At 70.1% G+C, this 112,694-nt stretch carries 98 protein-coding genes, 1 tRNA gene and 2 pseudogenes (1 of these 101 running past the window's edge); 56 read left to right on the top strand and 45 right to left on the bottom strand.

Annotated elements, in window-relative coordinates; all coding sequences use genetic code 11:
• A protein-coding gene (locus BUB97_RS11100; protein WP_175562617.1) for a phosphotransferase crosses the window boundary here: on the top strand, positions 1-586 show its 3' portion. It extends 437 nt beyond the left edge of the window; only the last 586 of its 1,023 coding nucleotides appear in the window; its start codon lies off the left edge, out of view; it ends in the stop codon at positions 584-586.
• Between the two features lie 5 nt (positions 587-591).
• Positions 592-1,941 (top strand): aspartate aminotransferase family protein, encoded by a 1,350-nt coding sequence (locus BUB97_RS11095; protein WP_408906131.1) that lies wholly within the window; start codon positions 592-594, stop codon positions 1,939-1,941.
• A gap of 7 nt (positions 1,942-1,948) precedes the next feature.
• Here BUB97_RS11095 and crcB read toward each other — a convergent pair whose 3' ends face one another.
• From crcB to BUB97_RS11070, 5 genes are all read right to left on the bottom strand, one after another.
• Positions 1,949-2,320 (bottom strand): fluoride efflux transporter CrcB, encoded by a 372-nt coding sequence (crcB, locus tag BUB97_RS11090; protein ID WP_073134704.1) that lies wholly within the window; start codon positions 2,318-2,320, stop codon positions 1,949-1,951.
• A gap of 74 nt (positions 2,321-2,394) precedes the next feature.
• The gene (locus BUB97_RS11085; RefSeq protein ID WP_073134703.1) at positions 2,395-2,871 is read right to left on the bottom strand and encodes a (2Fe-2S)-binding protein; all 477 of its coding nucleotides are present in this window, start codon (positions 2,869-2,871) and stop codon (positions 2,395-2,397) included.
• Positions 2,868-3,677: an FAD binding domain-containing protein gene (locus tag BUB97_RS27255; protein ID WP_073134702.1), complete on the bottom strand. Its 810-nt coding sequence runs from the start codon at positions 3,675-3,677 to the stop codon at positions 2,868-2,870. Before BUB97_RS27255 ends, BUB97_RS11085 begins: the two co-directional genes overlap by 4 nt.
• On the bottom strand, positions 3,674-6,013 hold the full coding sequence (locus tag BUB97_RS11075; RefSeq protein WP_073134701.1) for a xanthine dehydrogenase family protein molybdopterin-binding subunit: 2,340 nt from the start codon (positions 6,011-6,013) through the stop codon (positions 3,674-3,676). The genes BUB97_RS27255 and BUB97_RS11075 overlap by 4 nt, the downstream gene beginning before the upstream one ends.
• Positions 6,010-7,299, bottom strand: a complete 1,290-nt coding sequence (locus tag BUB97_RS11070) for an amidohydrolase/deacetylase family metallohydrolase (protein WP_073134700.1) — start codon at positions 7,297-7,299, stop codon at positions 6,010-6,012. The genes BUB97_RS11075 and BUB97_RS11070 overlap by 4 nt, the downstream gene beginning before the upstream one ends.
• A gap of 290 nt (positions 7,300-7,589) precedes the next feature.
• Here BUB97_RS11070 and BUB97_RS11065 point away from each other — a divergent pair, with 290 nt between their 5' ends.
• The 11 genes from BUB97_RS11065 to BUB97_RS11015 are packed head-to-tail and all read left to right on the top strand — an operon-like array spanning position 7,590 to position 17,820.
• Positions 7,590-8,615, top strand: a complete 1,026-nt coding sequence (locus BUB97_RS11065; protein ID WP_073134699.1) for an ABC transporter substrate-binding protein — start codon at positions 7,590-7,592, stop codon at positions 8,613-8,615.
• Positions 8,612-9,376 carry an SDR family NAD(P)-dependent oxidoreductase gene (locus BUB97_RS11060; protein ID WP_217659635.1) on the top strand — a complete coding sequence of 255 codons (765 nt, stop codon included), beginning with the start codon at positions 8,612-8,614 and terminating at the stop codon, positions 9,374-9,376. The genes BUB97_RS11065 and BUB97_RS11060 overlap by 4 nt, the downstream gene beginning before the upstream one ends.
• An 11-nt stretch (positions 9,377-9,387) precedes the next feature.
• Positions 9,388-10,365, top strand: a complete 978-nt coding sequence (locus BUB97_RS11055) for an isopenicillin N synthase family dioxygenase (protein ID WP_073134698.1) — start codon at positions 9,388-9,390, stop codon at positions 10,363-10,365.
• Between the two features lie 22 nt (positions 10,366-10,387).
• Positions 10,388-11,539, top strand: coding sequence for an ABC transporter substrate-binding protein (locus BUB97_RS11050; RefSeq protein WP_073134697.1), 1,152 nt, complete (start codon positions 10,388-10,390; stop codon positions 11,537-11,539).
• 4 nt (positions 11,540-11,543) lie between these two features.
• Positions 11,544-12,416 (top strand): branched-chain amino acid ABC transporter permease, encoded by an 873-nt coding sequence (locus tag BUB97_RS11045; RefSeq protein ID WP_073134696.1) that lies wholly within the window; start codon positions 11,544-11,546, stop codon positions 12,414-12,416.
• On the top strand, positions 12,413-13,444 hold the full coding sequence (locus BUB97_RS11040; RefSeq protein ID WP_073134695.1) for a branched-chain amino acid ABC transporter permease: 1,032 nt from the start codon (positions 12,413-12,415) through the stop codon (positions 13,442-13,444). The genes BUB97_RS11045 and BUB97_RS11040 overlap by 4 nt, the downstream gene beginning before the upstream one ends.
• Positions 13,441-14,232, top strand: a complete 792-nt coding sequence (locus tag BUB97_RS11035; protein WP_073134694.1) for an ABC transporter ATP-binding protein — start codon at positions 13,441-13,443, stop codon at positions 14,230-14,232. The genes BUB97_RS11040 and BUB97_RS11035 overlap by 4 nt, the downstream gene beginning before the upstream one ends.
• Positions 14,219-14,938 carry an ABC transporter ATP-binding protein gene (locus BUB97_RS11030; RefSeq protein ID WP_073134692.1) on the top strand — a complete coding sequence of 240 codons (720 nt, stop codon included), beginning with the start codon at positions 14,219-14,221 and terminating at the stop codon, positions 14,936-14,938. The genes BUB97_RS11035 and BUB97_RS11030 overlap by 14 nt, the downstream gene beginning before the upstream one ends.
• Positions 14,939-14,965: 27 nt before the next feature.
• Complete coding sequence (locus BUB97_RS11025; RefSeq protein WP_073134690.1) at positions 14,966-15,790, top strand: alpha/beta hydrolase; 825 nt, start codon at positions 14,966-14,968, stop codon at positions 15,788-15,790.
• Positions 15,791-17,482 carry an FAD-dependent oxidoreductase gene (locus BUB97_RS11020; RefSeq protein WP_073134686.1) on the top strand — a complete coding sequence of 564 codons (1,692 nt, stop codon included), beginning with the start codon at positions 15,791-15,793 and terminating at the stop codon, positions 17,480-17,482.
• Positions 17,479-17,820, top strand: a complete 342-nt coding sequence (locus BUB97_RS11015; protein WP_073134684.1) for a 2Fe-2S iron-sulfur cluster-binding protein — start codon at positions 17,479-17,481, stop codon at positions 17,818-17,820. The genes BUB97_RS11020 and BUB97_RS11015 overlap by 4 nt, the downstream gene beginning before the upstream one ends.
• Positions 17,821-17,823: 3 nt before the next feature.
• Here the strand turns inward: BUB97_RS11015 and BUB97_RS11010 are convergent, their stop codons facing one another.
• A complete protein-coding gene (locus tag BUB97_RS11010) occupies positions 17,824-18,351 on the bottom strand; it encodes a MarR family winged helix-turn-helix transcriptional regulator (protein WP_086062114.1) in 528 nt (175 codons plus the stop codon).
• A gap of 208 nt (positions 18,352-18,559) precedes the next feature.
• Between BUB97_RS11010 and glgX the strand changes: the two genes are divergently transcribed.
• The gene (gene glgX, locus BUB97_RS11005; protein ID WP_073134682.1) at positions 18,560-20,686 is read left to right on the top strand and encodes a glycogen debranching protein GlgX; all 2,127 of its coding nucleotides are present in this window, start codon (positions 18,560-18,562) and stop codon (positions 20,684-20,686) included.
• A 189-nt stretch (positions 20,687-20,875) separates the two neighbouring features.
• On the opposite strand, the gene BUB97_RS11000 is transcribed toward glgX, so the two are convergent.
• Both BUB97_RS11000 and BUB97_RS10995 read right to left on the bottom strand, forming a co-directional pair.
• Positions 20,876-22,456: an aldehyde dehydrogenase (NADP(+)) gene (locus tag BUB97_RS11000; RefSeq protein WP_073134680.1), complete on the bottom strand. Its 1,581-nt coding sequence runs from the start codon at positions 22,454-22,456 to the stop codon at positions 20,876-20,878.
• Between the two features lie 129 nt (positions 22,457-22,585).
• Entirely contained in the window at positions 22,586-23,224 is a 639-nt protein-coding gene (locus BUB97_RS10995) for an aspartate/glutamate racemase family protein (protein ID WP_073134678.1), read from the bottom strand.
• A gap of 73 nt (positions 23,225-23,297) precedes the next feature.
• Here BUB97_RS10995 and BUB97_RS10990 point away from each other — a divergent pair, with 73 nt between their 5' ends.
• The 4 genes from BUB97_RS10990 to BUB97_RS10975 are packed head-to-tail and all read left to right on the top strand — an operon-like array spanning position 23,298 to position 26,878.
• On the top strand, positions 23,298-24,134 hold the full coding sequence (locus tag BUB97_RS10990) for a MurR/RpiR family transcriptional regulator (protein WP_073134676.1): 837 nt from the start codon (positions 23,298-23,300) through the stop codon (positions 24,132-24,134).
• Complete coding sequence (locus tag BUB97_RS10985) at positions 24,131-25,459, top strand: aspartate aminotransferase family protein (RefSeq protein ID WP_073134673.1); 1,329 nt, start codon at positions 24,131-24,133, stop codon at positions 25,457-25,459. Before BUB97_RS10990 ends, BUB97_RS10985 begins: the two co-directional genes overlap by 4 nt.
• On the top strand, positions 25,456-25,845 hold the full coding sequence (locus BUB97_RS10980) for an MAPEG family protein (RefSeq protein ID WP_073134671.1): 390 nt from the start codon (positions 25,456-25,458) through the stop codon (positions 25,843-25,845). The genes BUB97_RS10985 and BUB97_RS10980 overlap by 4 nt, the downstream gene beginning before the upstream one ends.
• A 22-nt stretch (positions 25,846-25,867) precedes the next feature.
• Complete coding sequence (locus BUB97_RS10975) at positions 25,868-26,878, top strand: amino acid ABC transporter substrate-binding protein (RefSeq protein WP_073134669.1); 1,011 nt, start codon at positions 25,868-25,870, stop codon at positions 26,876-26,878.
• A 341-nt stretch (positions 26,879-27,219) separates the two neighbouring features.
• Here BUB97_RS10975 and BUB97_RS10970 read toward each other — a convergent pair whose 3' ends face one another.
• Positions 27,220-28,569, bottom strand: coding sequence for an ammonium transporter (locus BUB97_RS10970; protein WP_175562616.1), 1,350 nt, complete (start codon positions 28,567-28,569; stop codon positions 27,220-27,222).
• 26 nt (positions 28,570-28,595) lie between these two features.
• Positions 28,596-28,934 (bottom strand): P-II family nitrogen regulator, encoded by a 339-nt coding sequence (locus tag BUB97_RS10965; protein WP_073134667.1) that lies wholly within the window; start codon positions 28,932-28,934, stop codon positions 28,596-28,598.
• Positions 28,935-29,077: 143 nt separating this feature from the next.
• On the opposite strand from BUB97_RS10965, the gene BUB97_RS10960 reads away from it, so the two are divergent.
• The 3 genes from BUB97_RS10960 (at position 29,078) to BUB97_RS10950 (ending at position 33,163) form a co-directional block, all read left to right on the top strand.
• Entirely contained in the window at positions 29,078-30,388 is a 1,311-nt protein-coding gene (locus BUB97_RS10960; RefSeq protein ID WP_175562615.1) for a UbiH/UbiF/VisC/COQ6 family ubiquinone biosynthesis hydroxylase, read from the top strand.
• Positions 30,389-30,456: 68 nt separating this feature from the next.
• Positions 30,457-31,782, top strand: a complete 1,326-nt coding sequence (locus BUB97_RS10955; protein ID WP_073134663.1) for an APC family permease — start codon at positions 30,457-30,459, stop codon at positions 31,780-31,782.
• Between the two features lie 7 nt (positions 31,783-31,789).
• Positions 31,790-33,163, top strand: a complete 1,374-nt coding sequence (locus BUB97_RS10950) for an aminotransferase-like domain-containing protein (RefSeq protein WP_073134661.1) — start codon at positions 31,790-31,792, stop codon at positions 33,161-33,163.
• Positions 33,164-33,172: 9 nt separating this feature from the next.
• Here the strand turns inward: BUB97_RS10950 and BUB97_RS10945 are convergent, their stop codons facing one another.
• Positions 33,173-34,180 (bottom strand): zinc-dependent alcohol dehydrogenase family protein, encoded by a 1,008-nt coding sequence (locus tag BUB97_RS10945; protein WP_073134659.1) that lies wholly within the window; start codon positions 34,178-34,180, stop codon positions 33,173-33,175.
• A 98-nt stretch (positions 34,181-34,278) separates the two neighbouring features.
• Between BUB97_RS10945 and BUB97_RS10940 the strand changes: the two genes are divergently transcribed.
• The gene (locus BUB97_RS10940) at positions 34,279-35,535 is read left to right on the top strand and encodes a hypothetical protein (protein ID WP_073134657.1); all 1,257 of its coding nucleotides are present in this window, start codon (positions 34,279-34,281) and stop codon (positions 35,533-35,535) included.
• A 23-nt stretch (positions 35,536-35,558) separates the two neighbouring features.
• Here the strand turns inward: BUB97_RS10940 and BUB97_RS10935 are convergent, their stop codons facing one another.
• From BUB97_RS10935 to BUB97_RS10920, 4 genes are all read right to left on the bottom strand, one after another.
• Positions 35,559-36,842 carry a hydroxymethylglutaryl-CoA reductase, degradative gene (locus BUB97_RS10935; protein WP_073134656.1) on the bottom strand — a complete coding sequence of 428 codons (1,284 nt, stop codon included), beginning with the start codon at positions 36,840-36,842 and terminating at the stop codon, positions 35,559-35,561.
• Between the two features lie 41 nt (positions 36,843-36,883).
• Entirely contained in the window at positions 36,884-37,849 is a 966-nt protein-coding gene (locus BUB97_RS10930; protein WP_073134780.1) for a Bug family tripartite tricarboxylate transporter substrate binding protein, read from the bottom strand.
• Positions 37,850-38,176: 327 nt separating this feature from the next.
• On the bottom strand, positions 38,177-39,046 hold the full coding sequence (locus BUB97_RS10925; RefSeq protein ID WP_073134654.1) for a hypothetical protein: 870 nt from the start codon (positions 39,044-39,046) through the stop codon (positions 38,177-38,179).
• On the bottom strand, positions 39,043-40,494 hold the full coding sequence (locus tag BUB97_RS10920; RefSeq protein ID WP_073134652.1) for a hypothetical protein: 1,452 nt from the start codon (positions 40,492-40,494) through the stop codon (positions 39,043-39,045). Before BUB97_RS10920 ends, BUB97_RS10925 begins: the two co-directional genes overlap by 4 nt.
• A gap of 278 nt (positions 40,495-40,772) precedes the next feature.
• On the opposite strand from BUB97_RS10920, the gene BUB97_RS10915 reads away from it, so the two are divergent.
• Positions 40,773-41,750: a Bug family tripartite tricarboxylate transporter substrate binding protein gene (locus tag BUB97_RS10915; RefSeq protein ID WP_073134650.1), complete on the top strand. Its 978-nt coding sequence runs from the start codon at positions 40,773-40,775 to the stop codon at positions 41,748-41,750.
• A gap of 51 nt (positions 41,751-41,801) precedes the next feature.
• Here BUB97_RS10915 and BUB97_RS10910 read toward each other — a convergent pair whose 3' ends face one another.
• On the bottom strand, positions 41,802-43,106 hold the full coding sequence (locus BUB97_RS10910; protein WP_073134648.1) for a calcium-binding protein: 1,305 nt from the start codon (positions 43,104-43,106) through the stop codon (positions 41,802-41,804).
• A 158-nt stretch (positions 43,107-43,264) separates the two neighbouring features.
• Here BUB97_RS10910 and BUB97_RS10905 point away from each other — a divergent pair, with 158 nt between their 5' ends.
• From BUB97_RS10905 to BUB97_RS10895, 3 genes are all read left to right on the top strand, one after another.
• Positions 43,265-43,762, top strand: a complete 498-nt coding sequence (locus BUB97_RS10905) for a tripartite tricarboxylate transporter TctB family protein (RefSeq protein ID WP_073134647.1) — start codon at positions 43,265-43,267, stop codon at positions 43,760-43,762.
• Positions 43,762-45,261: a tripartite tricarboxylate transporter permease gene (locus BUB97_RS10900; RefSeq protein ID WP_073134645.1), complete on the top strand. Its 1,500-nt coding sequence runs from the start codon at positions 43,762-43,764 to the stop codon at positions 45,259-45,261. Before BUB97_RS10905 ends, BUB97_RS10900 begins: the two co-directional genes overlap by 1 nt.
• A gap of 73 nt (positions 45,262-45,334) precedes the next feature.
• Positions 45,335-48,469 (top strand): PAS domain S-box protein, encoded by a 3,135-nt coding sequence (locus BUB97_RS10895; protein WP_139281328.1) that lies wholly within the window; start codon positions 45,335-45,337, stop codon positions 48,467-48,469.
• Here BUB97_RS10895 and BUB97_RS10890 read toward each other — a convergent pair.
• Positions 48,466-49,635 (bottom strand): MFS transporter, encoded by a 1,170-nt coding sequence (locus BUB97_RS10890; RefSeq protein ID WP_073134641.1) that lies wholly within the window; start codon positions 49,633-49,635, stop codon positions 48,466-48,468. The genes BUB97_RS10895 and BUB97_RS10890 overlap by 4 nt on opposite strands.
• A 95-nt stretch (positions 49,636-49,730) precedes the next feature.
• Between BUB97_RS10890 and BUB97_RS10885 the strand changes: the two genes are divergently transcribed.
• Positions 49,731-50,099, top strand: coding sequence for an ArsR/SmtB family transcription factor (locus BUB97_RS10885; RefSeq protein WP_086062111.1), 369 nt, complete (start codon positions 49,731-49,733; stop codon positions 50,097-50,099).
• Positions 50,100-50,148: 49 nt separating this feature from the next.
• Complete coding sequence (gene hslU, locus BUB97_RS10880; protein WP_073134776.1) at positions 50,149-51,468, top strand: ATP-dependent protease ATPase subunit HslU; 1,320 nt, start codon at positions 50,149-50,151, stop codon at positions 51,466-51,468.
• A 255-nt stretch (positions 51,469-51,723) separates the two neighbouring features.
• On the opposite strand, the gene BUB97_RS10875 is transcribed toward hslU, so the two are convergent.
• Positions 51,724-52,131, bottom strand: a complete 408-nt coding sequence (locus BUB97_RS10875; RefSeq protein ID WP_073134639.1) for a hypothetical protein — start codon at positions 52,129-52,131, stop codon at positions 51,724-51,726.
• Between the two features lie 151 nt (positions 52,132-52,282).
• Here BUB97_RS10875 and BUB97_RS10870 point away from each other — a divergent pair, with 151 nt between their 5' ends.
• Together BUB97_RS10870 and BUB97_RS10865 are read left to right on the top strand one after the other, a co-directional pair.
• Positions 52,283-53,086 carry an EcsC family protein gene (locus BUB97_RS10870; RefSeq protein WP_073134637.1) on the top strand — a complete coding sequence of 268 codons (804 nt, stop codon included), beginning with the start codon at positions 52,283-52,285 and terminating at the stop codon, positions 53,084-53,086.
• An 86-nt stretch (positions 53,087-53,172) separates the two neighbouring features.
• Positions 53,173-53,436, top strand: a complete 264-nt coding sequence (locus BUB97_RS10865) for a hypothetical protein (RefSeq protein WP_073134635.1) — start codon at positions 53,173-53,175, stop codon at positions 53,434-53,436.
• 46 nt (positions 53,437-53,482) lie between these two features.
• On the opposite strand, the gene BUB97_RS10860 is transcribed toward BUB97_RS10865, so the two are convergent.
• The 4 genes from BUB97_RS10860 to BUB97_RS10845 form a co-directional block, all read right to left on the bottom strand.
• Positions 53,483-54,475 (bottom strand): asparaginase, encoded by a 993-nt coding sequence (locus BUB97_RS10860; RefSeq protein ID WP_073134634.1) that lies wholly within the window; start codon positions 54,473-54,475, stop codon positions 53,483-53,485.
• Positions 54,472-55,245 carry a glycosyltransferase family 2 protein gene (locus BUB97_RS10855; protein ID WP_217659633.1) on the bottom strand — a complete coding sequence of 258 codons (774 nt, stop codon included), beginning with the start codon at positions 55,243-55,245 and terminating at the stop codon, positions 54,472-54,474. The genes BUB97_RS10860 and BUB97_RS10855 overlap by 4 nt, the downstream gene beginning before the upstream one ends.
• Positions 55,242-56,033, bottom strand: coding sequence for a lysophospholipid acyltransferase family protein (locus BUB97_RS10850; protein ID WP_073134630.1), 792 nt, complete (start codon positions 56,031-56,033; stop codon positions 55,242-55,244). Before BUB97_RS10850 ends, BUB97_RS10855 begins: the two co-directional genes overlap by 4 nt.
• Positions 56,034-56,114: 81 nt before the next feature.
• Positions 56,115-57,104, bottom strand: a complete 990-nt coding sequence (locus BUB97_RS10845; RefSeq protein ID WP_073134628.1) for a DUF2891 domain-containing protein — start codon at positions 57,102-57,104, stop codon at positions 56,115-56,117.
• Between the two features lie 163 nt (positions 57,105-57,267).
• Between BUB97_RS10845 and BUB97_RS10840 the strand changes: the two genes are divergently transcribed.
• The 9 genes from BUB97_RS10840 (at position 57,268) to BUB97_RS10800 (ending at position 67,307) form a co-directional block, all read left to right on the top strand.
• Positions 57,268-57,780, top strand: coding sequence for a TIGR02444 family protein (locus BUB97_RS10840; RefSeq protein WP_073134627.1), 513 nt, complete (start codon positions 57,268-57,270; stop codon positions 57,778-57,780).
• Positions 57,781-58,114: 334 nt separating this feature from the next.
• Positions 58,115-60,568, top strand: a complete 2,454-nt coding sequence (locus BUB97_RS10835; RefSeq protein WP_245818273.1) for a recombinase — start codon at positions 58,115-58,117, stop codon at positions 60,566-60,568.
• Positions 60,569-60,880: 312 nt separating this feature from the next.
• On the top strand, positions 60,881-62,749 hold the full coding sequence (locus BUB97_RS10830; RefSeq protein ID WP_073134623.1) for an ABC transporter ATP-binding protein: 1,869 nt from the start codon (positions 60,881-60,883) through the stop codon (positions 62,747-62,749).
• 145 nt (positions 62,750-62,894) lie between these two features.
• Positions 62,895-63,191, top strand: coding sequence for an AtpZ/AtpI family protein (locus tag BUB97_RS10825; RefSeq protein ID WP_073134621.1), 297 nt, complete (start codon positions 62,895-62,897; stop codon positions 63,189-63,191).
• Between the two features lie 31 nt (positions 63,192-63,222).
• On the top strand, positions 63,223-63,978 hold the full coding sequence (locus BUB97_RS10820; RefSeq protein WP_073134619.1) for a F0F1 ATP synthase subunit A: 756 nt from the start codon (positions 63,223-63,225) through the stop codon (positions 63,976-63,978).
• 48 nt (positions 63,979-64,026) lie between these two features.
• The gene (locus BUB97_RS10815; protein ID WP_073134617.1) at positions 64,027-64,266 is read left to right on the top strand and encodes an ATP synthase subunit C family protein; all 240 of its coding nucleotides are present in this window, start codon (positions 64,027-64,029) and stop codon (positions 64,264-64,266) included.
• Positions 64,267-64,326: 60 nt separating this feature from the next.
• Positions 64,327-65,082, top strand: a complete 756-nt coding sequence (locus BUB97_RS10810) for a F0F1 ATP synthase subunit B family protein (RefSeq protein WP_073134616.1) — start codon at positions 64,327-64,329, stop codon at positions 65,080-65,082.
• Positions 65,083-65,093: 11 nt separating this feature from the next.
• Positions 65,094-65,600 (top strand): F0F1 ATP synthase subunit B family protein, encoded by a 507-nt coding sequence (locus tag BUB97_RS10805; protein ID WP_073134614.1) that lies wholly within the window; start codon positions 65,094-65,096, stop codon positions 65,598-65,600.
• A 108-nt stretch (positions 65,601-65,708) separates the two neighbouring features.
• Positions 65,709-67,307 (top strand): ABC transporter substrate-binding protein, encoded by a 1,599-nt coding sequence (locus BUB97_RS10800; RefSeq protein WP_073134613.1) that lies wholly within the window; start codon positions 65,709-65,711, stop codon positions 67,305-67,307.
• 95 nt (positions 67,308-67,402) lie between these two features.
• Here the strand turns inward: BUB97_RS10800 and BUB97_RS10795 are convergent, their stop codons facing one another.
• Positions 67,403-68,527, bottom strand: coding sequence for a PA0069 family radical SAM protein (locus tag BUB97_RS10795; RefSeq protein WP_073134611.1), 1,125 nt, complete (start codon positions 68,525-68,527; stop codon positions 67,403-67,405).
• 144 nt (positions 68,528-68,671) lie between these two features.
• The gene (locus BUB97_RS10790) at positions 68,672-69,322 is read right to left on the bottom strand and encodes a Tat pathway signal protein (protein ID WP_073134609.1); all 651 of its coding nucleotides are present in this window, start codon (positions 69,320-69,322) and stop codon (positions 68,672-68,674) included.
• A 264-nt stretch (positions 69,323-69,586) separates the two neighbouring features.
• On the opposite strand from BUB97_RS10790, the gene BUB97_RS10785 reads away from it, so the two are divergent.
• The 3 genes from BUB97_RS10785 to BUB97_RS10775 all read left to right on the top strand — a co-directional run bounded on the left by BUB97_RS10785 (position 69,587) and on the right by BUB97_RS10775 (position 72,427).
• Positions 69,587-71,350, top strand: a complete 1,764-nt coding sequence (locus tag BUB97_RS10785; RefSeq protein ID WP_073134608.1) for a tetratricopeptide repeat protein — start codon at positions 69,587-69,589, stop codon at positions 71,348-71,350.
• Between the two features lie 25 nt (positions 71,351-71,375).
• The gene (locus BUB97_RS10780; protein WP_408906130.1) at positions 71,376-72,284 is read left to right on the top strand and encodes a 4-(cytidine 5'-diphospho)-2-C-methyl-D-erythritol kinase; all 909 of its coding nucleotides are present in this window, start codon (positions 71,376-71,378) and stop codon (positions 72,282-72,284) included.
• 68 nt (positions 72,285-72,352) lie between these two features.
• Positions 72,353-72,427, top strand: a tRNA-Gln gene (locus BUB97_RS10775).
• Between the two features lie 179 nt (positions 72,428-72,606).
• Here the strand turns inward: BUB97_RS10775 and BUB97_RS26545 are convergent.
• The 3 genes and pseudogenes from BUB97_RS26545 to BUB97_RS10760 form a co-directional block, all read right to left on the bottom strand.
• Complete coding sequence (locus tag BUB97_RS26545) at positions 72,607-73,515, bottom strand: recombinase family protein (protein ID WP_245818272.1); 909 nt, start codon at positions 73,513-73,515, stop codon at positions 72,607-72,609.
• A 173-nt stretch (positions 73,516-73,688) separates the two neighbouring features.
• A pseudogene (locus tag BUB97_RS27460) lies at positions 73,689-74,279 on the bottom strand (recombinase family protein); the annotation flags it as partial.
• A complete protein-coding gene (locus tag BUB97_RS10760) occupies positions 74,167-74,520 on the bottom strand; it encodes a DUF2924 domain-containing protein (protein WP_277614030.1) in 354 nt (117 codons plus the stop codon). The gene BUB97_RS10760 and the pseudogene BUB97_RS27460, both read right to left, overlap by 113 nt.
• Positions 74,521-74,523: 3 nt before the next feature.
• On the opposite strand from BUB97_RS10760, the gene BUB97_RS10755 reads away from it, so the two are divergent.
• The gene (locus BUB97_RS10755) at positions 74,524-75,579 is read left to right on the top strand and encodes an aldo/keto reductase (RefSeq protein WP_073134603.1); all 1,056 of its coding nucleotides are present in this window, start codon (positions 74,524-74,526) and stop codon (positions 75,577-75,579) included.
• A gap of 22 nt (positions 75,580-75,601) precedes the next feature.
• Here the strand turns inward: BUB97_RS10755 and prpB are convergent, their stop codons facing one another.
• Positions 75,602-76,522, bottom strand: coding sequence for a methylisocitrate lyase (prpB, locus tag BUB97_RS10750; protein WP_073134601.1), 921 nt, complete (start codon positions 76,520-76,522; stop codon positions 75,602-75,604).
• Positions 76,523-76,779: 257 nt separating this feature from the next.
• Between prpB and BUB97_RS10745 the strand changes: the two genes are divergently transcribed.
• Both BUB97_RS10745 and BUB97_RS10740 read left to right on the top strand, forming a co-directional pair.
• A complete protein-coding gene (locus BUB97_RS10745; protein ID WP_086062109.1) occupies positions 76,780-77,799 on the top strand; it encodes a Bug family tripartite tricarboxylate transporter substrate binding protein in 1,020 nt (339 codons plus the stop codon).
• Between the two features lie 86 nt (positions 77,800-77,885).
• The gene (locus BUB97_RS10740; protein WP_245818270.1) at positions 77,886-78,788 is read left to right on the top strand and encodes an NAD(P)-dependent oxidoreductase; all 903 of its coding nucleotides are present in this window, start codon (positions 77,886-77,888) and stop codon (positions 78,786-78,788) included.
• Between the two features lie 30 nt (positions 78,789-78,818).
• Here BUB97_RS10740 and BUB97_RS10735 read toward each other — a convergent pair whose 3' ends face one another.
• From BUB97_RS10735 to BUB97_RS10705, 7 genes are all read right to left on the bottom strand, one after another.
• Positions 78,819-79,601 carry an SDR family NAD(P)-dependent oxidoreductase gene (locus tag BUB97_RS10735; protein WP_175562614.1) on the bottom strand — a complete coding sequence of 261 codons (783 nt, stop codon included), beginning with the start codon at positions 79,599-79,601 and terminating at the stop codon, positions 78,819-78,821.
• A gap of 118 nt (positions 79,602-79,719) precedes the next feature.
• Positions 79,720-80,349 carry a TetR/AcrR family transcriptional regulator gene (locus BUB97_RS10730; RefSeq protein ID WP_073134770.1) on the bottom strand — a complete coding sequence of 210 codons (630 nt, stop codon included), beginning with the start codon at positions 80,347-80,349 and terminating at the stop codon, positions 79,720-79,722.
• 79 nt (positions 80,350-80,428) lie between these two features.
• The gene (locus BUB97_RS10725) at positions 80,429-81,436 is read right to left on the bottom strand and encodes a Bug family tripartite tricarboxylate transporter substrate binding protein (protein ID WP_073134595.1); all 1,008 of its coding nucleotides are present in this window, start codon (positions 81,434-81,436) and stop codon (positions 80,429-80,431) included.
• Between the two features lie 79 nt (positions 81,437-81,515).
• The gene (locus BUB97_RS10720) at positions 81,516-82,916 is read right to left on the bottom strand and encodes an MmgE/PrpD family protein (RefSeq protein WP_073134593.1); all 1,401 of its coding nucleotides are present in this window, start codon (positions 82,914-82,916) and stop codon (positions 81,516-81,518) included.
• A 23-nt stretch (positions 82,917-82,939) separates the two neighbouring features.
• Positions 82,940-83,734: an N-acyl homoserine lactonase family protein gene (locus tag BUB97_RS10715; RefSeq protein ID WP_073134589.1), complete on the bottom strand. Its 795-nt coding sequence runs from the start codon at positions 83,732-83,734 to the stop codon at positions 82,940-82,942.
• 11 nt (positions 83,735-83,745) lie between these two features.
• On the bottom strand, positions 83,746-85,770 hold the full coding sequence (locus BUB97_RS10710; RefSeq protein WP_073134585.1) for an oxidoreductase: 2,025 nt from the start codon (positions 85,768-85,770) through the stop codon (positions 83,746-83,748).
• Entirely contained in the window at positions 85,767-86,957 is a 1,191-nt protein-coding gene (locus BUB97_RS10705; RefSeq protein ID WP_073134582.1) for a 2-methylaconitate cis-trans isomerase PrpF family protein, read from the bottom strand. Before BUB97_RS10705 ends, BUB97_RS10710 begins: the two co-directional genes overlap by 4 nt.
• Before the next feature lie 352 nt (positions 86,958-87,309).
• On the opposite strand from BUB97_RS10705, the gene BUB97_RS10700 reads away from it, so the two are divergent.
• From BUB97_RS10700 to BUB97_RS27245, 3 genes are all read left to right on the top strand, one after another.
• Positions 87,310-87,993, top strand: a complete 684-nt coding sequence (locus BUB97_RS10700) for a tripartite tricarboxylate transporter substrate-binding protein (RefSeq protein ID WP_175562613.1) — start codon at positions 87,310-87,312, stop codon at positions 87,991-87,993.
• 182 nt (positions 87,994-88,175) lie between these two features.
• Complete coding sequence (locus BUB97_RS27250; RefSeq protein WP_277614028.1) at positions 88,176-88,943, top strand: FAD-dependent oxidoreductase; 768 nt, start codon at positions 88,176-88,178, stop codon at positions 88,941-88,943.
• On the top strand, positions 88,921-89,796 hold the full coding sequence (locus BUB97_RS27245; RefSeq protein WP_175562612.1) for an FAD-binding protein: 876 nt from the start codon (positions 88,921-88,923) through the stop codon (positions 89,794-89,796). Before BUB97_RS27250 ends, BUB97_RS27245 begins: the two co-directional genes overlap by 23 nt.
• 352 nt (positions 89,797-90,148) lie before the next feature.
• On the opposite strand, the gene BUB97_RS26860 is transcribed toward BUB97_RS27245, so the two are convergent.
• Both BUB97_RS26860 and BUB97_RS27455 read right to left on the bottom strand, forming a co-directional pair.
• Positions 90,149-90,592: a GntR family transcriptional regulator gene (locus BUB97_RS26860; protein WP_245818269.1), complete on the bottom strand. Its 444-nt coding sequence runs from the start codon at positions 90,590-90,592 to the stop codon at positions 90,149-90,151.
• Between the two features lie 24 nt (positions 90,593-90,616).
• A pseudogene (locus BUB97_RS27455) lies at positions 90,617-90,862 on the bottom strand (GntR family transcriptional regulator); the annotation flags it as partial.
• A 305-nt stretch (positions 90,863-91,167) separates the two neighbouring features.
• On the opposite strand from BUB97_RS27455, the gene BUB97_RS10680 reads away from it, so the two are divergent.
• Together BUB97_RS10680 and BUB97_RS10675 are read left to right on the top strand one after the other, a co-directional pair.
• Positions 91,168-92,040 (top strand): Bug family tripartite tricarboxylate transporter substrate binding protein, encoded by an 873-nt coding sequence (locus BUB97_RS10680; protein ID WP_175562610.1) that lies wholly within the window; start codon positions 91,168-91,170, stop codon positions 92,038-92,040.
• Positions 92,041-92,272: 232 nt separating this feature from the next.
• Positions 92,273-93,613: an LLM class flavin-dependent oxidoreductase gene (locus BUB97_RS10675; RefSeq protein WP_073134575.1), complete on the top strand. Its 1,341-nt coding sequence runs from the start codon at positions 92,273-92,275 to the stop codon at positions 93,611-93,613.
• A gap of 107 nt (positions 93,614-93,720) precedes the next feature.
• Here the strand turns inward: BUB97_RS10675 and BUB97_RS10670 are convergent, their stop codons facing one another.
• A complete protein-coding gene (locus tag BUB97_RS10670) occupies positions 93,721-94,644 on the bottom strand; it encodes a LysR family transcriptional regulator (protein ID WP_073134573.1) in 924 nt (307 codons plus the stop codon).
• Between the two features lie 95 nt (positions 94,645-94,739).
• On the opposite strand from BUB97_RS10670, the gene BUB97_RS10665 reads away from it, so the two are divergent.
• The 3 genes from BUB97_RS10665 (at position 94,740) to BUB97_RS10655 (ending at position 98,487) form a co-directional block, all read left to right on the top strand.
• The gene (locus tag BUB97_RS10665) at positions 94,740-96,224 is read left to right on the top strand and encodes a M81 family metallopeptidase (protein ID WP_073134570.1); all 1,485 of its coding nucleotides are present in this window, start codon (positions 94,740-94,742) and stop codon (positions 96,222-96,224) included.
• On the top strand, positions 96,221-97,804 hold the full coding sequence (locus BUB97_RS10660; protein WP_073134568.1) for an ABC transporter substrate-binding protein: 1,584 nt from the start codon (positions 96,221-96,223) through the stop codon (positions 97,802-97,804). Before BUB97_RS10665 ends, BUB97_RS10660 begins: the two co-directional genes overlap by 4 nt.
• Before the next feature lie 212 nt (positions 97,805-98,016).
• Positions 98,017-98,487 (top strand): polysaccharide deacetylase family protein, encoded by a 471-nt coding sequence (locus BUB97_RS10655; protein WP_139281327.1) that lies wholly within the window; start codon positions 98,017-98,019, stop codon positions 98,485-98,487.
• A gap of 165 nt (positions 98,488-98,652) precedes the next feature.
• On the opposite strand, the gene BUB97_RS10650 is transcribed toward BUB97_RS10655, so the two are convergent.
• From BUB97_RS10650 to BUB97_RS10620, 7 genes are read right to left on the bottom strand one after another with little or no spacing between them, the layout of a single operon-like run.
• On the bottom strand, positions 98,653-99,441 hold the full coding sequence (locus BUB97_RS10650; RefSeq protein WP_073134565.1) for an enoyl-CoA hydratase-related protein: 789 nt from the start codon (positions 99,439-99,441) through the stop codon (positions 98,653-98,655).
• Positions 99,438-100,613, bottom strand: coding sequence for a CaiB/BaiF CoA transferase family protein (locus BUB97_RS10645; RefSeq protein ID WP_073134562.1), 1,176 nt, complete (start codon positions 100,611-100,613; stop codon positions 99,438-99,440). Before BUB97_RS10645 ends, BUB97_RS10650 begins: the two co-directional genes overlap by 4 nt.
• On the bottom strand, positions 100,610-102,730 hold the full coding sequence (locus BUB97_RS10640) for a hydantoinase/oxoprolinase family protein (RefSeq protein ID WP_073134560.1): 2,121 nt from the start codon (positions 102,728-102,730) through the stop codon (positions 100,610-100,612). The genes BUB97_RS10645 and BUB97_RS10640 overlap by 4 nt, the downstream gene beginning before the upstream one ends.
• Positions 102,727-104,343 (bottom strand): hydantoinase B/oxoprolinase family protein, encoded by a 1,617-nt coding sequence (locus BUB97_RS10635; RefSeq protein WP_073134558.1) that lies wholly within the window; start codon positions 104,341-104,343, stop codon positions 102,727-102,729. The genes BUB97_RS10640 and BUB97_RS10635 overlap by 4 nt, the downstream gene beginning before the upstream one ends.
• Positions 104,344-104,350: 7 nt before the next feature.
• Positions 104,351-105,334 carry a Bug family tripartite tricarboxylate transporter substrate binding protein gene (locus BUB97_RS10630; RefSeq protein WP_073134555.1) on the bottom strand — a complete coding sequence of 328 codons (984 nt, stop codon included), beginning with the start codon at positions 105,332-105,334 and terminating at the stop codon, positions 104,351-104,353.
• Positions 105,335-105,385: 51 nt separating this feature from the next.
• Entirely contained in the window at positions 105,386-106,087 is a 702-nt protein-coding gene (locus BUB97_RS10625; protein WP_073134553.1) for a GntR family transcriptional regulator, read from the bottom strand.
• Between the two features lie 45 nt (positions 106,088-106,132).
• Positions 106,133-107,053, bottom strand: a complete 921-nt coding sequence (locus tag BUB97_RS10620) for a LysR substrate-binding domain-containing protein (RefSeq protein WP_073134551.1) — start codon at positions 107,051-107,053, stop codon at positions 106,133-106,135.
• Positions 107,054-107,279: 226 nt separating this feature from the next.
• Between BUB97_RS10620 and BUB97_RS10615 the strand changes: the two genes are divergently transcribed.
• From BUB97_RS10615 to BUB97_RS10605, 3 genes are read left to right on the top strand one after another with little or no spacing between them, the layout of a single operon-like run.
• Positions 107,280-108,287 carry a Bug family tripartite tricarboxylate transporter substrate binding protein gene (locus BUB97_RS10615; protein ID WP_073134549.1) on the top strand — a complete coding sequence of 336 codons (1,008 nt, stop codon included), beginning with the start codon at positions 107,280-107,282 and terminating at the stop codon, positions 108,285-108,287.
• A 38-nt stretch (positions 108,288-108,325) separates the two neighbouring features.
• Entirely contained in the window at positions 108,326-110,413 is a 2,088-nt protein-coding gene (locus BUB97_RS10610; RefSeq protein WP_073134547.1) for a hydantoinase/oxoprolinase family protein, read from the top strand.
• Positions 110,414-110,427: 14 nt separating this feature from the next.
• A complete protein-coding gene (locus BUB97_RS10605; protein WP_217659629.1) occupies positions 110,428-112,029 on the top strand; it encodes a hydantoinase B/oxoprolinase family protein in 1,602 nt (533 codons plus the stop codon).
• Positions 112,030-112,694 lie beyond the last annotated feature (665 nt).

The following is a 112,694-nucleotide window of genomic DNA, read 5'->3' as shown; positions in this document are numbered from 1 at the left end:
GGACGGGGCGCTGGAGGGCTTCGCACACCCGGCGGACAGGCGGCGCCTGCTCTGGGACATCCGGGAGGCGCCGGCGCTGCGGGCCTTCCTGGGGGATGTGGAGGATGCCGGGCTGCGCGCCCTGGCTGCGGCGGCGCTGGACCGGTTCGAGCGGGAGGCGGCGGGGCCGCTGGCCGCGCTTCCGATGCAGGTAATCCACAACGACCTGAACCCGCACAACGTGCTGGTGGATGCGGAGAGGCCCGCGCGGCTGGCGGGGATCATCGATTTCGGGGACATGGTCCGCGCCTCCCGGCTGCAGGAGGTGGCGACGGCCTGCGCCTATCTGCTGGGGCCGGGGGAGAACCCGCTCTCCGGCCCGGCGGCCTTCCTGGCGGGCTACCGCTCGGTGCTGCCCCTGCCGGAGCCGCAGGCGGCGCTGCTGCCGGCGCTGATCGCGACGCGCATGGCGATGACGGTGCTGATCACCCATTGGCGGGCGCGGCGGCAGCCGGAGAACGCGGTCTATATCCTGCGCAACATGCCCCGGGCCCGCGACGGGCTGGAGCGCCTCGCGCGGCTCGCCCCCGCCACGATCGAAGGATGACGGCCATGCCCGACGCGAACCCGCCCCAGGAAGCACCGCGGGGCATGGCGATGATCAACGCCTTCGATCCCAGCCGCGCCACGGGGCTGAGCGCGCGGGAAAGGGCGATGGTGGAGCGGCGGCAGCGGCTGCTCGGCCCGGCCTACCGGCTGTTCTACGAGCACCCCGTGCATGCCGTGCGCGGGGAGGGCGCCTGGCTCTTCGATGCCGAGGGCAACCGCTACCTCGACTGCTACAACAACGTCGCCTCCATGGGCCATGCGCATCCGCGGGTGGTGGAGGCGATCGCGCGGCAGGCTTCGCTGCTGAACACCCATACGCGCTACCTGCACGAGACGGTGCTGGACTATGCCGAGGCGCTGCTGGCGACGTTTCCGGCCTCGCTCGGCCATGTGATGTTCACCTGCACGGGGTCGGAGGCGAACGACCTCGCGCTCCGCATCGCGCGCGCGCATACGGGCGGGGAGGGCATCGTCGTCACCTCGCTGGCCTATCATGGCGTGACGGCCTCGCTGGCCGAGCTGTCGCCTTCCCTGGGCGAGGGCGTGCCGCTGGGGCGGCATGTGGCGACGGTCGCGCCGCCCGATGCCTATCGGGGCGGGGCGGGGATGCCGGCGCGCTTCGCGGCCGACATCGCGGCGGCCTTCGCCGGCCTCGCGCGCCACGGCATCCGCCCCTGCGCGCTGCTGGTCGACACCATGTTCACCTCGGACGGCGTGTTTCCCGACCCGGCCGGTTTCCTCGCCGGGGCGGCGGAGGCGGCGCGCGCGGCGGGGGCGCTGTTCATCGCGGATGAGGTGCAGCCGGGCTTCGGGCGCACCGGCGCGATGTGGGGCTTCCAGCGCCATGGGGTGGAGCCGGACATCGTGACCATGGGCAAGCCCATGGGGAACGGGCACCCGGTGGCCGGTCTCGCGATCCGGCCGGAGCTGCTGGAGCGCTTCGGGGGCACGGTGCGCTATTTCAACACCTTCGGCGGCAACCCGGTCTCGGCGGCGGCGGGGCTGGCGGTGCTGGAGGTGCTGAGGGAGGAAGGGCTGGCGGAGAATGCGGCGGCGATCGGCGCGCATCTCGCCGCCGGGCTGCGCGCGCTGGCGGAGCGGCACCCGATCATCGGCGACGTGCGCGGCGCGGGGCTTTCCATCGGCTGCGAGCTGGTGAGCGACCGGGCGACGAAGGAGCCGGCCACCGCCGAGACGGCGCGGGTGGTCAACGCCCTCCGCAACCGCCGTGTGCTGATCAGCGCATCAGGCCCCGGCGCCAACATCCTGAAGATCCGCCCGCCGCTCTGCCTTTCGTGTGAGCAGGCGGAGCTGTTCCTGGAAACGCTGGACGCGGTGCTGCGCGAGGCCTGAGCGCGGCTTACGGCCCGCTCGCCACCGCATGCCCCGCCGCGACGGCGCCGAGGCAGAGGATCACCGAAAGGCCGATATTCCCCAGCGCCGCGACGGTCCGCCCGGCCTGCAGCAGCTCCAGCGTCTGCAGGCTGAAGGAGGAAAAGGTGGTGAAGCCGCCGCAGATCCCGACCATGACGAAGGCGCGCAGATCTGCATGGGCGCCGTGGCGCGCGCTGAACGCCGCGAAGGCACCGATGACGAAGGAGCCGAGCACGTTGATGGCGATGGTGCCCCAGGGAAAGCCGATCCCGGCGAGGCGGATCGCCAGGACGGAGCCCCAGGCCCGCGCGACGCTGCCCAGTGCGCCGCCGAGCGCGATCCAGAGATAGGTCTTCATGGTCCTCTCATGCCCGCCCGGGCCGGATCATCGGGGCGGGCGGAGGGCGCTGCAAGGCGGCGGGGCGCGGGGGCTTATCGGCCCCGCCGTTCCTCCAGCACGCGCATCACGGCGCGGACGATGCCCCGGTAGCCCGTGCAGCGGCAGAGATTGCCCGAAAGCTCCTCCCGCACCCGCGCCTCATCGGCGCCGGGCAGGCGCAGCACGATGTCGCGGGCGGCGACGAGCATGCCGGGCGTGCAGTAGCCGCATTGCAGGGCGTGCTCGGCGCTGAAGGCCTCCCGCAGGGCGGCCATGACGGCATCCTCTCCGAAGCCTTCGATGGTGCGGATTGTGGCGCCGTCGCAGGCGCCGGCATGGGTGATGCAGGACCGCGCCGGGGCGCCGTCCAACTCCACGGTGCAGGCGCCGCAGACGCCATGCTCGCAGCCGATATGGGTGCCGGTAAGCAGCAGCTCGCCGCGCAGCAGGTCGGCCAGATGGGTGCGCGGCTCCGCCAGGACCTCGGCGGGCTCGCCATTGACGGTGAGGCGGATGGGCAGGCGGGTCATGCGGTGGGCATCCCGGCGGCGGCCATTCCGGCGGCGCGGCGAAGCGCCGTGCGGGCGAGGGCGGCGCGCCAGGGCTCCAGGCCGGGAAGGGTGGCGAGGAGGCGGTCCGCCTCGGCCTCCGGCGCCGCGAGCAGGGCGGTGGCGTCGGGGATGGGCAGGGGCGGGCCGTCCAGCGCGGCCAGGACGGCGCGCGGCGCCTGGCCGGGGATGGCGAGGAGGCAGGCTGTGGCCTTGGAGAACTCGCCGGGCTTGCGGCAGAACTTCCAGTGCCCCCAGCGCGTCTCCGGCGGCAGCAGCGGCAGCTCAATGGCGCGCAGCACCTCCTCCGGGCGGAGCGCCGTCTCGAAGATGCCGGTGACGAAGCCGGCCAGGGGAATGCGGCGCTCACCCGCCGGGCCGAGGGCGACGGCATGGCCGGGGAAGGCGGGCAGCACCGCCACCCAGTCGGCCGCGGGGTCCGCATGGGCCAGGCTGCCGCCGATCGTGCCGCGGTTGCGCACGGGGCGGTAGGCGATCCGCCGCGCCACCCCGGCCAGGATGGCGCCCAGGCGCCCGGGGACGGCGCCGTCCTCGATGGCCGCATGGGTGGTGCCGGCGCCGATGCGGCAGGTGCCGCCCTGCACCGCGATGCCGCCGAATTCCGGCAGGTGGCGCAGATCGGCCACCAAGCCGGGCTGGGCCATGCGCAGGTTCAGCATGGGGCCGATGGACTGCCCCCCGGCGACCGGCCGGGCACCGGAGCCGAGCAGGGCGAGGGCGGCGGGCCAGTCCGCCGGGCGGGCATAGGCGAAGGGGGCGGGCTTCATCGGGCGCGCGCCGCCTCCAACGCGGCGAGCACGCGGGCGGGGCTGGCGGGCAGGTCCAGCACCTCCGCCCCGAAGGGGGCCAGCGCGTCGTTGATGGCGTTCACGATGGCGGCCGGGGGGCCGATGGCGCCGCTCTCGCCCAGTCCCTTCTGGCCGAAGCGCGTCCAGGGGCTCGGCGTCTCCATATGGTCGATGCGGACCTCCGGCAGCTCGGCCGTGCCGGGGATGAGGTAGTCGGCCAGGGTGCCGGCCAGGGGCTGGCCGGCCTCGTCGAAGGGCATTTCCTCATAGAGGGCGGTGCCGATGCCCTGGGCGAGGCCGCCGAGAACCTGCCCGTCCACGATCATCGGGTTCAGCAGCACGCCGCCATCCTCGACGATCAGGTAGTCCTCCAGCACCACCTCGCCCGTCTCGGTGTCGATCCGCAGCGTCACGGCGTGGCAGGCATAGGAGTGGGTGCCGGTATCGGGGTCCGGGCGGTAGCCGCCGGTGACCTCCAGCCCGCCCGTATCCACGCCGCGCGGCAGGTTCTGGGGGCGCCGGTACCAGGTGCGGGCGATCTCCTCCAGCGTGACGGCGGCGCCGCCGTCACGCCGCCGCACGGCGCCGCCGGACAGTTCAACGGCGCCAGGTTCAGCCTGGAGGAGGGAGGCGCCGATCGCGAGCGCGCGCTCGCCCAGCAGGCGGCAGGCCTCGGCCACGGCGCCGCCGCCCATCACGGCCGCGCGGCTGCCCCAGGTGCCGGTGGAATAGGGGGTGAGGGCCGTGTCCCCATGCACCACGCGCACGCGGGCGGTGGGCAGGCCAAGGACTTCATGCGCGACCTGGGCGAAGGTCGTCTCCATGCCCTGGCCGTGACTTTGCAGCCCCGTCCGGATTTCCAGCACGCCATCCGGGGTGAAGCGGGCGGTCGCCTGCTCGTAGCCCGGCACGAAGGGGATGCCCCAGCCGTGATAGACCGAGGTGCCGTGCGCGCCCTGTTCGCAGAAGACGGCGAGGCCGAAGCCGATGCATTCCCCGGCTGCCCGACGCGCCGCGATGCGGTCGTGATCGATGGCGGCCAGCGCTCGGCGCAGGGCTTGGGGATAGTCGCCGCTGTCGAAGACTTTTCCGACGAGGTTGCGGTAGGGCATCGCCTCGGGCGGGACGAGATTGGCGAGGCGGATGGCGGCGGGCGTGATGCCGAGCTGCCGCGCCAGCGCGTCCAGCGTGGTTTCCAGCGCGTAGCACACGCCCGTGCGGGCCACGCCGCGATAGGGGAGGATGGGCGGCTTGTTCGTGCAGGCCGAGACGGTGCGGCAGCGGAAGCGCGGCAGCGTGTAGGGGCCGGGGAAGATCGAGCCGACCTGCGCCGATTCCAGGCAGGCGCTGAAGGGGTAGAGGGAATAGGCGCCGGAATCGACCGTCGCATCCACATCCACCCCGAGGAGCCGGCCGCCGGCATCGGCCCAGGCGGTGACGGTGTAGTGGTGTTCCCGGCAGTTCGCATTCGCGCTGAGATGCTCCAGCCGGTCCTCGATCCAGCGCACGGGGCGGCCGAGGCGCATGGCGAGGTGACAGCACACCACCTCCTCCGGCGAGAGGATGCCCTTGTAGCCGAAGCCGCCGCCGACATCGGGCGCGACGACGCGGATCTGCCCTTCGTCCAGCCCCAGCACCTCCGACAGGCCGGTGCGGATGACATGGGGCTGCTGGGTGGATGTGGTGACGATCAGCTGTTCGAGGCGTGGGTCCCATTCCGCCAGCACGCCGCGACCTTCCATGGGCACCATGCATTGCCGGGCCGTGCGGAGCCGGCGCGTGACCTTCGCCGCGGCGATGGAGTCGAGCTCAGACAGGTCCTCGTCGCGGAAGGTTTCGAGGAAGGCGTTGTCGGGCCAGTGCTCATGGACCAGCGGCGCGCCGGGGGCGCGGGCGGTGAGCATGTCGGCGACGACCGGCAGAGCCTCGTAATCCAGGATGCAGGCGGCGGCGAGGTCCTCCGCCGCGGCGCGGCTGGGGGCGAGGCATGCGGCGATGGGCTCGCCCACATGCCGTAGCTTGCCCGTGGCGAGCACCGGCTGCTCCGAGACGCGGAAGCCCGGAAGGGCGGAGGGCGCGCGGATCGTCCCCACCCCGGCGAGATCGGCCGCGGTGAAGACCCGGCTCTCCGCACCCTCCGCCTTCTGCACCCCGAGCAGCCGCGCATGGGCGACGGGGCTGCGGAGGAAGGCGACCTCCAGCATGCCTGCCGCGCGGATATCGCCGACATAGCGGCCGCGCCCCAGGAGGAAGCGCGCATCCTCCTTGCGGCGGAGGCTCGCGCCGACACCTTCGCCGATCGCCTCAGGGCTCACGCGGCTTCGGCCAGGACAGGCTTGGGCAGCACGATGGAATCGGCATCGTAGCGCCGCCCCGCGCGCAGGCAGAGAACGGGCTGGAGGAGGCGCTCGGTCACCACCTTCGTTCCCTCATTGTCCTGCAGCAGGAAGCGGCCGCGTTCGTCGGACAGCACGGAGATGTCAGCCTCGCGCCCCACGCGGAGGGTGCCGATCTCGTCGGCCATCCGCAGCATCTCGGCCGGGTTGATCGTGACCATGCGCACGACATGCGTGAGGTCCATGCCCAGGGCGAGCATGCTGGTCATCGCCGAGGCGAGGGAGAAGTTCTGCTTGCCGGCGAAGAGATGCATCTCCTCCTTGTCCGGATGCTCGTCCGGCGTGCCGCGCGGCTTGGGGACGGTGGTGTTGTAACCGTGCATGTCGGCGCCGAGCGTGTCGGGCAGCACACCGGCCTCCAGCACCAGCCGCGCCATCTTGAAGGAAAAGTGGGAGCCGTGGCCCACATCGGTCTTCAGGCCGCGCGCCAGGGCTTCCCGGACCACCGGGTGCAGCTTGCCATGGCGGTCCACGAAGCCGCCGGGGTGGCGGGTGAAGGGATGCGCCAGGATGTCGCCCGGGCGCATGATTTCCAGCATCTCCGGCAGGATGGCGTCGGGGTCGTAGGAGGGCGTGTCCTCCGGCAAGGGCCAGAGCTGGCCGAAATGGATGTAGAGCGGCCGGTCCAGCTCCCGCGCGACGATGGCGGCGCGGCGCATCGCCTCGTCACCCCAGCGGGTGAAGCCGCCGATCTCGGCATGGCCCTTGATGCCGCGCACCAGGTCCGCATTCTCCCGCCCGCAGCGGATCGTGTCCTCCACCGCGATGCAGTCGGGGCGGTAGAGCTCGGGGTAGTAATGCCCCTCCAGCCCGCCGACCATATAGGCGGAGAGGAAGGCGAGGACGCGGCTCGCGGCCTTCTTCACCACGAACTCGCGGAAGCCGGGGAAGGTGAGGACGGACGGGCCGCCCTGGTCCACCAGCGTCGTTACGCCGGAATGCACGCCCACCATATCCGCCTCCAGTCCGAAGCGGCCGGTGACGTAGCGATAGACATGGGCGTGGGTGTCGATCATCCCGGGCAGGACGAGCTTGCCGGCCACGTCGATAGTATCCCGCGCCGGGCCCGGCAGGTTCGGGCCGATGGCGGCGATGCGGCCGTCCCGCACCGCGATGTCGGCGATGGTGTCGAGACCCTGGGCCGGATCGATGACGCGGCCGCCGCGCAGCACGGTGTCGTAGGGTCCCGTTTGCGTGAAATCCATGAGGGCCTTCCCTGAACCTGGCGCCCGCCGGGCCCCGCCATGGTGGCAAGGCCCGTGCCATGGGCGCTGATTGGCTTCCCCCGATGCATCGCGCGGATGGCGGGTGCAGCGCCAGCGGAAATAGGTGGGTGCAGGCACGTTTTTTTGGCGATCCCGCGATGGGGCGCCTAAACTTTGTGCGGGGCTCTGCGCGGAACCCGCCCCCGGCCCTGGCATGGGGCTTGCTGTCACAGCCCGCACAGGGGCCCATCCGCCCCGGACCGACGCAACCGTCGAAGGGGCGCCGACGCATGGAACGTTCTCGTTTTCTCCGTTGGCTGGCCGCGGCGCCGCTGCTCGCCGCCGCCGTGATGGCACCCTCCCGCGGGGAGGCGCAGACGCCGCTGCGCTTCGCCTGGGACTGGGCGCCGCAGGGCTATCACGCGATCTGGGCGCTGGCCGAGGAACGGGGCTTCTTCCGGGATGCCGGGCTGCGCGTGCAGCAGGACCGCGGCTACGGCTCTGGCGACACCATCACCAAGGTCGCCACCGGCGCCTACGACGTCGGCTTCGCCGATATCAACGCCCTGGTGCAGTTCAACGCGCGGAACCCGCAGCAGCGGGTGATCGCCGTGGCCATGGTGTTCGACAGCAACCCGGCCGCGGTGGTGACGCTGAGGCGGACGGGCATCCGCACCGCCGCCGATCTTGCCGGGCGCAACCTCGGCGCGCCGGAGGGGGAATCGAGCCGCGTGCTCTTCCCGGTTTTCGCCCGGGCGGCGGGGATCGATCCGGCGAGCATCCGCTGGACCTCGATGACCGCCAGCCTGCGCGAGAGCATGCTGGCGACCGGGCAGGTGGAGGCGATCACCGGGCTGCAGCAATCCGCCGTGTTCGGGCTCCGGGCGGCGGGCGTGCCGGCCTCGGAGATCGTCTCGCTTCCCTATGCCGCGGCGGGCGTGGATCTGTACGGCCACGGCGTCATCACCTCCGCGGCCTTTGCGGAGCGGAACCCTGAGGCCGTGCGAGGCTTCGTGCGGGCCACGCTGCAGGGGCTGAAGGCCGCGCTGGCGGACCCGGCGGCCGGCATGGCGGCGATGAGGAAGCGCGAGGCGCTGTTCGATCCGGCGCTGGAGGGCGAGCGCTTCGCGATGACCCGCGACGTCGCTATCCTGACGCCGAATGTGCGCCGCACCGGCTTCGGCGCGCTGGAGCTGGACCGGATGCGCCGCCTGGTGGCCATCAACGCCGAGGTGAACCGGATCGAAAATCCGCCGGCGGCGGAGACGCTCTTCTCCACCGACTTCCTGCCGCCCCAGGCGGACCGCATGCCGTGAGCCCCGGGCCGCTGCAGGGCCGGGTCGCGCTGGTGACGGGCGGGGCCGCCGGCATCGGCCTCGCCCTGGCGGAGGGCCTGGTCCGGCGCGGCGCCTCGGTGGTGATCGGCGACCTCGAGGGGGCGGAGGCGGCGGCGGAACGCCTGCGTGCAGAGGGGCTGGCCGTGCACGGCGTGGTGGGTGACGTGACCTCGGAGCCGGCGGTCGCCACCATGGTGGAGGCGGCCGAGCGCCGCTTCGGTGGGCTCGACATCCTCGTCAACAACGCCGGCATCTATGCCAGCCTGACGCCGAAGCCCTTCGAGGAGCTGGACGTCGCGGAATGGCGGCGGGTGCTCGACGTGAATGTCATCGGCACCTTCCTGTGCTGCCGCGGCGTGCTGCCGGCCATGCAGCGGCGCGGCGGCGGGCGCGTGGTGAACATCAGCTCCGGCGTGGCCTTCAAGGGCAATCCGTACATGGCGCATTACGTGGCCAGCAAGGGCGCCGTGGTGTCCCTCACCCGCGCGCTGGCCACCGAGATGGGGCGGCACGCCGTGCTGGTGAACAGCGTCGCCCCCGGCTTCACGCTGAGCGAGAACGTGCTGCGGAACCCCACGCTCATCGCAGGGGTGAAGGAGCCCTCGCTGCGCAATCGCGTGCTGGGGCGGGACATGCTGCCGGATGATCTCGTCGGCGCGGTCTGCTTCTTCGCGGGTCCGGATTCCGCCTTCATCACCGGGCAGACGCTCGTGGTGGATGGCGGCGCCTACTACCATTGAGGGGGGAGCCCATGTCCGACATCCCGGTGATCGACCTGTCCTCCGCCCTGGGCGGGGATGCCGCCGCGCGGCTGCGCACGGGGCGGGAGATGGACCGCATCTGCCGGGAGATCGGCTTCTTCACCATCACCGGCCATGGCGTGCCGGCGGCGGTGATGGATGGGCTGCGTGACAAGGGGAATGCGTTCTTCGGCCTGCCCTTGCAGGAGAAGCTGCGCGCCGTGCATCCGGTGAAGGGCACGCCGCGTGGCTACATCGCGCTCGGGGTCGAGGCGCTGTCGCATGGCAATGCGGTCGAGACGCCGCCGGACCTGAAGGAATACTACCATTTCGGCCGGGAATCCTGGCCCGGCGAGCCGTACTACACCAGCGAGGAAGGGCTGCGCTATTTCCGACCCAATCTCTGGCCGGAGCAACCGCCGGGCTTCGCCGATGCCGCCGCCGCCTACTATGCCGAGATGGAGAAGCTGACGGTCGAGATGATGCGGCTCGCCGCCCTCGGCCTCGGCATCCCCGAGCGTTTCTTCGACGACAAGATCGACCGCCACATCACGGCGATGCGGCTGAACCACTACCCCGAGCAGCTCACGCCGCCCGCGCCGGGCCAGCTCCGCGCCGGCGCCCATACGGATTACGGGCTGCTGACCATCCTGAACGGCGAGAACGTGCCGGGTGGGTTGCAGGCCCAGACGCGCGATGGCCGCTGGCTGGATGTGGAGACGGACCCGCGCAGCTTCGTGGTGAATATCGGCGATCTGCTGATGCGCTGGACGAATGACCGCTGGGTTTCCAACGTGCATCGCGTGGTGAACCCGCCGGACAGCGCGGCGGCGCGCAGTCGGCGCCTGTCCATCGCCTTCTTCCATCATCCGAATTACGACGCCGCCATCGAATGCATCGCGCCGCCGGGTCAGGCCAAGTACCCGCCCGTGCTCTCCGGCGCCTACCGGGACGAGAAATACCGCCAGACACGCGTCGCTGCCGCCTGACCCCATCCAAGGAGCCAACGCCATGCTGACCAGACGCACCGCCCTTCTGACGGGCCTCGCCCTGCCCGCGCTGCACCGAACGGGCTTCGCCGCCGATCCGATCAAGATCGGCATGACCCAGCCGCTGACAGGCTCCGTCGCCGCTTCGGGCAACTATGTCGCGAATGGCGCGAAGATCGCGGTGGACGTGCTCAACCGCGCCGGCGGCGTGCTCGGCGCACCGATCCAGCTCGTGCTGGAGGACAACAAGTCCAACCCGCGCGAGGCGGTGGCGGCGGCGGAGAAGCTGGTGCTGCGCGACAGGGTGCCGGTGATGATCGGCGCCTGGAGCTCCACCTTCACGCTTTCCATCATGCCCAAGCTGCTGGAGTACAAGGTGCCGATGGTGGTCGAGACCTCCTCGGCGGCGCGCATCACCACCTCCGGCAACCCCTATGTCTTCCGCATCGCTCCCACCTCGGAGATGGAGGCGGTGGCCTTCGCCGAGCAGCTGGCGAAGTTCTCCCCGGCGATCCGCAAGATCGACTTCCTCTCCGTCAACAACGACTTCGGCCGCGGCGCGACGGAGAAGTTCACCGCCGCCCTCCAGGCCAAGGGCATCGGCATCGGCCGCACAGAGACGATGACCCCGGAGGCGACCGACCTCTCCGCCCAGATCACGGCGCTGAAGCAGTCCGACGGGGACACGGTGTTCCTCACCACGGGGGTGGAGCAGCAGACCCTCGCGCTGCGCCAGGGGGTGGAGCAGCGGCTGGGCAAGCGCTGGGTGACCACCGGTGGGTCCTTCCCCGATGCGCTGCTGGCCAACCCGCTGCCGGCCGGCAACACCAGTTACCACATCCTGTTCTACGCGCCCTGGTTCCCCGAGCGCGCGCCCTATCCGGCGATCGCGAAGGCCTACACGGACGAATGGAACAAGCATGGCTGGGAATTCGCCGGGCTGACGGAGGGCTTCCGTGGCTATGACGCGGTGCTGACGGTCGTTGAGGCCATCAAGCTCGCCGGGCGCGCCGAATCCGAGGCGATCCGCGAGGCGCTGTGGAAGGTGAAGCTGCAGGGCGTGAACGGCGACATCGCCTTCATGAAGGAAGGGCCGGCGGGGCGCGAGAGCGGGCAGAACAAGCCCAATGTCGCGATCGTCACCCTCTCCGAAGGCAAGACCGGGCTGCTCTGAGAGGATGGACCAGGCGCTCCAGCACCTCGTCAACGGCACGGTCCTCGGCGGCACCTACGCGCTGCTGGGGATCGGGTTGACGCTGATCTTCGGCGTCATGCGGGTGGTTAACTTCACGCATGGCGAGCTCTATACCTTCGGCGCTTACATGACCTATGCGCTGGTGTCGTTGCTGCAGCTGGATTTCTTCCTCTCGCTGCTGCTCGCCACCCTGCTGGGCGTGGCGCTGGGAGCGGCCATCGAGGTGCTGCTGCTGCGCCCGCTGCGCGGGGCCGATATCGATTCCGTCATGCTGGCGATGATCGGCGCGGCGCTGGTGTTGCAGAACGCGGCCATGTGGGCCTGGGGCGGGGTGGCCAAGCTGGTTCCCACACCCTTCGGCGGAACGCCGCTGGTGCTGGGGCCGGTCTCGGTCATGCCGTTGCGGCTCTTCGTGCTCGGGGTCGCCTGCGCGCTGCTCCTTGGCTTCTGGCTGCTGCTGGAGCGCACCCGCGCGGGGATCGCCATGCGGGCCACCTTCCAGGATTCGGAGACGGCCTCGCTGATGGGCGTACGCGTGGGCTGGGTCAGCACCGCCACTTTCGCCATCGGCTCGGGCCTCGCGGCGGCGGCGGGGGCGCTGCTGGGCCCGGTCTTCATGGTCTCGCCCACCATGGGGGACCTGGTGGGGCTGAAGGCCTTCGCCATCGTCATTCTCGGCGGGCTGGGCAACCTGCCCGGCGCGGTAATCGGGGGCTTCGCGCTCGGCTATGTCGAGGAATTCGGCGGCGGCTTCGTCTCTACCGAATACCGAGATGCCTTCGGCTTCCTGCTCATCATCCTCGTGCTGGCGATCCGCCCGCAGGGGCTGGTGGCCCTGAAGGAGCGGGTGGGATGAGCGGGCTTGTCGGCTGGGCCTTCGTCCTGGCCATGGCGCTGCTGCCGGTCGTCGCGCCCGACCCCTACATGCTGGCGGTGCTGACCTCGGCCGGCATCTTCATCATCGGGGCGATCAGCCTGAACCTGCTGCTGGGCTATACGGGCCAGCTCAGCCTGGGGCATGCGGCCTTCTTCGGCCTGGGCGCCTATGCCAGCGCGCTGGCCTCCTTGGGCTTCGATATCGGGATCGGCTTCGGGATGCGGCTTCGGCTGGAGCCGCAGCCCGTCTATGTCGGCTTCCTCTCGGCCATCCTCGTGGCGGGCGTCTTCGGCTGGCTGCTGGGGCGGCTCGCCTTCCGCATCCGCGGGGCCTATTTCGTCATCATCACCATCTGCTTCGCGCAGGTGCTGCGGATGCTGGCGCTGAACTGGGTGGAGCTGACGCAGGGGCCGATGGCGCTGGTCGGCATTCCGCCCTTCTCGCTCTGGTGGCCGGGGCAGGGCGTGGTGGACCTCACCTCCAAGGCGCAGACCTATTGGCTCGTCCTCGGCGTGGGGGTGCTGGCCTTCCTCGTCGTGCGGCAGATCGTGCATTCCCGCATCGGGCGCGCGCTGGTGGCCCTGCGGGAGAACGAGACGCTCGCGCGCTCCGTCGGAATCCGCGCGACGCATTACCTCGTGATCGCGACGGTGGTCTCCGCTGGCATCGCGGGTGCGGCCGGGAGCCTCTTCGCCCATTACGTCCGCATCGTGGACCCGGACGTGTTCCTGTTCATCTACACCGTCACCATGGTCATCATGGTGATCACGGGCGGCAAGGGCACGCTCTGGGGGCCGGTGGTGGGCGGGCTGATCTTCGGGCTGCTGCCGGATATGCTGCGCGGCTCCGCGCGGCCGGAGGCGCAGTGGATCGCCTATGGCGCGGCGATGATCCTGCTCGTCATGTTCCTGCCGCGCGGCATCGTGCCGGCGGTGGCCGCCTGGCTGCCGGCCCGCCGGCCCGCCACGCAGGCCCTGCCCACCCCCGTGCGGGAGGGCGTGGGATGACCGCGCCGCTTCTGCGGGTCGAGCATGTGATGGTGCAGATCGGCGGGCTGGTCGCCGTCTCCGATCTCGGCTTCGAGGTGGGGCAGGGCGAGGTGGTGAGCCTCATCGGGCCGAACGGCGCGGGCAAGACCACGGCCTTCAACGCCATCACCGGCTATATCCGCCCCCGCCGCGGCACCATCCACTTCGAGGGGCGGGACATTATCGGCCTCTCGCCCGAGCGCATCGCGGCGCTGGGCCTCGTGCGCAGCTTCCAGCGAACCAGTATTTTCGGCGCCTGCACCGTGCTCGAGAACGCGCTGATGGCCCTGCATCTGCGCGGCCGCGCGGGGCTGCTCGAGGCCTTCATCCCCCTGCCGGGACGCCGGCGGGAGGAGGCGCGGCTGCGCGACGAGGCGATGGCGATGCTGGACTTCGTCGGGCTCTCCGCGCGGGCGGCGGCGCGGGCGGATTCCCTCGCCTATGGCGAGCAGCGGCGCCTGGGCATCGCCCTGGCCGCGGCGGCGGCACCGCGCCTGCTGCTGCTGGACGAGCCGGCGGCGGGGCTGAACCCATCCGAGACCGCCGATTGCATGGCGCTGATCCGCCAACTGCGGGACCGCGGCACCACCATCCTGCTGGTGGAGCACGACATGGCGATGGTGATGCGGATCTCGGACCGGATCGTGGTGCTGAACCAGGGGCGCATCATCGCCGATGGACCGCCCGCGGCCATCCGGGAGAATCCGGAGGTGATCCGCGCCTATCTCGGCGGCGCGCCTGAGGGAGTGGGCCATGCTGCGGCTTGAGGATGTCTCCGTCTCCTATGGCCGCGTCGCCGCGCTCTCGGGCGTGTCGCTGGAGGTGCGGCCGGGGGAGCTGGTCAGCCTGATCGGCGCCAATGGCGCGGGGAAATCCACCACGCTGAAGACGATCAGCGGCCTGCTGCGCCCGGCCGCGGGCCGGATCACCTGGGACGGGGCGCCGATCGCGGGGCTGCCGCCCGGGGAGATCCTGCGGCGCGGCATCGCCCACTGCCCGGAGGGAAGGCGCGTCTTCCCGCATCTCTCGGTGCGGGAGAACCTCGTCATGGGCGCGCTGCTGCGGCGTGATTCCGCCGGCATCCGGGAGGATCTGGAGGCGATGTATGCGCGCTTCCCCCGGCTGCGGGAGCGGGCGGCGCAGGCAGCCGGCACGCTGTCGGGCGGGGAGCAGCAAATGCTGGCCATCGCCCGCGCGCTGATGTCCCGCCCGAGGCTGGTGATGTTCGACGAACCCTCCCTGGGGCTGGCGCCGAACCTGGTCGAGCAGGTCTTCGAGATCGTGCAGGAGGTGCGCCGCCAGGGGCTGATGGTGTTGATGGTCGAGCAGAACGCGTTGGCCGCGCTGAGCCTCTGCGACCGCGCCTATCTGCTGGAAACCGGCCGCGTGGTGCGCGCGGGCACGGGCGCCGAGCTGCTGGAGAGCAGCGATGTCCGCGAGGCCTATCTGGGCGGGCGGGCCTTTGCCGCCTGAGGGGGCGGCCTGACGAGGGGGGATGCCATGACCGAGGACGAGGCCTGGCGCGGCTGGGACCGCGCGACGCTGAGCGCCGCCTATAACAACAACGCGGCCGTGCCGGAGGGCAGCGCCATGGTGGCCGGCTGGGCGGCGGATTCGGCGGCGCTGCGCGCGGCGCGGCCGGAAGGGCTGGAACGGCTCTACGGCGCCACGCCGCGCCAGGGCTGGGACCTGTTCCCGGCAGCGAGGGCCGATGCGCCCTGCCTTGTCTTCATCCATGGCGGCTATTGGCAGAAGAACGCGCGGGAGGGGTTCTCCTGCATGGCGGAGGGGGCGCTGGCCCAGGGCTGGTCGGCGGCGCTGCCCGGCCACACCCTGGCTCCGGAGGCGAGCCTGACGGAGATCGTGGGCGAGCTGCGGCGCGCGCTGGACTGGCTGGCGGCGAACGGCGCGGCGCATGGCATCGGGGGGCCGCTGATCCTCTCGGGCTGGTCGGCCGGCGGGCATCTGGCGGCGCTGCTGGCGGATCATCCCCTCGTGCGGGCGGCGCTCGCCATCTCGGGCATCTTCGACCTGGAACCGATCCGCGGCACCGGCCTGAACGATGCGCTGAAGCTGACGGAGGGGGAGGTCGCGGCGCTCTCCCCCCAGCGCCTGCCGGTGAGCCTCAAGCCGGTCGCCGTCGCCTATGGCGCGAGGGAGCTGCCGGAGCTGCGGCGGCAATCCGAGGTCTTCCACGCCCGCCGCGCCGCGGCCGGGGCGCCGGGGCCGCTGATGGCGCTGGAGGGGGAGGACCATTTCAGCATCCTCGCCCAGTTGCGGCAGCCCGGCGGGGCGCTGCTGAAGGCCGCCGGGGCGCTGCTCTAGATGGCGGTGGAGGCGCCCCTGCTGCGCACCGATGTGCTGGTCATCGGCGCGGGCGGGGCGGGGCTCTACGCGGCGATCGAGGCGGCCCGGCGGGGCGCGCGGGTGCTGCTGCTGGACCGCTCCCTCATCGGGCGCGGCGGCGCCACAGTGATGGCGCAGATGACCGTCGCCGCCGCCCTGGGCAGCGAGACCGAGGACGACTGGAGCCACCATCTGGCGGATACGCTGGCCGCCGGGCGGGGGCTGTGCGACCCGCGCCTCGCCCGGCTGCTCTGCGAGGAGGGCGCCGAGGTCATCCGCGAGATGGACGAGTGGAGGACCGGCTGGGCCCGCCACCCGGATGGGCGAATCCGGCAGGTGCAGGCGCCGGGGCATGACCGGCCGCGCTGTGTCTATGTGGATTTCCTTAGCACCGGCCCCGCCGTCTCCCGCGCCCTGCGCGCGCGGGCCCAGCGGGAGGGTGGCATCCGCCGCATGGGCGAGGTGCTGGTGACGGACCTCGTCACCTCCGGCGGGCGGGTCCGGGGCGCGGTGGCGCTGGACCTCGCGCATGGCGTGCCACTCCGCATGTCCGCCGGGGCCACGGTCATCGCGACAGGCGGGCTGACGCGGCTGTACCGGCGCAACAGCGCCTCCTCGAACATGGCCGGCGACGGCTATGCCCTGGCCCTGCGCGCCGGCGCTGAGCTGGTGGACATGGAATTCGTGCAGTTCTTCCCCATCGGCCATCTCGCGCCCCGGATGATCGGCATGGACCCGATCATGTGGGATCCCTTCCGCTACAAGCTGGGCGGGCGGTTGCTGAACGGCGCCATGGAGGAGTTCACGGACCGCTACGGCGCCCCGGATGGCGGCCGCTACGTCGTCACGCGCGACCTGGCGACCTATGCCATCACCAGGGAGGTCGCGGCCGGGCGAGGCTCGCCCTCCGGCGGGGCTTGGCTGAGCTTCCAGCACGTGCCGGAGGCGGTGCTGCGGGAGAATTTCGGCCCGGTGATCGACCGGCTGGCCGCCAACGGCATCGACCTGACCCGCACCCCCGTGGAGGTGGCGCCGATCGCCCATTACCACATGGGCGGCATCCGCGTGGATGCGCGCATGGATACCGGCTTGCCCGGCCTCTTCGCGGCGGGCGAGGCGGTGGGCGGCGCGAACGGGGCCAACCGCCTCTCCGGCAATGCCATCACGGAAGCCCTCGCCTTCGGCCGCGTCGCCGGGCGGGAAGCCGCCGCCCTGGCGCGGCGGGATGGCGAGGGCTGGGACGAAGCGGCGGCGGCCGAGGCGCTGGCGCTCGCCGGAGGCACCGGCCCCGCCCGGCCGGGGATGAACACCGCCGCCCTGTTCCGGCGCCTGCAGGACATCATGGCCGACGATGTCGGCGCCTTCCGCACGGCGGAGGGGCTGGCCCGCGCCGGGCAGCGGCTTCAGGCCCTCTCGGCCGAGCTGGGTGAGGCGCCGCCCGGCCCGCCCCTGCCCCACGACCTCGCCCGTGCCGACTGGTTCGACCTCCGCGCCGGGCTGCAGGTGGCCGAGGCCGTGGTGCTGGCCGCCGCGGCCCGCACCGAAAGCCGCGGCGCGCATCAGCGCGAGGACCATCCGGGCCTCGACCCGGCCTGGGGGCACAACCAGACCCTGGCGCTGCGGGACGGGCAGCTGCGCCTGGGCCGCCAGCCCGTGGCGGAGGCCGCATGAGCGTCGCAACCCTCTCCATCCATCGCGGCGGGCCGGGCGAGGCCCCACGGCGCGACCGCTTCGAGGTGCCCTTCGAGGCCGGGCAATCCGTGCTGGACGGGCTGCGCTGGGTGCGGGAATGCGCCGACCCCAGCCTGGCCATGCGCTATGCCTGCCTGAACGCCAATGCGTGCAAGGAGTGCATGATGCTGGTGGACGGGCGCGTCGGCTATGCCTGCACCATCCGGCTGGAGGCGCGCGAAATGCGGCTGGACCCGCTGCCGAACAAGGCGCTGCTGCGGGACCTGGTCACCGCTATCGCCCCGCCGGATGAAAGGCCGCCCGAGCCGGGGGCCTGATCCTCAGCGCACCTTCGGCGGGGGCGTGCCGACGGTGCCGTGATGCTCCACCAACTGCTGCAGCGCCTTGAGGAACGCCTCCCGGCGGCTGGGTGGCAGGGGCTCCACCAACCGGTCATGGGCGCGCTGCACGCCCTCGCGCATCGCGGCGAACACATTCGCCCCCCGCCGGGTCAGGGACAGCCCCTTCGCGCGGCGGTCCTGGCCCGGCTTCCTCTGCACCAGCCCGGCCGCTTCCAGCCGGCGCACGACATCGGCGGTGGTGAAGCGGTCCAGCCGCAACCCGGCGGCGGCGGCGCCCTGTTCCAGCCCGGGATGCTCCGTCAGCAGGGTCAGCAGGCTGTACTGCACCGGGGTAATGCCGAAGCTGGCCGTTTCCTCCTGGAACATGGCCGAATGGACCTGGTGCAGGCGGCGGACGAGCACGCCGGGCCGCTGCAGCAGCGCCGCGCCGGGGTCGGGGGGCAGCAGGGTGGCGGGGCCGGTGCGCCTGCGCGGCGGTCGCGCCGTGGCGTCGCGGGGCGCGGGCATGGGGGGCGGGAACCTTTCGGCCAGGCGAGGCGGGGGGAGCGGCGATGTAGGCCAGGGCCTCGCCCGCCGCAAATCCCCGGCCCGCCGCCCGGTTCAGATCACGTCCGCGTAGGCCCCGGGCCAGGGCCGAACCGGCAGCCCTGCGCCCCGTTCCCGTCCCGCTGGGGAGCGTTTCCGCTTCCCTCACCAAAACGATCGGAACGGCACCTTGGCGGACATCATCAAAGCGCGGATCAAGGAAGGCTCTCCCGCCGCCCGCGGGGCGAACTGGGATGGGCAGGGCACGAACTTCGCCCTCTTCACCGCCAATGCGACGAAGGTGGAGGTCTGCCTCTTCGACAGCACGGGGGAGCGGGAGATCGAGCGGATTGAGCTGCCCGAATACACGAACCAGATCTTCCACGGCTACCTGCCCGATGTCGGGCCCGGCACCTTCTACGGCTACCGCGTCCATGGCCCCTATGAGCCGGAGGCCGGGCACCGCTTCAACCCGAACAAGCTGCTGTTGGACCCCTATGCCCGCGCCCATGCGGGCGAGCTGACCTGGGACCCGGCGGTGTTCGGCTACAAGATGGAAACCGGGGACGACCTGACCTTCGACGAGCGCGACAGCGCCGCCTTCATGCCGAAATGCGTGATCGTGGACCCCAACTTCGACTGGCATGGGGAGCCGGAGCGCCAGTTCGTGCCCTGGGACCACACCATCGTCTACGAGACCCATGTGAAGGGCTTCACCAAGCTGCACCCGAAGGTGCCGGAGGAGCTGCGCGGCACCTATGCCGGCCTCGGGCAGAAGGAGGTGGTGGACTACATCCGCTCGCTCGGCGTCACCTCGGTGGAGCTGCTGCCGATCCACACCTTCATCAACGACGACTTCCTGCTTCAGAAGGGGCTCACCAACTACTGGGGCTACAACAGCATCGGCTTTTTCGCGCCCGACCCGCGCTACGCCTCCGACGTGCCGAACAGCCTGCGCGAGTTCAAGGAGATGGTGGCCCGGCTGCACGAAGCCGGCCTCGAGGTGATCCTGGACGTGGTTTACAACCACACGGCGGAAGGGAACGAGAAGGGGCCGACGCTGTCCTTCAAGGGCATCGACAACGCCAGCTACTACCGCCTGCTGCCGGACCAGCCCCGCTACTACATCAACGACACGGGCACCGGGAACACGGTGAACCTCTCCCACCCCCGCGTGATCCAGACCGTAACGGACAGCCTGCGCTACTGGGTGCAGGAGATGCATATCGACGGCTTCCGCTTCGACCTCGGCACCATCCTGGCGCGTGAGCCGCACGGGTTCGACGAGCAGAGCGGCTTCCTGAAGGTCTGCCAGCAGGACCCCGTCCTCTCGCAAGTGAAGCTGATCGCGGAGCCCTGGGATATCGGGCCGGGCGGCTACCAGGTCGGCAGCTTTCCCGCGGGCTGGGCGGAGTGGAACGACAAGTTCCGCGACACGGTGCGCGACTTCTGGCGCGGCGAGGCGACGCCGGCGGAGCTGGCCCCACGCCTCTGCGGCTCAGGCGACGTGTTCAACAACAGCGGCCGCCGCGCCTGGGCCTCGGTGAACTTCATCACCGCCCATGACGGCTTCACGCTGAATGACACGGTCTCCTACAACGAGAAGCACAACGAGGCGAATGGTGAGGACAACAACGACGGCCATTCGCACAACCGCTCCTGGAACTGCGGGGCGGAAGGCCCGACCGACGACCCCGAGGTGACCGCGCTGCGGGAGCGCCAGATCCGCAACTTCCTGGCTACGTTGTTCGTGGCCCAGGGCACGCCCATGCTGCTGGCCGGCGACGAGTTCGGGCGCACCCAGGGCGGCAACAACAACGCCTATTGCCAGGACAACGAGATCAGCTGGCTCAACTGGGAGATCGAGGAGAAGGGCCAGTCCCTCATCCGCTTCACCCAGAAGCTCCTCACGCTGCGGCACAAATACCCCATCCTCCGCCGCACCCGCTTCTTCACGGGCGAGATGAACGAGGAGCTGGGCATTCGCGACGTCACCTGGATCAACGCCAATGGCGGCGAGATGCAGCCGGGCGACTGGGAGGACGCGAACGCCAAGTGCTTCGGCATGGTGATGGACGGCCGCGCGCAGGTGACCGGCATCCGCAAGCGTGCGCAGGACGCCACCGTGCTGATCGTCATCAACGGCTACCACGACATGGTGGAATTCACCCTGCCGGAAGCGTCGGGCGGCAAGGGCTGGCAGCTTCTGGCCGATACCAACCTGCCGGAGGATGACGGCGAGGCCTTCGAGTTCGGGGCGGTGTACCAGGCCACCGGGCGGTCGGTGGTACTGTTCCTGCTGCAGCCGGAAGGGTGAAAACCCTAGCCTGAGCTGACGGTGCGCCTCGGGTCCAAGACCCGAGGCGACTACAAGGGCAGGAAACGCCCTTCACCCAGAGGCCCCGCCGATTCGGGGTATCCACGGCAGTCCGATCGTGGGTCCGGGGAGCCCGTTGGCTCCCCGGCGAGGGGGCCCGGGGAGCGGCGCTCCCCCGGGCAGCCGCGCCTACTTCTGGCCGAGTGCCCCATCCACGCGCCGCCACAGCCCCATCGGATTGTCGTTGCGCAGCGCCGCGGGGAGGAGGGCTTCCGGCATGTCCTGGTAGCAGACCGGGCGCAGGAAGCGGGTGATGGCCATCGTGCCGACGGAGGTGGAGCGGCCGTCGGAGGTGGAGGGGTAGGGGCCGCCATGGACCATGGCGTGGCTCAGCTCGACGCCGGTCGGGTAGCCGTTGACGAGGATGCGGCCCACGCGGCGCTCCAGCACCGGCAGCAGCTTCTTCGCCATCTCCACATCGCCTTCCTCCATCTGGATGGTGGCGGTCAGCTGGCCTTCCAGCCCTTCGGCCAGGCGCAGCATCGTCTCGACATCCGGGCAGCGGATGACGAGGGAGGCGGCGCCGAAGACCTCCTCGGCGAGGGCGGGGTCATCCATGAAATGGGCGGCGGTGGTTTCGAACAGCGCGGCCTCGCCCTGGGTTCCGGCGGTGGCGAGCTGGCCGGAGGCCACCTTGCGGACGCGGTTGTTGCCCGCGAGGTGGGAGACGCCGGTCTGATAGGCGCTGAGGATGCCTGGGGTCAGCATGGTCTGGGCGGGGGCGCCGCCGAGCGCCTCGGTGGCGGAGGCGAGGAAGGTGTCGAGATCCGGGCCTTCGAGCGCGAGGACGAGGCCGGGATTCGTGCAGAACTGGCCGGCGCCGAGGGTCAGCGACCCGACGAAGCCCTTGCCGATGGCGGCGGCGCGGGAGGCCATGGCCTTGGGCAGCAGGAAGACGGGGTTGATGCTGCTCATCTCCGCATAGACGGGGATGGGCTCGGGCCGGGCGGCCGCGGTCTTCATCAGCGCCGTGCCGCCGGAGCGGGAGCCGGTGAAGCCGACCGCCTTGATGCGCGGGTCCGCCACCAGCCCCTGGCCGACCACCTGGCCGGAGCCGAACAGCATGGAGAAGACGCCTTCCGGCAGGCCGGCGGCCTTCACCGCGCCCTGGATGGCGCGGCCCACCAGCTCGGATGTACCGGGATGGGCGGAATGGGCCTTCACCACCACCGGGCAGCCAGCGGCCAGGGCCGAGGCGGTGTCGCCGCCCGCGACCGAGAAGGCGAGGGGGAAGTTGGAGGCGCCGAAGACGGCCACGGGGCCGAGCGGGATCATGCGCAGGCGCAGGTCCGGGCGGGGCAGGGGGGCGCGGGCCGGCAGGGCCGGGTCGATCCGAGCGGAGAGGTAGGAGCCGTCCCGCACCTCCCCGGCGAAGAGGCGGAGCTGGCCGACGGTGCGACCGCGCTCGCCCTCCAGCCGGCCGCGAGGCAGTCCGCTCTCGGCCATGGCGCGGGTGATCAGCTCGTCGCCGATGTCGAGGATGGCCTGGGCGCAGGCTTCCAGGAAGGCAGCGCGGGCCTCGGGCGCGGTCTCGCGATAGGTGTCGAAGGCGGCCCAGGCGAGCGAGCAGGCGCGGTCCACATCGGCCGCGGTGCCGCCGCCGAAGGCGGGTTCCATGGGCTGGCCGGTGGCGGCCTCGATCGCGCGGATGGGCTTGTCCGTGCCGCGGAGCGCGGTGGCGCCGATCAGCATTTCGCCGGAGATGGGCATGGGCACTTCCCTCGTCTGGCCTGGCTCGTCTGGTCTGGACGCGGCCGGACCAGGGCCGGCGACGTGGAAAGTGCTATAGCACAGCCTCCGACTTGTCTGACAAGTTGCCGTCCGAGTGGGGTGCCCCGGTCAGACGCGCCCTTCGAGCCGTGCCCGCAAGGCGCGCACCGCGCTGTCCGGTGTGGTGAGCACGGGCTTCCCGGTCGCCGCCGCCACCATTGGGGCCGCACGGGCGAGGCTGAACTGCGCGAGGGCGATGGCGTCGCAATCCCCGAGGTCGCGCGCGGCTTCGGCGGCCAGGCGGTCATGCGCGTCGGCGTCGCCGCGGTTCAGCGCGTCCAGCGCGCCCTCCGCCAGGCGAGGGACGAGAGTGACATTGCCCGGGAATTCCGGCGGCATGCTGTCCAGCGTGGGGGCGAAGCTGGCGAGGAGGCCGATCCGCCCTCCCAGGGCGGCGGCATCGGCCACCATGGCCTCGTTGGGCTTGAGGACGGGGAGGGGGGCGAGCTCCGCCGCCACGGCGTCGATGCAGGGGCCGAAGGCGGAGCAGGTGAAGAGGATAGCCTGCGCCCCCGCGGCCACGGCGTAGCGCGACAAGGCGAGGAAGCGCTCCGTCATCGCGGGCGTCAGGGCGCCGTCGCGCGCGAGGTCGGCGGAAAGGCTGTCATCTAGGAGGTTCATCAGCACCGCTTCGGGCCAGATCCGGGCGAAGGCGGCCTCGATGGGCGGGGGGGAATGGCGCAGGGCATGGATGAGGGCGATCCGCATGGGGCGAGTGTGACGCGCCGCCGCCGCCGAAACAAGTGTTGCGAAACATCCGCAACGGTGCACTATACGTTTCATGTCTCCCGATGCGCCGCTGGACCGCCTGCGCCTGGCCCTGCCGGAGCTGCCGCCCCGGCTGCGGGAGGCGGCACGCTACCTGGCGGACCATGCCTTCGACGCCACAACCCGTTCGATGCGGGAGCTGGCGGCCGATGCGGGCGCGACGCCGGCCAGCTTCACGCGGCTGGCCCAGGCGCTGGGCTATGCCGGGTGGGAGCCGTTGCGCGCCGCGCTGGTGGAGGCGCGGCGGCCGCCCGCGCCCTTTTCCGGCCGGGCCCGCGCGCGGGACGACCTGCCGGCGGCGATGCTGGCCGCCGACGCGGCGGCGATAGGGGCGCTGGATGCCGGGCCGGTGGCCGCCGCGGCCGCGGCGCTGCATCGGGCGCCGCGCATCTGGTGCGCCGGCTTCCGTTCCTGCCGCGTGGTGGCGGGGCTGCTGCATTACCAGCTTCGCCTGTTCCGGCCGGAGACGCGCCTGGTCGGCGCGGAAGGACCGGAGGAGCTGGACCTGGATGCCTTCGCCGCGCGCGACGCCGTGGTGCTGGCCAGCTTCGCCCCCTATTCCGCCGAGGCGGTGCGGACCGCCGCCGCGGCGCGTGCCGCAGGGGCCGGGCTGGTTGTCCTGGCGGATTCGCCGGCCGCCCCCGTGGCCCGGGGCGCCGCGCATCTGCTGCGCTTCGAGGCCGGCGGCCCCGGCTTCTTCCACTCGCTGACCGGTGCTGTCTCCCTCGCCCAGGCCCTGGCCGCCGCGGTCTTCGCCGCGGGCGGCGCCGCATCCCTGGAAAGGCTGCGTCAGACCGAGGCGCGCCTCGCTGAACTCGCCCGCTACGCTTCCGAAGGGGAATCCCGATGACCTCCCGCATCCTGCATCGCGGCCGCACCGCGCCACCCGTGGCGAGAGGGGGGAAGGGCCCCTGGCTGCATCTGGCGGATGGGCGGGAGATCCTGGATGCGTCCGGCGGGGCGGCGGTGTCCTGCCTGGGGCACGGCCACCCGGCCGTTGTCGCCGCCGTGCAGGCCCAGGTCGGGGCGCTGGAATATGCCCATACCGGCTTCTTCACGAACGAGCCCGCCGAGCGCCTGGCCGAGATGCTGGTGGGGCATGAGCCGGGCGGGCTGAGCCACGCCTATTTCGTCTCTGGCGGGTCGGAGGCGATGGAGGCGGCGCTGAAGCTCGCGCGGCAGCATTTCCTGGAAGCCGGGCAGCCGCAGCGTACGCGCTTCATCGCCAGGCGGCAGAGCTATCACGGCAACACGCTGGGCGCGCTCGCGGCTGGCGGCAACGCGGCGCGGCGGGCCCCCTATGCGCCGCTGCTGGCGGACAGCTTCAGTCATGTCTCGCCCGCCTTCCCCTATCGCGGCATGCGCGATGGGGAGGACGAGGCGGGTTACGTCGCGCGGCTGGCCGAGGAGCTGGAGGCGGAGTTCCAGCGCCTGGGCCCGCAGAACGTGGCCGCCTTCGTGGCCGAGACGGTGGTGGGCGCGACCGCCGGCTGCGTGCCGCCGCCCGCCGGATATTTCCGCGCGGTGCGCGCCATCTGCGACCGGCACGGCGCGCTGCTGATCCTGGATGAGGTGATGAGCGGCATGGGCCGCACCGGCACCCTGCATGCCTGGGAGCAGGAGGGCGTGGCGCCGGATATCCAGGCCATCGCCAAAGGGCTGGGCGGCGGCTACCAGCCGATCGGCGCCATCCTGATGAACGAACGCGTGCTGGCGCCGATCATGGCGGGCTCGGGCGCCTTCGCGCACGGGCATACCTATCTCTCGCACCCCGTCGCCTGCGCGGCGGCCCTGGCGGTGCAGGAGGCCATTGCGAAGGACGGGTTGCTGGAGCGGGTGCGGACCCTGGGCGCACGGCTGGAGGCGGGGCTGACGGAGCGCTTCGGCAACCACCGCCATGTCGGCGATATCCGCGGGCGCGGGCTGTTCCAGGCGATCGAGCTGGTGGAGGACCGCGCGACGCGCCGGCCCTTCGACCCCGCGCGCAAGCTGAACCTGCGCATCAAGGAGGAGGCCCTGGCGCGCGGGCTGGCCGTTTATCCCGGCGGCGGCACGGCGGATGGGGTGGCGGGCGACCACATCCTGCTCGCCCCGCCCTATACCGCGACTGAGGCCGAGATCGACCTGATCGTGGCGCGCCTGGGGGAGGCCGTGGACGCGGCCCTGGCCGCATGATGCACGCCGTCACGCCCCTCTATGCCGGCCTGTGCGGCCTGTTCTTCCTCGTGCTCTCGATCCGCGCGATCCTGGCGCGCGGGCGGGCGCGGGTGATGCTCGGCACGGGCGAGGACCCGGCGCTGCTGCGAGCGGTGCGGGTGCACGGCAATTTCGCCGAATACGTGCCGCTGACGCTGGTGCTCATGCTGTCTGTGGAGGTGATGGGCGTCACGCAGTGGCCGCTGCACCTCGCCGGCATCAGCCTGCTTCTTGGCCGTCTGGCGCATGCGGTCAGCATCGGTCGCGAGGCGCATGACCACCGGCTGCGCGTGGCGGGGATGATGCTGACCTTCCTCGCCATCACCGTGCTGTCGCTCGCGGCGATCATCTTCGCCGTTCTCTGATCCCTCAAGGAAGGATGTTCCCATGAAGCGTCTCTTGCTGGCGGCCTGCGCCGCCATTGGGCTTTGCGGCGCGGCCCAGGCCGCAACCCTGGATACGGTGAAGCAGCGGGGCACGCTCGCCTGCGGCGTCTCCACCGGCTTCGCGGGCTTCTCCGTGCCGGACAGCCGCGGCGAGGTGCGCGGGCTGGATGCGGATTACTGCCGTGCCATCGCCGCCGCCGTGCTGGGCGATGCGACGAAGGTGCGCTTCGTTGGGCTGACCGCGCAGAACCGGTTCACCGCGCTGCAATCCGGCGAGGTGGACGTGCTGCTGCGCAATTCCACCCAGACCTTCCTGCGCGACGCCTCCATCGGCCTGCATGCGGGGCCGGTGAACTTCTATGACGGCCAGGGCTTCGCCGTGCGGCGGGACGCGAATGTGCGCGACGTGAAGGGGCTGGACGGCGCCAGCGTCTGCGTGGCCCAGGGCACGACGCATGAGGTCACGCTGGGCGACGTGGCGCGTGCCCGCAACATCCGCTTCCAGCCCGTGGTGTTCGAGCGGGTGGACACGATGTACCAGGCCTTCTTCTCCGGCCGGTGCGACGCGATGACGCAGGATGCCTCGGCTCTCGCGGGGGCGCTGGCCACGGCGGCACCGAACGCGGCGGATTACATGGTGCTGGCCGAGACCATCTCGAAGGAGCCGCTCGGCCCGTTCACCCGCAGCGGGGACGACCAGTGGAGCAACATCGTGGCCTGGGTCCATTACGGGCTGGTGGAAGCGGAGGAGGCCGGGATCACCCAGGCCAATGCCGACCAGATGGCGGCCGGGCAGAACCCCGTGGCGCAGCGCCTGCTGGGCACGAGCGGTGAGTTCGGCTCGCGGCTCGGGCTCGACAACCGCTGGATGCTGAACGCCATCAAGGCCGTGGGGAACTACGGCGAGGTGTTCGAGCGCCATCTGGGCGGGGGCAGCACGCTGAAGCTGCAGCGCGGGCTGAACGGGCTGTGGAACGCGGGCGGGCTGATGTACGCCATTCCGTTCCGCTGAGGGTTAGGGTCCTGAGCTGACGGTTTGTCCCGGGGAGAGGAAGAAGGAATTCTTCCTCTCCCCGGACCCCTCACCATCATCTTTTTCTGGAAGTTTGGAATCGCTCGGCTGACGGTGCGCCTGAGGTCGATGACCTCAGGCGACTGCAAAGGCAGGATCAGCACCCCTAACCCGAAACCCCTTCGATCATCGTATCCACGGCAGTCAGAAGGGGTTCCAAGGGCCTCAGGCCCTTGGCGGGTCGAGGGCGGAGCCCTCGCAGGGCGGACCCCGGAAAGGAAAAGGCCCCGGCGGAGCGATCCGCCGGGGCCTTTCGGTTCAGGCCGATGGGCCGGTGAGGATCAGCCGATGCGCTCGCCGTGCAGGGAGACGTCGAGGCCCTCGCGCTCCTCTTCCTCGGTCACGCGTAGGCCGACGATCACGTCCACGATTTTCAGCAGGATCCAGGTGGCGATGGCGGTGAAGACGAAGACCGCGACCACGGCATACACCTGGATGAGCAGCTGGCCGGTGCTGCCGGACACGCCTTCCGGCAGCGCCGTGGTGGCCGAGAGCGGGCCATAGGCGAAGATGCCCGTCAGCAGCGCGCCGACGATGCCGCAGACGCCGTGCACGCCGAAGGCGTCCAGGCTGTCGTCATAGCCGCACCAGTGCTTGAGCGCAGTGGCGCCCCAGAACCCGGCCAGGCCCGCGACGACGCCGATGATCAGCGCCGGCACCGGCAGGACGAAGCCCGCCGCCGGGGTGATCGCGACAAGGCCCGCGACCGCGCCGGAGATGGCGCCGAGGACGGACGGCTTGCCCTTGACGGCCCATTCCGCGAAGACCCAGGCCAGCGCCGCGGCGGCGGCGGCCACCTGCGTCACCAGCATGGCCATGCCCGCGCGGCCGCCGGCGGCGCCTGCGGAACCGGCGTTGAAGCCGAACCAGCCCACCCACAGCATGGAGGCGCCAATCACGGCGAGGCCGAGGTTGAAGGGCGCCATGTTGTCATGGCCGAGGCCCACGCGCTTGCCGAGGACGAGGGCGCAGACCAGGCCCGCCACGCCGGCATTGATATGCACCACCGTGCCGCCCGCGAAGTCGAGCGCGCCAAGGCCGAAGATCCAGCCATTCGGGTGCCACACCCAGTGGCAGACCGGGGCATAGACCACGATGAGCCAGAGGATGGTGAAGAGCACCATGGCCGAGAACTTCATCCGCTCGGCATAGGCGCCCGTGACCAGGGCGGGGGTGATGATGGCGAAGGTCATCTGGAACATCAGGAAGACCGTCTCGGGGACCGTGAAGGCCACCGCGGAGTCACCCGTGCCCAGCGTGAAGGGCTTGTCCCAGTTCTCGGCCACGCCGCGCAGCAGCAGCTTGGACAGGTCGCCGACATAGGCGCCGCCCTCGCCGAAGGCGAGGCTGTAGCCCACCACCATCCACACGATCGTCGCGATCGCGGTGATGGCGAAGGACTGCATGAGGGTGGCCAGGATGTTCTTCTTGCGCACCATGCCGGCGTAGAAGAGCGCGAGGCCCGGGATGGTCATCATCAGGACCAGCGCGGTGGAGGTGAGCATCCAGGCGGTGTCGCCCGTGTTCACCACCGCATCCGCCGCCGGGGCGTCCTGCGCCAGGGCCGGGCCGGCCAGGAGCGTGGCGGCGGCGGCCGCGGCCATCGCCCAGCCGCGCAGTTGGGGTCGCATCGTCGTTTCCTTGTTCGCCATTGTCGTCACAGGGCCCCCGCATCGGTCTCGCCGGTGCGGATGCGGAGCGCGCGCTCCAGATCCAGCACGAAGACCTTGCCGTCGCCGATCTTGCCGGTGCGGGCGGTGGTGGCGATCGCCTCCACCACGGCATCGGCCAGCTCCGCCGGCACGGCCACCTCGATCTTCAGCTTCGGAAGGAAGGAGACCTGGTACTCCGCACCGCGGTAGATCTCCGTCTGCCCCTTCTGCCGGCCGAAGCCCTTCACCTCGGTCACGGTCAGCCCCTGCACGCCGAGCGGAGTGAGCGCTTCGCGCACCTCGTCCAGCTTGAACGGCTTGATGATCGCCATCACCAACTTCATCGTGTCGCGGCCCCCTTCCTCCGCTTGGACAGGGGGAGGGATGCGAGTTGCGTGCCACGCCGTTACAACCCCTGGGGCTGGCGGGATCTGGCGCACTGCCCAAATGATGGGCAGAACAGCGCGCCGTGATGCAGGACCGCCCGATGATGCCGCCCCCCACCGAGACGACCGACCTGGAAGTGCTGGTGATCGGGGCCGGTCCGGCGGGCGGGACCCTGGCGGCTACCCTGGCGACGGCGGGGCTTTCGGTGGCGGTGGTGGATGCGCAGGCCCTGCCGCCGATGGAACTGCCGGCCTTCGACGGCCGTGCCTATGCCATCGCCGCCGGCAGCCGGAACCTGCTCGCGGCGGCCGGGCTCTGGGACCTGCTGCCGGAGACGCCCTGCCCCATCACGGGCATCGACGTGACGGATGGCCGCCCGGGGGAGCGCCCCTCCCGCCTGCGCCTGCGCTTCGACGCGGCGGGCATGGGGGAGGAGGCCTTCGGCTGGATGGTCGAGGCGCGTTCGCTCCGGGTGGCGCTGAATGCCCGGCTGGCCGGCCTGCCTCATCTGCGCGTGCTCGCCCCGATGACGGCCACGCTGGAGCGGGGGGCGGAAGGGGTGGTCGCCCGGCTTTCGGATGGAAGCGTGATCCGGGCGCGGCTGGCCGTCTCGGCCGAGGGGCGCCGCAGCGCCCTGCGCGGCGGGGCGGGCATCGGGGCGGCGCGGCTCGATTACCGCACCTCCGGCATCGTCTGCGCCATCGCCCATGAGCGGCCGCATGACGGCACGGCGCTGGAGGCCTTCCTGCCCAACGGGCCCTTCGCTCAGCTTCCGTTGGCCGATGCCTCTCCGGAGGGAGAGGGGGAGCGCTCCCAGGCGGCGCGGGAGGGCTTCCCCCATGCCTCGGCGATCGTGTGGTCGGAGAGGAGCGACCTGGCCCCCCATTTCATGGCCATGCCGCCCGAGGCCTTCGCGCACGAGGTAACGCGGCGGATGGGCGAGCATCTCGGGCGGGTGAAGCTGGTTGGCGGCCGCTGGTCCTATCCCCTCTCGGCGCTGCAGGCGATGCGCTTCGTCGATACGCGGCTGGCCCTGGTGGGAGACGCCGCGCATGGTATCCACCCCATTGCCGGCCAGGGGTTGAATGTCGGCCTGCGGGACGTGGCGGCGCTGGCAGAGCTGGTCATCGCGGCGAGGGCGGCGGGGGAGGATGTCGGCGGCCCCGCCCTCCTTGCCGCCTATCAGGCGGCGCGGCGGCCGGATTCCCTGATGATGCTGGGCGCCACCCATGCGCTGGAGCGGCTCTTCGGCAACGACATCGCGCCCATCCGCATCGCCCGCCGCCTCGGGATCGCAGCGGTGGACCGGATTTCGCCGCTGAAGGCCTTCTTCGCCCGGCAGGCCATGGGGCTGGGGGGCGGCGCCGCCTCCAGCCTTCTCGCCGGGCGGGGCATCCTGCCCGCCGGCTAAAGCGGGGGTGCTGGACAACCCGGCACCCCGGATAAACGCTGGTTCATCTCAGCGGGAGGGCCGGCAGGATGTCGGAGACGGACATGGCGGGGGAGGAGCCGGGACTGCGCCAGACCATCGGCCCGTTCCAGCTCTTCGCCTACACCTTGGGCGGCATGCTCGGGGCCGGGATCTACGGGCTGGTCGGCCGGGCGGCGGGCGAGCTGGGCAATGCGGTCTGGCTGGGCTTCGCGGTCGCCATGGTCGCGGCGCTGCTGACCGGGCTGAGCTATGCCTCGCTCGGCTCCCGCTATCCCCGCGCGGGCGGCGCCGCCTATGTCACGCAGCGGGCCTTCGGGATGCGGCTGCTGACCTGGGTGGTCGGGCTCGCCGTGATGGCCTCGGGCCTCACCTCCGTCGCCACCCAGTCCCGCGTGGTGGCGGTGAACCTGCTCTCCCTCGTCCCGGCCGGCGTGCCGCCCCTGATCGTCGCATTGGGGTTCCTTCTCGTGATCGGGGGCGTGGTGTTCCGCGGCATCCGGGAGAGCATGGCGCTGAACGTGCTCTGCACGGCGGTGGAGTTCCTCGGCCTCGCCTTCGTCATCCTGGTCGGCATTCCCTATTGGGGCAGCGTGGACCTGATGGCCACGCCCTCCCCGGACGGGATCACGGCCTCCCTCCTGCTCTCGGGCGCCATCCTCACCTTCTTCGCCTTCATCGGCTTCGAGGACACGCTGAACGTGTCCGAGGAATGCAAGGACGCCGCGCGCACCGTTCCCTTCGGCATCGTCACCGCCATGGTGGTGGCCACCCTGCTCTACATGGCCGTGGCGGTCACGGCTGTGTCGGTCGTGCCCTGGCAGGAGCTGTCCCACGCGCCCTCGCCGCTTTCGGCCGTGACGGCGGTGGCGGCGCCCTGGTTCCCGGGCTGGGGCTATGTGGCCATCACGGTCTTCGCCGTCGCGAACACGGCGCTGCTCAACTATGTCACCGCCTCCCGCCTCCTCTTCGGCATGGCGCGGGACGGGCTGCTGCCGCGGGCGCTCGCGCGGGTGCATCCGCGCACCCGCACGCCGCATGTTGCCATCGCCGCGCTCTTCGTCATCCTCGTGGCGCTGGTGCTGGCGGGCGATATCGGGCAGCTCGCCTCGGCCACCGTGCTGCTGCTGCTGGCGGTGTTCACCGTGGTGAACGGCGCGCTTCTCGTGCTCCAGCGCCGCCCGGGCGAGGCGCGCGGCGGCTTCGAGGTGCCCTCCTTCGTGCCGGCGCTCGGCTCGGTGGTCTGCCTGACGCTGCTGGGGAACCGCGTGGCGACGGGGGACTGGCGGGCGCCGGCGCTGGCGGGGGTGATCCTGCTGGTGATCCTCGGCCTCTACGCCATCATGCGCCCGCGCGGCGTGCCGCAGGAGGCCTGAGCGCCGGGTGGGCAAGGCCGGCGCCATCGTCGAGCGGCTGGCCTCCGCCATCGAGGCCGGCGCGCTGCGCCTGGGGGAGCGCGTGGCCTCCGTGCGGGATGCGGCGCGGGAGCATGGCGTCTCGAAGAACACCCTGGCCGGGGCCTATGACCGGCTGGTCGCCTCCGGCCATCTCGAGGCCCGGCGCGGCTCGGGGTATTTCGTCGTGGCCGGGGAGCGCCGGGCCGTGCAGCGCCCCCCGCCGGACGTGGCGGAGGCCCTGGACCTCGTCTCCCTCCTGCGGGAGCAGACGGAGGCGCATTACGCCGTGCGCCCCGGCGAGGGCCGCCCGCCCCCGGCCTGGATGGAGGAATCCGAGTTAGGCGCGCATTTCGCCCGGGCCGCCCGCCTGGGCGGGCGCGGCGAGGCGCATGACTATGGCAGCGCCTGGGGCTACGGGCCGCTGCGGGAGCGGATCGCGCTCTCGCTGCAGGAGCGCGCCGTTCCCTGCGCGCCGGAGCAGGTGCTGCTGACCCAGGGCGCCAACCACGCGCTGGACCTCATCATCCGCCAGATGATCGAGCCGGGCGACGCCGTGCTGGTGGACGACCCCGGCTACTACCCGCTCTTCGGCAAGCTGCGGCTGGCGCGGGCGCGCATCCTGGGGGTGCGGCGCCGGCCGGACGGGCCGGACCTGGAGGATCTCGCGGCCAAGCTGGCGGTGGCGCGGCCCAAGGCCTTCTTCACCCAGTCCCTGGCGCATAACCCAACGGGCGGCACGCTTTCGCCCGCCGTGGCGCATGGGCTGCTCCAGCTGGCGGAGCGCCATGGCTTCCAGATCGTGGAGGACGACCCCTTCGCCGACCTCCTGCCCGCGACGGCGCCGCGCCTGGCCGCGCTGGACGGGCTGCGGCGGGTCCTGCATGTCGGCACCTTCTCCAAGACCCTTTCCGCCTCGCTGCGCGTGGGCTTTGTCGCGGCCTCGCCCGGCGTGGTGATGGCGCTGGGGCATATGAAGCTGCTGACCGTGGTCGCGACCTCCCAATACGCGGAACGCATGGTCGCCGGGCTGATTGCGGGCGGGCATTACCTCCGGCACCTTCGCCGCTTGCGGGCGCGGGTGGAGCGGGCGACGGATGCGGCGCTGCGTGACCTGCGGGCCGTGGGCCTGCACCCGCCCCGCCCGCCCGGCGGCGGGTTCTATCTCTGGACGCCGCTGCCGGAGGGGGTGGAGGAAGCGGCCATCGCCCGGGAGGCCGCGGCCCGCAGCATCTTCCTCGCGCCGGGCTCGGTGTTCAGCCCGGAGCGGGGCGGTGGGCCGCCCATGCTGCGGATCAACGTGGCCCATGCCAGCGATCCGCGCTTCCTGGCCTTCCTGCGGGAGCGGCTGGCGGGCGGCTGAGACCCGCCGCTACCACTCCACGCCGATCTTGCCGAAATGGCTTCCGCCTTCCTCGTAGCGGAAGGCATCGGCCAGGCCCTCCAGGGGAAAGACGCGGTCGATCACGGGGCGCAGGGCGCCGCCGTCGAGGGTGCGGACGAAATCCTGCTGGTCGCGCCGGCTGCCGACGATCAGGCCCTGGAGGCGGGCCTGCTTGGCCATCAGCAGGGCCGTGGGGATCTCGCCGCCCCGCCCGGTGAGCACGCCGATCAGGGAGATATGGCCACCGACGCGCACCGCCTCGATCGATTGGGGGAGGGTGCCGGGGCCGCCGACCTCCACGACGTGATCCACGCCGCGGCCGCCGGTGAGCTCGCGGACGCGCGCGCCCCAGTTCGCGGTCTGGCGGTAGTTGATCGTTTCGTCGGCTCCCAGCGCCCGGGCCCGCTCCAGCTTCTCGTCCGAGGAGGAGGTGATGATGACGCGGGCGCCGATCATCTTCGCCAGCTGCAGCGCGAGGATGGACACCCCGCCGGTGCCCAGTGCCAGCACCGTGTCCCCGGGCTTCAGCGCTCCATCCACCACCAGAGCGCGCCAGGCGGTCAGCCCCGCGGTGGTGATGGTCGCGGCCTCAACATGGCTGAAGCCGCGCGGGGCGCGGGTGAAGGCGGTGGCGGGGAGGATGGCATGCTCCCGCGCGAAGCCGTCGATCCCATCCCCGGGGGTGCGGGAGAAGTCCGCGACCGTGGGAGGACCGGCCTGCCAATCCGGGAAGAAGCAGGACACCACATGGTCGCCGGGGGCGAATTCCGTCACGCCCTCGCCCACCGCCTCTACCACGCCGGCGCCGTCGGCCATCGGGATGCGGCCATCCGCCGCCCGGGCACGGCCGGTGGCGACGCCGTAATCGTGGTAGTTCAGGCTGCTCGCATGCAGGGCGACCCGGATCTCGCCCTTGCCCGGCTGGCCGGGATCGGGGCGCTCCACCATCTCCAGCCTGTCCAGCCCTCCGGGGGCCTGCACCACCATCACTCGCATCCGGCTTCTCCAACCCAAGCCAGGGCTAAACGCTGGAAGCGGCAGGAGGCGTCATGCCCGGCCGCGGCCTGGCCCGCCCAAGATCAGGAAGGTTCCGCATGGTCATCACGGACAGCACGATCGGGGTCATCAAGCCCTCCGGATCGGTGGAGGAGGATACGGCCCGGCTGACGGAGCTGGCGCGGACCACGCGGCAGATCTTCTTCGACCCTGGCGACGGCCAGCCCCTCCGCCTGAACCGGACGGTGGCGTTCCGCCTGGCCGGGCAGCGCTTCTGGGGTTCGGCACCCTGGGCGAACACGGTGGAGTGGCACGGCGATCCCGCCCAGGCGACCGTGCTCTCGCTGCGCGGCAACCAGTACATGTCGATCGCGAACATGATGATCCGGCCCGCCGGCTGGGGCACGCCCGATGCGCTGCGGGTCACCGGCGGGGCCGCCATCACGATCGAGGATGAGGACGGAGCGTCACCGGCCTTCTGCGAGCTGGACAACATCCTCATCCATGGCATGGGCGATGGCGTGCTGGTCCGGGGCGGTGCCGAGCACCGGATCAGGCGGCTGCACCTGCGGAACCTGCGGGGGCGGAAGGGGCTTCAGTTCCTGGCGCGCTGCCGCGCCACCGCGCTGTACCGCTGCATCGTGGAAGACCTGGTCTCGGCGGAGCCCGAAAGCCCGGAATACGACGCCATCGACCAGAACAGCTACAGCTACTCCGTAGAGGTGAGCAAGGCGGCGCTGCTGGGTGGTGGATGCGGCTACGCCATGCGCGACGACATCGCGGATGGGGGCTCCTATCCCTTATGGGCCTTCGCGCAGGACCTCGAGACGGACCATACGGCGAAGGGCGGCGTGGAGCTCCGGGCCGGCGAGGGGTTCGAGGCCGTCACCTCCTGGTTCGGCTCGTCCCTGGGCAGCGCGGGCCTGCTGACGGAGGATGCCTGGCGGGGGGACCTCGCCCTGTCCGCCTGCCGCATCTACGGCAATGCGCGGGAGGGCATGTCCCTGGCCGCGGGGAAGGGCGCGGCCCTGTCCGGCCTGCTCGTCGGGGATAACGGCGTGATGCGCCCCGGTGCGCTGGCGGGGATCCTGATCGGCGGCGGCGCGGAGAACATCTCCATCGCCGCCTCCTGTTGCGGGGACATGGTGGGCGTGCGGGGCAACGCGCAGGGCTGGGGCGTGATCCTGCGCGGCACGCCGAGGCGCGTGAACCTCTCCACCTTCGGCACGCTGGAGGGAAACCAGCGGGGCAAGATCCTCAACGAGACACGGACCGTCCGGCATGACGAGCTGGCCGGGCCGCATCTGAGCGAGGCCTCGATCCGCGAGGGGGCGAGGAGCGGGGTGTATCTGTAGCCCCGCGCGGCGGGCAGGTCGTCCTAGGCGGCGCCTGCCCGCATCCTTTCCAGCTCCGCCGTCGCCACGTCCTGCCTGACCTGCCGGCGTTCCACCAGGATGGCGGCCAGCATCGCGACCTCGTCCCCCACCGCGCCGGCGGCGATGGCGACGTTGTTCGCGTGCAGGGCCATGTGGCCCTTTTGGATGCCGGTGGTGGCCAGGGCCTTCATGGCGCCGAAGTTCTGGGCGAGGCCGACGGCGGCGATGATGCGCGCCAACTCCGCGGCGGTGGAGACGCCGAGGATCTTTAGGCAGGCGCGGGCGGTCGGGTGGATCTTCGTGGCGCCGCCGACGAGCCCGACGGGAAGCGGGATCTCGATGGAACCGGCGAGGCTGCCATCCGCCGTCACCTCCCAGCTCGTCAGGCTGGTGTAGCGGCCCTTCCGGGCGGCATAGGCATGGGCGCCCGCCTCCACCGCGCGCGTGTCGTTGCCGGTGGCCAGCACCACGGCGGAGACGCCGTTCATGATGCCCTTGTTGTGGGTGGCGGCGCGGTAGGGATCGGCCTCGGCGAAGTGGTAGGCGCTGATCATGCCGTCGCGCACCGCCTCGCCGCCGATGGCCTCCGCCGGCCAGGTCGCGCGGGCGCGGGCCAGGCGGCGGTCGGCGAGGTTGGAGAGGATGCGCAGGAAGACCTTGCCGCCCGTCCAGGATTCGATGGAGGGCGCCAGGGTCTCGGCCATCGTGTTGACCGTGTTGGCGCCCATGGCGTCACGCGTATCGACGATGAGATGCGTCACCACCATCGGGCCGCCGCGCGAATCCACGATGCGCACCTCCAGGTCCCGGAAGCCGCCGCCGAGCTGGACGAGCATCGGGTCGCACCGGTCGCAAATGGCCGCGATCTCGTCCCGGTGTTCGAGGATGCGGAGCCTGGCATTCTCCGGGTCGGTCACGCCGACGAGCTGCACCTGGGCGATCATCAGGGTGCCCGAGACGGAGGTGATGAAGCCGCCGGAGTCGTAGCATTGCCGCGCGGAGTTGCAGACCGCGGCGACGACGGAGGATTCCTCCGTCGCCATCGGCACCAGCACGTCCTTGCCGTCGACGCGCATGTTGGTGGCCACGCCGATCGGGATGGATAGCGTCGCAACCACGTTCTCGATCATGTGGTCGGCGAGATGCGTGTCGATATTGCCCGGCGCGGCGAGCTGGGCGCGCGTGGTCTCGTCCAGGTCGGAGAAGGCGGCCACCGCCTCCAGCCGCTCGGCCGTGCTCATGCGGTGGAAGCCGGGGATGCGGGAGGTCAGGTTGCTGATGCTCATGGTCTTGTCCGGGTATGGGCGATGAGGAAGGGCGGCCGGCACTATTCGAGCTTGATGTTGCCCTCGCGGATCACGTCGCCCCACTTCTTCGTGTCGCCCACCAGCGCCGCGCGCAGCGCCGCGGCATCGCCCGAGACGAGCTCCACGCCCTGCTCGGCCATGCGGGCGCGCAGCGCGGGGTCGTCGGTCGCGGCGCGGAGCGCGGCGGCGGCGCGGGTGACAATGGGGGCGGGAGTGCCGGCCGGGGCGAAGAGGCCCTGCCAGAAGAAAACCTCGAAGCCCGGCAGGGTGTTCGAGACGGGCGGCAGGTTCGGGTAGTTCGGCAGCGGCGCGTTGGCCGTCACGGCCAGGCCCTTCGTGCCGCCATCCGACAAGGTGGTCGCGGCCTCCTGGATCGCCTGGAACACGACATGGATGCGGCCCTGGCGCAGGTCGAGCGCGGCCGGCGCCCCGCCGCGATAGGGGACATGCACGATGTCGATCCCCGCCCGGGCGCGGAACATCTCGAGGCAGAGATGGCTGACCGATCCGGTGCCCGGCGAGCCGAACAGCACCTTGCCCGGATTGGCCTTGCAGTAGGCAATCAGCTCCGCCGTGTTGCCGGCGGGCACGGAGGGATGGACATGCAGGATGAAGGGCGTGCGGAACACCATCCCGATCGGCTCCAGCTCGCGCGCCGGATCCTTCGGGGTGAGGTTGGGCTGGAGGGTCTGGTTGATGGCGAGGGTGGTGGTGCCCATCACCAGCGTGTAGCCATCGGGCCGGGCCCGGGCGCCATAGGTGGCGGCGACGGAGGTGGCCGCGCCGGGCCGGTTCTCGACCACCACCGGCACACCGAGATTGCGCGACATCGGCTCGGCCACGGCGCGGGAGGCGAGGTCGGTCACGCCGCCGGGCGGATAGCCCTCGACAAGGGCGATGGCACGATCGGGCCAGTTCGTGCCCTGGGCGCGGGCGGCAAGGGCAGGCACGGCGAGAGCCGTGCCGAGGAGAGTGCGGCGATACATGCTGGACATTCCCTGCTTCGTCTTGTGTTTGACGTCAGGGTGTCCCAGTTCGCCTGCAGTCGGAAAGGGACAGTTCGGCGGGTTATCCGCGGTACTGTCCCAGTCAAACTGCTAGGACAGGTGAGGAACCTGAACTCACTCGGCTGGCGGTCCGCCTGAGGTCTTGGACCTCAGGCGACTGCAAGTGCAGGAAAGCCCCGGCAACCAGAGACCCCACAAATCCGGGGTATCCACGGCAGTCAGACGGGGTTCCAAGGGCCTCCGGCCCTTGGCGGGTGAGGGCGGAGCCCTCTCTTCGGAACTTCCGGCGCGCCGGAACCGGAAGGCTCACTCGCTGCCGAGGAGCCCTTCGATGATGCCCCGCAGCAGGGCCGCGCCTTCCGAGAGGCGTTCCAGGGCCAGGGGGCGGCCCCGTGCTTCGCCGCCCGTGGCCAGCACCGCGCGGTCCTGGGTGAGCTCGCGGGCGGAGAGGCGGCCGTCGCCGTCATAGTCCAGGCTTTCCATCATCACCCGCGCGGCCAGCACGCCGCCCATGGTGCCCGCGGTGTTGGTCAGGCCGGAGAGTTCCGGGCTTGCCTCGGCCTGGAGGGAGAGGAGCCAGGTGGCGCCCCGGAACAGGCGGGCCAGCTCGGCGGAGCCCAGCAGGTTGTCGCCCGAGACGTCCCCGGCGCGGATGAGGGCGGTGGCGCAGTCGGTCACGCTGCCCGTCTCTGGCCCGCAGGCCGCCTCCAGCGATTCCACGGCGCCGAGGAAGGCGATTCCCTCGCCCTGGGCGGCGAAGGAAAGGGGCGTGGTGGGGCAGCGGCGCCAGGTGGTGAGGGGGGCGTCGCCCGGCAGCCGGTCGTCGCGGGTCTTGTTGTTGGGTTCGGCGGTTTCCAGCGCGGGGCCGGCGGCGCGGAACATCAGGCGCGGGGCCTCGGCGCCGCGGGCGGTGGCAACGGTCCAGCCAGGCTCGAGCCGCCGCGCCTCGGTGAAGCGCAGCAGGCGGCCGGAGCCGCTTGCCGGCACCCGGGCCGCGCCGCGGGCAGAGAGGGCGAGCATGGCGGAGGGGGCGGTGCATTCGCCCTGGAACCAGGCGCCGCGCAGGGCGGCCGGGACCGGCGCCTCGGGTGCCTGGGCCTGGGCGGCCGGGGGCGCGGCCAGGGGAGCGGCGAGAAGGGCGAGCCCGGCCAGGAAGGGGCGGAGGAAGGGGGTCATGGCAGGGGCACCTCGATCCCGGCGCAGAGGTCGATCGGGTCACGCGTGGTCTCGCGCCCGTCGCGGAACACCGCGGTCAGGCGGGCGGGGCAGCCGCCGCCGTCCGGGGGGGCGACATCCAGCGTCTCATTCGCCCCGAGCACGGTGGCGCCGAGCCGGTCCTCGCCGCGCGGGGCACCGGGGGCGTCGATATAGAGTTCCACGACCGGCAGGCGGGCCGTGTTGCGGAGGCGCACGCTGCCGGGGCGGGGGCCGTCGTCGTCCTCCTCGCCCTCATCGAGGCGCTGGGCGATGGTCCAGCCCGGGCGGATGGCGATCACGGGGGTCTGGCAGATATTCACCTCCCGCCGCTCCTCCGCGCCGCCGCTGGGGAAGACGACCCGGAGGTCCGCCACGCACTCCACCGGCACGGAGAGGGTCTGGCGGTCGTTCCGCCCGAGACCGCCGGGCAGGCGCTCCGGGCCCCAGTCGCCCTCGGTGGCGGAGGAGACGTAGATTTCGTCGATCCGCGCACCATGGCGGTTCACCAGGGTTAGCGGCCGCTCCGGCGGGCGGGGAATGCCGCTGCCGTCGAAGGTGACAGGGTTGGTGGTGCAGATGTTCACGCCCCGCTTCGCCTCGGCCGCCCCATCCTCATAGGTGGCGCGCAAATCGGCTTCGCAGCCCGGCAGGCGGATGCGCAGGCGGAAGGTGGCGCCGTCGGGCGCGGTTTCCTGGCCCATGCGGTCGGCGCCCCAGCCCTCTTCGGAATCGAGCGGGCCGCCGCGGCCGGCGGCGACGATGTGCAGCCCGTGCAGCGGCCGGCCGGCGCGGTTGGCGACCGTGACGTCACGCCAGGTCAGGCCCGGATCGGCCAGGGTGACGCGCGGGCTGCGGCAGACATCCACCCGCGGGCGCGAGACCTCCGAGCCATCGGCCATGACAGCCGTGATGTCGAAGACGCAGTCGCGGCGGCGGCCCAGGCGCAGGCGGTGGGTGCGGCCGGCGGCCAGCATCTCCGCGCCCAGCCGGTCCGGGCCGCGGGCGGCACCGGGCGGGGCGGCGTAAATCTCCCGCACGTCGAGATCCGTGTCGTTGTTGACCACCGCTTCCCGCGCGGGGACGGAGGTGTCGCCCAGGGTGACGCGGGCGCTGCGGCAGAGGTCGAGGTTCCGCCGCTCCTCCACCGTCTCATCCGCCAGGATGGCGCGGAGGGACCAGTTGCAGGGCTGGTTGCGGCCCAGCCGCACCCGGAAGCTGCCGCCGGGCGGCAGGGTATCGGCGCCCAGCCGGTCTGGGCCGGGGTCGGCTTCCGTGGCGGGTGCCAGGTAGAGTTCCCGCACGGCGAGGCCGGTTTCGTTCGCGACCAGGGCCTCGCGCTCGGCATTCGGGCGGCTCTGGGCCAGGGCGGGCGCGGTGGAGAGGGCCAGGCTTATGAGCCCGAGTCCCGTCCATATCCCGGCGACCATCCCACGCATCCAGACGCCCCGATTCCTTCCCGTGCCGGGCTGTCCGGCTGGGTGCGGTGCAAGATCGTCGCCTGAAAGCCACGGCGCAATTGCAGAAAAGACACAGCTCGCATTCCGTCGGCCGATCCAGCTTCACGGCGGCGCGATTTGCCGGCCGGGGAATGGGTTCATGAAGGGGCTTTCATCCCGCCCCGCCTGGATTTCCGGCCGGGGCGGATTCTGCGCCGGGCCGGTTCCGGGGTAGGATGATCCCAATTGTCCATGGGAGGACCGATCGCATGACCCGCCTTCTCGCCGGCCGCCGCCAGATCCTGGCCGGCGCCGCCGCCCTGCCCTTCCTTGCCGGGGGCGCACGTGCCCAGGGCAGCCAGCGCTATGGCAACCTCAACATGTTCATCCCCGCCGCCCCGGGCGGCGGATGGGATGGCCTGGGCCGCGCCATCGAGCAGGTGGCCCGCCAGGGCGGGCTCGTCGGCTCCATGCAGTTCGAGAATGTCGGCGGGGCCGGCGGCGCGGTGGGCCTGCCGCGCTTCGTGTCGCAGCGCCGTGGGCGGCCGGATGCACTCATGGTGGCGGGCGCCGTGATGGTGGGCTCCACCATCACCAACAAGAGCCCGGTGGGCATCAAGGACGTGACCCCGATCGCCCGGCTGACGGACGAGACGCTGGCCATCGTGGTGCCGGCGAATTCCGAGATCCGCGATATCAAGGGGCTGATGGATGCGCTCAAGGCCAATCCCGGCGCGGTGGCGGTGGGCGGCGGCTCGGCGGGCGGGATCGACCACATCCTGCTGGGGCTGATGATCAAGTCGGTCGGCCGCAACGCGCGCGAGGCGTCCTATGTCGCCTTCGCCGGGGGCGGGCCGGCCCAGGCCGCCATCCTCGGCGGGCAGGTGAAGGCCGGCATCTCCGGCTATTCGGAGTTCGCCGAGCAGATCAAGGCCGGGCGGATGCGCGTGCTGGCGACGAGCGGCGACAAGCGCGCCGATCCCCAGGCGCCGACGCTGAAGGAGAGCGGGATCGACATCGTGCTGGGCAACTGGCGCGGCCTCTTCGCCCCGCCGGGCATCAGCGCCGAGGTGCGGGCCAACCACACGCGCTTCGCGACCGAGCTGCATGCGCTGCCGGCCTGGAAGCAGCTTCTCGAGACCCGCGGCTGGGAGGACGCCTTCATGGAGGGCGGCGCCTTCGAGGAGTTCCTGAAGCGCGACGCCGATGCGACGGCGGCGGTGCTGCGGGATATCGGCCTGGCCTGACCCCGGGAGGGCGGGGGTGCGCGTCGTGGCGCGCACCCCCGCCCGGTTTCCTCAGGCGATGACCTGGATGTCGCTCGCCTGCAGGAATGCGCCCGACAGGCCGGCGACGAGCACCGCGGCGCTGCCGCCCGCCCCGTCCGCATCCCACCAGAGCCGCGGCGTGTCCGTCTCGAAGATGAACTGGCCGGTTCCGAAAGGTGCGTCCGCGCGGCCGGTGGTGTTCTGCGCGAAATGCCCCGTGGCCAGGAGGTCCATCCCCTCGGCCAGTCCGCCGCCGAACCCCGCGGCCGACACCTCGATACGGTCCGTGCCCGAGAGGAAATCGGTGATGGAATCGGCGCCCTCGGCCGCCACGGCGTAGCGGAAGGCATCCGCCCCCGCATCGCCGGTCAGCCGGTCCGCCGCGGCGCCGCCGATGAGCGTGTCGTCCCCCGCGCCGCCGATCAGCGTGTCCTTGCCGCCCATCCCGCTCAGCAGGTTGTGCCCGGCATTGCCGAGGATGCGGTTGGCGGCCGCGTTGCCCGTGCCGCTCACCGCCGCGTTGCCGTTGAGGGTCAGGCTTTCCACCGCGAGGCCGATGGTGAAGGAGACGCTGGAGACGACCGTATCCGTGCCGCCTCCCTCCAGCTCGATCGCCAGGTCGCCGGCATCGTCCACGATGTAGCGGTCATCGCCGAGGCCGCCGAACATCGTATCGGCCCCTGTCCCGCCATCGAGGCGGTCGGTGCCGTCGCGGCCTTCCAGCAGGTCATGCCCATTCCCGCCCAGCAGCGTGTCGTCCCCGGCCTCGCCGAAGAGCCGGTCGTCCCCGTCGCCGCCCAGCAGGGAATCGTGGCCGTCGCCGCCCAGCAGGACGTCGTTGCCGGCATCGCCGCGCAGCGTGTCGTCCCCCTCGCTGCCGAGCAGCGTGTCCATGTCGCCCCCGCCCAGGATCAGGTCGTTGCCGGCGCCGCCATGCAGGGCGTCGCGCCCGGCGCCGCCGATGAGCGTGTCGTTCCCGTCGCCGGCGAGGACGAAGAGGTTGCCGCCCATGGGCAGGGCGGAGGCCCTCAGGAAAAGCGAGGCGGCGTTCGGCGCGAGGATCGCGACCCGGCCATCGGTGAAGGCCAGGGCGGCATTGGCCCCTAGGGTCAGGCTCTGCGCGCCGGCGCCGTCGAGCAGCAGGCCCTCCATGTTCCGGAGCGAGGCGAAATGGCTGTCCGTCAGCGTCACGTTGCCGAGGAAGACGAGGCCATCGGCGCCCGCGCCGCCATCGAGCGGGCCGGCAGCGAGGAAGCGGTTCAGGTCGTCGAAGAGGAAGAGATCGGTCCGGCTGGTGCCTGCCACAGCGGGCGATGGGTTGATGTAGATCGTCAAGGAGCTGTCCTTCCCGGGCTGACGGAGGGGCCGGAGGGGGCAGGCTACCGCCCCAGGATGAAGGAATCGTAAGTATCGGCCCGCGCCTTCCGCTTCCCGCGGGGCCATGCGATGCAGGCGCAAGGCCTGCCCCCGGTGGGCCAGGGAACGAGACCGCCATGAAACAACCCTCCCCGCAGGCCGGGACGCCGCGCGCCGATCTGGGCGTCGGCCTCTTCGTCGTTCTGCTCGGCCTGCTGACCGTCTATGCCGCCTGGGCCATCCCGGACTCCCCGCTCTATGCGCAGGTCGGCGCCAAGGCGGTTCCCTATCTCGTCGGGGGCGCGCTCGTCGTGCTGGGGGCGGGGCTTTCCGCCGTCGCGCTGCGCGGCGGGTGGAGCCGCGACATCGAGGAGGCCATGGAGGCGCCGCCGACCAACTGGCGGGCGATCGGCCTGCTCGGCGCGGGGCTGCTGGTGCAGATCGCCCTCATCGACTGGCTCGGCTTCGTCATCGCCGCCACCATCCAGTACGTGCTGGTCTGCGCCGCCTTCGGGTCCCGCAGGCCGCTGCGGGACCTGGCGATCGGGATCATCGTCACGCTCGGCGCCTTCATCGGCTTCTCGCGCCTGCTGGGCGTGAACATCGGCGCGGGCGTGCTGGAGGGCATTCTCTGATGGACGCGATCTCCGGCCTGGCCATGGGCTTCGGATCGGCGCTGACGCCGATCAATCTCGGCTGGGCGCTGCTCGGCTGCTTCCTCGGCACGGCCATCGGCGTGCTGCCCGGCATCGGCCCGGCGCTGACCATCGCGCTGCTGCTGCCCGTGACCTTCCAGGTGGAGGCGACCGGCGCCTTCATCCTGTTCTGCGGCGTCTTCTACGGCGCGATGTATGGCGGCTCGACCACCTCCATCCTGCTGAACACGCCGGGTGAATCGGGCTCGATCATCACGGCGCTGGAGGGCGCGAAGATGGCGCGGAACGGCCGCGCGGGACCGGCCCTGGTCACGGCGGCCGTCGGTTCCTTCATCGCGGGCACGGTCGGCACGCTCGGCATCTCCTTCGTCGGGCCGCTGGTGGTGGAGGTGGCGCTGAAGCTTGGGCCCGCCGAATACTTCTCCCTGATGCTGCTCTGCTTCGTCACCGTCTCCGCCGTGCTGGGGGGCTCGGCGCTGCGCGGCCTCACCTCGCTCGGCTTCGGGCTGATGCTGGGGCTGGTGGGGATCGACCTGCAGACCGGCCAGCCGCGCCTGACCTTCGGCATCCCGGAACTGTTGGACGGGGTGAACGTGGTGCTCGTCGCTGTCGCCCTCTTTGCGGTCGGGGAGACGATGCACCTGGCCTGGCGCCATGCGGAGGGGGTGCAGGAGGTGCGCCCGGTCGGGCGGCTCTGGATGAGCGCGAGCGACTGGAAGCGTTCCATCGGCCCGTGGCTGCGGGGTTCCTTCCTTGGCTTCCCCTTCGGCGTGCTGCCGGCGGGCGGCACCGAGATGCCGACCATGCTCAGCTATTACGCCGAGCGGAAGCTGGTGAAGCCCGAGCACCGCGCCGAGTTCGGCACCACAGGCGCTATCGAGGGCGTGGCGGGGCCGGAGGCGGCGAACAACGCGGCGGCGGCCGGCGTGCTGGTGCCGATGCTCACCCTGGGCCTGCCCACCTCGGCCACCGCGGCCATCATGCTCTCGGCCTTCCAGTCCTACGGCATCCAGCCCGGGCCGATGCTGTTCACGCAGCAGCCCGTGCTGGTCTGGACGCTGATCGCCAGCCTCTACATCGCCAATGTCATGCTCGTGGTCCTGAACCTGCCGCTGGTCGGGCTCTGGGCGCGCATCCTGAAGATTCCGACGCCGCAGCTCTATGCCGGCATCCTGGTCTTCGCGACCATCGGCACCTACGGCATCAGCAACTCGGTCACGGACCTGGTGCTGCTCTATGGCATCGGCATCATCGCCATGTTCATGCGGCGCTTCGACTTCCCGACGGCGCCGGTCGTCATCGGGATGATCCTGGGGCCGATGGCGGAGCAGGCGCTCCGGCAGGCGCTGACCATCAGCCAGGGGGACTGGACCACCTTCGTCACCCGCCCGATCTCGCTGTCGATCCTGCTGCTGGCGCTGCTGGCCCTGGCCGGGCCGCGCCTCTGGGGGGCATGGCGCGCGCGCCGCGCCGGGTAAGGCGGCGGGATTCAGTGGCGCGGCGGCGATCCCGCCCCTATATCCCGCCGCGTCCCATCCCGAGTTCCACCTGTTGACGACCCGTCCCGAGGGGGCCGGACCTGGCTGGTCCGCCCCCGTGATCCCGATCGATTTCGCGGCGCTCTTCGCGGCCTCCCCCAATCCCTATGTCCTGATGGACCCCGGCTTCGCGCTGGTCGCGATGAACGATGCCTATCTCCGGGTCACGATGCGCCGGCGGGAGGAGCTCCTCGGGCGCAACATGTTCGAGGCCTTTCCCAGCGATCCGGCCTCGGAGGGGCACCGCCAGCTCCGCGCCTCGCTGGAGCGCGTGCTGGCGACGGGGGAAAAGGACCACCTTTCCCTGATCCGCTACGACATCGCCCTGCCGGACGGGGCGGGCTACGAGGAGCGCTATTGGAGCGCCACCCATACCCCCCTGGCCGGGCCGGACGGACGGGTGGCCCTGATCCTCCAGCACACGGTGGACGTGACCGAGCTGCACCGGCTGCGCAGCCTGGCGCGCCGTCTGGGCCCGGCCGGGCCCGCCGCGCAGATCGAGACCGACGTGTTCCGCCGTGCCGAGGCGGTGCAGGAGGCGAACACCGCGCTGGAGACCGAGCGCCAGCGCCTGCATGCCCTGTTCGAGCAGGCGCCCGGCTTCATGGCGGTGGTGGACGGGCCGGATCACCGCTTCAGCATGGCCAATGCGGCCTATCTCCGGCTCGTCGGCGGGCGGGAGCTACTGGGCCGCACGGTGGCCGAGGTGCTGCCGGAGGTGGTGGAGCAGGGCTTCGTGGCCCTGCTGGACCAGGTGAAGCGCACGGGCGAGCCCTTTGTCGGGCGGCAGTATCCCATCCTGCTCGCCCACCGTCCCGGCGCCGAGCCGGAGGTGCACTTCGTCGATTTCATCTACCAGCCGATCTTCCAGGGCGGCGAGGCCACGGGCGTCTTCGTCCAGGGCCATGACGTGACGGAGCAGAAGCGCGCGGTGGATGCGCTGCGCGAGAGCGAGGGGCGCTTCCGCCTGGTGGCCGAGAGCGCGCCGGTGAAGCTCTGGATGAGCACGCCGAGCGGAAGCTGCGCCTATCTGAACCGGGCCCAGCGTGCCTTCTGGCGGCTGGAGGAGGAGGAGGTCGCCTCCTTCGACTGGTTCTCCACCGTTCATCCCGAGGACCGGGAGGCTCTGGCCGGCCCCTATCAGGCCGCGATGCGCGCCCAGGCAGGCTTCCAGACGGAGGCGCGCTTCCGGCGCCATGACGGCGCCTGGCGCGTCCTCCGCAGCGAGGCCCAGCCTCGCTTCGGCCCCGGGGGCGAGTTCCTCGGCATGATCGGCGTGAACGTGGACGTGACGGAGATCCGCCGCGCCGAGAATGCCCTGCGGCGGGAGACCGCGGTGCTGGAGGTGCTGAACCGCACCGGCGCCACCCTGGCAGCGGAGCTGGACCTCGATCGCGTGGTGCAGATGGTCACCGATGCGGGGGTGGAGGTCACGGGCGCCGCCTTCGGGGCCTTCTTCTACAACGTGCTGGACGAGAAGGGCGGGAGCTACATGCTCTACGCCCTCTCCGGCGTGCCGCGCTCCGCCTTCGAGGGGTTTCCCATGCCGCGCGCCACCGCGGTGTTCGAGCCCACCTTCCGGGGCGAGGGGATCATCCGCTCGGACGATATCCGGTCCGACCCGCGCTACGGTCACCACGCCCCCTTCCACGGCATGCCGGAGGGGCACCTGCCCGTTCGCAGCTACCTCGCCGTGCCGGTCATCTCGCGTTCGGGCGAGGTGCTGGGCGGGCTGTTCTTCGGCCATCCCGAGCCCGGCCGCTTCAAGCCGGAGCACGAGGCGCTGCTGCGCGGCATCGGCGGCCATGCCGCGACCGCGATCGACAATGCGCGGCTGTACCAGTCTGCGCAGCGCGAGATCGGCCATCGCCGCCGCGCCGAGGATCAGCTCCGGCAGTTGAACGAGACGCTGGAGGCGCGGGTGATCGCCGAGATCGCCGAGCGCCGGCAGGCCGAGGCCGCGCTGCAGCAGGCGCAGAAGATGGAATCCATCGGCAAGCTGACCGGCGGCGTGGCGCATGACTTCAACAACCTGCTGCAGGTCGTCTCCGGCAACCTGCAGCTGCTGGCGCGGGACGTGGCCGGGAATGAGCGGGCGGAGCGGCGGCTGAACAACGCCATGGCCGGCGTTACCCGGGGCGCGAAGCTCGCCTCGCAGCTGCTCGCCTTCGGGCGGCGCCAGGCGCTGGAGCCGAAGGTGGTGAATATCAGCCGCTTCGTCACCGGCATGGAGGACATGCTGCGGCGGACCATCGGCGAGGCGGTCGAGATCGAGACGGTGGTGGCCGATGGGCTCTGGAACACCTTCATCGACCCCGCCCAGGCGGAGAACGCGCTGCTGAACCTGGCGATCAATGCCCGCGACGCGATGGAGGGCACGGGGCGGCTGGTCATCGAGGCCGGGAACGCGCGGATCGACGAGGCGGAGGCGCGCGCGCAGGCGGAGGTTCGGCCCGGGGACTACGTGATGCTCGCCGTCAAGGATACGGGCTGCGGCATGGCGCCCGAGGTCCAGGCCCTGGTCTTCGAGCCCTTCTTCTCCACCAAGCCGGAAGGGAAGGGGACCGGGCTCGGGCTCTCCATGGTCTATGGCTTCGTGAAGCAGTCCAGCGGCCATGTGAAGATCGAATCCGAGGTCGGGCGCGGCACCACCGTGCGCCTCTTCCTGCCCCGCGCCGCCGGGCCGGAGGAGGAGATTGCCGCGGTGGATGACAGCCCCGTCTCGGGCGGGGCCGAGACGATCCTGGTGGCGGAGGATGACGAGACGGTGCGCGCCACGGTGGTGGAGATGCTGACCGAGCTCGGCTACCGCGTGCTGAAGGCCCATGACGCGGCCAGCGCGCTGGCGGTGATCGAGAGCGGCGCGCCGATCGACCTTCTCTTCACCGATGTGGTGATGCCGGGCCCGCTGAAGAGCCCGGAACTGGCCCGCCGCGCGCGGGAGCGGTTGCCCGGCCTCGGCGTGCTGTTCACCTCCGGTTATACCGAGAATGCCATCGTGCATGACGGCCGGCTGGACGAAGGCGTCGAGCTGCTTTCCAAGCCCTATACTCGGGAAGCGCTGGCGCGGAAGCTGCGGCATGTGCTGACCCAGGCCGCCCAGCACCGCGTGGCGGATCCCTCGCTTCCGCCTGAGCGCCGGCCCTAGGGCACGGCCGGGATCGGCGCGGCGCGCATCCGCCACACCATGGCCGCGCCCAGCGCGACGAGCGCGCCCGCCACCAGCCCCACCTCCCGCAATCCGCCGCCGCCGATGGTCAGCCCGCCGGCCAGGGCGCCGAAGGCCACGCCGAGATAGGTCGCCGAGGCGTTCAGCGAGAGCAGCACCGGCGCGAGGGGCGGGGAGAGGCTGACGAGCCGGACCTGCTGCACCGCCGGGAAGCACCAGCCCGAGGCGCCCCAGATCACCAGGAGCACGAGCACGGCCGGGATGGCGGCCGACAGCGGCAGCCACTCCACGCAGAGGGAGATGGCGGCCAGGCTGGCGCCGAGGACCGCGTTGGAGCGGATGAGGAAGCGCCGCGGATCCTGCCGGTCCGCCGCCCAGCCGCCGAGCGAGACGCCGAGCAGCCCGCCCAGCCCCGAGAGCAGCAGGGCCAGCGCCGTGCCCTCTCCGCCGAACTGGAGCGTGCCGCGCACAAAGGGGCCGAGATAGGAGAACAGGGTGAAGGCCCCGGCGAAGACCACGACCGTCTGCATCAGCAGCACCGTCACCTCCGGCCGTGCGGCGACGGAGAGGCGTTCCATCACGCTCGCCCCCCTGGCGCCGGGCAGGCGGGGCAGGAAGGCCAGCGACCCCGCGGCCGAGGCCGCGCCCAGCGCCGCGACGGCCAGGAAGGCGGCCCGCCAGCCCAGATGCTCGCCGATCAGCGTGCCGAGCGGGGCGCCCAGCACGGTGGAGAGCGTCATGCCGCCGATCACCAGCGCCATGGCGCGACCGCGGTGATGGGGCTCGACGAGGGCGATGGCGCAGGCGCCGGCGGTGGGCACAAACAGCGCGGCCGAGAGCGCGGCGAGGATCCGCATCGCCATCAGCCCGGCATAGCCGGGCACCAGCGCGCATCCGATGGAGGCGAGCACATAGAGACCCATGCCGGCCAGCAACGCCGTCCGGCGCTCCATCCCGGCGGTTGCGGCGGCCAGCACGGGGGAGGCGAGCGCGTAGGCGAGGGCGAAGGCCATGGAGAGATGCCCGGCCGCCGGCACCCCCACGCCCAAATCCTCCGCGATGACGGGCAGGAGCCCGGCCAGGCTGAAGGTTCCCGTGCCCACGGCGAAGGTGCCGAGAGCCAGCCAGAACAGCGAGCGGGGCATAGCCGCATCCCTTGGTCCAATTGTTATTGAACTATAGGCCGGAGGCGGGGAGGTCAAGTTGGTCCAACGGGTCTTGGATCAACCCTCTTGGAGGAATGGGCGGCATTGCCTATCTCGTGGGCATGTCCAAGGCGCTCCCCCACCCCGGCCCGGAGGCGATCGATCTCTCCGCGGTGCTGGACGCGCTGCGGGATCCGATCCGCCGGGCCATCGTGCTGATGGTGGCCGAGGAGGGGGAGAGGCGTTGCTCCTCCTTCCTCCACTGCACGACCAAGACGAACCTCACCTACCATGTCGCCCGCCTGCGTGAGGCGGGCGTGGTGCGGGTGCGGGTCGAGGGGCCGGCCCGGATCGTCTCGCTGCGCCGCGCGGAGCTGGACGCGCGTTTCCCCGGCCTTCTGGATGCCGTCCTCGCCGGCACCCGGCAGGATCCGCCTCTCGCGCGGCTGGTCGAGACCGCCTGACGACCCGAACACCCCCATGGGGCGCGATCCCCGCGCCCGGATGATCCAGATGAATACCCAGGAAGCCGTGAACCTTTCCCCGCGCGAGATCGTGTCGGAGCTGGACCGCTACATCGTCGGCCAGCACGACGCGAAGCGCGCCGTCGCCATCGCGCTGCGCAACCGCTGGCGCCGCCAGCAGCTGCCGGACGGCATGCGCGAGGAGGTGGTGCCGAAGAACATCCTCATGATCGGCCCGACCGGCTGCGGCAAGACCGAGATCGCCCGCCGCCTGGCCCGCCTGGCCAACGCGCCGTTCCTGAAGGTGGAGGCCACGAAGTTCACCGAGGTGGGCTATGTCGGCCGCGACGTGGAGCAGATCGTGCGCGATCTGGTGGAAGCGAGCATCGTGCAGCTGCGCGACGCCGCCCGCGCCGAGGTCCAGGCCAAGGCCGAGCTGAACGCCGAGGAGCGCCTTGTCACCGCGCTTGTGGGCGAAGGCGCGAATGGCGAGACGCGCATCAAGTTCCGCAAGATGCTTCGGGACGGCAACCTCGATTCCAAGGAGGTCGAGGTGCAGGTGGCCGAGCAGGCGACCCCCATCGGCGCCATGGACATCCCGGGCATGCCGCCCGGCGCCCAGAACATCCAGGAGATGATGGGCAAGATGTTCGGCGGCCGCACCCGCGCCCGCAAGATGACGGTGGCCGAGGCCCGCACCGCCCTGCAGCGGGAGGAGGCGGACAAGCTGCTCGACCAGGAGAAGCTGACGCGCGACGCCGTGCAGCACGCGGAGCAGAACGGCATCGTCTTCATCGACGAGATCGACAAGGTCTGCGCCCGCACCGAAAACGGCTTCCGCGGCGGCGACGTGTCCCGTGAAGGCGTGCAGCGCGACCTGCTGCCGCTGATCGAGGGCACGACGGTGAACACGAAGCACGGGCCGGTGAAGACGGACCACATCCTCTTCATCGCCTCCGGCGCCTTCCACATCGCCAAGCCCAGCGACCTGCTGCCGGAACTCCAGGGCCGCCTGCCCATCCGGGTGGAGCTGAAGGGCCTGACCCGCGACGACTTCCGCCGCATCCTGACGGAGCCGGAGCACGCGCTGACCTCCCAGTACACGGCGCTGATGGGCACGGAAGGCGTCACGCTCGACTTCGCGCCGGATTCCATCGACGCGGTGGCGGAGCTGGCCGCCGACATCAACGACCGCGTGGAGAATATCGGCGCGCGGCGACTGGCCACCGTGCTGGAACGACTGCTGGAAGAGGTGTCCTTCACCGCCTCCGACCGCCGCGGCGAGACGGTGCGGGTGGATGCCGCCTATGTCCGCGAAAAGGTGGCGCCGCTCGCGGCCAGCACGGACCTGTCGCGCTTCATCCTCTGATCGTCCTGGTCTGTTGGTCTGTCCCGGGGAGAGGAAGAAGGAATTCTTCCTCTCCCCAGACCCCTCACCATCATCTTTTTCTTCGAGTTTGGAATCACTCTGCTGACGGCGCGCCTCGGGTCATCGACCCGAGGCGACTGCAAGGGCAGGAATTAGCCCCCGAATCAGAGACCCCTTCGATCAGGGTATCCACGGCAGTCAGAAGGGGTTCCAAGGGCCTCAGGCCCTTGGCGGGTGGAGGGCAGAGCCCTCCTCTTATCCGTTCAGATGCGCGCTGAACTTCGCCATCCAGAAGTTCGGCACCGCGTTGCCGGCGCCTGACTTCATGCGGACGGTCCAGATCGGTTCCGCCGTGTCGGCTGTCTCGATGATGAAGTTCCAGCCCACGCGTTTGTCGGCGGAGTTGTAGACCGGTTCCGTCCGCCATTTGCGGATGATGGAGAAGGGCAGGAGCCGGGTGATCCGGTGGGAGGCGATGCCGACCATTTCGTCCGCGCTGCTGAAGAGCAGCGTGGTGTCCCGGCCGTCCAGCCGGTCGTCCAGCCCGGGGCATTCGAGGGTCAGCGCCTCGATCGCCTTGCGCCGGCCGTTGTGGACGGCCCAGATCCGCCAGGCGAGTCCGCCCAGAATGGCGATCGCAGCCAGCACCGCCAGTGTCGCCACCGCCCCAAATCCCCTTCGTCCCGTCCCGGGCGGGGATAGGGCCATCGCGGGGCGCGATCAACGATCCGGGGCGCGAGCCTTGCGGCGCCGATGCAACCCGGCCCGCTCCGCACCATTTCACCGGCATGAGCAATTCCTGGTCCGCGCGCCGATGAGCACGACCCTGCCCGCCCTCCTCACCCTGCCCGAGGATGCCCAGACCGAGTTGGCCAAGGCCGTGGCCACGCTCGAGGGCCCGTCCTTCGCCGCCCGCCTGGCCGCCATCGCCGGAACTCCGGTGGAGGCGCTGAAGGCCCGGCTGCCGGAGGGAATCCGCGACCAGCTGGACCATGCGGTGCGCCGGGCGCTGGAGAAGGCCTGGTCGACCGCCGTGGGCACGGAGCCGCGCCGGACTCCCTTCGGCATGAATGTAGCCTGGTTCCATCGGGGCATCGCCATGGCGAGCGGTGCCGCCGGCGGGGCGCTGGGGCTGTTGGGCACGCTGGCCGAGCTGCCCCTTTCCACCACCATCCTGCTCCGCCAGATCGCGGCCGAGGCGGCGGAGGCCGGCGAGGACCCGAAGGTGGCCGCCACCGCGGCCGAATGCATGGCGGTCTTCGCCATCGGCAGCCCGAACAACAGCGAGGACGACGTGGCCGAGACCGGCTATTTCGCCGCCCGCATCGCGCTGGCCCAGATGCTGCCGAATGCGGCGACCAGCCTTGTTTCCGGCCTTGTGCCCGGCTTCCTCGGGGCCATCGCGGCGCGCTTCACGGGCACGGTGGGGCTGAAGCTCTCGGCCCAGGCGGTGCCGGTGATCGGGGCCGCGGCGGGGGCGGCGATCAACCTTGCCTTCCTCGAGCATTTCCGCGGGGTGGCGAAGGCGCATTTCACCGTGCGGAAGCTGGAGCGGGTCTATGGGGCCGACCGGGTGCGGGCGGCTTATGACGCGCTCCGGGATGGCAGCTCGCGATAGGGAGAAAGGCGGCCGCCCTTCATCCCTTCGAAAGATGTGGGGCGCAGGCTCCGGCGCGCTGAAGCCCAGGATTGGAAAGCGCGCCGATGACCTCCCTCCAACTGCTCCGCATCACTGCCCTTGCCTTGGGCACCCTCTTGTCGGGCGGCGCCATGGCGGCCTGCTCCGACGCCCAGGCCGAGGCCAAGATGACGGAGCTGACCAACCTCATGGGTCCGCTGATGACCCGCAACGCCGCGCTGACGCAGACCATCGCCGCGGAGATGCAGGCCACCATGCTGCAGCCCACCTCCGACGCGACCTGCGCCACCTATGACCGCCTGATCACGCGGGCGCGGGCGGGCCGCTGAGCCTTGCCTGTCCTGGCCGGCGGGGCCCCGCCTCGCTGGCCAGGGCTCAGGCGAGCGCCACCGCGGCGACCTCGCCCACCACCCGGTTGTTGCTGTCGAGAACCGGGGCCTCCACCGCCCGCGCCAGCTCCGCCGCGCGGTCGGCGGGCAGGAGGCCGAGCCGGCCGAGCAGGGTGGCGAAGACGGCCATCTTCCCGCGGGAGGCGCCGTCCAGCATCTTCACCGCGATGCCGAGCCCGCGTCCCGGCACGAAGCCGATGACGAAGCCCTCGGCGCCCTCCTTCAGCACCACGCGCCCCTCGGTGGCGGCGACGATCTTCGAAGTTGGGCGGTTGCGGCCGGAGACATGGTCCGGGTGCTCGCGCAGCGCGGCGAGGAGGCGGCGCATGGCGGCCTCGCGCCGCGGGTCCTTCACGGCCAGGGCGGCGTAGCGGGCGGCGGCGCGCGCGGCATCGGCCATGGTCATCGCCAGGGCCGGAAGGCCGCAGCCATCGGTGCCGCGCGGCAGGGCCGTGGCGTCGTGCCCGATCAGCTCGGACAAGGCGGCGAGCCAATGGAGCTGGGCCGGGTGGTCCGGCTGCTCATAGCCCTCCGGCCGGCCGAAGGCCCCGGCGGCGGCGAGGAAGCCGCAATGCTTGCCGGAGCAGTTGTGGAAGGCGCGGCGCTTGCCCCCGGCGCGCACCGCATCGGCCAGGTCGCCCTCTCCCATCGGCAGGGCGGGGCCGCAGACCAGGGCGGATTCGGGGCGGCCCAGCCGGCGCAGCCAGGCCTCCACCATGGAAACCTGGAAGGGCTCGGCGCGGTGGGAGGCGCAGGCCAGGGCGAGGTGGGCCGCATCCAGCCCATCCGCCGCGCCGCTCTCCACCAGGGACAGGGCCTGGAAGGGCTTGAGGGAGGAGCGGGGGAAGGTGAGGAACTCCGGGTCGCCCCAGGCATGGAGCAGGCGGCCATCGGCATCGGCCACCACGGCCGCGCCGTGATGGATGCTCTCGGCCACCCCGCCGCGGCGGATCTCGACCATGGGGATGGGGTGGGTCATGGGCGTGCCTTACGCAGCTGCAGCGCCCGGCCCAGCAGGAGGGGCAGGCGCCAGAGGAAGCCGAGCATCAGCCGTGTGTGCATGCCGGTGAGCAGCAGGTTGTCGCGGCCGTAGCGGAAATGGGAGACCCCGCCCTCGGCCGGGGTGAGGTAGCGCACCGCGGCGGGCATGTTGAGGGCGGGCACGCCGCGCCAGGCGAGGCGGACCACGGCCTCCGCGTCGAAGTCGTAGCGGCGCATCCAGGGATTGCGGCGCATGATCCGCAGCAGCGGCACGATGGGATAGACGCGAAAGCCATAGAGGCTGTCCCGGATCGGCTCGCCCCCGCGCGTGCACCACAGCGTTTCCAGCCCGGCCCACCAGTTGGAGATGCGGCGCCCGCGCACGCGGAGCAGCGGCGCCTCGGGGCCGAAGACGGGCGAGCCGAGGATCATCGCCCCGGGATGCGCGACGGAGGCGGCCATGAAGTCCGGGATCCGGCCTGCGGGGTGCTGGCCGTCCGCGTCCATCGTCAGGGCATGGGTGAAGCCATCACGCTCCGCCGCTTCCAGGGCGTCGCGGATGGCGGCGCCCTTCCCTCCGTTGCGCGGGCGCTCGATCAGGCGGAAGCCGGGATCCTCGATGGCGCGCAGCGGCGCGGCGGAGCCATCGGTGCTGCCATCCACCACCACCCAGACCACCGGCCAGGCGGCGCGCGCGGCCGCCACCGTCGCCGCGAGCTGCGGGCCGGTGTTGTAGCTGGGAATGACGACGAGATGCGTCCGGCTCAAGGCCGCGCCTCGCCGAGAGTGGCCGTGTATTGCCGGTGCAGGTTCTCGGTGAAGGCCTCCGCGGGCCCCGCGACGGTCACGGCCTCGCCCAGCCGGGCGCGGTAGCGCAGCGGGAAGTCCGGGCGGCGCCAGATCGGCCAGCCCTTGCTGAGATAGCGCGTGTTGCTCTCGATGAAGACCGGCTGGATGGGCGCGCGGGCACGGCGGGCGATGAGGGCGAAGCCGGGATGGAAGGGGCCGACGCGACCATCGGGGGAGCGGGTTCCTTCGGGGAAGACGAGGAGGTTCGCGCCCTCTCGCAGGGCATCCGCCGCGCGGCGGATGACCGGCAGGCCGGCATCGTTGGGGATGTAGCCGGCCAGCCGCCCGCCGCCCATGGCCGGGTTCCGCTCCAGCCCGGCCTTCATGATGCAGACCGCATCCGGCAGGTGGGACACGATGAGCATCACGTCGATCATGGAGAGGTGGTTGGGCGCGACCACCAGCCCGCGGGCCCGGCGCAGGGGCTCCAGTTCCGAGAGGTCGAATTCCACCAGGCCGGTCCGTTCCATCAGCCCCAGCAGGAAGCGGAACCCGGTGCCGATCGCCCGGCGGCCCAAGGGCCCCCCGATGCGCGGCGGCAGGACGAAGGAGAGGCCGATCGCGACCAGGCCCCAGCCGAGGTAGCAGGCGCAGAGCACCGCGAGCACCCCGTAGAAGGCCAGCGCATCCCGCAGCCGGCGGGGGCGGTCCGGCGGGGGCAGGGGCGTCCGGCCCGCGGGGCGGGCGGAGGGATGCGGCGCTGGCAAGTCGTTCCCTCTTCTGCCTGTCAGGCTGCCGCTGGCCCGGTTCGGTCTGGCGCCGAGAATAGCCGGATTCCGGGACCTGCCCTACCCCTCGAGCGCGAGCACGGCGAAGCTGGCCAGCCAGTGCTCGCCCATATAGTGCCCGGCCAGATGGGGCAGCCCGGCTTCAAGGTGGCGGGCGGCGGTGGCTTCCATGGGTGCGCGGCGCGGATCGCCGGGGGGAAGGGTGGCGGCCAGGCGCCGCCAGCACCAGGCGCGGGAGAGGTTGAGCCCGTCCAGATGCGCGATCTTGCCATCCGTCCGGTCCGAGACGCGGGCGGGGGCGAAGAGGGTGGCGGGCTCCCCCTGGGCGATCCGGGGCAGGAAGGCGTCGAACCATGGGCCGAACTCGCCTTCGGGCATCAGCCGGGCCATGCAGGCGGCCTCGATGAGGGTGGAGGACAGGAAGTCGTCCCCGGAGGGCTCGCCCCAGGCCGGGCAGTCCCGGTCGGCGCCATACCAGCGGAGGGTGGTGGCGCGGAGGAGGGGGAGGTCCCCCGCCATGTGGTCGGCGGCCATCAGCAGGCCGAAGGCGGTGTTGGGGTGGGTGCCGACCCGCACGGGATAGGTGGCGATTGGCAGGAAGTCGCGGAAGCGCTGGGCGAAGGCCTCCGCGAGCGGCGCGAGGGTGGCCGACCAGGGCTCCGACCGGTGGTGGGCCAGCTCGGCGGCCAGGGCGAGGAGCCAGCCCCAGCCATAGGGCCGCTCGAAGCCGCGCGACCCGGGGGCGGCGAGATAGGCGACCTCCCCGGCCACCGCCTCCGGCGTCAGCCGGCGCGCGAAAAGGCCGCGGATGGCAGGGGTGGGCTCCATGCCGGGGAAGCGGCGCAGCAGCCGGGCGAGCATCCAGTGGGCATGGACGCAGGAGTGCCAGTCGAAGCTGCCGAAGAAGACGGGATGAAGGGCGGCGGGGGTGCGGGCGTCCCCGGGTCCGTTCAGCACATGGCCGGGCTTGTTCGGGTACTCCCGCTCCACATGGCTCAGGGCGATGGTCGCGAGGCGGGTGGCCAGCGGCTCGTCGAGACTTGGAAGCATGGGGCCCCTTCTGCTGCCAGTTCAGGGGGCGAACCCAGCATAACGGGCCGGGGTGCGATAGCGGGCCATCGCTCCGGCGCGCCCGGGAGGCATGGTCGGACAGGCGAGGATCGGGGATCCTCGCTGGGGCCGCAGTCGCAGGTGCGGGAGGGAGGGCACCGGAATGGCGGGGCAGGAACTGGATCTCGACAACGCATTCTGGCGCTTTTCCTGCGCCGTCTATGCCGCCCCCGGGGTCGCCCAGGCTTGCCTTGAGCTGCAGGACCGCCACGGCGCGGACGTGAACCTGCTCCTGCTCGCGGCCTGGCTGGGCGCCAACCGAGGCGTGCGGGTCGAGGCGGCCTGGCTGGCGGAGGAGCCGGGGGCGGATTGGCATCGGGGCGTCATCGGGCCGCTTCGTCAGGCCCGGCGCCGCGTGAAGGCGGGTGGGCTGGGCGACGAGGCGCTCCGGCAGTTCCACGCCCAGTTGCTGGCCTGCGAACTGGCGGCCGAACGGATCCGGCAGGCTGAGCTGTTCCGTTGGACTCAGACGCGCCGCCCCGGCACGCCGCCCGCGCTCGCCATGACGGGGCTTGCGCGCCGCAATCTCGCGCTCCTGACCGGCGACCCGCCTGGCAGTTCCGCGGCATTAGACCGGCTGGCCCAGGCCTCCGAGGCCTATCGTCCGGAGGGTTGATCGCCTCCCGGGCCGGTGAATTTCGGCCCCTCTTCCTCGCGGAAGGCCGGGAGAGCCTCGCGGATGTTCCCCGACGAGCGGCCAGCGGCGTACTGCCAATCTGCGGCGCAGGCAGAGGTCACCATGTCCTTGCCGCTGTAATTCCGATGAAAGTCAGCGTCCCGCCCCGCATCACAGGGAAGGACCGTTTCCGTCTGGGTGATTCCGCCTGCGTAAAGCAACATCTAGTGGATTACGGGCGTTGGTGACACGAGATATGGTGTTCACCGGGAGCCGATTCGCGAGGCTCCGAGGCGAGCGGGCCGGTGATCCGGGCCGCCCGGCGCCATTCCTGATGCAGATGCGGAGCGTGCCGATGGACGGCTTCCACCCCCATTCCGATGTTTCGGCCACGCTCCGGCGGGCCCGCGCCCTCCCTGGAGGCGGCTTTGGCGAGGCGCCGCTGCCGGGCCGGCCGCTGGACGAGGGTATGGGCGTGGCGGTGGGCCGCCGCACCGTGTTCCGGCCGGAGGATGGCGAGGATTTCGGCCGCGTGGCGGACCGGGTGGCCACCGGCAACATGGCCCTGGCGCCCGTGCCTGACGCGCTGGAGGGGGCGCGGCTACGCAATGCGATCGCGACCGGGGCGCTGCTGACCTCCGGCCGGCACCTGCAGCATGGCGATGCCGGGCAGGCCGGGCGGAACATGGAGGTGTTCACGAACTGCGCGACCGCCATCGCCTCCTTCGCGGAGTTCTACCTTCTGCTCAACGGCTCCGGCGTCGGCCGGGCCTATGACGACGAGCTGTGCCTGGTGGATTGGAGCCAGGCGCCGGCGCTGCTGCTGCATCTGGACCCCGCCCATGCCGACTATCCCCGGGGGCGGGACGGGCTGCGGCGCTTCGGGATCGAGATGGGCATCCTGCCCTGGGGCACGGATGAGGCCGGCTTCGACGCGGAGGCCGAGGCGCGGGTGCGCGGCTTTCTCACGCAGGAGCTGGCGAGCGACCTGGACGGCCTGCCCGAAGGCGCGGTGATCCACCGGGTGGAGGACAGCCGGGAGGGCTGGGCCAAGGCGGTCGAGCAGCTGGAGTCCATGGCCTTCGCGGGTGCGCGGGGCGAGACGCTGGTGGTCGATCTCTCGGCCATCCGGCCCGCGGGGAGCCCGATCAGGGGCATGCAGGGCCGGCCGTCCTCCGGCCCGGTTTCGCTGCTGCGCGGGCTGCTGAACATCCGCCGACATGTGCTGGTGCCGGCGCGGGACCGCGACCCGGCGGGCGAGGCGCTGCAGCCCTGGGAGCAGGCGCTGCTGGTGGACCACTATCTCTCGGTCGAGGTGCAGGTGGGCGGGGCGCGGCGGGCCGCGCGCATGGCCACCAAGTCCTGGCGGGACCCGGGCGTGCTGCGCTTCGTGCGCGCCAAGTCCGAGGGCGGGCTCTGGACCGCGAACAACTCCGTGATGGTGGATGCCGAGTTCTGGGCCCGCGTCCGCGCTCCCGAAGGCACGGAGGACCCGCTGACCGCCCATGCCCAGGCGGTCTTCGCCGAGGTGACGCGCTGCGCCTACATCAACGGCGAGCCCGGCTTCATCAATGGCGACCGGCTGGAGGACCACCGCACCGGCAGCGCCTGGGAGAAGCCGGTGCATGAGGATGGGCGCGACTTCCGCAGCGCCCGCTACCGGGTGGACCACGCGGCCGGGCTGCTGGCCGAGGCGTCTCGCCGGGCCTCCGAGGCGCGCTTCCCCGTCACCACCAATCCCTGCGGCGAGATCACGCTGCATGTGACGGGCGGCTACTGCGTCATCGCCGATTTCGCGCCGCTGCTGGCCTGCCCCACCGATCTGGACAGCTTCGCCCCCGGCGAGGTGCCGGCCGATACCGCCGCCCTGTGGGATGAGCGGGTGGAGGACAGCGTGCGGCTGGGCGTGCGTTTCCTGATCCGCGCGAACCGGATGGACGCCCTCTACGGAGAGGAGGTCGCGCGCACCAACCGCATCGGCATCGGTCCCACCGGCCTGCATGAATGGGCCTGGATGCGCTTCGGCCTGGGCTTCCACGACCTGCTGGACGAGGCGCGCTCCGGCCCCTTCTGGCAGGCGCTCGCCCGGCTTTCCGAGGCGGCGAAGGAAGAGGCGGAGGCCTATTCCGCCAGCCTCGGCATGGCGCGGCCGGTGACGGTGACGACGGTGAAGCCGGCCGGCACCACCAGCAAGCTGTTCGGGCTGACCGAAGGCGCGCACCTGCCGGCGCGGCGGCAATATCTGCGCTGGGTGCAGTTCAAGGGCGGCAAGGACGAGGAGACGGGGCAGTGGCTGTCTGGCTCCGACCCGCTGCTGGCCGAATACGAGGCGCGGGGCTACCCCATCCGCACGCTGCGGAGCTTCCCCGGCATGAGCATCGTGGGCTTCCCCACCGTGCCGCTGGCACTGCGGCTCGGCCTGGGCGCGAAGCTGGTGACGGCGCCGGAAGCCAGCCCGGGCGAGCAATATGCCTGGCTGCGCCTGCTGGAGCGGCACTGGATCGGCGAGCACCAGGGCAACCAGGTGAGCTACACGCTGAAGGTCTATACCGACCGCGTGGACCTGGAAGCCTTCCGCGCCACCCTGCGGGACGAACAGCCGCGCGTGCGCTGCTGCTCCGTCCTGCCGAGCCGGCCGGATTCGGAACTGGGCTACGAATACCTGCCGGAGGAGGAGGTCTCCGCCGGCCGCTTCGCCGCCATCGTGGAAGGCATCCATGACGGCGCGGTGCGGGAAGCCGTGGACTGGGCGCATCTGCAATGCGCGAGCGGGGTCTGCCCGATCTGAGGGGTGACGGAGGGCTCCGCCCTCCACCCGCCAAGGGCCTGAGGCCCTTGGAACCCCGTCTGACCGCCGTGGATACGATGATCGGCGGGGTCTCGGGTTGAAGGGGATTGATCCTGCCTTTGCAGTCGCCTGAGGTCCTAGACCTCAGGCGCACCGTCAGCCGAGTGATTCCAACTCGGAGAAAAAGATGATGGTGAGGGGTCTGGGGAGAGGAAGAATTCCTTCTTCCTCTCCCCAGGACAGACCACCAGCCCAGAACGGATTCCCCACCGCGCGCTATCAGCCGGAGCGGGGCGGGACTACATCCCCGCCATGCCCTTCCGCCTCTTCGAGTCCTTTATCGACCCGGTTGCGCCGCCGGGCGCGCGGGCCGCGCGGCTGCTGGGCGTGCCGGTGCCGGAGGCGCCGCCGCCCCCCGGGCTGATCGGCTTCTATTGGCACTTCGCCCGGCAGGCGAAGCTGCTGGTCGTCGCGGTTTTCGTCACCGGCTTTCTCGTGGCGGTGCTGGATGCGCTGATCCCGGTCTTCATCGGGCGGGTGGTGTCGCTGCTGGGGCGGCATGAGCCTGGCGCGCTCTGGGCGGAGGCCGGGGGCGGCCTGATGACCATGGCGGCCGTGCTGCTGATCGCCCGGCCGGCGACCATCCTGGCGCAGAACCTCGTGGTGAATCAGGGGATCAATCCCGGCTTCACGAGCCTGATCCGCTGGCAGTCGCATCGGTTGGTCTCGCGCCAGGGCTGGCCGTTCTTCCAGGAGGACTTTGCTGGGCGGATTGCCAACCGGGTGATGCAGGCGGGGCCCGCGCTGCGGGAATCGGTGGTCCAGTCCGTGACGGCGGTCTGGTACATCCTGGTCTATGGCAGCAGCGCGGTGCTGTGGCTGGCCAGTGCCGACTGGCGGCTGGCGATGCCGATCCTCGTCTGGTTCGCCGCCTATGCCGCCCTGCTCCGTTTCGTGGTGCCGCGGATGCGGGACCGCTCCCGCGCGGCCTCGGAGCAGCGGAGCCTGCTGACGGGGCGGATCGTCGATGCCTACACGAACATCCTCTCCATCAAGCTCTTCGCCCGGGCGGAGCGGGAGGACGCGTTCACGCAGGAAGGGGTGATGGGCCTCACCCGTGCCTTCCAGGACCAGACGCGGATGGTCACGCTCAACGCGCTGCTCCTTTCCACCCTGAATGCGGTGCTTCTGGTTTCCATGGCGGCGGTGGCGATCGGCCTGTGGATGCAGGGGCGGATCGAGGCGGCGGCGGTGGCGACCGCCCTGCCCATGGCCTGGCAGATCGCCAACATCTCCGGCTGGGTTGCCTTCAACGTGGCCGGGATCTTCGAGAATATCGGCGTGGTGCAGGAAGCGATGCGGACCATCGCGGCCCCGCCCACCGAGCCGGACCCGCCGGGGGCCAGGCCGCTGGCCGTGCCCCGGGGCGCCATCAGCTTCGAGAGGGTCCGCTTCGGCTATGGCCGGGAGGGCAGCGCGGTGCTGGACGGCTTCGACCTGGACATCGCCCCGGGGGAGCGGGTGGGGCTGGTGGGCCATTCCGGGGCTGGCAAGACCACGGCGGTGAACCTGTTGCTGCGCTTCTTCCACCCCGAATCCGGCCGCATCACCATCGACGGCCAGGATATCGCCGGGGTGACGCAGGAAAGCCTGCGGGCCGCGATCGGGATGGTCACCCAGGACACGGCCCTGCTGCACCGTTCCATCCGGGACAACATCCGCTTCGGCCGCCCGGATGCGACGGATGCCGAGGTGGAGGAGGCGGCCCGCCGGGCGGCGGCGGCCGACTTCATCGAGGGGCTTTCGGACTGGCGGGGCCGCCGTGGCTATGACGCGCATGCCGGGGAGCGGGGGGTGAAGCTCTCGGGCGGGCAGCGGCAGCGGGTGGCCATTGCCCGGGTGCTGCTGAAGGACGCGCCCATCCTCATCCTGGACGAGGCGACCAGCGCCCTCGACTCGGAGGTGGAGGCGGTGATCCAGGAGCAGCTCACCACGCTGATGCAGGGCAAGACGGTGATCGCCATCGCCCACCGGCTTTCGACCATCGCCAATCTCGACCGGCTGGTGGTGCTGGAGGAGGGACGGGTGGCTGAGAGCGGCACCCATGCGGAGCTGCTGGCCCGAGGCGAGGCCTATTCCCGCCTCTGGGCACGGCAGTCCGGCGGGTTTATCGGAGGCTGAGACGGCGGCTGGGCGAAAGCCTGGGCGAAAGAAGGCCGCAACAGGCGCATGGAACCGTGCGTTGCAATGCGGCACGTGCTTGACACCACATGGACGCCAATTTAGGGACCCCCTGCCTTCCGGGGGATGACCGCGGAGGAGCGAAGTGGAACACCGGGACGGCTTCGACGACCGACTGCGGCAGGCCAGGACCCAGCAGGGCCTGGATCCCAAGCCCGATCAGGGCAAGGGGGCGCTGCCGACAGGCCCGTGGGGCATTGGCTTCCGCGCGGGGGTCGAGGTGGTGTCGGCGCTTGTTGTGGGCGCGGCGCTGGGCTTTGGGCTCGACCGCTGGCTCGGGACGTTCCCCTGGCTCTTCCTGGTTTTCTTCGTGGTGGGCGGTGCCGCAGGGGTGCTGAACATCTACCGGCTGTTCATGCCCCGGCCCGGTACCCGACCGTGATCGCCCCCACCCGGGGATAAAGGACCGAGACGTGGCCGCCGAAGGCAAGACGATCGACGCGCTGAGCCAGTTCGAGCTGATCCCGGTCCTGGGCCCGGTCGGCCGGGCGGTGGGCTTCTCCCAGTCCAATGCACATATGCTGCTGGCCGTGGGCCTGGTGACGGCGCTGATGCTGTTCGGCATCCGCAAGCGCGCCCTGGTTCCGGGCCGTTTCCAGTCCGCGGCCGAGATGTTCTACGAGTTCATCGAGAACCTCGTAACCGGGCAGGTGGGGCATGAGGGGCGGAAGTACTTCCCCTTCGTCTTCGCCCTGTTCATGTTCGTGCTGTTCGGGAACCTGATCGGCCTGTTCCCCTACGCCTTCACCTACACCAGCCACATCGCGGTCACGCTCGGCCTCGCCGCCACCGTGTTCTTCGTGACCACCATCGTGGCGCTGGTGCTGCACGGGAAGAAGTTCTTCGGCTACTTCTTCCCCGAGGGCGCGCCGCTCTGGCTCGCGCCCATCATCGTGCCGGTGGAGCTGGTGTCCTACCTCTCCCGCCCGGTCAGCCTTTCCGTGCGTCTCTTCGCCAACATGGTGGCGGGGCACGTGCTGCTGAAGGTCTTCGCGACCTTCGTCGTCCTTCTCGGTGGGCTTGGCATGATCGGGCCGGTGGCCGCGCTCCTGCCGCTCTCCGTCAACGTGCTGCTCGTCGGGTTCGAGATCCTGGTGGCCTTCCTGCAGGCCTATGTGTTCGCGATCCTGACATGCATCTACCTGCACGACGCGGTGCATCTGCACTAAGCCGCGCCGGCAACCACCTCCAACCGCTCAACAAGGAAGAGTCCTCCGATGAACGATCCTGCCGCCTATCTCGGCGCCTTTAAGGCGCTCGGCGCCGGCATCGCCGTCTTCGCTCTGTTCGGCGTGGGCCTCGCCCTCGGCAACATCTTCTCGACGCTGATCTCGTCGGTTGCCCGCAACCCGTCGGCCCGCGACACCGTGTTCCCGATCGGCATTCTCGGCTTCGCCCTCACGGAAGCCGTCGCGCTCTTCGCGCTGCTGATCGCCTTCCTGATCCTCTTCGCCTGATCGGGTCCGTGGCGCGGCCGGGGTGATCGCCCTGGCCGTCCGCCGCGGGACGGAGACCGCATGATCCGCCTTCTGCACGCGATGGCGCTGGCTGCCCTGCTTTCGCAGGCGCCCGCCGCGCTCGCCCAGCACGTTACGGCCCCGGCGCCGACCGGCCCGGTGCAGACCACCGCGCCCCTGCCGGGCCAGCAGGGCGAGAGCGTCGCCGTGCAGGCGGACAGCGACCGCACCCGCGCGGTACGCGAGGCGAACCGCACGGCTGCCGAGTACCAGCACGCCGCGCGCGACGCGGCGGATGCCGGCGGCATGCCGCAGCTCGACTTCAGCAACCCCCTGATGGTCTCCCAGGTGGTGTGGCTGTTCGTCATCTTCGGGCTGCTCGTCTTCCTTTGCTACCAGTTCCTTCTGCCGCCCGTGGCGGAGGTGCTGGAGAACCGGCGTGCCCGCATCGCGGCCGACCTGGACGCGGCGCGTGACGCCCGCGCCGAGGCCGAGGCCGCCGAGGCCGGCCGCCGCGACAGCACGGCCCGCGCCCGTGCCGAGGCCCAGGCCTCGGTCGCCGCCGCCGTGCAGGCCGCCCAGGCCGAATCCTCGGCCCGCGCCGAAGCGCTGGCCGAGCGCCTGAACAAGCAGATCGCCGAGGCCGAGGCCCGCATCGGCGCCGCGCGCGACGCCGCCATGGGCGCGCTGCGCGAAGTGGCGACCGACGCGACCGGGGCCCTGGTGCAGCGCCTGTCCGGCCTGACGGACGAGGCGGCGGTCGCGGCCGCCGTCCAGCGAGAGCTGGCGGCCCGTAACCTCAAGACAGCCGGCTGAGGGGGCGCGCCATGCATCACTACGAGCATTTCTGGCTGGACCCGAAGTTCTGGGTCGCTGTCTCCTTCATCCTCTTCATCCTCCTGCTCGGGCGGATGATCTGGTCGAAGCTGGGTGGCCTGCTGGACGCCCGCGGCGCCCAGGTCCGCGCCCAGCTCGCCGAGGCGACCCGCCTGCGTGAGGAGGCCGAGGCCATGCGCAAGCAGGCCGAGGCCGAGCGCGCCCAGGCCGTGCAGGAGGCCGAGGCGATGATCGCCCGCGCCCGGGCCGAGGCCGACCGCGTGGCCACCGCCGCCACGGCCGAGGCCGAGGCGAACGCCGCCCGTCGGGAGCGTATGGCGATGGACCGGATCGCCGCGGCCGAGGCCAGCGCCCTGGCCGAGGTCCGGCAGGCCGCCACCGAGATCGCCGCCGCCGCCGCGCGGAGCGTGATCGCGGAGAAGCTGACCGCCGAGGCGGATGCGGCGATGATCGACAAGGCTGTGGCCGACCTGCCCCGCGCGCTGCGCGCCGCCTGATCCTTCCTTCGCGCGGACGAATGTTGGACGGGGGCCCTTCGGCCCCCGTTTCCATTTCCGTGCCGCCCGCCTAGCCTCCCCTCAGATTCCATGCGGGGAGACCAGGGAATGCGACGACTTCTACTCGCCGGCGCCGCGGCGCTGATGCTCGGGGCAGGGTTCGGGGCCGGCTTCGGGGCAGGGAGCGCCGAGGCCGCCACCTTCCGCTGGGCGAATGACGGCGACGTCAACTCGATGGACCCCTATGCGCGGAACGAGACCTTCCTCCTCTCCTTCACGCAGAACATCTACGAGCCGCTGGTCCGCCGGAACCGTGAGCTGAAGGTCGAGCCGGCGCTCGCCACCTCCTGGTCGCAGCCCTCGCCCACCGTGTGGCGCCTCAATCTGCGCCAGGGGGTGAAGTTCCATGACGGCTCGCCCTTCACCGCCGATGACGTGATCTTCAGCGCCCAGCGCGTGCGCGCCCAGGGCTCGAACCTCACCTCTGTGCTCTCCTCGGTGAAGGAGGTGCGCAAGATCGACGACTTCACGGTCGAGTTCGAGACGCACGCCCCCGATCCGATCTTCCTGGAGGAGATCACCACCTGGGCGATGATGTCTAAGCGCTGGGCTGAGGCGAACAACGCCACCCAGGCGGTGGACCTGACCACGGGCCAGGAGAACTTCGCCACCCGCAACGCGAACGGCACCGGCCCCTTCATGCTGGCCAGCCGCGAACCCGATCGCCGCACCGTGCTGCGCCCGAACCCGAACTGGTGGGACAAGCCGGAGCACAATCTGGACGAGGTGGTCTTCAACGTCATCGGGAATGACGCCACCCGCGTGGCCGCGCTCCTCTCGGGCGAGGTGGACATGATCTACACCGTGCCGCCGCAGGATACGGACCGCCTCGGCCGCTCGGGCAATGTGCGGATCCACCAGCAGGCCGAGCTGCGCACCGTCTTCCTCGGCATGGACCAGGTGCGGGACGAGCTGCTGAAGTCGGACGTGAAGGGTAAGAACCCCTTCCGCGACGTGCGCGTGCGCCGCGCCTTCCAGCAGGCGATCGACCTGGAGGCGATCAAGGCCCGCATCATGCGCGGCCAGTCGCGCCCCACGGGCCTGATGATCGGGCCTGGCGTGAATGGCTGGTCCGAGGCCGCCGACCAGGTGGTCCGGCCGAATTTGGACGCCGCGAGGCGCCTGCTGGCGGAGGCCGGCTACCCCAACGGCTTCGGCGTGACGATGGACTGCCCGAACGACCGCTACGTGAATGACGAGGCGATCTGCACCGCCGTCGTTTCCATGCTGGCGCGCATCGGGGTGCGGGTGACGCTCAACGCGCAGACCCGCGCGCGCTACTTCGCCGAGATCCTGGCGCCGCGCTACCAGACGAGCTTCTACCTGCTCGGCTGGACGCCCACGACCTATGACGCCCACAACACGCTCTACAACATCATGGGCACGCGGGGCGGATCGCGCGGAGTGTTCAACTCGGGCGGCTGGAGCAATGCGCGCTTCGACGAGCTGACGAACCAGATCGCGGTGGAGACCGATGCCGCGAAGCGCCAGCAACTCATCAACGAGGCGATGCGGCTGCACGCGGACGAGGTGGGCCACATCCCGCTGCACCAGCAGGTCGTGGTCTGGGCGGCACGCAACAACATCACGCTGCAGCAGATGGCCGACAACTACTTCCCGCTGCGCTACGTGCGGGTGGGGCAGTAGCCCGACCGGCGACGGGGAGGGCGCGTCCCCCCCCTCGTGACACCTCACAAAAAAGGGCCTCCGGCGGAATGCCGGGGGCCCTTTTCATTTCCGAGCTAGAGCAGCTCCAGCTGCCGCGCCTCGACACCCGGCACAACGAAGCGGGAGCAGTCCAGCCCGCCATTCTCCCGTGCCTTGTCCAGCCCCAGGCGCTTCATCGCCACGGCGAAGCGGCTGGCCAGCATGTCGGCATAGGGGCCGGTGCCGGTCTGGCGGATGCCGAAGCGGGAGTCATAGGCGCGGCCGGCGCGGGTCTCGCGCACCAGGGCCAGAACGCGGGCGGCGCGGTCCGGCATATGCGCGTTCAGCCAGTCCTCGAACATCTGCCGGATTTCCAGCGGCAGGCGCAGCAGCACATAGCCGGCGGCACGGGCGCCATGGGCATGGGAGGCCTCCAGCACCTTTTCCATCTCGGCATCGTTCACGCCGGGGATGACGGGCGCCACCAGCACCCCAACGGGGATGCCGGCACGGGAGAGCTCATGCATCGCGGCCAGCCGGCGCAGGGGCGCGGCCGCGCGGGGCTCCATAATGCGCGCCAGGCGATTGTCCAGCGTGGTGACGGAGAGGCAGACCTGGACGAGGTTCCGCGCTGCCATGCGCGTCAGGATGTCCATGTCCCGCAGCACGCCGGCGGACTTGGTCACGATCGTCACCGGGTGGTTGAAGCGGTCCAGCACCTCCAGCACTTGGCGCGTCAGGCCCAGGGTGCGCTCCACCGGCTGGTAGGGGTCGGTGTTGGAGCCCAGGGCGATCGGGCGCGGCGTATAGCCGGGCTTGCTCAGCTCCTTCTCCAGCAACGTCGCCACCTCTGGCTTGAACATGAGGCGGGATTCGAAGTCGAGGCCGGGGGAGAGGCCGATCCAGGCATGGGTCGGGCGGGCGTAGCAGTAGATGCAGCCATGCTCGCAGCCCTTGTACGGGTTCACCGACCGGTCGAAGCCAATATCCGGGCTGTCGTTCCAGGAGAGGGCGGAGCGGGAGGCGTCCCGCGTCAGCGAGGTGGCGAGCGGCGGCAGGTCGGCCAGCGCCTCGGCCAGCGTGCCCCACCCGTCATCGAAGGTATCGGTGCGCGACCGCTCGAAACGGTTCGCGGGGTTCGACACGGCGCCACGGCCACGGCGAAGGCCGGGCAGGGTGGACCGGGTGAGGAGAGGGCTGCCCAGGCTGCCGTCCGGCATGGTGGCCTCCTATCGAGTTCGCCTTGTGTTCTCCTGCATTTGGGCGTGCCCACCTCTCTCCGTCAAGAACAATGAGGGAACGAATGCGTGAAAACAAAGGCCGCGCTGGACTTTCCGCGCGGCCTCCTGCGGAACGGGGTGCTGTCAGCGCCAGACCATGTCGGTGCGGCTGCAGGTCTCCACGCCGCGGCGTTCCGAGGCCGCGCCGTTCATGTAGACCACCCGGATATCGGCCGCGCAGCTTCCGCCGCCCGGCAGGTCCACCCAGAGGGACTGGCCCGGGTTCATCACGTTGTTCCCGAGCCTGTCCTGCCCCCAGCTCGATTGGGAGGAGAGGGAGATGTAGAGCTCCCGGATGGTCTGGCCCGAACGGTTGATGAAGTTGAAGGAGGGATTGCCGCCGCGCGGCGCGGCGACCGATCCCCCCGGGCTCCCGCCGATGGTGGCGCCCACGCCCCCCCGGCCCTGGCCCGGGCTCTGCCCCTGGCCGAAGGCGATGGTGTTGATGGAGCAGGCATTCAGCCCCATCCGCGTTTCCTCCCGCCCGCTGGGATAGGTCACCCGCACATCCAACACGCAATCCCCGAAATTGGGGGTGACGAAGACCCGGTTGCCGGCGGGCAGCACGCTGTTGCCCAGGATATCGGGGCCCCAGTCCGAGCGGCGGGAGGGAGAGACATTGGCGGTCTGGATGGTCTCACCCGTGTTGTTGACCAGCCAGAAGCGGTTCTGGGCCTCGGCCGGATTGGCTGCGAGCCCGGCGAGCAGGACCAGGGCCACCATCAGCGCGCGCATCGCTCTTCCTCCCTCGCGAACGTCACGAAATGAATCACAGGCGGCCTGGAACGGAAAGACGGGCGGCTGGCTGCCGCTCTCACCACAGAAATGCCACAGTGGCCCTTCGCCTTCGGCGCGTGCCGAAGAGATGCTGGAAACTCACGCGCCAGTGATCCTACGCTGCACCGCATGATGCCGTCCGAGGCCCACTCCCGGTTCCTCCCCCCCTCCTCGCCCCGCGCCTGGGCAGGAGGTGCCACGGGGCGAGGCCGTGGCATCCTGATGGCCGCGGCGCTGCTGGCCGGCTGCGCGGCCGGGGGCACCTCCGGCTCCGCGCCGGCGGCTGCGGCAGAGGACGGGCTGCAAAGGCTTGCCCAGGCCGGGCCGCCGCAACTGCCCCAGGCCGCGCGCCGGGCCGCGCCTGCTTCGGGGCCCAGCGCGGCCCCGGCCTCGGCTCATACGCCGGAGGGAGTGTTCGGGCCCTATCTCGCTGGCCGCCTCGCCGCGAATGAAAGCGATGCCGGTCCGGCCGCCGACGCGTTGCTGGCCGCCCTGGCATCCGAGCCGGACGAGCCGGAAATCCTCACCCGCGCCTTCAATGCCGCCGTGATGGATGGCCGCCCCGAGGCGGTTCGCCTGGCGCGGCGGCTGCCGGAAAGCCAGCTGGCCGCGCTTCTGCTGGCCGGCGCCGATGCCCAGGGCGGGCGGTGGGAGCGGGCCGAGGCCCGCATCCGCGGCCTGCCGCGCCAGGGCAGTGCGCAGATCCTCCAGCCATTGCTCCTGGCCTGGGCGCAGGCGGGCCACGGCAATACGGAGGCCGCGCTGGCGACCCTCCGCCCCTTCACCGAAGGGGGGCAGCTGCGCGGCGTGGCCGCCCTGCACGGCGCCATGATCGCGGACTTGGCCAATCGGCCGCGCGACGCGGAGCGCCTGATCCGCATCGCGGTGGCCGAGGCGGATGAGCCGAACATGCGGCTGGCCACCATCGCCGCCGGGATCCTCGCCCGGGCCGGGCGGGAGGCGGACGGGGCCCGGCTGTTCGATGCCATGGCGGTCGGCTCCGACGATATCGCGCTGACGGCCGGGCCGCTGGCGCGCCGGGCGGCCTTGACCGAGCGGGCGGTCGCTTCCCCGACCGAGGGCATGGCGGAGGCGCAGGTGGCGCTCGGTGCGGCGCTGCGGGGTCAGGGCTCTCCAGAGCTGGCGCTGATCCTGGCGCGGCTTTCGCTGCGGTTGCGGCCGGGCTTCGTTCCCGCCCAGATCCTGGCGGCGGAGAGCATGGCGGATGAGCGCCATGTCGGCCCGGCCCTGGCCGTGCTGGAGGCGGTTCCGCCCACCGACCCCATGGCGCCGCTGGCGATGCTGCGGCGCGCCGGGCTGCTGGGCCGGATGGGCCGGGGCGGCGAGGCGGTGGAGTTGCTGAAGCAGCTGGCGGGCGCCCATCCGGGTGCGCCCCAGCCGGCCCTCGCCATGGGCGACATGCTGCGCCGGGAAGGGCGCCCGGCCGAGGCCGCCGCGGCCTACACCACTGCCATCAGCCGCCTGCCCCAACCCGCGGCGGCGGACTGGCCTCTCTTCCATGCGCGCGCGATCGCGCGGGAGCGGGCGGGGGACTGGCCCGGGGCGGAGGCGGACCTGCGGCAGGCCCTGGCGCTGTCGCCGGACCAGCCGGTGCTGCTGAACCACCTGGCCTATGCCTGGGTGGAGCGCGGCGAGCGGCTGCAGGAGGCCCGCGGGATGCTGGAAAAGGCCGTGGCCGCCCGCCCGCAGGATGGCAACATCGCGGACAGCCTGGGATGGGTGCTGTTCCGCCTGGGCGAGGTGAAGCCGGCGATCGAGTGGCTGGAGAAGGCGGCGGAGCTGGAGCCCCGCAATCCAGTCGTGAACGACCATCTGGGTGACGCCTACTGGGCGGTGGGGCGCCAGGCCGAGGCGCGATTCCAGTGGCGCCGCGCCCTTGGCCTGGACCCCGAGCCGGCCGAGACCGGGCGGATCGAGGCGAAGATGCGGGACGGCCTGCCCGCCTCGGCCACCGCGCTGCGTTGAGGGAAAGGCCTTTCTCGGAGTGACCATGCCCCTGGCGATGGAGGCGCCCCGCCGCATGGGGGCGGCGCCCGTGGATGAGGCCGTGGCCGAGCTGGCGCCGGCCAAGATTAACCTGCACCTGCATGTCACCGGGCGGCGTGCGGACGGATACCATCTGCTCGACAGCCTGGTGGTGTTCGCCGGGGCCGCGGATGAGGTGATGGTGGAGCCGGGGGAGGGGCATTCCCTTCGGCTTGGCGGGCCCGAAGCCGGCGCGCTGGCTGCCGAGCCGGACAACCTGGTTCTGCGCGCAGCGCGCCTGCTGGCCGAGGCGGCCGGGCGGGACCTGCCTGGCGCGGCGCTGCTGCTGGAGAAGCGGCTGCCGGTCGCGTCCGGCATCGGCGGCGGTTCGGCCGATGCGGCGGCGGCGCTGCGCGCGCTGAACCGCTTCTGGGGGCTTGGGATGGCTGGGCCGGCGCTGGAGGCGCTGGCCCTTCGGCTGGGCGCGGATGTGCCGGTCTGCGTGGCATCCCGGCCCACCCGGATGCAGGGGGTGGGGGAGGTGCTTTCCGCCGCACCCGGGCTGCCGGCCTTCGGCATGGTGCTGGCCAATCCTCGGGTTTCCCTCGCCACGCCCGGTATCTTCGCGGCGCGGACAGGTCCTTTCTCCCCGCCCGCCGTGCTGCCGGCGCGCTGGGCGGATGCGGCTGCCCTGGCAGAGGCGCTGCGGGCGCTGCGGAATGACCTGGAGCCGCCCGCCATCTCCCTCTGCCCGCCGATCGCCGGGGTTCTGGAGGCGCTCTCGGCGCTGCCAGGGGCGCTGATGGCGCGCATGAGCGGCTCGGGCGCGACCTGCTTCGCGCTCTTTGCCGACGCAGCGGCGGCCGAGCATGCCGCCATGCTGCTGCCCCCGGCCTGGTGGCGCTGGGGCGGGGGCGTGCGCGCCGCGGCGTGATGGCGGGTGGGGCTTTACGTCCGGCGCCGGGGAGGACATGTTCCGCCCCGCCGAGACGCCGGTTCCGGTGGGGCGTAGCCAAGCGGTAAGGCAGCGGTTTTTGGTACCGCCATTCCCAGGTTCGAATCCTGGCGCCCCAGCCACCCTTCTCCGTTCTTCTCGCAGTTTTGCCAGCCCAGACGGTGTCCCGCGAGAATGCCGGTGTTCCCGGGCTTTTCTGCCGACCTGATCGGGGCAGGCTGTCGGGGAGACGCTTTCGTGCGGCGGAGGCCGACGGAATGCGTCGTTTGTCTCCCCTGCGCAGGAAAGCAGTACCAGGGCCCTAGGAGTGGGGACTGGAGACGCCGGCGTGTTCTCGATCGGACTGAGAGGCTACCGCACCCGAAGGCGTGTCCCGCACAATCACGCGCACCAGGGTTGGATTGCGCCTGCTGGGGGCAGGAGCGTCCTGATCACCCAGCACCAGCGCTGTCCCGCGCCCGGCCCGCATCAGCGTGGAGGGCACGGAGAGGAAGATCGAGTCACGTCCCGCATCGGTGGCCTCAGGCTCCGTTCCGAGCAGGTGATCGCGGAGGTGGGCGGGATCGAGCCGGAGTGTGATCGCCTTGTCGGTGACATCGACCCGGGTGAGCAAGCGATGCAACAAGTTGCGCCCATCCTTGGGGCTGAGCTGAGGCCAGCCATCCGCGAGTGCCTGGGCGGCGCGGATCAGCTCTTTCTGCCCCGACAGGCTGCTGGGCAGCGCTCCTTCCTCGTTCAGACGGCCGAGTAGCCGCGGCGGGTCGGTCACGAACTGGAGCAGCGTGTCGACGACCAGGCGTTCGAGGTCGTTCGCCGGGATGCGGCGCCCATCGGGGGCTTTGCGGCGCCCGTCAGTCACGAGGCGATGGGAGACGTAGTAGCGGTAGCGCACGCCGCGGCGGACAGCGTGGGTCGGCGTGAGGCGATCGCCGGAGGCGTCGTGGACGAGGCCGAGGAGCAGGGCCGGGTTGTTGCTCCGCCTCCCCGGGCTGCGGTCCTGCCGGTTGTTTGCCAGGCGCTGCTGCACCGCATCCCAAAGCTCCTCCCCGACGATGGCATCGTGCTCGCCGGCGTAGGTTTGCCCCTTGTGGACCACTTGACCGCGGTAGAGGCGGTTCTGCAGGAGGTGGAACCGGGCACCGCGGGAGAGAGGCTGGCCTGCCTTGCTGAGCATGCCCTCACGGGTGGCCTCCTCCCGCAGTGCGAGCACGGAGCCGAGGGCGAAGTAGCGGCGGAAGACGTGCGCACCCGCTCGGCCTCGGGCTCGTCCACAATCAGCTTGCGCTCGTGCACCCGGTAGCCGAGGGGGACAGTGCCGCCCATCCACATGCCCTTGCGTCGGGAGGCCGCGAACTTGTCGCGGATTCGCTCGCCGGTAATCTCGCGCTCGAACTGGGCCAAGGAGAGCAGCATGTTGAGCGTGAGGCGCCCCATGGAAGTGGTAGTATTGAACTGTTGGGTGACGGAGACGAAGGAAACGCGGTGGGCGTCGAGGAAGTCCACAAGCTTGGCGAAGTCGGCCAGCGAGCGGGTGAGGCGGTCGACTTTGTAGAGAACGATCAGGTCGGCCTTGCCGGCGCGGATGTCAGCCGAGAGCTGCTGCAGCGCCGGGCGCTCGAGGGTGCCGCCCGAGAGACCGCCATCGTCGTAGCGGGCGGGGAGCGAGACCCAGCCTTCGTGACGCTGGCTCCGGATGAAGGCCTCGCAGGCGTCGCGCTGGGCATCGAGGGAGTTGAAGGCCTGCTCCAGCCCATCCTCGGAGGACTTGCGGGTGTAGATGGCGCAGCGACGACGGGCGGCGTCCGTGGATGACGCGTGTCCAGCCTCAGCTGACCTAGCCCGGTTGGATCGGCTGCGGCGCTCAGCCACCCGCGCTACTCCCGGCCGAGGGCCGGAGCTTGCGCAGCCCGAAGAAGCGCGGTCCGGACCAGTGAGCGCCGGTGATCGCGCGTGCCACTTCGGTGAGCGAGGCATAGCGGCGTCCCTCGTGCTCGAAGCCATTCTCCCGGACGAGGACGGTGTGGGTGCGCCCACCCCAGGCGCGAAGCAGCGAGGTGCCAGGGCGGAGCTTAACTGGAGGCAGGGCCGCCCCGGGGGGGCTGGCGGCGCTTTGAGATCGGCTGTGCGTGCAGACCCGCTGCTTCTCGACCCCGAGCCTTCGCTGGCGCATGCTCGCCAAGCCCCGAGCGGCGTGCCGCCGACATCCTGGAGAGATCCTATGGACTACCGTAACCTCGGTCGCAGCGGCCTGAAGGTCTCGTCGCTCTGCCTGGGCACCATGATGTTCGGCGGTGCGACGGACGAGCCAACCTCCATTCGAATCATCGACCGCGCGCGCGAGCAGGGCATCAACTTCATCGATACCGCGAACGCCTATAGTGCGGGCCGGTCGGAGGAGGTGGTCGGCAGGGCCATTCGCGCGCATCGCTCGGACTGGGTACTGGCGACGAAGCTGGCCAATGCGGTCGGCCCTGGACCGAATGATCGCGGCCTGTCCCGGCGGCATTGCCAGATGGCGGTCGAGGACAGCCTGCGGCGCCTCGGCACCGAGACGATCGATATCCTCTACCTGCACAAGGAGGACCACGTGACGCCGCTGGCCGAGACGGCCGGCGCGATGGCCGACCTCATCCGTTCCGGAAAGATTCGCTACTTCGGCGTGTCCAACCACAGGGCATGGCGCATCGCCGAGATTTGCCGGCTGTGTGACGAGCTGGGGATCGCCCGGCCCGTGGTTAGCCAGCCTCTCTACAACGCGCTGAATCGCATGCCCGAGGTCGAGCATCTGCCGGCCTGCGAGTATTTGGGTCTCGGCGTCGTTCCGTACAGCCCGCTCGCGCGCGGCGTGCTGACGGGCAAGTACGCCACTCAAGCACCGCCGCCGGAAGGTTCCCGCGCCGGGCGGGCGGACCCGCGCATGATGGAGACCGAGTGGCGGCCCGAGAGCCTGGCCATCGCGCAGCGTCTCCGCGAGCATGCAGAGGCCCGTGGCATCTCGGCAGGGCAGTTCGCCGTCGCTTGGGTGCTGAACAACGGGCTTATCACGGCCCCTATCGCTGGGCCGCGCACCGAGGCGCAGTGGGAGGATTACGCGGGTGCGCTCGCCTATGGCTTCACGGCCGAGGACGAGGCGCTGGTGAATGAGCTAGTCCCGCCGGGTCACCCCTCCACCCCCGGCTACAACGATCCGGCCTATCCGCTAGAGGGCCGCGTCCCGCCAGCGAGCGGCGAGTCAGCCCGGCCGGCGCCACGTCTGCAGCGGATCGGGCTCTGATCTCCGCGACTTGCAACCAGCTTCATCGCTGGGGCATCCCCTCGGGCACGACGGTTTTCACCAAGGTCTGATCCAGCGCCTCGTACTCGTGATAGCCGATGGCCTCGTAGAGCTGCGTCCGGGTCTGCATCCGGTCCACCATGCCCTGGGTGCCCCCGTCGCGGTTGATGGCGGCATAGAGCTCCTCCATCGCGCGGTTCGCGACCCGGGTGGCTGAGACCGGCCAGATCACCATGGAATAGCCCATCTCCTCGAACTCCTTGTCCGTGAAGAAGGGCGTGCGGCCGAACTCTGTCATGTTGGCGAGCAGCTTCACCCCGAGCATCCGGCGGGCGAACTCGCGGAACATCTCGGCGGTGTTCAGCGCCTCCGGGAAGATCGCGTCGGCGCCTGCTTCCAGATACAGCTTCGCGCGGGCGACCGCCCCATCCATGCCCTCGCTCGCTGCCGCGTCGGTGCGCGCAATGACCACCAGGTGCCGCCGCGCCTTGCGGGCGGCCGCCACCTTGGCGGCCATGTCATGGGCATCGGCCAGCTTCTTGTCGTTGAGGTGCCCGCACTTCTTGGGCAGCAGCTGGTCCTCAAGATGCACGGCGCCTGCCCCCGCCTCCTCGAAGGTGCGGACCATGTGCATGACGTTCAGCGCCTCGCCATAGCCGGTGTCGCCATCCACGAGCACCGGAAGGGCGGAAGCACGGGCTACCTGGCGGATGTGCCAGCACACATCGTCCACCGTGATCATGCCGAGATCGGGCAGGCCCATCCCGGCCGACATGGCCGCGCCGGACATGTAAAGCGCCTCAAACCCCGCCCTCTTGGCCAGAAGCGCCGCCATGCCGGTCTGGGCGCCGGGCAGGCGCAGGATGCCCGGGCGCTCCAGCAGGGCGCGGAAGCGGGTGCCGGCCGGGGCATCCGGCAGGTCGTCACCGATCACATAGGGCATCTCCACCCCTCTCCCTAAAATTCAGGCAGCGCGCATCGCGCGGCGTTCGTCGGCAGTGCTGGGTATGTCGACGCCACATAGAAAACGACCCAGGTCGGCTTTTGCTATTTACAACGACACGTATCGTTTTGAATAGTGCGGCTAAGGGAGACGTGCCAGAGCCAGGCCTGGGCCGGTCTGTTCCATGCCGCACGGGCTCCCTTTCGATCGATGAGAAGAAGCAGCGACAGAATCGTCGCCACATTGGGGGAATTAGGATGAGTGGGCAGAGCACGCCTCGAGCGCCAGCGGCATTGGTCGGCGAGCTGGAGGAGCGGCGCGAGCGCGGTTCATTGCCCCGCCGCTTGGTCTTGGCTTCCCCCGCACTTCTGCTGCCGCGTGCTGCGCATGCGCAATGGCCGGACAGACCGATCCGCCTCGTTGCGCCATTTCCCCCTGGGAGCGGTACGGACCTGCTGGCGCGCATCATCTCCGAGCCGCTCAGCCGCCTGTTGGGCCAGCCGGTGGTCGTGGAGAACCGTGCGGGGGGCAATGGCGTTGTGGGTGCCCAGGCGGTTGCGATGGCGCCGGCGGACGGTACGACGCTGCTCATGTTTGGCGTGTCGGTCGCGGCCATCAGCCCGCATACTGTCCCACGCCTGCCCTACAACACGCTGCGCGACTTCGCCCCGATCGGCATGATTGCGGAGCAACCTTATATCCTCGTTGTGCCTCCCGATGCGCCTGGCGGAGACCTCGCGGGCTGGCTCGAAGCCGTCAAGGGGCGTGACCTGACCTATGCCTACGGGAACGCCGGCTCGCAGATCATGGGGGCCATGCTGGCGAAGATGGCAGGGCTCAATCTCACCGGCGTGCCCTATCGTGGCGGCGTCGAGGCGCTGACCGATGTGTCGGTCGGCCGCGTGGACTGCAACTTCGCAGATTTTGGCGCCGGCATCGCGCAACATCGCGGTGGCCGGGTACGCGCCCTCGCAGAGAGCATGGCCAAAACCTTCCCTCTTTCGCCGGAGCTGCCGCCGCTCGCGACCCGGGTACCGGGATTTGATGCGGATGTGTGGCTGGCGGTTGCGGCACCGGCGGCAACGCCAGCTTCTGTCATCTCAAAGCTGTCCGGCGCGTTGGACGACATGGTCCGCGATCCGACCTTCGGGCCGAAGCTAGCCTCACTGGGCCTGGCACCGTTGCGCAAGGGGGCGGCGGAGTTCGGCGGCTTTCTCGAGAGCCAGGTCGCGCTCTGGGGCGAGCGGGTCCGAATGGCCGGCATCCAGGCCGGCTGACCTCATCTTCGCCCGCCTTTCATCGCTCCGGCACACTAGATGACGTGCTGACGCGCCCCATGCACTTCGCGAGGAGACCTGATCCCGTGCGCAAGCTTCAAACCCTCAGCTTCATCGGGCTGGGCGTCATGGGCGAGCCGATGTGTCGGCACCTGACGACAAAGAGCGGGCTGCCGGTGGCGATATACGACATCTCGGCCGAGCCGGTGGCGCGCCTCGCCGAGACTGGGGCAGTTCCCGCGCCCTCCGTCGAAGACGCCGCCCGGCATGGGAACGTCATCTTCCTCTCGCTGCCGAGCGGAAAGCACCTGCAGGCGGTCTGCGAGGGCGAGGGTGGGCTTCTTGCCTCGGTGCGGGAAGGGCAGACCATCGTCGATCTCGGCACGAGTCCGGTCGATCTCTCGCGCGCTCTCGCGGGACGCTTCGCCGCGAAAGGGGTCGACTACGCCGATGCGCCGGTGGCCCGTACCCGGCAGGCCGCCGAGCAGGGGACGCTTGCGATCACAGTGGGTGCCAGCGAGGCGGTGTTCGCATGCATTGAACCGCTGCTGCGCTGCTTCGCCTCCGAGGTGACGCATTGCGGAGCCGTCGGCGCGGGGCAGGTCGTGAAGATCCTCAACAACATGGTCGTCGTGGGAACAGTGACGGCCCTTTGCGAGGCAGCAGCGATCGCGCGCTCTGCCGGCGTCGAGGCCGGGCCGTTGTTCGAGACCTTCATGAAGGGCTCGGCTGACAGCTTCGCTCTACGTAACCACGGCCTGAAGTCCGTGGCGCCGAGGTTGTTTCCGCAACGTACGTTCCCGACCGAGTACATGCTCAAGGACATCTCCTACGCGCTCGACATGGCGGCGGCCGGCGGTGTGCGGGCAAGGGAGGCGGAACTCACGGCGTCGCTGCTGCAGGAGGCGGTGGAGCAGGGATACGGGGCCGACTACTGGCCCGTCATCATGAAGCTGATCGAAGTGCAGGAAGCGCGACCCGCCGAATGAGCAAGGGCAGGCCGCAAGCTCAGGGCTGGCTCAGGAGGTGAGCTGTGGGCGGACGCCGCCATAGCTGTGCCAGAGGCTGGCGACCATCCAGCCGCAATCCACCACAAGGTCCGTGCCGGTGATGGCGGAGGCACGGGGCGAGAGAAGGAACTCCACGGCCTCGGCGACCTCGGGCGGCTCGACGCAGCGCCCCAGGGCCATATGCGCGTCGATGTCGCTGGTGTAGCGCGTGCTGCGCCGGCGGCGCTCCACCACGCGTGGGACGAGAGTGATGCCAGGTGATACGCTGTTCACGCGAACCCCCGAGCGGCCCCACTCGCCGGCCAGCGATTTCGTCAGGTTGATGATCGCAGCCTTGCTGGGCCCGTATATGTTCAGAGGCGTGGAGACCTGCCCCGTGACGGAGGAGAGGTTCACGATGCTCCCCCTGCCGAGCGCGGCCATCCGCAGGCCGAAGATGCGGTTCAGGTGGTGGGTGCCGCGGAAGTTCACGTCCAGCACGCGGTCCAAGGTTTCGGCGGGTGTCTCGCCGATCGGGATATTGTCCTGGAAGGTGCCGGACGATACAACAAGTCCCTCGGGGCGACCGACGTCCTGCTCGATGCGCTCGGCCAAGCGCGTGATCGCTGTCTCATCCCGGACATCAACCTCGAAGGCGTGTCCGCCAACCTCATCGGCCACCGCCATCGCCGCAGGCAGGTCGCGATCCACCACCACGACGCGCCAGCCCTGCCGATGCATCACGCGGCAACATGCCGCACCAATGCCGTTTCCGCCGCCGACAATGACGCCGATGCCAAGTTCCGTTCGCAAACCCATTTTCCTTCCCTGTTCACGGCAGCCCTTCAGGGCCGCTCTCGATCGGCTGTGTTGCGCCGTTTGTCGAAGCGGGCGGCTGACGAGGGGACGCCCCGTCGGTGGCGGAGCAGGCTCAGCCCAGGTTCCGGCTCCGCTTCGCGCTCGGCCCGAAGGCAGTGAAGGCTGCGTCCACGATGCAGTCGATGAAAGCCTCGGTCACCGGCTCGCCCGAGACGACCTTGCGATAATACAGCGGGCCGTAGATCGTATCGAGGAAGAGGTCCGGGTCCGTCCCCTCCGCGATCTCGCCCGCTGCGATCGCTTGCTGCGCGAGCATCCGCGTTTGCGCACGTCGCGGCTGCGCAATCTGTTCCGAATAGGCTTGCGCCAATGCCGGATCCGTCTGCTTTGCGCCTACCAGGGCGAGGATGGCGTGCCCCTGCGCGCTGTTCAGCAACCGGATGGTCGCCTTGAGCTGCCGTTGAAACCGTTGCCGGTAGGTGCCGGCCTTCGAGGTGTCGGCGATCGGAGTCATGCGTGCCGAGACGCAATCCAGCGCGACGGCTGCCCGGTTGGGCCACCAGCGGTACAGGGTCGTCTTCGCCACCCCGGCCCGTGCCGCGACCGACTCCATGGTAACGGCCTGGAACCCGCCTTCGGAGAGCAGCTCCTCCGTTGCCGCCAGGATCTTGTCCCGCGCCTCTGTGCTGCGTGGCCGGCCGCGGCGGAGCGCGGCGGCCGGCGCTCCGTCCTTGACCGGCATGAAGGATTCCCTGGAAGCCGGGTCCCTCTTGGCGGAAAGGTCCATGACGTTCAAGTCGCGCCGGTTCGGCGAATTCCGGCTACTCGAGCCTTGCTCCGGATGCCCGGACGAGTTCCTGCCAAGCCGGGGTCTCCGCCTCGATGTAACGGGTGAAGGCGGCCGGTGATTCGTCGGTGACTGGCATGAAGCCGAGGGGCTGCAGGCGCTCCTTGTAGTCCGGCAGCTTCGCCGCCTGCACGGTCGCGGCGTGCAGTCGCGCGGCGACATCGGGGGCGAGCCCGGCCGGGCCGTCGATCGAGTACCAGAACTCCATGTCCATGCCCGAGCCCGGCAGCAGCTCCGCCATGCCCGGCACGTTCTCCAGGCCGGGCACGTAGGCCACCCGCTTGGCGCTTCCCACTGCGAGGGCGCGCAGCCGACCGTCTCGCACATGGGGGATGATGGCGGGAATGCCGTCGAAGAGCATGTCGGCGGCGCCGGACAGCACGTCGTTCAGGGCCGGGGAGAGGCCGCGATAGGGCACGTGTGTGATCTGTACGCCCGCGGACTGCATCATCTTAGACAGGGAGAGATGGCTGATCGTCCCCTGGCCGGAGGAGGCCATGGTGAGGGCGCCTGGCTTCTCCTTCGCGGCCGAGATGAACTCCGCGAAGTTCCGCCACGGCGAGTTCGCGTTGACGGCAAGCAGCGTGGTGCCAATCGACACGCGGCTCAAATGCGTGAAGTCCTTCATGGGGTCGAAGGGGATCCGCCCGCCATAGAGGTCCTTGTTGGCGCAGAAGATCGTGGCCCCGCCGAGGAAGAGCGTGTAGCCGTCCGGCGCGGAGCGGGCGACGAGTTCCGCCGCGATGTTACCGCCGGCGCCGCCGCGGTTCTCGACCACGACGGACTGGCCGAGTATGGCCGACATTCGCTCGCCCATCAGCCGGGCGGTGATGTCCGCGGCGCCTCCCGGCGTGAAGGGCACGACCAGGCGGATGGAGCGTGTGGGAAATCCCTGCGCCCGCGCCGGCCGAAGCAGCGCGGGGGCGGCGAGTGCCCCGAGAAGCAGCCCGCGGCGCCCGACCCGGCCGCCTCCCGCCCTCATTGGGGCTGATACCTCATCGCTCATGTGCTTCACTCCCTTTTTTGGCCTTGCTTGATCGCTTGTCTGTCTAGAGGGCCCGTCAGGAGGCGCGGGCGAACGGAGTCTCTTCGGCGGCGTGGCTGCCGGTGGCGCTGCCCTGGGCCAGTTCCATCAGCTCGGCGGCGCGGGGCAGTGTCTCCACCCGGCGGATCCGCTCCAGCAGCCGGTCCACCCCCGCAGCGCCGATCACCGGGTCGCCGAGCATATGCGTCTTCCCGGCCGCCTCCTCCGGCGTCATCGGGTTGGCGATGGAGCCCTTGGGATGGTCCACCTGCGAGGAGTAGGTGCTGCCATCGGCTGCCTCCGCGGTCATCAGGCAGGAGACCCCGCGCGGCAGGCCATCGTCGGGCACCACGGTGACCATTTCCGAGAGGCGGATGATGGCGGGGTCGTGGACCTTCTCCTCGGTGTATTGCGGCAGGAGCGCCGCGCCCTCGCGAAGCGCCACGGCCACCGAGTAATTCATACTCACCTGCGCCTCGTGATGCGTCGCGGGGCGGGGAATCTGGTGGTAGTGCGCCCAGGCCGGGTGACGACGGATGGTGATGCGGCGGATGCCGTCCACCCGGTCGGCGCCCATCTGGCGGCGGATGTCCAGCGCGCAATCGATGCCGTTGTGGATCGGGCGGGCGCAGGAATAGGCCTTGTACTCGATGTAGATCGGGAACTCCGTGCCCAGGCCGCGCGTCAGCGCCTCGGGGTCGAACTTGTCGCTGAACGCCCGGCAGAAGCCGCGCTGGCCGTCCAGGATGGTTGCAGCGCCAGTGAAGCCGAGTTGCGCCATCACAGCGGAGGTGACGCCGTTACGCGCCGCTGGCCCCGGGTTGAAGCGCTTCTGCATGGAGGGGCCGTACATCTCCATCAGCCCAGAGGCCTGTGCGCCGGCCAGGCCGAGGGCGGAGACCATGCGCTCCTCGTCCAGCTTGAAGAGAAGGCCCGCTGCCACCGCCGCGCCGAAGCCGCCGACGGCCGGCGTGGTGTGATAGCCGCGGTCGCGCAGCGAGGGGTTGGTCGCGTCGCTCAGGCGTGCCATCGCCTCGCAGCCCGCCACCACCGCCGTCAGCAGCTCCGCACCGGTGGATCCGGCCCGCTCGGCCGCCGCCAGGGCGGCCGCTACCACCGGTGGGCTGAAGTGGTAGAGCGCGAGGATGTCGACGTCGTCCAGCTCCACGCTGTGGGAGGCGATGGCGTTGGCAAAGGCCGCGTGCACTGCCGGCACGCGCGCGCCACGGCCGTTCACGATGGTGGCCTCCGCCACGCCGCCGGTCTCGATCGCGAAGCGCCGCGCGATGGCGCCGCTGTCAGCGCGGGAGCCGGCGAGAGCGACGCCGAACCAGTCGGCAATCAGCGCTTTGGCATCGTCCAGGTGCTTTTGCGGGATTCGGCCAATGGTGAGGGAAGCGAAGTGGCGGGCGAGAGTGACGGTGGCGGGTTCGGACATCGATATTTCTCTCCTGGTCTTGTTCAGGCGATCGGCTCAACGTCGAGGCGGACGGCGATGCCCTCCAGCTCCGGCGAGACGGCGGGGTAGCGGCGCATGACCTCGGGATCGTGCCCGGGAACGATGTGCTTCGGCGTGGGAGCGAGATTCCGCAGCCGGTCGAAGCCCTCCAGCATCTCCCCGATGTGGAAGGCGGTGGGGAAGGGGCGGCCCTTCTCCATGTTCTCGTAGAAATGCGTGACGTCGGAGGCGAGGACGACGCGCCCGCGCTGTGTGTTCACACGCACGCACTGCAGCCCCGCCGAGTGCCCACCCATCCTGTGCAGCGAGACGCCGGGCGCGATCACTGCGTCGCCGTCATGGAAGCGGACGCGCTGCGCATAGTTCAACCGGACCATGCCGCAGACATCCTCCACCTCAAAGGAGTGCGACAGCTTCGGATAGGCCATGTAGCGGCCGGTGGCGTAGTGCATTTCCGGCTCCTGCAGGTGGAAGCGGGCTGCCGGGAAGCGGTCGAAGTTACCGACGTGGTCGTAGTGCAGATGAGTCAGCACCACCTCCTGAACCGCCGCCGGGTCGAGGCCGATCAGGCGCAGGCTATCCACGGGGCAGCGCAGGAAGGTGCGGCCGCGCCTGGCTGCGGTGGCTTCGGTAAAGCCCGTGTCGATCACGAAGCTTCGCTCGGCGCCGATGGCGACCCAGACGAAGTAGTCCATCGGCATGGGCGCATCATGCGGGTCCCCGCCGATGAAGTGGTCCCGCCTCTTCGCGTCGCGCGTTGCGTAGCGGATGGCGAACAGCTCGTAGGTGTCGTCCACTGCGTGGCTCCCTAGGACACGGCCAGATGGGGCGTGGCGGCGTGGGCCCGGGGGCGGCGCTCGATGGCCAGCGCGGCCATCCAGGCGTCGCGGATGCCGTCTAGGAAGTCGCTGGGCCGGTTGCAGTCGCCGACGAGCACATGCTCCACCCCGGCCTCCCGCAGCACGGGCAGAACATCCCGGTTCGGCACCGGACCCACGGCATGGACGATCACGTCGCCCGCCGGCATCGTCCAGCGCCGCTCGCCGTTCCGCAGGACAAGGTTGTTGCCCTCAAACCCTTCGACCAGCGTGCCGGTGATGCAGGTGACGCCGCCCTGCTCCAGCCGCTCCAGCAGGTCGAACCGGTTGTTGCGTGCCATGCCGGTGGCGACCGTGGGCAGGCCCTCGAGGACGGTGACGCGTCGGCCCTCCCCCATGATGAGGTCCGCCGTCTCCAGGCCGACGAGGCCGCCGCCGATGACGGTCACGGTCGCACCAGGCAGGATGCGCGACGGCTCGCGAATGACCTCCCAGGCATGGATGGTCGGGCAGGGGGCGGCGTCCAGCATCGGCAGACCGCGCGCCCGCGATCCCGTGGCCACGATGACAAGGTCCGGCGCGAAGTCCCGGATGGCGGCGGCGGTGGTCGTGGTGCCGTAGTGGACCGGGACGCCGAGCGCCTCGATCTGCGGCCAGCGATAGGTCCAGATCCCGCCGACATCTGCCTTGTCCGGCCCCGCGGTCGCGAGCGGCAACTGGCCACCCGCGCGATCGCTCGTTTCCCAGATCTCGACGGTATGGCCGCGTGCCGCGGCGACGCGTGCCGCCTCCACACCCGCGACCCCGGCGCCGAGGACAAGCACGCGCCGGCGCTGCGGCTCCGGCACGGGGTCGGCAAGCTGCGGCTCGGCAAATTCCAGCCGCTCGAACTCGGTGCCGACGAGCGGATTGGCGACGCAGGCGACGTCCTGCTCCAGCGTCAGACGCTCGAAGCAGACGTTGCAGGAGATGCACTTCTTGATGGGTGTCGGGATCCCTCCGAACGCCTTGTTCGTCCAGTAAGGATCGGCCACCAGCGCGCGGCAGACTGCGACGAACTGCGCGCTTCCCGCCTGCAGCACGCCCTCGGCGTCCTCCGGGTCGATGATGCGTCCGGCCATAATGACGGGAATGTTCAGCGCCTCCTTGATGGGGCGCGCGTAGGGCTCCAGGCAGCGCCGCGCGAAGGAGGGAGGCTGGATACAAAAGCGCGAAAGGGCGGGGCTCTCGTTCGAGCCGCCGGAAAGGTCGATGGCAATGACGCCGGCGTGCTCAAGCGCCTGGCAGAGGGCGATGATCTCCGCCTCGCCATAGCCGCCCTCCACATATTCCGTCGCGCTGACGCGGACCATGAGGGGCAGGTCCGGCAGTTCCGACCGGATCAGCTCCACGGTTTCCATCAGCAATCGCATGCGATTCTCGAGCATGCCACCATAGGCATCCTCGCGCCGGTTGATCCGTGCGGTGAAGAACTGCTGGAAGAGATAGCCGTTGGCGGCATGCAGCTCGACGGCGTCGTAGCCCGCCTGCCAGGCGCGGCGGGCGGAGGTCAGGAAGTCGTCCTGGATGGTGCGGATTTCGCTAATGGACAGGGCGCGGATCGGCTCGCCGGTTGCGGGATGGGTCCAATCCGAAGGCCCGACCGGCTCCATGCCGAGCACGGAACGCCGCAGCAGGCCGCCACGGTGGTTCAGCTGGGCGACGGCTAGGGCGCCACCCTCATGGATCGCGTCCACCACCGCGGCGAGGCCAGGGATGAACCGGTCGTGGTGGATGCAGAGGGAGTTGCGGTGGTTGCGTGCCCCGGCGGAGACGACCATCGCCTCCGTGATGATCATCGCCGCGCCGCCGCGCGCCCGCTCGGCGTAGTAGAGCTTGTCGCGCTCGGTGGAGAAGCCGTCGCCCGTGCCGTAATTGGTGCCCATCGGGCCCATGATGATGCGGTTGCGAAGGGTCAGCGGCCCCATGACGCCTGGCTGCGCGATCAGCAGCGCCCGGTCTGCGGCTGCGCTCATTCGGCGGCCTCCGCCGCCACCTGCCCGCCGTCGGCGGTGAAGACGTAGCCCTCCATGATCCGCCGCGCGGTGCGGCCGAGGGTTGCGCGTTCGACGCGGAACTCCGGCCCGTTTCCACCGGAGACCACAACCTCCGTGGTGATGACGCCGGCCGGGTGGCCGATACGGCATGCGACCGTCCCGAGCGGCACGGGGCGCGCGGCCTCGTGCACCAGGGTGCCGGGAAGGCGGCTCGCTACGCCGGTGCAGACGGTGCTGGTTCCGGCATAGGTCTTGTGGGTGCGCTGCATGAACATCAGCCGCGCCAGAACGTCCATGTCTTCGGCGGGAACCTCGCGGTCGTGGAGGAAGTCGCGATAGCTTTCGGGCGCCGCTACCATGCCGAGGATAGGCACGGCCGGTGTCTCGGCGCGCGCAGCCGAGGGCGAGGTGGCGAGACCGAGCCGGTGGGCGGCTGCGCCGCGGATGCGCTCCAGCCGGTCCAGCAGCTTGGCATCGCCATCGATCTCGCCTGGCGTCTCGCGACCGGTCATGCCCACATCGGTGGCGCGGACGAAAACGTGCGGGTTTCCGATATCGACCAGGCTGACCTCGATCGTGCCAATGCCCTCCACCTCGAGCCGGTCCATGGGACTGCCAGTGGGAAGCAGAGCGCCGGTCGCGCCACCCGCGGTGTCAGCGAAATCCACGAGGATAGGCGCGCCCGTTCCGGGAACACCGGGGACCGCGTAGTCGCCCTCCTCCATTGGCTGGCCATGCTCGACCGGCACTTCGATCCGCAGCACACGTTTCAGGTTCGTGTTCCAGGCGCGCACGACCGTTACCGGCGATCGCGCCTCGACCATGCCCTCGCGCACGGCGAAGGCGCCAACGGCCGAGCTGATGTTGCCGCATAGGCTGAGGTAGTCGATCGCTGGCTCATCGATCTCCACCTGACCGAAGGTGTAGGTGAGGTGTGTTCCCGCGGCTTCCGGAAGCTCCGTGCGGGGTGGGCCGATGACGGCGAGCTTGCTTGTCAGCGGATCTGCGCCGCCGAGACCATCGATCTGACGCTTATCAGGGGAGCCGAAGATCCCGAGGATGAGGGCGTCGCGTGCGGCGGGATCGGTCGGCAGGTCGGCTTCCTTGAGAAAGACAGCCTTGCTCGTGCCGCCGCGCATCATCACGCATCGCGTTTGCCGTGCCATCGTATCCTCCAGTCGCTGCCATTCGAATTGGCTTGCGGCTATTAAGCATACGACACGTAGCGTTGCAATAAGCGACGCGGCTTCGATGGACGTTGCTCGGAAGCTGCGCACTCCTCCATCTGTGGCTTTGACCTTGCGTCGTTGACACGGCACGCGCCGGCCACAGCCTTTGGCGATAAGAATGCCCCTGACGTGGAGGCCCCTTGGCTTTCACCCTAGGACTACGCGGGACGGGAACCTCCTCATGCGCAGGTCACGCCGAGAGCTGCTGGCCATAGCTGCAGCATCGTCCCTAGATCCACGCCCCGGCTCGGCCCAGGCTCTCTACCCCTTACGCCCCATCCGGCTCATCGTGGCCTGGGCCCCCACCGGGGCCATCGACACGGTAGCCCGCAAGCTCGCCCAAAAGCTCTCTGAGCAGCTTGGTCAGGCCATCGTAGTGGAGAACCGCTCGGGCGCGGGAGGCAGCATTGGGGCGTCCGAGGCAGCCCGTGCTGCGCCGGACGGTTACACTCTGATCGCGCTGGACAGCACCTACGGCATGATGCCCTTTCTGGTGGGGCATCTGCCTTTCAACCACGCCCAGGCCTTCAAGCTGATCACAATCAGCGCGTTTACCCCTGTGATCGCGGCGGTTCATCGGGACTCGTCCATCACGAGCCTGCAGGCTCTGGCGGAAGTCGCGCGCCAACAACCGGAGAAGCTGACCTATGGCAGCGGCGGAGTGGGCAGCTCCGTCCACTTCGCGACCGTCGCCTATGAACTCGCCGCCGGCGTGAAGCTGCTCCACGTTCCCTATCGCGGTGGGGGGGAGGCGGTGACGGCTCTTCTGGCCAAGCAGGTGGACGTGGTCTTCGCCTCGCCCGGCGCGGCGATGGGCAGCGGTGCGGGGCTGCTTCGCCCGCTGGCGATCAGCGGCTCCGGCCGCCTCGCCGCCCTGCCCGATGTGCCGACCTTCGCCGAGGCGGGACTGCCCGGCTACGACGTGATGCACTGGTCAGGGCTTGGGCCCCGCGCGGCACCCCTCAGGCCGTGATCGACCGCCTTTACACCGAGACGGCGAAGGCGCTGGCTTCGCCCGACATGGTGGAGTTCCTGGCCTCCATTGCCTGCCTCCCGGGCGGCGGGCGGCGGGCGGCCGGAGGAGGTGGCGCGCCTCCTCGCCGGCGAGACGGTGCGATGGCGCGGCGTGGTGGAGGCGGCCGGAATCCGGCCTCAGTGAGGGCGGGTTCCGTGACGGCGCAGGGCTGGGACGTGGTCGTGGTCGGCTCCGGCCTGGCCGGCCTTGCCACGGCCATCGCCGCACGTCTCCTCGGGCTGGACTGCCTGCTGGTCGAGAAGGCGGCGATGGTCGGCGGCGGCACCGCCATCTCCAGCGGCCTGCTTTGGATCGGCGACAACCACCTGAACGCGGCGGCGGGCGGCGGTGACAGCCCGGAAGCCGTGCGGGCCTATCTCCGCTACGTCGGAGCGGACGGGCTTGACCCGGCACGGATGGAAGCCTTCGCCGCCGAGGCGCCTGGAGCGCTACGCTTCTTCGAGGCCGCCGGCCTGCCGTTTCGGTTGAGCCCGCGCCTCGACCATTACGGCATGGCTCCGGGGGCGACGGCCGGGGGCCGTCCGGTCGAGTTGCCGGCGATCGACTTAGCGGAGCTGGGTGAGTGGGCGGACCGGGTGCTGCGCCCGTCTGGGCCGCTCTACCGGCTCGGGGGCCAAGAGGCGGTCGCGCTTGGCGGGCCCAACCGGAAGGCGACCTGGGACGCTGCCGAGGAGGTCGCACGCGCCAACCCTGGCCTCTGCGGCGCCGGCGCGGGGTTGGTGGCCTGGATGCTGCGCGCGGCGCTGCGGCACGGCGTGGAGATCCGGACGGGGGTGGGTGCGGAGCGGCTGGTCGTAACAGATGGCCGGGTGGCAGGGATCGTGACCCGTGATGGCGAGACCTTGGGCCGCGCGGAGCGGCGTGGTGCAGGCAAGCGGCGGCTATGAATCCAGCCCGGAGCTCGTCCATCGCTTTGAGGCATTGCCGGGCTGGCAGTCCATGTTTCCCGAGAGCCTGACCGGCGACGCGCTGGTAATGGCCACCGAGATCGGGGCCGCCCTCCGCGTCGTCGGCAACAACCTGTCTATCTTCCTTGGCTTCCGAAATCCTGAGGAGGCTTCGGGCGGAACCGCGCTTTGCCGCCTCTCTGCGACCGCGGAGCTGACGGCGCCGCGGACCATCGTCGTGAACCGGCACGGACATCGGTTTGCCGACGAGAGCTTCTTCCAAGCCGTAGCGCCGCGGTTGCGCGAGTTCGATGCGCGCACGCGCGAGCAGCCGAACCTGCCCTGCTTTCTGATCTTCGACGCGGGCTATGCGAAAGGCCAGTCCTTTGCAGGGCGCGCGCCGGGCAGGGAGATCCCGTCCTGGGTGCTGCGCGCCACGTCCTTGGAAGCCCTCGCGATTGAGCTCAGGATTGACGCTGAGGGCCTCGCGGCCACAGTTCAGCGTTTCAACGAGGATGTGCGGCGCGGCTTGGACAGTGAGCAGCGCCGCGGCGAGACCCCATGGGGCTTGGCGCGCTTCGACCCGAGCACGACGCTCGGCCCCATAGAGCAGCCGCCATTCTACGGAGTTCGTCTACATCCGACGGCGCTATCGTCCGCGGGTGTCGTGGCTGACACCGAAGCGCGTGTGACCCATGTTCGTGGGCATCCCATCCAAGGCCTTTACGCTGTGGGCAATGCGGCAGCGAGGACCGAAACAGGATCCGGCTATCAGACAGGCTTTTCTCTCGGCTCGGGCCTGACATTTGGCCTGCTCGCAGCGCGAGGGTTGGCGCTCACCATGAACAGCTAGCGGGTTTGTGCTGAGGCGTTTGCCACGGCTGCTGCTCCAGGGATCCCATTGTCCGGTGTATGGGCTGACCGTCTGTGGGCTCCTGATGTTTCGTGATAATGCGGCCCGATCTGGAAGAGGTTGCCGTCGAACGGCTCGTACGGGCGTACCGCCGTGGGTGGGGATCGCCTCGCCGCGGCAGTAAACCAGCCTCGGAAACGCGTGCTGAAAATTCGAGTGGCACGGCGCCGGATCCGGCGTTGATCCATCCCGGCGTCCGGCGCGTTCTTCAGGAGATCGGGCTGGGTCGAAGCACAGAGGAAGGCATTTCTGGCGCCGATTTGGGGCAAGTAGGCGTAGTGGCGGTCTCACGTTATCCAGCATGAGATTGCTCGCGTGCTGCAAGAGCTGCGAGCAGTCTGTGCCCTGTGCCCGCCACGTGCGCTCTACTGAGGCGACCGAGCGTCACTGAATCGCCCGCCTCAAAAGCCGCGAAGATGGCCCGATGCTCGTCGCGTACAGTCGGCATATCCGCGGAGAGAGCGCCGCCCAGTCGGATGTAGCGCTCAACCGTCTCGCGCAGCGAGAGCATCATTCGGAGGAGCCTCGGGCGATCCGCCACCTGAAAGATGCGTGTGTGGAAGGCGTGATTTGCTGCAGCGAAGAGACCCAGCTCGCTCTCATCAAGCGCCTCCATCCTGGTAAGGAGAGCGGCGACCTCACTGACGTCCTTACGAGTCCTGCGCAATGCGGCGAGTTCAGCGGCGTGTTCCTCGAGGCGTTCGCGGATGTCGAAGATCTCGGCGACCTCGGTCATGTTGAGGGACGCCACGACATAGCCGCGGCGAGGGCGAAGCTCGACTAGGCCCTCACCTTCCAATAGGCGGAGGGCTTCCCGCACGGGAGGGCGGCTCGCCCCAAGCTGCTTCGCGATGTCCTCCTGCCGCAAGGGCGTACCAGCCGCGACGTGGCCGCCCAGGATCGCTGCACGTAGTTGATCGGCCACATAATCCGGCAAGCTGGACGGCGGCGAGGGCAGCGGTGCTCCTGCAAGTTGGGCGGACGTGAGAGAAGGGCTTGTCCTCATGATCATTCCCGGACAGGATTGTCTTCAATATTCTGTTTAACGGATTAGGGAATGCCAGGCTACAGCTTTGGGAGTTTTGGTGGATGTCTGGGACCGATCGTGCCGCTGGGCTGTGGACATTCAGGACTGTCGGACTAAGCGCCCCGACCGTGGTGCAAGAGGGAGGGCAGTTGAGTTCGGCTAGCCCCACGCCGTTCCAAGCAGGCCGGCGCAGCGCCCTCAGAGCCCTGGCCGCTGGTGCAACTGCCTTTGCTTTACCTAAGCGCGCTAAGGCGCAGGCTTCCTGGCCCACCCGCACGATTCGCGTGGTCGTTCCCTTCGCGCCGGGCGGCGCGACCGACCTGATCGCACGTCTCATCGCCGAGAACCTCGGCGGGCCTCTCGGACAGCAGGTCGTGGTGGAGAACCGCGCCGGCGCCTTCGGCGTCATTGGGGCCGATGCCGTCGCCAAGGCTCCGGCCGATGGTCACACGCTGCTCGCGGCCAGTCCTGGGCCAATGGCGGTGAACCCCTACGTCTACAAGACGCTGCCCTACGATCCCGAGCGAGACCTCGTCGGCGTCTCCATGGTGGCGAACATTCCCTATGTGATGATCGTGCCGCCCTCGCTTGGTGTGCGCACGGCGCAGGAGTTCATCGCGCTCGCCAGGCGTCGCCCGGGCGAGTTGAATTTTGCCACATCCGGCATGGCGTCCCGGCTGACTGTTGAGATGTTCCGCGCCCTTGCTGGCGGCCTGCAGCTGGAAATGGTGCAATACCGCGGTGGCTCTCCGGCCCGCACCGACTTACTAGCCGGTCGTATCCAGCTGGTGATCGAGCAGGCCCCCTCGTTCCTCGATGATTTCCGCGATGGGCGCCTGATCCCGCTCGCGGTCGGCGGCACCACCCGCTTCCCATTGTTGCCGGATGTGCCCACGCTCCAGGAGGCCGGTCTCGCTGGCTACGAGGCGAATGCCTGGCTTGGCTACGCCGCCCCGGCCGGGACACCGCTTGGGGCCCGTCGCGCCATCGCGTCGGAGATCGACAAATTGCTCCGCCAGCCCGCCATCCGCGACCGGCTCTTGAGCTGGGGCGCGGAGCCGGTGGGCGGCACCCCGGAGGACATGGATCGCGTGCTGGCGGCAGAGCGCAAGCGCTGGAGCGACGTGGTCCGAATGGCTGGGATCGAAAAGGAATGAGTCAGCTATGGCTTGCCGTTGTCTAGCCTTGGTTTTCTGCCCCCAGAGTTCATCGTTGGCCACGCGCGAACGCGATGGACGTCTCCCTGGTGGGTAGAAGTCCCGGTCAGGACGCGCTCCGCGGGGCGCGCGTTCCCGGCGGCATCATTGAGAAGCAACCCCATCGCTGCGTCGCGGAGCCGAGATGGCCGGAGGTTGCGAATCATCCAGAAGACGAAGAGAGGCTGAGCTCATGCCGATGATCCTTGCGGCTAACGCCAATGCTCAGGGCAGCCACGTCAGCGAGTGGCGGCATCCGCAGGCCTGGGAGGCACCGGCAGCCAACATCCGGAACGCCGTCCGTCTTGCGCAAATCGCGGAGGCGGCAAAATTCGACCTCCTCTTCCTGGCGGACGGCAACGGCGTTCGGCAGATGGACAAGCCAGACCTCTTCGCGGCCACCAGCCCGTCCGACAGGCCCGGCGTGCTGGAGCCCGTGACGTTGCTCTCGGCACTCGCCATGCACACGAGCAATATCGGCCTGGTCGCGACTGCGACCACGACCTACGACGAGCCGTTCCACGTCGCCCGGCGCTTCGCTTCGCTGGACCATCTCAGCGGTGGCAGGGCTGGCTGGAATCTCGTCACCACATCGAACCCCGAGGATGCCCTCAACTTCAGCCACGCGGAGCATGTGGCGCGTGACCTGCGGTATGACCGCGCGAGCGAGTTCGCGACCGTCGTCAAAGGATTGTGGGACAGCTGGGCTGAAGATGCCTTCCCGCAGGACAAGGAGAGTGGGCAGTTCCTCCGCCCGTCCAGGGTGAATGTGCTCGATCACAAGGGAACGCACTTCCAGGTCCGCGGCCCGCTGAACGCACCGCGGCCCCCTCAGGGCCACCCGGTCGTGTTCTCGGCCGGGCAGTCGGACACTGGCAAGGATCTCTCGGCTGCCCATGCCGACTGTGTCTTCGCCATCGAAGGCAGCCTTTCGGCGGCGCAACGCCTGTACGCCGACATAAAGGGGCGCTTGCCGAAGTTCGGACGAACTGCCGAGGACATGCGTATCCTCGCAGGTGTCACCATCTTCGTTGGCGAGACGGCGGCGGAAGCGGACGCCTTGCTGCAGGAGCTCGATGAACTCGTCTCGCCAGCAGTTGGCGTCGACTACCTGTCCAAGATGCTGGGACGAAAGATGAAGGACTACCCGCTGGACGGGCCCTTGCCCGACTTCGACGAGGAGCATGTCGGACATACCGGCATCGGCAAGTCCATCATCAGGATGGCCCGCGAGGAGGGGCTGACGATACGGCAGACCTACCGACGGATCCTTCCACAGATGGGCGGCAACATGTTCAAGGGCGATCCGATGACGATCGCGGACACCATGGAGGAGTGGTACACCTCTAAGGCATGCGACGGCTTCATGATTGCAGCACCGGTGGTGCCGACGGGGCTTGAACGCTTCGCTCGGCTCGTCGTCCCCGAGCTGCAGCGGCGTGGTCTGTTCCGGAAGGAGTATGAGGGTGCGACCCTGCGGGACAACCTAGGCCTGGCACGGCCGAGTAATCGCTTCTTCGCGGCAGGGAGCTGACGAGGGGCGGGCAGGACGACCTTTGACGGGGAGGCTGGTCAGGGGACGTCGCCTGCCCTCGACGGAGCGAGGTGGCCGCAGCGCACCCGGGAACGGCGAAAGTAGGCTCACTCTGGTCCTCTTGACCCCCCGGCGCCAGCAAGGCCCCGTCTGATCGCAGTCGCCACGGCTCGACCCCCGAGGGAAAGCGGCCGTCTTAGTCCGAGCAGGAGCCTCGGACGGAGGATGATCGCCGGGCGGAGCGGACGCACAACGAGCTCGGCCCACCAGCCCGTCGAAAGCGCGGAGTCCTCGACGAGCCCAGGGAGCCCCAGCCGCCGCGCGGCCTCGCAGAGGACCGTCGAGGCGGCGACCTCCACCGATGGCCTGTACGCTCCACCGGCGGCGGCGAACGCGGACTGCATCCGTTCGCCTATCGGGGAGGCCAGCGTATAGGAAACATAGCGCGCCCCGTTCAACGCCGCCGCGTGAATGATTTCAAGTTTGGCCAGCGGATGCGTTGCCGGCAGCACGCAGACCATGGTCGTAGTCCCGACGTCCTCGCCTTGAACACGCGGGTCGTCGTCGAGCAGTCGGTGCACGAGCCCGATATCAGCAGTGCCGAGGGCAACGGCTTCCGCGACCTCGCGGGTCGGCAGGATCTTGAGGCTGATCTGCAGGTTCGGATGCTGCTCGGTAGCGAGGCGGACGGCATCGGGTACGACGACCGTCGCCAGTGTCGGAAGCGCCGCGATGGTCACGGGCCCGCCCGCCTCCTGCCGCGCGGCCCGAGCGGCCGATTGCAGCCCCTCGAGCGACCCGAATACGCCCTGCAGCGCATAGGTCATCGCCTCCGCCTCGGGCGTTGGCAGCAGACGCCCGCCCAGGCGCTCGAACAGGGGAAAACCGAGCCCGGCCTCTAGCTGTTGCAGGGACTTGCTGATGGCCGGCTGCGAGACGCCGAGCAGCTGGGCCGCCGCGGTGACCGACCGGAGATCCAGGACGGCGCGGAAGATCTCCAGCTCGCGAAGCTTGAAAGGACGAAGCCTCATAACCGGAAGTTTGCCTCATCAAACTTTTCCGTATTGGACGTCATGCCGCGATGCACCGCAACCTGCTGTGAGGCCTCGGAGATCGTCGGACCCGCATGAAGCTCGCCGTCGGCATGTTCAAGCACGAGACAAACACCTTCTCGCCGGTCCCGACCCGCTGGGAGGATTTCGGCCCCGGCGGCCCGCTCTTCGGTGATGCGGCCCACAAGGCCTTCCGCCACTCAGGCTACGGGCTTTCCGGCCTGCTCGAGGTGGCAGAGGAGATGGGGGCGGAGATCGCGGTGCCCATCGCGGCGCGTGCGCTGCCGAGCGCGCCGGTCGAACGCGAAGCCTTCGAGCGGCTCTCGGACATCCTGTGCCACGCGGCCCTCTCCTGCGATGCCATGCTCCTCGATCTCCACGGCGCCATGGTGGCCGAGGGTGTGGAGGACGGGGAGGGCGAGTTGCTTGCCCGTATCAGGCGGGTGCGCCCGGGCCTGCCGATCGGCGTCTCGCTCGACTCTCACGCCAACCTGTCCGACCTGTTCATCGCGAACTGCACGGTCATGCCGGGTTACAGGACCTACCCGCACACGGATATGCCGGCCACCGGGCGAATGGCGGCCCGGATGCTGCGGGACGTCCTGAAGGAGCGGCTCGACCCGATCACCGTCGTGCGCCGCTGCCCCATGCTGCCGGATATGGTGAAGTGCATCACCGATTCCGAGCCCATGTCATTGCTGATCGAGGCGGCCGCCAAGGCGGAGCGCGATGGGATGCCGTGCGTGACCGTCTTCACCGGCTTTCCGTTGGCAGATACGGCGGACACCGGCCTCTGCGTGCTTGCTACCTCCAACGGCGATCCCGCCCGGGCTGCAGCGGTCGCACAAGAGATCGTGGATCTTGCCTGGTCGCTGCGCGATCGCTTCACGACGCCGACCTTCGAAGCGCTAGCGGACTCGATCGAACGCGCGGCAGCGATCGGGGCAGGGGACGGCGAGGGGCCCGTGATTCTCGCCGACATGTCCGACAACTGCCATTCGGGCGGAACGATGGATTCTATGGCGGTCGTCGCCGCCGCGCTCGATCGGGGTCTGGACGGGATCCTGGCGGGGCCGATCTGCGATCCGGAGGCCGTGGCACGGATGATCGAGGCCGGGGTCGGCGCCAGCATCACCATTGATGTCGGCGGTAAGCGTCCCATCCCGGCCCTGAAGGAGCCCCTGCACCCGCTCCAACTCACAGGCACCGTCCGTAGCATCGCGCTAGGCCGGTTCACCGTGGAGGGGCCTATTTTCACCGGTATGCCCGTGGACCTCGGCCGCTGCGCCGTCCTGGAGACCGGCCGCCTCACGCTGCTGGTGAGCGAGGCTCGGGTGGAGGCGCTGGACCCGCTCCAGTACCGCATCTTCGGGCTGGAGCCGACGCGCTTCCGCTACGTCGTCCTGAAGTCGAAGACTAATCATCGCCCGACGTTCCTGCCGCTCGCCCGTGCCAATGTGGAGTGCCAGGGGCCTGGCGTTGCCACACTCGACCTGCACGCACTCGATTTCCGGCATGTGCGCCGACCGATCTTCCCCCTGGACAGGAGCAACGCATGATCCGCTTGCCCGTGCGGCGCGTCCTCGCCGCTCTCGCCATCGTGCTCAGCACTGCAGTGACGGCCGAAGCACAGACCACCGTGCGATGGGGCAACAACGGCGAGGTCACCACGATGGACCCGCACGGCGTGTTCAGCACCGCCAATGCCGCCTTGCTGGGCAACGTCTACGATTCACTTGTTCGACTAGATCGCAACCTGGCATTCGAGCCCGCGCTCGCCACCGCCTGGGTCGTGATGGCGCCGGACCATTATCGCTTCACCATCCGTCAGAACGTGCGCTTCCACGACGGGACGTTAATGACCGCCGGGGATGTTGTCGCATCCCTGCGGCGGGCCAGCGTACCGAACTCGCCCTATGCTTCCGTCACTCACATGATCAAGGAAGTGCAGCAGAGCGGGCGTGATACGGTCGACGTCATGCTCCGCGGGCCTTACCCGGTCCTCATCAACGACCTGGCCGGCATCTCGATCCTGAGCGAGGCCTGGATGAAGGCCCACGACGCCCTGCTGCCCACGGATCCCGCTCGCGGCACCTCGGGGTATGCCAACGTTAATACCAACGGCACCGGCCCCTTCCGCGTGGTCTCGCGCCAACTGGATTCCGAAACGGTGCTCGAGGCGTTTCCGGATTGGTGGGATAAGCGCGAGCACAACGTCGATCGCATCTCCTTTCGGCCGGTACCGAACGATGCCACCCGGCTCGCAGGATTGCTCTCGGGCCAGCTGGACGTGATCACGCCAGTGCCCCTGCAGGACGCCGAACGCCTGCGGCAGAATTCGGCAATCACTCTTGTGGAGGCACAGGACCTTCGCGTCATGTATTTCGGCTTCAACGTCGGACCCGACCATCAGACCGCTGCTGGAACCGGCCCCAACCCCTTGGCGGACCGCCGCGTGCGGGAGGCCATGACGATGGCGCTTGATGTGCCGTCGATTACCCGCGCCGTCATGCGCGGCCTCACCCAACCCACCCATTCCATGATCGCTCGCGAGATCACAGGCTACGAGCCTGCGCAGTCAGTCCAGCGCGCCACCTACAATCAGGACGGCGCGAGGCGGCTCCTTGCCGAGGCCGGCTATCCGGACGGGTTCACGATCGGGCTGGAGTGCCCCGTCGATCGCTTCGTCAACGGCGACCGGCTTTGCCAGGCGGCCGCTGCCATGTGGGCGCGCATCGGCGTGAAGGTCACCTACTCCGGCATGCGCTATGCTGCCTTTATGCAGCGCTTCATGAAGCAGGAGCCGGACATCTATCTGATGGGCTGGGCCAACACCCCGCAGCTGGATGGCTTCTCCATCCTGAACAATGTCTTTCATACCCGGAACCAGCGGAGCGGCAGCTGGAACGCGGGCAGATACTCAGATCCCGCCCTCGATACGCTTATCGGCCGAGCCGCAGTCGAAATGGATCTCGCGAAGCGTACAAGCCTGCTTACCGAGGCCTTTGCGATGGAACGGGCCAACTTCTGGGCAATTCCGCTTTATCGCGAGCCAATGCTTCTGGCCTCTCGCAAGGGCTTCGAGGTTCCGGCATTCGCCGATGGACGGATGCGCTTCTGGATGGCGAGGGCACCATAGCCAGATCCGGTTGGACCGAAGGAGAACGGCGGCGTTACTTGTTGTCGTTCCACCCGCGCGGGCGCTCACCTTCGCTGCTGCATTTTAAAGCTGTGTACTAAACCGTCGTAGGGGCCGCTTACGTGGCATAGATGCAGCCGCAAGCGGGCGCAGATGGTGGCCGTTTCCCCTGCTTACGTCGTTGCCGCGCGTCCCTGTAGTAGCGCTCTGCCATGTCTGAGCTTCATTTTGCCGCCCCGAATTTGCGGGATCTCTGGCAGAACTCCCGGAGCGAAAGCGCCGGGATCCGTTGTGCCAGGAACACGCGTCGCCTCGTCGTGCCCTATTCGCTGACGCATAATGACGGGAAATACGCGGGATCCGTCGGCACCTCGGGCGAGTGGTTCGCCTTCGTGCGGGACGGCTTCGACACCCTCTACGCAGAGGGCGCGACAGCGCCGAAGATGATGTCGGTGGGGCTGCACATGCGCCTGATCGGGCATCCCGCCCGTGCCGCAGGGCTGGCCCGGCTGCTGGACCACATCGGAAAACATGAGGGGGTCTGGGTCGCCCGGCGGATCGACATCGCCGGCCACTGGCTCGCTCACCACCCCTTTCCCGGGCGTGGTCTGAACGAGCAAGACTCCCTCATAAAACGGCTGTCTTGCGGAGCGCGCGACGAGGTCGAACCGGCCGATCCGTGACCGATGAACAGGAGCGCCTGTCTTCGGCAGGTCTCCTGCCCCAGTGCGAAAGGATGATGCGCTGCGTAGGGCAGGCGCTACAGAGACGCTGTGCTCACGGAAGGGAGGGGCTCAAGCTAAAGGTGAGCTCCGCCCCTGGCTCCGCACCGGATGTGACAGGGGGGTCTAACGCCCTGTGAACGCCGGAGCGCGTCTCTCTGCCTTCGCGCGACGCCCCTCGGCATAGTCCGCACTAGCGTAGCAGGCGTCCTCCGCGGCCTTCACCCGCGCCAGATCGGGGGTGCTGTCCGGCCGGAACAGCTCCGCAAAGGCGATTCTGGCGGCCCTCAGGCTGAGCGGTGCATTCGCGGCCAGCTCCCGTGCCAGCGCCGACACGGCCAAGTCGAGGGCCGCGATGTCCGGAAGGATCTGGGTGGCGACGCCGAGGGCGAGCAACTCGTCCCCGCCATACTGCCGCCCTAACAGGACCATCTCCCGCGCGCGGGCGAGGCCGACCACCTTCACCACCTTCTCGATGTCCTCCAGCCGGTAAGGAAGGCCGAGCCGGACAGCTGGGATGCCGATGCGGGTATCGCCGGCGCAGAGGCGGAAATCCGACATCAGCGCGAACTCGAACCCAGCCCCGAGGCAGTAGCCGTGAATGGCCGCGACGATCGGCTTCTCCAGCGTCTGCAATGCGGAGGCGACGCTCCGCTGCCAGCCATTGTAGCGGTCGGCGGCCTCGGGATCGGCGCGGATCGTATCGAACTCGCTAATGTCGTTGCCCGTACAGAATGCGCGATCGCCCGCCCCAGCCAGGACGAGGACTCGTATAGCCGGATCGGTCGCCACCCGGCCCAGCAGTTCGGGTAACGCTTGCCACATTTCCGCATTCACCGCGTTGAGGCGCCGCGCATTGTCGAGGGTAAGACGGGCAATGCCCTCCGTGACCTCGAAACGGAGAAAGGCGGTCACAGCGCCTTCTCCCGGCGCAGCACCGCGATTTCCTCGGGCGTGAAGCTGAACTCTGCCAGCACTCCCTCCGTGTGCTCGCCGCGATCAGGAGTCGGCTGACGCGGATTAGCAACGCCAGACATCTGGATGGGTGTACGGACCAGATGGATCTCGCCCAGCCGCGGATGTTGGACCGGAAAGGACAGGCCAAGATGCCGCACCTGCTGGTCCGCGAAGACCTGGTCCATCGCATAGACTGGCCCAGTGGGTACGCCGGCCTTGTTCAGCCGCTCGATCCAGTTCGCCGCCGTGTCGCGCAGCAGGCTGGCCTGCAATACGGCATTGACCTTCGCGCGGTTCGCCGAACGGGCGGCCTCCGTCGCCAGCTCGGGCGCCTGCGCCTCCTCCGCGAGCTCCAGAGTCTCGACGATTCGGCGCCACATCTCGTCGCCGCCCGCCGCGAGATTGATGACGCCATCGGCCGTGTGGAAGAGGCCGGTGGGGACGGTAGTCGGGTGGTCGTTGCCGGCCTGCTCCGGCACCTCGCCGGCCATGGTCCAGCGCGTGGCCTGGAAGTCCATCATCGCAACCATCGCCTCCAGCAGCGAGGTGTGGACCCATCTGCCCTTGCCGGTCTTCTCTCGCTCCAGCAGCGCAGTGAGGATGCCGATGGCACAGAACAGGCCTGAGGTGAGGTCAGCGACGGGGATGCCCGCCCGCACCGGCCCTTGACCAGGCAGGCCGGTGACGGACATGAGGCCGCCCATACCCTGGGCGATCTGGTCGAAACCGGGGCGGCGCGCATAGGGCCCGTCCTGCCCGAAGCCGGAGATGGAGCCAAGCACGATGCGCGGGTTAATCGCCGCCAGCGCCTCGTAGCCGATGCCCAGGCGGTCCTTCACGTCGGGGCGGTAATTCTCCACCACGACATCGGCCTGCGCCACCATGCGGAGGAAGGCGGCCCGGCCGTCCGGGTGCTTCAGGTTCAGAGTGATGCTGCGCTTGTTACGGTGCACATGCTGGTAATCCGGGCCGTTGCGGGCGCCCCCCAAACCTTTGCCGGTGTCAATCTCGTCTGGCGCCTCGATCTTAATGCAGTCCGCGCCCCAATCGGCGAGCTGGCGCACGCAGGTGGGGCCGGAGCGCACGCGCGTCAGGTCGAGGACGCGGATGTGGGAGAGGGGAAGGGTCACTGAACGGCCTCTCGCTGGCGAACGGGTGGCAGGGCGGGTTGCGACAGATGGACGACGATGTTGCCGCTCGCCTCCACCGCGGCACGCGCGCCGGGCGGGATGAGGAGGGTGGACATGGCCTCCTCGATGATGGCCGGGCCGGCGATCTCGGAGCCGGCAGCGAGGCGCCGGCGGTCGAGCACCGGGGCGTCCACCACCGTATCGCCGAAGCGGGCGCGGCGGGTGCCGGTCCGAGGGTCGCCTCCGGCGGTCATGGGCACCTCCGGGTCCAGCGCGCCCTCGGCCGTGCTGCCGGTAACGGAGACGCGGATGTTGATCAGCTCGATCGCCGCAACGGCGGGGCGGCGGGAGAAGACGCGCTCGTACCCCGCCTCGAAAGCAGCACGGATGCCTGCCTCCGCCTCGGGGCCGTAGGGGCCGGGGGGCAATTCGGTGATCACCTCGTAGCCCTGGCCCAGGAAGCGCAGATCGGCGGCGCGGCGGACCGTGAGAGCGGCAGCGGGGCCGAGGGTCGCGGTGATGACCTCCCGCGCTTCCCGCTCCATCGCGGCGTAGCCGGATTCCAGCGTATCCCAATCCATACTATCGAGGCGCCGGGAGACAGTGGAGACCCGGTCTACCCGAGCCGGGGCTAGCAGCAGGCCGAGAGCGGAGGCGACGCCGGCACCGGGAGGGCAGATGACCTCGGCGATTCCCAGCCGGCGCGCCAGCTCGCAGCCATGCAGCGGGCCGCCGCCGCCGGTGACGAGAAGGGCGAAGTCGCGGGGATCGTGGCCCTGCTCCGCCACATGCACGCGGGCGGCGGCGGCCATGGTCTCGTTCACCACGGCGTGGATGCCGGCGGCGGTGCGGGCGGTGTCGAGGGCGGCCTGGGCCGCGAGGTTGCCGACGGCATGCTCCGCGGCGGCCGTGTCGAGCCGCATCGTGCCGCCGGCGAAGGTGGCGGCGTCGAGGTAGCCGAGCAGGAGGTTGCCATCGGTAACGGTCGGCTCCGTGCCGCCGCGGCCATAGCAGGCCGGGCCGGGGGTGGAGCCGGCGCTGCGCGGGCCGACCTTGAGGAGGCCGAGGGCGTCATGTGCTGCGATGGAGCCGCCGCCGGCACCGATCTCGATCAGCTCGATGGTGGAGATGTTCAGGGGCAGGCCGCTACCGGTGGTGAAGCGCCGCTCGCGCCCGGCCTCGAAGCGATGGACGACCAGAGGCTGGCCTTCCGTCACCAGGGCAAGCTTGGCCGTCGTGCCGCCAAGATCGAAGGCCAGCAGGTCACCTCGGCCGGAGCGCCCCCCGAAGAAGGCGGCGGAGAGGGCACCGGCCGCCGGGCCGCTCTCCAGCAGCTGCACGGGCACGCGCTTGGCCTCGTCCACATGGGTCAGGCCACCATTGGACAGCATCATGAAGAGCGGCGCCGTAATGCCCAGCGCCGCGAGGTCGCCGGAGAGCCGGTTGAGGTAACGTTCCGCCAAGGGCTTCACATAGGCGTTCGCGACGGTGGTTGAGGAGCGCTCGAACTCGCGGATCTGCGGCGATACGTCGCTGGACAGCGAGAGGATGAGGTTGGGGTGGCGCGCCGCGATCAGCCGGGCGGCTTCCTGCTCGTGCGCCGGATTGGCATAGGCGTGCAGGAAGCAGAGGGCGACGGACTCCACGCCCTGCGCCACCAGCGCATCGCTCGCTTCCAGGACGCTGGCTGGATCGAGCGGGATCTCAACCGTACCGTCCGGTGCTAAGCGCTCCATCGCCTCCTGGCGGAGCGCGCGGCGGACCAGGGGCTGCGCAAGGGGCAGGTGCAGGTCGTAGAGCTCGTATTTGCGCTCGTGCCCGATTTCCAGCGTGTCGCGGAAGCCGGCGGTGGCAATGAGGCCGGTGACGGCGCCGCGCCGCTCAATCAACGCGTTGGTGAAGAGGGTGGTGGCGTGCACTACGCGGCCCACGGAGGCGGGATCCACTGCCTCCGCCGCGAACAGATGACGGATGCCGGTGACGACGCCCACGGCCGGATCGGCCGGGGTGGTCAGCTCCTTGTGGGCAGCGAAGCGGCCGTTGGTGCCGTCATAGAGCACGAGGTCGGTGAAGGTGCCGCCGATGTCGATGGCCAGCGCGTGGCGATGCGGGGTCATGCCGAGGCCTCCGGGACCAGCCCGTCCTGGCGGTCCTGCGCAGTAAGTTGGGTGGAGCGTTCGGCGGGCGGGCCGAAGCCGCCGCCGCCCGGGGTGCGCAGTTCCACCGTGCTGCCGGGCTGGAGGATGTGCTGGCGCTTGGGGTCGACCACCGTGCCGTCGATCAGCACGGCGCCTGGCGTGCCCGCGCTGCCGCCCGCCAGGCCACGGGCCGCCGCTTCCTCGCGCGTGCGCTCCGCCATGAAGGTAATGGCAACGGGCGTCGCAGAGCGGCTCTCGAAGGCCCATTCCTGGCCGGTGCCGCCGCGGTGTCGCCCCTCGCCGCCCGTGCCCTCACGCAGGCGGCGGTGGCGGATGCGGAAGGGAGCGCCCTGCTCGATCATCTCGACCGGGGCGGCGGAGACGTTGGAGGGCCAGCTCAGCACGTTGGCGCCATCGCGGTCGGCGCCGGCGCCGTAGCCGCCATTCATGAAGAACTGGTTGGCGATCGGCGTGCCGTCCGACCGCACGCCGGCGAAGTTGAGGCTCCAGAGCGGGGAGCCGACGCCGGCGATGACCCGCTCTGGCAGGGCGCCGGCCAAGGCCTCCAGGATCATCGGCGGGATGAAGTGGCCGGTGAGGGCGCGGTTGGCGCCGGCGGCCGGGGGCGTCGAGTTGAGGATGCAGCCGAGCGGCGCCGAGACGGTGATGGGACGGAAGGCGCCCTCATTGTTCGGCACCTCCGGGCAGAGGGCGGCTTTCACCGCGAAGGCGGTGTAGGCGAGGGTGTAGGCTAGGCAGACATTGATCCCGCGCGGCACCTGCGGGTCCGTCCCCGCGTAGTCCGCGTGAATGGAATCGCCCTGCTTGTGCAGGGCGAGGCGCAGGCGGATCGGCTGATCCAGCCCGTCCGTCAGCACCTCGGCGTGGTAGGTGCCGTCGGGCACGGCGCGGATGGCCTGACGCGTGGCGCGCTCGGAGCGGCCGTGGATTTCGTCGGCCAGGGCCTCCAGCGTGCTCATCCCATGTTCCGCCAGCAGGGCGCGCAGGCGCCGCTCCATCAGGTCCAGCGCGGTGAACTGGGCGTAAAGGTCGCCCATCACCTGGTCGGGCACGCGGGTGTTCTTGCGGAGGAAGCGCACGAAGGTGTCGTCGATCGTGCCGGCGCGGACGACCTTCATGATGGGGATCTGCAACCCCTCCTCATACACCTCGCGCGATTCCGCGGTGCGGATGCGGCCGCCGATATCGGGCGCGTGCGCGACGGAGCCGGCGAAGCCGAGCAGCCTCCCTTCGAGCATGATCGGCTTCGCCACCGTGATGTCCGGCAGGTGGCCGGTGCCGAGCCAGATGTCGTTGGTGATGAGGATGTCGCCCTCGTCCAGCGTCTCCGGCGGATACTCCGCGAGGAAGTGGCCGATGGTGCGGGGCACCGTGCAGAGGAAGGAGGGCACGCCATCGGTCGCCTGAACGAGCGAGTGGCCGCGCGCATCGGTGAGCACGCAGGCAAAGTCGTGCGATTCGCGGACGATGGTGGAGAAGGAGGTGCGGAGTAGCGCGGCCCCGGCCTCGTCCACGATGGAGACGAGGCGGGTCCAGAGCAGCTCGAGCGTGACCGGGTCAAAGGGGGTCATGATGGCCTCAGTTCAGTCGGATGCCGGCGGCCTGGATCACGCGGTTCCACTTCTCCGTTTCGCTGGCGAAAAAGGCACGAGATTCGGCGAGGGTGCCGCCCACGGGCGTGATGCCGAGGGTGGCGAGCTTCTCCCGCACGGCGGGCACGGCGAGCACGGTTCGGGCATCGGCGTTCAGCCGCTCGAGCAGGGGCTCGGGCACGCTGGCCGGGGCGGAGAGGGCGAGCCAGGCGGTGGCGACATAACCGGGCACGCCGGCCTCCTCCACCGTCGGCACATCGGGCATGGCGGGCGCGCGGACGGCGGAGGTGACGGCCAGCGGGCGCACGGCGTTGCCCTGCACCAGCGGCGGGATGGTCGGCAGGTTCTCGAACATCACCTGGATGTTGCCGGCGACGAGGTCGTTCAGTGCCGGCGCGCTGCCGCGATAGGGGATGTGCGACATCTGGATGCCGGCCGTGAGCATAAAGAGCTCGCCGGCGAGATGGGTGGAGCTGCCGTTGCCGGCAGAGCCGAAGGAGATCTGCCCGGGCTGGCGGCGGGCGAGAGCGACGAGTTCCTGCAGCGTCCGCGCGGGCACGGCGGGATTCACGACGATGACATTGGGCAGGTCGCCCAGCACCGTGACGGGCGACAACTCGCGCGCCGGGTCGTAGTTCAGCCGCGGGTAGATGGCGCTGGCGCCATGGATGCCGAGCGTGCCCAGCAGCAGCGTGTAGCCGTCGCCCGGGGAGCGCGCGACGGCCTCGGCGCCGATGTTGCCGCCGGCGCCGGGACGGTTCTCGACGACGACGGGTTGGCCCCAGAGCGTGCCGAGCGGTTCCGCCATGATGCGAGCCAGCACATCGCCGGACCCGCCAGGGGCCAGCGGCACGATGATGCGCACCGGCTTGGCCGGAAAAGCGGCGGGCTGGGCGCCTGTCTGTGCAGGCGCCCCCGTCGCGGAAAGCGCGATGGCGAAGGCGGTGGCGAGGAGGCGGCGGCGCAGCATGGCTTTTCCTTGTTCGAGCGCGGCCGTGCGAGTGGCGGTATCCCTGGTTTTCTATTTCTTAAGTGTGGTCGAAAGCACGCTGACATAGATCGCGCGTCCCGCGGCGATGTGGCGCCGCATGGCGGTCTCGGCCGACTGCGCCTGACCGGCCTCGATGGCCGCCAGGATGTCGGTGTGCTCCTCCGCGATCCGCTCGTGCCGTTCGGGCACGCCGCGGGCCAGGTGGCGGTATCGCTCGAAGCCCAACAGGATCTGCTCGTGGCAGGCGGCGGCGGAGGCGTTGCCGCTGAGGCGGCGCAGTTCCTCGTGGAAGTCGTATCCGACGGCCAGCGTGAGCTCCGCGTCGCCGATGTTGAGGACGCGCATGTGGCGCGCGTGGATGTCTCGCAGCCGACGGGGGTCCGTCAGGCCGCGCGCGACCCGGTCGGCGGCCGCGCTGGCGAGCAGACCTTCCAGGACCTCGCGGGTGGCGGAGAGGTCGTGCATCTCCTCCATCGAGAGGGGCGGGACACGCAGGCCTCGTCCCTGCTCGCGGCTGAAAAGCCGAAGCTGTTCCAGGCGCCGGACCGCATCGCGCAGCGGCGTGCGGCTGACGTTGTAGCGAGCCGCCAGCTGCTCCTCGGTTTCGATGGTGTCAGCCGCCAGCTCACCGGTGGTGATGGCGTTGAGAAGCTGCCGGAAAACCAGCTCCGCTGCGGTGAGGCCGGAGGAGGCCCGATCGAGGTTGTTGCGGCCGGAAAGTTCGCATCTCATCCACCCATGAATACATGTATACATGGATACGGCAAGTCTGACTTTTCAGCTGCCGTGGTCGGAGCTCTCTCGCGTTTCCGTTCGGACTTGGCGGAGAAGCCAGTCGCGGAACGCGCGCAGAGTGGGCACCTCTTTCGCCGCCTCCGGGTAAGCAAACCGGTACGCGGCATCACCGCCCAGCACCTGCGGGAATGGAATTGCTACCCGTCCCGCCGCGATGTCGGCCGCCACCAGGAAGCGCGGGAGCAGCGCGACGCCCAGTCCGGCAGCGACAGCCTCGGCGACCATGGCCGTGTGCTGGAATAGTGGGCCACGCAGGCCGTCAATGCCGTCCAGCCCGGCAAGCGCAAACCATTCCACCCAACCGCGCGGTCGTGTCGTTTGCTGGATCAGGACATGCCCGGCCAGGTCCGCCGGCTCCTGCAACCCAGCGAGGACCGAGGCGGCGCAGACAGGAAGGCGCGCATCGTCCACCAGCCGGTGGCTGACCATCCCGGCGGGAGGGTGCTCCGTCATCATGATCGCGGCGTCCACATCCTCGGCGGCAAAATCGAGGGGCGTGAGCCGTGTCGTGTAGTTGAGGAAGTTAATCATCACCCCTGGATAGGTGGCGCGGAAAGCGGGTAGGCGCGGCACCAGCCAGCGCGCGCCGAAGGTGGGTGACACGGCCAAGTTCAGCGTACCGCCTGCACCCCGATGAGCGAGCAGCTCCAGGGTTGCGCCTTCCAGCCGCGCGAGGCTGGCGCGGACACGTGGCGCATAGGCCGCGCCGGCAGGGGTAATGACCAGCCGCTGCCGCACGCGCTGGAACAGCCGGAGGCCGAGCAGGGCTTCCAGTCCGGCAAGCTGCCGACTGACGGCGCTCTGCGTCAGCCGTAGCTCGTCGGCGGCGCGGGAGACGCTGAGATGTCGGGCGCAAGCCTCGAAGGCCTGGAGCGCGGCAGTGGGCGGAACATGGCGGCGCATGGGCGACTTCATTCCCGATCGTCATGAACAGATGCAGATGTTTCAGTTGCAGTCCACTGGTTTCGCCCCGAACCTCCCTCTCAACCGATGTGCATCGTGCGGTAGCAAGGCGCAGGCCATGCAGAACCAGCATGAGCCCCTTCGGACGCGATAGGACCGCTCGGACACGGGATCTGGCGGCCGGGAGATGATGCCAACCCCACCCGGCCTCCCAGGAGGTGAGTTGATGACGCTTGTCCGGATGCCGCGCCGCGCCTTCATGGCCGGTGCCACCACCGCCTTCGCATGCCCTGCGTTGATCTCCGCCGCCCTGGTCTCGCCAGCTGAGGCGGCCTGGGCGCCGAGCCAGCCGATCCGCATCCTTGTGGGCTACCCGCCCGGTGGCGCGGTCGACATCCTCGTCCGCGTGGTGGGGGAGGGCGCACAGCGCCTCCGCGGCGCCAACGTGATCCCGGAGAGCCGCAGCGGTGCCTATGGCTTCATCGCGGCCCAGGCGGCCGCCCGCGCGGCACCGGATGGCTACACGCTGGCCAGCGCCATCATGGGCATGATGAGCGTCCTGCCCGCCATCCCCGGCGTGCCCGTGCCGCTGGACCTCGACCGCGAGCTCACCCCGGTCTGCACCCTGGCCGGCACGCCGATGGCGCTGGTGGTGCGGCCGGACGCGCCCTTCAGCGATGTGGACGGGCTGATCGCCTATGCGAAGGGCAAGGCGGGCGCGGCGACCTACGCCTCCTCCGGCAGTGGCTCGATCAACCATCTCGGAGCCGCGCTGTTCTGCGGCGCGACCGGCGTGGCGATGACCCACATCCCCTATCGCGGCGGGGCGCCGGCCACGCTCGATGTCTCAGCAGGCCGGGTCGACATGATGGTGGCCAATGTCGCCGAGGTGGCGCAGCAGATCAAAGCCGGACAGCTCAAGGGCCTGGGCGTGACGACGAAGGAGCCGACGCCCCTGATGCCGGAGCTGGCGCCGCTGGCCCTGCGCATCCCCGCGATGGAGATCAACAATTGGTTCGGCCTGGCCGGCCCGGCGGGCCTGCCCGCCGAGGTTCGCGCCGGCCTCGGCGACCTGTTTGCGGCCGTGGTGAACGACCCGCATACGGCGAAGACCCTGACCGACCGGGGGCTGATCCCGCTCGGCGAAGCCGGCCCGGTCTTCGAGGCACGGATCCAGCGCGACCGCGCGCTCTGGAAGCGGGTCGTCCAGGCCAACGACATCCGCGGCGACTGAAGCGCACTCCTGTTCCGCGACGCATCTCAAGGAAGCCCATGACCGCGTCTCTCTCGCCTGGCCCGCTCTCTCTCGGGATCGATATCGGTGGCACCTTTACTGATCTCGTCATCCTCGACCCGACCGATGGAGCCGCCTCCATCTGGAAGGAGAGTACGACACCCGACGATCCCTCTCGCGGTGCGGTCACGGGGCTGGAGAAGTTGCTGGCGCGCAGTGGTATCCAGGCCGGGTCCATCGGCCGCGTGGTGCATGCGACGACGCTGTTCACCAATGCGCTGATCGAGCGAAAGGGCTCCGCGACGGGGCTGCTGACAACGGCGGGATTCGCCGACGTGCTGGAGATCGCGCGGGAGCGGAAATACGAGCTCTACGACCTGTTCCTCGAGATGCCGAAGCCTCTTGTTCCGCGCCCCTGGAGGCGCGAGGCGAAGGAACGGCTGGGGCCGGATGGCAGCGTCGAGGTGCCGCTGGACGTCGAGGCGGCGCTGGCCGAGGTGGCGGGCCTGGTGGAGCAGGGGGTGACGAGCCTCGCCATCTGCTTTCTGCACTCCTACGCCAACCCCGTGCATGAACGGCAGGCGGCTGCGGCGATCGCGGAACGCTTCCCGCAGCTCTCCCTTTCGCTTTCCTGCTACATCGCGCCCGAGATCCGGGAATACCCGCGCGCGGTGACGACGGTTGCCAACGCCTATGTGCGGCCGATTGCGGAGACCTATCTCGATACGCTCGAGGCCGCGCTGAAGCGCGCCGGCATCCCGGGCGGGTTGTTCCTGATGCTCTCCAATGGCGGGCTGACCCATGTGGCGGAGGCCAAGCGCGCCCCTGTCCAGCTGCTGGAGAGCGGGCCTGCGGCTGGTGCGCTGGCGGGCGCCTGGTTTGGCCGCCATGCGGGGCTCGACCGCGTGCTGGCCTTCGACATGGGCGGCACAACCGCCAAGCTGGCCCTGGTGGATGATGGCGAGCCCCTCGTCGCCTGGGGCTTCGAAGCGGCGCGGACAAAGCGCTTCCTCCGCGGATCGGGCCTTCCCGTGCAGATCGCGACGGTGGAGTTGATCGAGATCGGCGCCGGGGGTGGCTCCATCGCGCGGCCGAGCGAGCTCAACACGCTGCATGTCGGGCCGGAGAGCGCGGGCGCGCAGCCTGGGCCCGTTTGCTATGGCCGCCGCGGCACGGAGCCCACGGTAACTGACAGCGATCTGGCGCTGGGCTACCTCAACCCGGATTTCTTCCTGGGCGGGACCATGCGCATTGATCTCGGCCCGGCAAGGGCTGCCTTGGAGGGGCTGTCGGCACGGCTCGGGCTTGAGGCCGGGCGCGCGGCGCCGGGCATCCATGATGTGGTAAATGAGAACATGGCCGGCGCGGCCAGGGTCGCCATCGCGGAGCGGGGCCGCGTGCCGCGCGATTATGCGCTGCTTGCAACCGGCGGTGCAGCACCGGTGCATGCGTGGAATGTGGGGCGCAAGCTCGGCATCTCGCAAGTCGTGTGCCCGCCAGGGGCGGGCGCGGGCAGCACCATTGGCATGTTGATGGCGCCGGCGCGGATCGACCGCGTCGCTTCCCGGAACGTTCCCCTCGCCCAGGCCGACTGGGCGGAGATCGGCGCCACCTTCGAGGCGCTCGAGCGCGATGCCCTGGAGATTGTGGCGGCGACGGGTGCCGACCTTGCTCGCCGCAGCGTCCGACGGCTGGCCGATATGCGGTATGTCGGACAGGGGTCCGAAATCACCGTCGTGCTGCCGGAGGTGCTGGACGAACCGGGCGTGCTGGACGCGTTCGAGCTGGCCTACAAGCAGCTCTTTGGCCGCACGCCGCCGGGGGCCGCTGCGCAGTTCGTGGCGTTGCGCCTAGCTGTGACCGCACCCATGCCGGGCGCGGGTGGGATGCTGCGAATCAGCGGCGGTGCCGCAGGGGCGGCCGCGCTGAAAGGTATGCGTCAGGTGCACTTCCCCGAGGAGGGAGAAGTAGAGACCCCGGTTTATGACCGGTACGCGCTTCCCCTGGGCACCACCCTCGATGGACCGGCGGTCTTCGAGGAAAACGAGAGCACCTTCGTCGTCGGGCCCGGCGCGCGCATTCGCGTGCTGCCCGACGGTTCCATCCTGGCGGAGCGCGTGGCGTGATGACGACTGAACCCGTGCGGCGCTTCGACGCGGTCGAGATCGAGCTGCTCTGGCGGCGCCTCATATCCCTGGTGGACGAGGCCGCGGCGGCGCTCGTCCGCACCAGCTTCTCCACCCTCGTGCGGGAGAGCTACGACTTCTCCTGCGTCGTGACCGACGCGACCGGCCAATCGCTGGTGCAGGCGACGGAGAGCATCCCGAGCTTCATCGGCACGCTGCCCGAGACGGTGAAGCACTTCATCCGCCTCTTCCCAGAGGACAGGCTTCAGCCTGGCGACGTGCTGATCACCAACGATCTCTGGCTTGGCACTGGTCATCTCCCGGACATCACTGTCGCCAAGCCGATCTTCCGGAATGGTAGGTTGGTGGCCTTCAGCGCCTCGACCGCGCATGCGCCGGATATCGGCGGCAAAATCCGCAGCCCGGAGCCGCGGGAGGTGTTCGAGGAGGGGCTGCAGATTCCGCCGATGAAGCTGCTTCGGGCGGGGAAGCAAGACGACACCCTCGTGGCCCTCATTCGTAAGAACGTTCGTACACCTGACCAAACCATGGGCGACCTCTGGGCGCAGGTCGTGGCGCTGGACCTGATGGAGGAGCGGCTTCTCATCTTAATGGAGCAGGCCGCGCTCGATCACCTGCGGGATCTCGCAGCGGAGATCCACGACCGCTGTGAGGTGGCGATGCGGAGCGCCATTGCGGCGCTCCCCGACGGCACATATCGCAGCGAGCTGCAAACGGATGGACTGCTCGACAAACCGATCACGCTGAAGATGGCGCTCACGATCGCCGGCGATTCCATCTCCGTCGACTACAGTGGCACTGACCCCCAGGTGGATCGGGCCATCAACTGCGCGCTCTGCTACACCTATGCGATGACCATGTACGGGGTGAAGGTCTGCACGAGCGCCACCCTGCCGAACAATGAGGGGGCATGGCGCCCCATCACCGTCGAGGCGCCGCCGGGCTGCATCGTGAACCCGGTCTTTCCGGCTTCGGGCGGGTCGCGCATGCTGATCGGGCACTATTTGCCGATGCTGGTCTTCGGCTGCCTCGGCCAGGTGGTGCCGGACCGCGTGATAGCGGCCTGTGGGTCGCCAATGTGGGGCATGAACCAGTCCGGCCTCAACGCGGACGGCAAGCCTTACGCGAACATGTTCTTCTTCAACGGTGGAATGGGGGCGAACATGCGAGGAGACGGTATTTCCTGTCTTTCTTGGCCGTCTAACGTCTCCTCCACGCCGGTCGAGATCACGGAGCACATCGCCCCGTTGCGCGTGCACAGCAAGCGCTTGCGCCCGGATAGTGGCGGCCCCGGTCGCCACCGCGGTGGATTGGGGCAGGAGGTGCTGATCGAGAGCCGCTCCGAGACGCCGATCGCCGTTTCCTTCCTGGCGGAGCGTACCATCTTTCCGGCTTTCGGCATCGAAGGCGGTGAGGCTGGCGCGCGCGGCACGCTACGGATCAACGGCGAGGCCGTCGATCCGAAGCGCCAGTATGTTCTGTCGAAGGGCGACACGGTTCTAATGGGCACGCCGGGTGGCGGTGGCCATGGCCCTCTGGCGGAACGCTCCGGCGAGGCGAGGCGAGCGGATCAGCTGTCCGACTACGTGACCTGAACGTCCTGACAGCGATCGCCAAGCCCCAGCGCATCGGCTTCCTCGGCTGGTGTCAGGCCACCACCACGCCTGTATGCGTATCGCCGCGTGACTGTTCCAGCACTGAGAAGGCTAGCTCGGCCGTTGCCGGCTAGCAGCGTGTTCCCGAGAGGAAGAAGAGAGCGGCGCCCGCCTCGATGGGCGGGCGGCGTTCGGTTGGGGCCTGCGCGACGGCATTAGCGGGGGAAGTGACCAGGGCCTCGGTATTCAGGAAACACCTCTCCCTCCTGAGCCTAGGCCGCACCGAGGCTCACTGGCAGGGATTCAGTGGCCGGAGATGCCGGGCGACCTTCGAATGCATGCGGCTGTACTTGATCGCAATCTACACCTTTCCCTCCACTTTTTCCTTATTCCACCCCGGAACTTCCCTGTTCCGCGACGCTGGGATCTAGCCATATAGGGTCGCTTTGATTGGCCGATTTTGCCTCTTCGAAGGTCGGTGAAACAAGAATGTCGGCCGGTTCCCTGCTCAATTCCCTGTATGCAGGGAAAGCGGCACAGAGACGGGTTCGCGGCTGACTGCGCCGACAACCACCCTTCTCCGTTCTTCTCGCAGTTTTGCCAGCCCAGACGGTGTCCCGCGAGAATGCCGGTGTTCCCGGGCTTTTCTGCCGACCTGATCGGGG

It is taken from the genome of Muricoccus roseus, assembly GCF_900141905.1.
In the GTDB taxonomy this organism is placed as follows: Bacteria; Pseudomonadota; Alphaproteobacteria; order Acetobacterales; family Acetobacteraceae; genus Roseomonas; species Roseomonas rosea.
The sequence above is the reverse complement of the archived record's forward strand: the minus strand, read 5'-3'. Positions and strand labels throughout refer to the sequence as shown.

Excerpts from the sequence above, each read along its gene's own strand:
- BUB97_RS10885 (WP_086062111.1), top strand. The coding sequence starts at position 49,731 with ATGGGCGGCATTGCCTATCTCGTGGGCATGTCCAAGGCGCTCCCCCAC.
- BUB97_RS10660 (WP_073134568.1), top strand. The coding sequence starts at position 96,221 with ATGATCCGCTTGCCCGTGCGGCGCGTCCTCGCCGCTCTCGCCATCGTG.
- BUB97_RS10725 (WP_073134595.1), bottom strand. The coding sequence starts at position 81,436 with ATGAGGGCGGGAGGCGGCCGGGTCGGGCGCCGCGGGCTGCTTCTCGGG.
- BUB97_RS10945 (WP_073134659.1), bottom strand. The coding sequence starts at position 34,180 with ATGCGAGTGATGGTGGTGCAGGCCCCCGGAGGGCTGGACAGGCTGGAG.
- BUB97_RS10985 (WP_073134673.1), top strand. The coding sequence starts at position 24,131 with ATGACCTCCCGCATCCTGCATCGCGGCCGCACCGCGCCACCCGTGGCG.
- BUB97_RS10965 (WP_073134667.1), bottom strand. The coding sequence starts at position 28,934 with ATGAAGTTGGTGATGGCGATCATCAAGCCGTTCAAGCTGGACGAGGTG.
- BUB97_RS11015 (WP_073134684.1), top strand. The coding sequence starts at position 17,479 with ATGAGCGTCGCAACCCTCTCCATCCATCGCGGCGGGCCGGGCGAGGCC.
- prpB (WP_073134601.1), bottom strand. The coding sequence starts at position 76,522 with ATGCCCTATGTGATCGGTGACGACCTGCCGGATGCCCCGGCCGGCACC.
- BUB97_RS10800 (WP_073134613.1), top strand. The coding sequence starts at position 65,709 with ATGCGACGACTTCTACTCGCCGGCGCCGCGGCGCTGATGCTCGGGGCA.
- BUB97_RS10720 (WP_073134593.1), bottom strand. The coding sequence starts at position 82,916 with ATGTCCGAACCCGCCACCGTCACTCTCGCCCGCCACTTCGCTTCCCTC.
- BUB97_RS10670 (WP_073134573.1), bottom strand. The coding sequence starts at position 94,644 with ATGAGGCTTCGTCCTTTCAAGCTTCGCGAGCTGGAGATCTTCCGCGCC.
- BUB97_RS10625 (WP_073134553.1), bottom strand. The coding sequence starts at position 106,087 with ATGAGATGCGAACTTTCCGGCCGCAACAACCTCGATCGGGCCTCCTCC.
- BUB97_RS10790 (WP_073134609.1), bottom strand. The coding sequence starts at position 69,322 with ATGCGCGCGCTGATGGTGGCCCTGGTCCTGCTCGCCGGGCTCGCAGCC.
- BUB97_RS10815 (WP_073134617.1), top strand. The coding sequence starts at position 64,027 with ATGAACGATCCTGCCGCCTATCTCGGCGCCTTTAAGGCGCTCGGCGCC.
- BUB97_RS11065 (WP_073134699.1), top strand. The coding sequence starts at position 7,590 with ATGGAACGTTCTCGTTTTCTCCGTTGGCTGGCCGCGGCGCCGCTGCTC.
- BUB97_RS10970 (WP_175562616.1), bottom strand. The coding sequence starts at position 28,569 with ATGCGACCCCAACTGCGCGGCTGGGCGATGGCCGCGGCCGCCGCCGCC.
- BUB97_RS10635 (WP_073134558.1), bottom strand. The coding sequence starts at position 104,343 with ATGACCCCCTTTGACCCGGTCACGCTCGAGCTGCTCTGGACCCGCCTC.
- BUB97_RS10845 (WP_073134628.1), bottom strand. The coding sequence starts at position 57,104 with ATGCTTCCAAGTCTCGACGAGCCGCTGGCCACCCGCCTCGCGACCATC.
- BUB97_RS10930 (WP_073134780.1), bottom strand. The coding sequence starts at position 37,849 with ATGTATCGCCGCACTCTCCTCGGCACGGCTCTCGCCGTGCCTGCCCTT.
- BUB97_RS10860 (WP_073134634.1), bottom strand. The coding sequence starts at position 54,475 with ATGACCCACCCCATCCCCATGGTCGAGATCCGCCGCGGCGGGGTGGCC.
- crcB (WP_073134704.1), bottom strand. The coding sequence starts at position 2,320 with ATGAAGACCTATCTCTGGATCGCGCTCGGCGGCGCACTGGGCAGCGTC.
- BUB97_RS11045 (WP_073134696.1), top strand. The coding sequence starts at position 11,544 with ATGGACCAGGCGCTCCAGCACCTCGTCAACGGCACGGTCCTCGGCGGC.
- BUB97_RS11055 (WP_073134698.1), top strand. The coding sequence starts at position 9,388 with ATGTCCGACATCCCGGTGATCGACCTGTCCTCCGCCCTGGGCGGGGAT.
- BUB97_RS10810 (WP_073134616.1), top strand. The coding sequence starts at position 64,327 with ATGATCCGCCTTCTGCACGCGATGGCGCTGGCTGCCCTGCTTTCGCAG.
- BUB97_RS11085 (WP_073134703.1), bottom strand. The coding sequence starts at position 2,871 with ATGACCCGCCTGCCCATCCGCCTCACCGTCAATGGCGAGCCCGCCGAG.
- BUB97_RS10920 (WP_073134652.1), bottom strand. The coding sequence starts at position 40,494 with ATGGTCGCCGGGATATGGACGGGACTCGGGCTCATAAGCCTGGCCCTC.
- BUB97_RS27255 (WP_073134702.1), bottom strand. The coding sequence starts at position 3,677 with ATGAAGCCCGCCCCCTTCGCCTATGCCCGCCCGGCGGACTGGCCCGCC.
- BUB97_RS10840 (WP_073134627.1), top strand. The coding sequence starts at position 57,268 with ATGGCGGGGCAGGAACTGGATCTCGACAACGCATTCTGGCGCTTTTCC.
- BUB97_RS10980 (WP_073134671.1), top strand. The coding sequence starts at position 25,456 with ATGATGCACGCCGTCACGCCCCTCTATGCCGGCCTGTGCGGCCTGTTC.
- BUB97_RS11010 (WP_086062114.1), bottom strand. The coding sequence starts at position 18,351 with ATGCCCGCGCCCCGCGACGCCACGGCGCGACCGCCGCGCAGGCGCACC.
- BUB97_RS10830 (WP_073134623.1), top strand. The coding sequence starts at position 60,881 with ATGCCCTTCCGCCTCTTCGAGTCCTTTATCGACCCGGTTGCGCCGCCG.
- BUB97_RS10630 (WP_073134555.1), bottom strand. The coding sequence starts at position 105,334 with ATGCTGCGCCGCCGCCTCCTCGCCACCGCCTTCGCCATCGCGCTTTCC.
- BUB97_RS10870 (WP_073134637.1), top strand. The coding sequence starts at position 52,283 with ATGAGCACGACCCTGCCCGCCCTCCTCACCCTGCCCGAGGATGCCCAG.
- BUB97_RS26860 (WP_245818269.1), bottom strand. The coding sequence starts at position 90,592 with ATGACCGAGGTCGCCGAGATCTTCGACATCCGCGAACGCCTCGAGGAA.
- BUB97_RS10960 (WP_175562615.1), top strand. The coding sequence starts at position 29,078 with ATGATGCCGCCCCCCACCGAGACGACCGACCTGGAAGTGCTGGTGATC.
- BUB97_RS10665 (WP_073134570.1), top strand. The coding sequence starts at position 94,740 with ATGAAGCTCGCCGTCGGCATGTTCAAGCACGAGACAAACACCTTCTCG.
- BUB97_RS10955 (WP_073134663.1), top strand. The coding sequence starts at position 30,457 with ATGTCGGAGACGGACATGGCGGGGGAGGAGCCGGGACTGCGCCAGACC.
- BUB97_RS10900 (WP_073134645.1), top strand. The coding sequence starts at position 43,762 with ATGGACGCGATCTCCGGCCTGGCCATGGGCTTCGGATCGGCGCTGACG.
- BUB97_RS11000 (WP_073134680.1), bottom strand. The coding sequence starts at position 22,456 with ATGCCCATCTCCGGCGAAATGCTGATCGGCGCCACCGCGCTCCGCGGC.
- BUB97_RS10905 (WP_073134647.1), top strand. The coding sequence starts at position 43,265 with ATGAAACAACCCTCCCCGCAGGCCGGGACGCCGCGCGCCGATCTGGGC.
- BUB97_RS11050 (WP_073134697.1), top strand. The coding sequence starts at position 10,388 with ATGCTGACCAGACGCACCGCCCTTCTGACGGGCCTCGCCCTGCCCGCG.
- BUB97_RS10785 (WP_073134608.1), top strand. The coding sequence starts at position 69,587 with ATGGCCGCGGCGCTGCTGGCCGGCTGCGCGGCCGGGGGCACCTCCGGC.
- BUB97_RS10655 (WP_139281327.1), top strand. The coding sequence starts at position 98,017 with ATGTCTGAGCTTCATTTTGCCGCCCCGAATTTGCGGGATCTCTGGCAG.
- BUB97_RS10805 (WP_073134614.1), top strand. The coding sequence starts at position 65,094 with ATGCATCACTACGAGCATTTCTGGCTGGACCCGAAGTTCTGGGTCGCT.
- BUB97_RS11030 (WP_073134692.1), top strand. The coding sequence starts at position 14,219 with ATGCTGCGGCTTGAGGATGTCTCCGTCTCCTATGGCCGCGTCGCCGCG.
- BUB97_RS10640 (WP_073134560.1), bottom strand. The coding sequence starts at position 102,730 with ATGACCCCGCATCGCCACGCGCTGGCCATCGACATCGGCGGCACCTTC.
- BUB97_RS10890 (WP_073134641.1), bottom strand. The coding sequence starts at position 49,635 with ATGCCCCGCTCGCTGTTCTGGCTGGCTCTCGGCACCTTCGCCGTGGGC.
- BUB97_RS10620 (WP_073134551.1), bottom strand. The coding sequence starts at position 107,053 with ATGCGCCGCCATGTTCCGCCCACTGCCGCGCTCCAGGCCTTCGAGGCT.
- BUB97_RS10940 (WP_073134657.1), top strand. The coding sequence starts at position 34,279 with ATGGTCATCACGGACAGCACGATCGGGGTCATCAAGCCCTCCGGATCG.
- BUB97_RS10610 (WP_073134547.1), top strand. The coding sequence starts at position 108,326 with ATGACCGCGTCTCTCTCGCCTGGCCCGCTCTCTCTCGGGATCGATATC.
- BUB97_RS11020 (WP_073134686.1), top strand. The coding sequence starts at position 15,791 with ATGGCGGTGGAGGCGCCCCTGCTGCGCACCGATGTGCTGGTCATCGGC.
- BUB97_RS11040 (WP_073134695.1), top strand. The coding sequence starts at position 12,413 with ATGAGCGGGCTTGTCGGCTGGGCCTTCGTCCTGGCCATGGCGCTGCTG.
- BUB97_RS10925 (WP_073134654.1), bottom strand. The coding sequence starts at position 39,046 with ATGACCCCCTTCCTCCGCCCCTTCCTGGCCGGGCTCGCCCTTCTCGCC.
- BUB97_RS10795 (WP_073134611.1), bottom strand. The coding sequence starts at position 68,527 with ATGCCGGACGGCAGCCTGGGCAGCCCTCTCCTCACCCGGTCCACCCTG.
- BUB97_RS11095 (WP_408906131.1), top strand. The coding sequence starts at position 592 with ATGCCCGACGCGAACCCGCCCCAGGAAGCACCGCGGGGCATGGCGATG.
- BUB97_RS10995 (WP_073134678.1), bottom strand. The coding sequence starts at position 23,224 with ATGCGGATCGCCCTCATCCATGCCCTGCGCCATTCCCCCCCGCCCATC.
- BUB97_RS10615 (WP_073134549.1), top strand. The coding sequence starts at position 107,280 with ATGACGCTTGTCCGGATGCCGCGCCGCGCCTTCATGGCCGGTGCCACC.
- BUB97_RS10990 (WP_073134676.1), top strand. The coding sequence starts at position 23,298 with ATGTCTCCCGATGCGCCGCTGGACCGCCTGCGCCTGGCCCTGCCGGAG.
- BUB97_RS11035 (WP_073134694.1), top strand. The coding sequence starts at position 13,441 with ATGACCGCGCCGCTTCTGCGGGTCGAGCATGTGATGGTGCAGATCGGC.
- BUB97_RS10865 (WP_073134635.1), top strand. The coding sequence starts at position 53,173 with ATGACCTCCCTCCAACTGCTCCGCATCACTGCCCTTGCCTTGGGCACC.
- BUB97_RS10730 (WP_073134770.1), bottom strand. The coding sequence starts at position 80,349 with ATGCCGGTCAAGGACGGAGCGCCGGCCGCCGCGCTCCGCCGCGGCCGG.
- BUB97_RS10745 (WP_086062109.1), top strand. The coding sequence starts at position 76,780 with ATGAGTGGGCAGAGCACGCCTCGAGCGCCAGCGGCATTGGTCGGCGAG.
- BUB97_RS11070 (WP_073134700.1), bottom strand. The coding sequence starts at position 7,299 with ATGGATTTCACGCAAACGGGACCCTACGACACCGTGCTGCGCGGCGGC.
- BUB97_RS10705 (WP_073134582.1), bottom strand. The coding sequence starts at position 86,957 with ATGGCACGGCAAACGCGATGCGTGATGATGCGCGGCGGCACGAGCAAG.
- BUB97_RS10835 (WP_245818273.1), top strand. The coding sequence starts at position 58,115 with ATGCAGATGCGGAGCGTGCCGATGGACGGCTTCCACCCCCATTCCGAT.
- BUB97_RS10755 (WP_073134603.1), top strand. The coding sequence starts at position 74,524 with ATGGACTACCGTAACCTCGGTCGCAGCGGCCTGAAGGTCTCGTCGCTC.
- BUB97_RS10710 (WP_073134585.1), bottom strand. The coding sequence starts at position 85,770 with ATGAGCGCAGCCGCAGACCGGGCGCTGCTGATCGCGCAGCCAGGCGTC.
- BUB97_RS10780 (WP_408906130.1), top strand. The coding sequence starts at position 71,376 with ATGCCCCTGGCGATGGAGGCGCCCCGCCGCATGGGGGCGGCGCCCGTG.
- BUB97_RS10915 (WP_073134650.1), top strand. The coding sequence starts at position 40,773 with ATGACCCGCCTTCTCGCCGGCCGCCGCCAGATCCTGGCCGGCGCCGCC.
- BUB97_RS10975 (WP_073134669.1), top strand. The coding sequence starts at position 25,868 with ATGAAGCGTCTCTTGCTGGCGGCCTGCGCCGCCATTGGGCTTTGCGGC.
- hslU (WP_073134776.1), top strand. The coding sequence starts at position 50,149 with ATGAATACCCAGGAAGCCGTGAACCTTTCCCCGCGCGAGATCGTGTCG.
- BUB97_RS11025 (WP_073134690.1), top strand. The coding sequence starts at position 14,966 with ATGACCGAGGACGAGGCCTGGCGCGGCTGGGACCGCGCGACGCTGAGC.
- BUB97_RS10935 (WP_073134656.1), bottom strand. The coding sequence starts at position 36,842 with ATGAGCATCAGCAACCTGACCTCCCGCATCCCCGGCTTCCACCGCATG.
- BUB97_RS10675 (WP_073134575.1), top strand. The coding sequence starts at position 92,273 with ATGCCGATGATCCTTGCGGCTAACGCCAATGCTCAGGGCAGCCACGTC.